Here is a 115,343-nt window from a genome sequence, read left to right as displayed (position 1 = left end):
TATCAAGTGCGTTAGCAACTTTTGCTTCGTACGTTTCTTTCGCTTCAAACTCCATCCATAAATCATATAATTCCTCACCGAGAGAACCTTTTAATGTGCGTTTAATATTTAAAATTGCTTCTTGCTCATTTATTTGTTTTTGTAATTGTAATTCATGACTATTCATTGTATCAAAAGCAGGAATATCACCAGCTTCTGCCTCGACTAGGTCGTGAATAATAACCATTTTAAGTAATTTTTCAACATTGACTTTTTGATCCAAATAAGGCTCAACTAAAATGGCCATTAGAGACATGCGCCACGTATGTTCAGCAACGCTTTCTTGACGTCCGTTAGAAAGCCAGCTATGCCGCATTTCATATTTTAGTTTTTCTGCTAGTGCAATGACTTGTAAAATGTTATGTTCCATCGTGATCCTCCTCATATTTCTATACTGTAATTCTAATATGGAAATAAAATGTGTCAATTCTATGAGTATATTGCGATAAATAGATGATAAGCGTATAATACATATTATATGTGAAAACGCATTATTAAAATAAAAAAATGTTTTATAAAAATGAAAAGGGAAGGGCAGGAATATGGGAGACGAAAATCAAGGATTAGCTAGACCACAAAGAAGAAAAAGGAAGTTTGACATTTCTAGCCCAGTTGGCATTATAGTGGGTTTTGCTATAGTGATAGCGGCAATTATGATTGGTGGCGGTGGAATAAAAGCTTTTAAAAACTTTTTAGATGTTTCATCTATTTTAATTGTCATAGGGGGAACCACAGCGACAATTGTTGTGGCATATCGATTTGGAGAAATAAAAAAATATACGAAAAGTATTTTTACTGTTTTACATAGAAGAGAAGCAGATTTAGAACAGTTAACGGATTTGTTTGTTGATTTTTCGAAAAAGTCTAAAAAACATGGCCTGCTTTCTTTAGAAGTTGATGGAGAGCAAGTAGACAATCCTTTTATTCAAAAAGGAATTCGATTAATGTTAAGTGGTTACGATGAAGATGAATTAAAAGAAGTATTAATGAAAGATATTGAAACAGAAGTATATGAGTTAAGAAAAGGAGCAGCGTTATTAGATAAAATTGGCGATTTCGCTCCAGCTTGGGGCATGATAGGGACTTTAATCGGTCTTATCATTATGCTTCAAAACTTGCAAGATACATCGCAAATTGGTACAGGGATGGCAGTTGCGATGTTAACGACATTGTATGGATCAGTACTTGCAAATATGATTGCAATCCCTCTTGCTGAAAAAGTGTATCGTGGTATTGAGGATTTATATACAGAGAAGAAGTTTGTTATTGAAGCAATTTCAGAATTGTATCGTGGACAAATTCCTTCTAAATTAAAGTTAAAACTGGATACATACGTATACGAAACAAAGATAAAAAAAGTAAAACGAGCAGCCTAATATTTCAAGGAGTGGTAAGGTGATGATAAAACGACCGCAAAGGGGATCGCCTCGTTGGATGACAACTTTTACAGATTTAACGATGTTATTATTAACTTTCTTTGTATTACTAGTTGCTACATCAAAGCAGGATGCAGTAAAATTGTCGAAGATGCTTGAAAAGTTTAGTGATGTGGAGCAAGTAGATGCAAAAGTAATGGAAAATACAATACCAGATATTTCACATGAAAAAAATGATGAAAAAATGGTCTCTAAAAAGAGAATGGACGAATTATATAAAAAGTTAAAAGCATATGTAGATAATAACGGTATTAGTCAAGTGAATGTATATCGAGAGGATACGGGAGTAAGCGTCGTTATAGTAGATAATTTAATATTTGATACGGGTGACGCGAACGTTAAACCAGAAGCGAAAGAGATAATAAGTCAATTAGTTGGGTTTTTCCAATCCGTACCAAATCCGATTGTTGTGGAAGGGCATACAGATAGTAGACCTATTCATAATGACAAATTCCCTTCTAACTGGGAGTTGTCTTCAGCAAGAGCGGCAAATATGATTCACCACTTAATCGAAGTGTATAATGTGGATGATAAAAGGCTAGCTGCGGTAGGATATGCAGACACAAAGCCAGTTGTACCAAATGATTCACCGCAAAATTGGGAGAAAAACCGTCGCGTTGTCATTTACATAAAAGAATAGTATATTATCATTTTAATAATAAAATAATAAAAATACGAAAATTCTTTTTAAAAAATATTAAATTTTATCATTTTATTTTGTATAATGAGTGAGAATGATAAGGTGAAATATTAAGATATATTTATACATAGAAGGAGAGAATTAAAAAGAATGGCACATAAAATTTTAGTTGTAGATGATGCGATGTTTATGCGAACGATGATTAAAAACTTATTAAAAAGTAATTCTGAATTTGAAATTATTGGTGAAGCAGAGAATGGAGTAGAAGCAATTCAGAAGTTTAAAGAACTTCAACCGGATATTGTAACATTAGATATTACTATGCCAGAAATGGACGGACTTGAAGCATTAAAAGAAATTATTAAAATTGATTCAAGTGCAAAAGTTGTTATTTGTTCTGCAATGGGACAACAAGGTATGGTATTAGATGCAATTAAGGGTGGAGCAAAAGACTTTATTGTAAAGCCATTCCAAGCGGATCGAGTAATTGAAGCTTTAACAAAAGTAGCAAACAGCTAATATAGAAGGGGTGCCACAAGGAATCTAAACATTGATAGCGGATATGCGTGTGGCCCCCTTTTTTCTTGTTTTAAAACACTAAATTGTTATACATAAATGAAATGTTTGTTAGACAGGTAGGGGATTAAAATGCAAACAGATCTATTAAATATATTTTTTGAGGAATCAGAAGAACATTTACAATCACTAAATGAAAATGTGCTAACTTTAGAACAAAATCCTGCCGATATGGATGTTGTGGGAGAAATATTCCGCTCAGCCCATACATTCAAAGGTATGTCAGCGAGTATGGAATTTACGGAAATGGCGGATTTAACGCATAAAATGGAAAACGTTTTAGATGAAATTCGTCATGGGAATATAGTTGTAAATGCGGAGATTATTGATGTGATTTTTGAGTGCATTGATAATCTAGAGAAGATGGTTGCAGATGTGCAACAAGGCGGAATGGGCAATATTGATGTAGTTACAACTAAGCAGAAATTAGAAGCATTATTGAATGGCAATGTAGAAAATACTGCTGGATATATTGAGCAAGAACCTATAAATAATGATGATGATGATGCAGTTTCACATGAAGTGCATATAACTGTCGAGCAACAAGCTATTTTAAAAGCGGTACGTGCAATCATGTGTATTGAGGCACTGCAAAATGTAGGGAATGTACAAAAAACAGTTCCAAGTATTGAAGAAATTGAGGCAGATGCTTTCGGTTTTGAGTTCACAGTATTTATGGATACTGATCAAAGTGAAGAAGAATTAAAACAAGTAGTGCTTCATGTTTCTGAAATTGAGAAAGTAGAAGTGAAGCAAGGACATACATCAAAAGAAGTAGTTTCAGAAGAATTGGCTACACAAGAAGTTATACAAGTGGCTACGCAGGTGGAATCAACTAAAGAAATATCGAAGCAACCTGCTAGTGCTACACCAGCTAAAAGTAATGGGAAGACAAAAAGTGGTAAAGTGGAAAATCGTTCCATACGTGTTCAATTAGAAAAAATCGAAAGATTAATGAATATGTTTGAAGAAAGTGTAATTGAACGTGGGCGCATTGATGAATTGGCACAAAGGATTCAAAATAAGGAGTTAATTGAGCATTTAAATCGATTAGGCGATATTTCAAAAGATATTCAAAATGTACTACTAAACATGCGTATGGTACCAATTGAAACGGTCTTCAATCGTTTCCCGCGTATGGTACGTATGTTAGCAAAAGATTTAGGGAAAAAAATCGATTTACAAATTACAGGTGAAGACACTGAAGTTGATAAAATTGTTATTGATGAAATCGGTGATCCACTCGTTCATTTAATCCGTAATGCAATTGATCACGGTGTTGAGACTGTTGAACAACGTCGTGATGCAGGTAAAAATGAGACAGGTACGATTAAATTAGAAGCATTCCATAGTGGAAATCATGTCGTAATTCAAATTACGGATGACGGAAACGGTATTCATAAAGGAAAAGTATTAGAAAAAGCGATTAAAAATGGTGTTGTAACAGAATCTGAGGCAAATAAATTAACGGACCGTGAAGTATTTGATTTAATCTTCCAACCAGGATTTAGTACAGCTGAAGTTGTATCCGACCTTTCTGGTCGTGGCGTTGGATTAGATGTAGTAAAACATACGATCCATAGTTTAGGTGGACATTTAATTATTGATTCTGAAGAAGGAAAAGGTAGTACATTTAGAATTGAACTGCCATTAACGTTGTCCATTATTCAATCTATGCTTGTTCAAACGAATGATAAACGTTATGCTTTCCCTCTTGGTAATATTGTTGAAGCAATTCGGATTAAGAGAGAAGACATCCAATCCTTACAAGGAAAAGATGTGTTAAATTACCGTAATCAAATTATTGAAGTGAAGCATTTAAGTACTGTATTTGGTGAAAAAACAGTAGATGAGGCGTTTGCGTCATATGATGGTCAAATGGTTCCTGTGTTAATTGTTCGTAATACACATCGCAGCTATGGACTTATTGTAAACACAATTATCGGTCAAAGAGAAATAGTCCTAAAGTCATTAGGTGACTTCTTTGCAGAGAGTTCTAATTATTTCTCTGGTGCGACAATTCTCGGTGATGGACGAGTGGTCCTCATTTTAAACCCAGAAGGTTTATAATAGGAATGAAGGAAAGCTCCCCACTTGTATACAATTGGGGAGCTTTTTGGTTAATCGTTACGAATCTAAAAGTGGGAATAAATACATATTAACGTTTTATATAATAAGTTTGTTAAAATAAAATAAGAGTTTATATCGTTTGATAGAAAAACAGAAATGAGGAGGCAGAGAAAATGCCTGAGCAACACACAAAAGGGGATACGAGCACAATTGTGCTAGAAAAAGAAAATGAGCATTTAACGCCTCAAGAATGCGATATTCTTGGCGAAATTGCAAATATATCATTTGGTTCAGCTTCGACTGTATTATCAACAATCTTAAATAGGCAAGTAAGCATTACTGCTCCTCGCATAGAATTGGTAGATTTATATGATTCAAGCGACGTCGAAGTTCCACACGTTGTATTAAACATTCATTTTACAAAAGGATTAGATATGGAAAACCTTCTTGTCCTTAAGCAAGATGTTGCATTATCCATTGCTGATTTAATGATGATGGGAACAGGTGAAGTGGAAGACGGAAAAGAACTTGGTGAATTAGAGCTAAGTGCTGTACAAGAAGCCATGAATCAAATGATGGGGTTCGCAGCTACATCTATGTCAGAATTCTTTCAAGATACAGTAGATATGTCTCCGCCGACAATTAAAGTTGTAAAGTTATCAGAAGAAATGGAGAAAATTTCTGAGATTGATGGGAATCAAACGATTGTTAAAGTATCGTTTGATTTAAAGATAGATAATCTTGTAAACTCTAAACTTGTGCAAATTGTTTCAGTTGAACATGCGAAACGAATGGTAAATAAATTAATGCAATTATCTGGTGGAGTAGAAGAAAAAGACGAGCCAGCGGAAGTAGTGGAAACGGAGATTGTAGAAGAACAAGTTGAAAAAGAGCATTTAACACAAGAAGAGAAAGATGTCCTTGGTGAAATTGCAAATATTTCAATTGGTTCCGCTTCTACAGTATTGTCAACACTTTTAAATCAGCCAGTTACAATTAGTACGCCCAATGTAGAATCAATCAATGTTCGTCATTATGACGGAGTACCAGTCCCGTTTGTTATTTTAAATGTTGATTTTGTTGAAGGACTAAAGAATGAGAATGTATTCGTATTTACAAAAGATGTCGCTTTAACAATGGTAGATTTAATGATGATGGGAACAGGGGAAGTTGATCCAGAGAAAGAGCTTAGTGAATTAGAACTGAGCGGTATTAAAGAAATCATGAACCAAATGATGGGGCATGCTGCAACGGCGATGTCAGAAATGTTTCAAGAAAAAATGGACATGACACCGCCAAATGTTAAATTTGTAACCTTAAAAGAAGAAATGGAATATTTGGGAGAGTCAATGAAAGTGGACGAACTCGTTCAAATTACGTTCAACCTTGAAATTGGCGACCTGCTTCAATCGAAAATGTATCAAATTTTACCGATTTCAGAAGCGAAAGAAATGGTAAGAAGACTTCTATATCCAATGGTGGAAGAGGAAGAAGAGATTGTTACGGAAGAAATTGAAGAAGAAAAAATTGTAGAACCTGTTGTACAACCTATTGAATTTAAAGAAGTAAAACAAATTGAACCAGTATATATGGACACATCCATCTTACAAAATGTAGAAATGAATGTTAAATTTGTATTTGGAAGCACAGTGAAAACAATTCAAGATATTTTAAGTTTACAAGAGAATGAAGCAGTTGTGCTAGATGAGGATATTGATGAACCGATTCGTATTTATGTAAATGATGTATTAGTGGCGTATGGTGAACTTGTAAATGTAGATGGATTTTTCGGAGTAAAAGTGACGAAATCGCTATAAGTCGTTGAAATAGGAGTTTGAGTTAGTAGATGAAAAACGTAAAGTTTTTTCTAATGAGCTGGTTATTCATACATATGTGTCTGTTCGTCCCTCTGCAAAGTCAGGCGGAAGAACAAATTGAGCCAGCTCAAAAAATAAATGAAGTGAATATGCAAGAAGAAAACAAAGAAGTGCAAGAGCGGCCAGAGCAAGTGGAAGTGAATCAAGGTAAAGAGCAACAACAAGAAGTAGCAAATGAACAAGAGGTCGAAAAAAAGATAGAGACGGATCAAGGGATTATTACAGTAAATAAGTCGGAATTAAAAGTTGGCGAAGAAGTGCGGGTTATTGTAGAGCCGAAAGAGCAAAATGTTCAAAGTATAAAAGGTATTTTGCGCTTGCCCAAAAACGGCGATCAGTATGAACAAGAAAGAATGCTATCGTTTAAGTATGAAGAGGAAACGAAGCGATGGATTGCTAACTACAAGGTCAAAACTTTTGATTTGCAAGGTGATTGGAATCTGCAGCTCATTCAAAGCTATAAAGAAAATGAGAAAGAAGAACTCACTGAAAATGAAGTGAAAGTCCCGCTCATCCATATAAATAATGAAATGCCAACTATAGATAAAGAGTTACCGAAGTTGCAGAAGGTTACTATTGATGAAGCAACAGAGAACTTAATTGAACGGAAACAAGGCGATTCTATACGTGTGCGAGTGAAGGCAGCAGACAAAGAATCGGTTGTGAAAGAGGTCCGCGTGACATTAAAGGGGAAAGAAAATAAAGAGACTACATTTTTATTAGATTACAATAAGCGCGATATGGATTGGCAAAAAGTATTTGAAATAACGGATGCGTTGCCAATTGGCTTATACGAATTACTTGTAGAGATAGTGGATGCGGCCGGCAATAAACTCGTTGAGGAAAGTGAGTATATCGTTTCTGTTTTGGAGCAAAAAACAGAAGATGATAAAAAGGTAGAAGAACGAGAGAATGAAGATAAATTAGAAGATAAGAAAGAAACTGAGAAGCAGGAAGACTCGAAAGTAGAAATCCCGCTTCTGGAAGAAAAACCGCCAGTTGTTCAAATTCCGAAAAAAGAAGAGAAAGTAAATGATCTTATAAAAGAACCATTGATAGAGAAAGAAAAAATTACTTATGTTATAAAAGAGCCTCTAACAGACAACAAGGAAGTAAATAAAGCGAAGGCTCAAAATAATAAAAATAACAATCAAGTTGTTTCTAAAAAGAAAGAAAAAGAAGAAGAGCCAGAAGAGAAGAAAGAAGCAAAAAGTGAACAGGGAATACAAGCTTCTAATGTATTTGCTATCATGTCAGGTTTATTCGTACTATTTTTAGTTTTAAAGAGTAATAAAGAATGGGGCTAAGTATTTCATAGTAGTGGAGGCGCTTAAATGGAAATTAAACGTACGACAATTGAAGATAAGACGCTACAACCATTAAAACAGCCTGCAGCTATTTCGGAACATGAAATCCAGAAAGAACGAAAGCATAGTAATCTAGTGTTTACTGGACAGTCTAAGATTATTTCGAAAAATAATGAAATAGGGATTTTACTTGCGAGTTTAGGTGATGGAAAGGTTATGAAGGAAATGCTTTCTAAAGAGATGGATACAGTACTGCAACTCTTTAAAAAGTTGCATACGTTATCTGGAGAAGGGAAGCAAACAGAAAAAGTATTTGAACAAGTAATGAGAAGTTTACAAGGGCTTGTTAAACAGGCGCATATAAAAGAGCTTCCTTTGTTAGATGGAACGTATGATTTCGCAGAAGTACAACTATCATTTGGTAGAAAGGTACATATTCCGTTATTAGATGTAAGTGCACTCATTTCTAGAGTGGAAAGTGATTCTTCAGAAGGAAATATGAATTTAATGGTAACGGTTATTACTGCTTACATAACGAAATTGTCTAACGAAACTATTTTAATTAGTGTTACAGATCGCACGGCTAAAGAGCGGGATGTAAGTGTATGGAGAGCGCTCGCGGAAATGAATATGACACAATTATCACAGGCCCTGAAACAAACGATGCAAGAACATAAATGGTCTATGACATTTCTTTTTCTCTTTGTATGGATTGTTGCTATTATTTTAATTCGAGTTATATAAAAAGGTCGTCACTTTACATTGTGACGACCTCTTTTATATTTTTTCGTAGAAGAATGTATCAAATCTCTGAAGATTATAACGTTCAGGTGTTAAAATTTGTTCAGTACTACCAACAAATAGTACGCCGCCTTTTCGTAAAGCACGACTAAACTTTTCATAAAGTTTTACCCTTGCTTCTTCAGTAAAGTATATCATTACGTTGCGACAAATGATTAAATCGTAATTTGTATCGAACGACTGCATTAACAGGTCGTGTTGCTTGAACGTCACGTTTTGTTTAATATTTTGATGTAATGAATATATATCATTCTCTTTTGTGAAATGACGCTCTTTCAAATCGATAGGTAATTCTTTTAAAGAACGTTCTGTATATTGACCGCGTTTTGCGGTTTCTAAAATGTGAAAATCAAGGTCTGTTGCTTGTATTTCAAAGCGAAATGGAGCTAGATGCTTCGATAAAATTAAAGAGAGCGTATATGGTTCTTCACCTGCAGCGCAAGCGGCACTCCATACTTTTAATTTCCCGTTATTTTGTTCAAGTAATTTTGGTAGTGCTTTCGTTTCTAACGTTTGCCAACGTTCTTTATTTCTGAAAAACTCTGAAACGTTAATTGTAATATAGTCGATAAAACTTAAAAATAAATTTTGATCGGTACGTAAATTGCTTAAAAAACTAGTGTAGTTCTCAAAGCCTTTTCTCGAAATAAAAGCATCGATTCTACGACGCATTCTATCTTGTTTATATGAAGCGATATCCATATTGAATTGCTGTTTAAAACTCGCGATAAAATGATCATAATCTTGTTCAATTATCATATTTATAATAGGCACAATAACGATATTGTGCCTCCCCCTTTACATCATACGGATTTTTTGTTCAAAGTTTTTTTTCATCTGTTTTTCATGTAAACCAGGTAAATCATAAATAACAGCATCAATTCCTGCATCTTTTGCAACATCAACGGGAATGACAGATGTATGCTTGTCCCCATTATAAAAACAGAGAACTAAATCGGTATCTTCAATTATTTGTTTTACAAAAAACATATAATCTGATCGGTAAATGGAGTCGGAAGGATGATCAAAAGCGACATACTCGGCTCCGTGTTTTTTTAAGTAATCAACGACCTCTTGAAATTCATCTGTTAATGTTTGTAACGGCTGTAGCGTGTAAAGGCATAAATTTTGAGCGAGTCTTTCGTTTTCGATGAAAAAACGAAGAATCTCATTTTCGATAGATTTATAACATAATATGTAAATTTTATGTTTGTGAGCATAGTCAGTTAAAAATTTTTTTATTTCTTCTTGATCTAATGCTGTTAATTGATTTGAACCACAAAGAAAAATATTCATAGATTTGTGCCACCTCATGCTAAATTGTAACATATCTTTTATAAAAAATAACTGCAAAATATTAGTGTTCAGAGTATAATTATAAATAACTGGATTTTACGATTAAGTTTAGGAAGAAATAAAAAAATAAATAGGTGATATATATGCTGCGTTCGATCTCGCATAATCCAATTTTATCGCATATACCGCCTGCTACTCAAATGCCGAAAGAAGCAAATGTCAGGACAGGACTTGCATTTTCGGATAATTTGCATGCAGATCCGAAAAAAGATAAATTGCTAGAACAAATGGAAGCATTTGTCGATAACATTGGAGAAATTAAAGAGAAAATTGAAATGGAATTAACGCTTGATAATGTAATGGAATACAAAAATACAGTAAAATCATTTTTGAATTTTTACGTAGATAATGTATTGCAATATAAAGATGTCATGTCTCGTCATCCGCGTTACGGATATTCACAGAAAATGACGATTGTGAAACAGGCGGAAATGGGATTAAATGAGTTAGAAGATGTTATGAATTTAATTAATACGAAAACGGGACATTTAGAAATGTTAAATCAGATTGGAGAAATCCACGGTTTAATTGTAAATTTAGTCTTGTAAAAGGGAAGGAAGCTATATGTACATACAATTATATGAAAAGCTCGTTATTATTCAAAAAGCATATGAAAACATTCAAGCGCTTGGAGAACAAATATATGAGAATTTAAAACATAAAAATGTAAATGCAGTTCAAAAGTTACAAGTAGAGCAATTGCAGTACATTGATGGTTTAAAAAAGTTATCAAGTTCATTTGAAGAAATGGTTGTTCAGTTTTGTAAAGAACAGGGAGTGGAATCATTTCGCGTAAGTGCGTTATTTTCGTATTTTTCTCATGAAGAAATTGAAAAAATGGAAGGATTACAAAAAAATGTAACTGAATTAGAAGAGAATGTAAAAATGATTCTTTTGAAAAATCAATATTACTTAAACGTACTATTAAAAACTACAGAAAGTATTGTGGATTCCGTTTCTGAATATAATTTAGAGCGAAACAATAATTCACAAATCTTTATGAACGAACTATTGTAAAGGGGAAGTGAAACATTATGAGACTATCTGATTATAATACGCCGCTATCGGGTTTGTTAGCGGCACAAATGGGATTACAAACGACGAAACAAAATTTATCTAACATTCATACGCCTGGTTATGTGCGTCAAATGGCGAATTATGGATCGGCTGGAGCAAGTCAAGGCTATTCACCGGAACAAAAAATAGGTTACGGTGTACAAACGTTAGGCGTTGACCGTATTACAGATGAAGTGAAGACGAAACAGTTTAACGATCAATTATCTCAACTCTCTTACTATAATTACATGAATTCGACTTTATCACGTGTAGAATCTATGGTTGGAACGACAGGAAAGAATTCATTATCTAGTTTAATGGATGGCTTCTTTAATGCCTTTCGTGAAGTTGCAAAAAATCCAGAACAACCAAATTACTACGATACATTAATTTCTGAAACTGGGAAGTTTACAAGTCAAGTAAATCGTCTAGCGAAAGGCTTAGATACAGCAGAAGCACAAACGACAGAAGATATTGAAGCGCATGTCAATGAATTTAATCGTCTTGCTGGCAGCTTAGCGGAAGCGAATAAAAAAATTGGACAAGCAGGTACACAAGTGCCAAATCAACTTTTGGATGAACGTGATCGTATCATTACAGAAATGTCTAAGTATGCAAATATAGAAGTGTCTTATGAATCTATGAATCCTAATATCGCGAGTGTTAGAATGAATGGTGTTTTAACAGTAAATGGACAAGATACATATCCACTTCAATTAAATAAAGAAAAAGAACCAATGACTGCTGAAATTTACGGTTCGGAAATTCCTTTAACTAGTGGAGCAATCCAATCAGCGATCGATACGAAAGCGAAGATTGCTAGTTATAAGAAAAACCTTGAAGAACTAATGGGTTCTGTAAAGAATGAAGTGAACACAGTAATGGGGAAAGAGTTCTTCGTTGGAGATCAAGCGAAAGATATGAAATTAAACCCTGAATTTGCAAAAGATGTTTCGAAAATGAAAATATCAGCTGAAACAGCAAATAAACTAGCAGCAATTACAGATGGAAATTATAAAGAAGGTCTTTCTTATAAACAAGCATTAGACCAATTCGTAGTTGGTGTTGCATCTGATAAAAGTGCAGTGAATGCTTATCAAAAAATTCATGGTGATTTATTAGAGGGGATTCAGCAAGAAAAAATGGGTGTTGAAGGCGTTAATATGGAAGAGGAAATGGTTAATTTAATGGCCTTCCAAAAATATTTCGTTGCAAACTCTAAAGCTATTACTACGATGAATGAAGTGTTTGATAGTCTATTTTCGATTATTCGATAAGTGATAGTAATTGATTGGAAATATATAAGGAGGAGATAGAAATGAGAGTATCTACATTTCAAAATGCAAGCTGGGCAAAGAATCAGTTAATGGATTTGAATGTGCAACAACAATACCACCGAAATCAAGTAACTTCAGGGAAGAAAAACCTTTTTATGAGTGAAGATCCACTTGCGGCAAGTAAATCATTTGCGATTCAACATTCATTGGCGAATATTGAACAAATGCAAAAAGATTTAGCGGATTCGAAAAATGTGTTAACACAAACTGAAAATACTTTACAAGGTGTTTTTAAATCTTTAACAAGAGCAGATCAATTAACGTTGCAGGCATTAAGTGAGCAAAATGGTGAAAAAGAATTGAAAGCCATCGGTGCAGAGATTGATCAAATTTTAAAACAAGTTGTATATTTAGCAAATACGAAAGAGCAAGGTCGTTATATTTTCGGTGGTGATAGTACAGAGAAACCACCATTTACAGAAGATGGTACGTATCAAGGTGGACAAAATGATGTGAACTGGCAACTAAATGACGGTTATGAATTAAAAGCATTTCGTAACGGTGAAGCGCTATTATCCCCTGTTATAAAAACGTTAAAACAGATGAGTGAAGCGATGCAAAAAGGTGACCAAAAAGCATTACAGCCGTTATTAGGAGAAAATAAGAAAAATTTAGATGGCATCATTAATCGTACAACTGAAGTTGGTTCGACAATGAATACAATGGAGACGTTTAAAACAATTTTAAGCGAGCAAAACTTAGCACTTCAAGAAAACCGTAAAGACATTGAAGATGTCGATTTAGCGGTTGCCATCTCTGATTTAGCTTATATAAACGCAACGTATGAGGCAACGCTTAAAGCAGTTAGTACGATGAGTAAAACGAGTATTTTAGACTACATGTAATCTATAAGGAGTGAGAAATTATGGCAGGAACATTAACGGGTATCGGTGGTAGACAACAAATATGGAACCTCGGAAATAATATGATCGATACATCTAACTTTGTAGAATTAGAAATGCAAGCGTTAGAAATGAGAAAGACACCTTATGCTAATGAAAAGAACCAACTTTCACAAGATAAACTATTATATACAAGTTTAAAATCAGAATTTAGCTCTTTCACGCAAACTTTTAAAAACTTAGCGGCTTTTAAAGGAAATGAGAAAAAGGTAACAACATCACAAGACGGTTATATTAACGTAAAAGCTGATGGTGGTGCGATTGCTGGCACTTTCAATATGACAATTACACAGCTTGCACAGCGTCATCAAATAGCTTCTAATGAAATTAAAGATATAAATGCAAAGCTTCCTAAAGATGAAACAGTAAAACTAGGCGATAAAGAACTAAAAGTAACAACTGATATGACATATAAAGATTTAATTAACAAAATTAATGATGGAGATTATGGTGTATCAGCTTATACACTTGGAAATAAAATTTTCATGACCTCGAAAAAAGAAGGGGCAACGAATGAAATTAAATTAGAAAAGACACCGCCTAATGTACTTACAGAATTATTTTATTCGAAAGTAGAATCTACGACGGAAATGAAATTAAATACTATTAATGAAGCGTTGGATGCGAAATATACTATTAATGGTATTGATGGTACAAGTCCGAGCAATACAATTGAAACACTTCCAGGTGTGAAAATTGAATTATTGAAAGTAACTGAGCCGAAAGTAGAAGGAACACCAGATGCAGGTACAACAACAGAACCAAAAGCAAAAGGCATAGATCTAAAATTCACAGTAAGTGACTCAAACGTAACAGATGCATCAAATATTATTAAAAAGATGGTTGCAGATTATAATAAAGCTGTTTCTACCGTAGATATCTTTGCTGGTAAAGGTGGAGCTTTCCAAGGTCAAGCCGTTATGCAAAGTGTGCGTCAAGCGATGAACAATGTTGTAACATTTTCACAAGAGGGTAATTATTTATTCACATTTGGTATTCAATTAAAGCAAGATGGAACGATGGAAGTTAATGATGAAGCATTAACGAAAGCGTTAAAAGAAAAACCGGATGCAGCGAAGCAATTTTTCTTTAGTTCTAACGGTTTAGGAAAAATGATGGAAGAACCACTTGATAAGTTATTTGGTGATAAAGGTGTAGTTGGAGAACGAGTAAAAAACATTGATTCACGTGTAAGTGATTTAGATAAAAAGATTAAAGATATTGAGACGCAAAACTTGCAAAAACAAGATGAAATTGTGAAGAAGTATCAAAAGCTAGAGAGTACGTTAGCGGAGCTTGATAGCCAATTAAAAACAATTAAAGCAATGACAAAACAAAAAAGTGATGATTAATGATAGTTGAGGAAGTGATCGTATGCAAGCATGGCAACGTTATATGCAAAATGATATTATGACGAGTAATCCAATTAAAAATACAATTTTTATTTATGAAAGATGTATTGTAGAGTTTCGTAATTTAGAAGAACTTTTAAATGCTTTTAAACTACAAGAAGGAGATGCACTTCTTGAAAAGTTAGAACGTATTTTTGAAGAATTAAAACTTCAATTAAATCCTGAGATTACGAAAGATTTATATGATAGTTTATATGGCTTATACGATTGGATTAGCATTCAAATTCAAACAATGAAAGTAACACGTGAAGCAAAAGACATGGATGCGATTGTGAAAGTGTTACAAGATTTAATAGACGGTTACCGCGGAGCACTTGAAAATGAACAATGATATTTATCGGACGTTTGTCAGTTGTTTTAATGAAATCGGTGAATTACAAGTGTCAGATGGAGAGTTTGCTGAGAAGAGTGAGATGTTAAATCGTTGGATGATGACATTGGATGAAGAAACGCGTGCACAAGTTGCAGCAGAAGTAAGCCCATTCATTATTAAGGCGGCGCAGCATATTCGAGATAAGCAAAAGATTTTAGAAGAAATGATTATGACAAATGATGGGCGCATGAAAGCTAATTCATTTTACGGTAAATTTTAGTGATAGAGTTTAGAAACGGATTCCCCTTTTAAGAGGGGATCCATTCCTTTGTTTAAATAAAGATTTCCGCTGATTGAGGTTTCATTTTATGACTGTAATGAAAAAACAGTAGTAATCTAAATAATGTGAAAATGGACTTTAGTGTGTAGATCATATATTGAAATGTTTCATAGATTATTGCGTGTATACAGTTTTTTTGTATTCTTTTTTATATTTTTGTATTTTTCTAAAGACAACAATGAAAAAATGGAATAAAATATGTAAGGGTACATGATTGTTAATATTTTAATAAATACATATAAGAAAATAAATAATGAAGTGAAACTTCCATCAGTGGATCATTAAGTTAGAAAAGAAAGGGTGTGGAATATGCCGGATTTAGTGAGTGATGTAGGCCATTATATGAATTATTTAGTGACGAAACGAAATACGGTTTCTAGTAATATTGCAAATGCGAATACACCTGGTTATAAAGCACAAGATGTGGCATTTGCTGAGCAAATGAATAAAAGTAGTGCATTATATAAAAACAATGTTGCAGACTTAAAGAGCAATCCAGAGTTATATCAAACGAATGAAATGCACTTACCGACAGTGAATACGAAAAATACATATGCAAAGATTCAAACGAAGTCAATGCAAACGAATAAAGATGGAAATAGTGTAGATGTAACGACAGAAATGCTAGATTTAATGAAAGCAAATCAGTTATACGGTATTTCAATTAACGCGATTAATACACAATATGCAATTAACCAAGCGGCACGTGGACGTTAAAAGTAGAAGGAGAGACAATGATGTTTCAGGCAATTAATGCAAGTGGCTCAGGACTAACGACAGCGAGAAAGTGGATGGAAGTTACTTCGAACAATATTGTAAATGCAAATACAACGGCTGCTCCGGGGGCAAATTTATATGAGCGTCGTAGTGTAGTACTAGAATCAAACAATAGTTTTGCAAATATGTTAGATGGGTCTCCTGCTAATGGGGTAAAAATAAAAAGTATTGAAGCAGATCAAACTGAAAACTTAGTGTATGACCCAACACATCCACATGCGAATGAAGAAGGATATGTACGTTATCCAAATATTGATGTGACTGCTGAAATGACGAATGTAATGGTTGCTCAAAAAATGTATGAAGCGAATACAAGTGTATTAAATGCGAATAAAAAAATGCTTGATAAAGATTTAGAAATCGGCCGAGGATAAGGGGGAATATAGTAATATGAAAATCCAACCAATGCTAAATACGCAACCATTTGGAGCAATCCAGTCAATTGGTGCACCGAAAACGTCTCAAACATCTGTAGTTGAGGGGAAAAAGTTTATTGATTTATTGGAAGATATGAATCAAACGCAAAACAATGCGCAAACAGCAGTATATGATTTACTAACTAAAGGGGTAGGAGAAACGCATGACGTTTTAATTCAGCAGAAGAAGGCAGAGTCCCAAATGAAAACGGCTGCTCTCGTACGTGATAATCTTATTGAAAATTATAAGTCACTAATTAATATGCAAATTTAGGAAAGTGGACGGGTGTGTTTAAATGGAAAAGATAAAAAATGTTATCCAATCATTAAAAACGTGGCATAAGTTAGTAATCGGTGCTGCGCTTTTAGCGATTGTAACAGGAGCACTTTTATACTTCACCTTGCCAGATAAATATGTTGTTGTATATCAAAATTTAAATGATACAGATAAGCAAGAGATTACAGCAGAATTATCGAAGTTAGGTGTCGATTATCAATTAGCGGCCGATGGTTCGATTCGTGTGCAAAAGAATGATGCTCCATGGGTTCGAAAAGAAATGAATGGAATGGGCTTACCGTTTAATTCTAAAAGCGGTGAGGAAATTTTATTAGAAAGCTCGCTCGGTTCAAGTGAGCAAGATAAAAAAATGAAGCAAATTGTCGGTACGAAAAAGCAATTGGAGCAAGATATCGTAAGGAACTTTGCGACAGTTGAAACGGCGAATGTTCAAATTACATTACCTGAAAAAGAGACAATTTTTGATGAAGAAAAAGCAAAAGGATCAGCTGCGATTACGGTTGGAGTGAAGCGTGGCCAATTATTAACGGCAGATCAGGTTGCAGGTATACAGCAAATGATTAGTGCTGCAGTTCCTGGCGTGAAAGCAGAAGAAGTAAGCGTGATTGATAGCAAAAAAGGTATTATCTCAAAAGGAGCAGATGAAGCGCATTCTACTAGTTCCTCTTCTTATGAAAAAGAAGTAGAGATGCAACATCAAATTGAAGGCAAATTAAAGCAAGATATTGACGCAACATTAATGACGATGTTTAAGCCGAATGAATATAAAGTGAATACGAAAGTATCTGTAAACTATGATGAAGTTACACGCCAGTCAGAAAAATATGGTGATAAAGGTGTACTTCGTAGTAAACAAGAGCAAGAAGAAAGCTCTACTGCGCAAGAAGGAGCAGAGACAAAACAAGGTGCTGGTATTACAGCGAACGGTGAAGTGCCAAATTACGGTACGAACAATAATCAAAATGGTAAAATCGTCTATGATAATAAAAACGGTAACAAAATTGAAAACTATGAAATAGATAAAACGGTTGAAACGATTAAGAAACATCCAGAATTAACGAAAACAAATGTTGTAGTATGGGTAGACAATGATACGTTAGTAAAACGAAAAATGGATATGACTACTTTCAAAGAAGCAATCGGTACAGCAGCTGGGCTTCAAGCTGATCCAAATGGGAACTTTACAAACGGTCAAGTTAACGTTGTAACTGTTCAGTTTGATCAGCCGAAAGAGGAGAAGAAGAAAGAACCAGAAGAAAGCGGTATAAACTGGTGGTTATTTGGTGGAATTCCAGCTGGTTTATTAGCGATTGGTGGTCTAGTATGGTTCTTATTAGCAAGACGTAAGAGAAAGAAAGAAGAAGAGGAATATGAAGAATACTTAGCAGAAGAGGAAATTGCTGCAAGTAATGAAAGTATCATGGAAATTCCTGAAGAAAAAATAGTACCAGAGCCAAAACCAGAACCAGAAGAACCGAAAGAGCCAACGCTAGATGAACAAGTGCATGATGCCACGAAAGAACATGTAGAAGGAACTGCAAAAGTAATTAAAAAATGGTTAAATGGACAGTAAGGGAGGAACAACGATGTTAGATGAAATCTCCTCCAAAGAAAAAGCTGCCATCCTTATTCGTACATTAGAAGAAGGGGTGGCAGCAAAAGTCATTGAATATATGACAGCTGAGGAAAAAGAAGTATTACTTCGTGAAATTGCAAAGTTTCGAGTATATAAACCAGAAACGTTAGAAAATGTACTAGGAGAATTCTTGTATGAACTAAATGTAAAAGAATTGAACCTAGTGACTCCAGATAAAGAATACATTCGTCGCATATTTAAAAATATGCCAGAAGACGAACTAGAAAAATTATTGGAAGATCTTTGGTATAACAAAGATAATCCGTTTGAATTCTTAAATTCACTTACAGATTTAGAACCACTTCTTACAGTGCTTAATGATGAATCGCCACAAACGATTGCGATTATCGCTTCTTATATTAAACCGCAGCTTGCTTCCCAATTAATTGAGAGATTACCAGATCATAAGCGAGTAGAAACGGTAATGGGGATTGCGAAGCTAGAACAAGTTGATGGTGAATTAATAAATCAAATTGGTGATTTATTAAAATCAAAATTAAATAATATGGCATTTAATGCAATTAATAAAACAGATGGCTTGAAAACAATAGTAAATATTTTAAATAATGTTTCACGAGGTGTTGAAAAAACAGTCTTTCAAAAGCTGGATGAAATGGATTATGAGTTATCTGAGAAAATTAAAGAAAACATGTTTGTATTCGAGGACTTACTCGGACTTGAAGATCTTGCACTTCGTCGTGTATTAGAAGAAATTACAGATAACGGTGTTATTGCGAAAGCACTTAAAATTGCAAAAGAAGAGATTAAAGAGAAATTATTTACATGTATGTCTTCAAACCGTAAAGAGATGATTCTAGAAGAATTAGATGGCTTAGGACCGCTTAAGATGACGGATGCTGAAAAGGCACAGCAAACGATTACAGGCACAGTGAAAAAGCTAGAGAAGGAAGGAAGAATTATCGTTCAAAGAGGTGAAGATGATGTCCTTATTTAAAAACAGAATTCCGAAGAATTCTGTTTCTTTTTCTGAAGAAACGTATGAATTACAATTCCCAAAGCCAGCCGCAGTTCATATAGAAGAGGAAGAATTACAAGTTGATCATGCAGAACTTCGCGCGCAACAAGAATCGTTACATATGGAAATGAATCAACTAAGGCAAGAACAGCAAACGCTAGAAAGAGAGCGTCAACAGCTATTGCAAGATAAAGAACAATTTCAAATGCATATTCATGAACAAATGGAACAGATGGAAGCAGCACGTATGCAATTTCAAAAAGAACAACAAGAAACAGCATATGAATGGACAGAGTTATTATGGAATCAATCTTTTCATCTAGCAGAAAAAATCGTGAATCAAGCAGTAGATTCACGATTGCTTGATGTGTTACCTATTTTAACTGGTATCGTTCAAACGTTGCCTACTTCGTTTGAAAAGTTAATCATTACCGTACACCCAGAAACATTTGAACGTATTCAAGAAGAGAAGGAAAATACGAAAGAGTATTGGTTACTACAATTAGTAGAATGGAAATATGATTTCTCCTTACAGTTCGGTGAATTTGTTCTAGAAGAAGAGAAAGAGTTCTTTGAATTTAAATTTGCACCTATATTTGCGAAACTTCGCCAGAAATGGGAAGAAGAGAAGTTATTTGAGGAGCAAAATGTATGAATAATAAGCTCATGAACGAACATAATAAATGGAATACATTTATTGAAACGCCGTTTTATACGAAAGTCGGTAAAGTTCATAGTGTACAAGAACAGTTTTTCGTAGCGAAAGGGCCAAAGGCGAAAATCGGTGATGTTTGTCTCGTTGGAGAACATAATGTTTTATGTGAAGTGATTGCGATTGAAAAAGAAAACAATATGCTACTTCCATTTGAACAGACAGAAAAAGTATGTTATGGAGATTCAGTTACACTAATTGCAGAAGATGTTGTTGTACCTCGTGGTAATCATTTACTCGGAAAAGTGTTAAGTGCAAATGGCGAAGTACTAAATGAGGATGCAGAGAATATTCCATTACAAAAAATAAAACTAGATGCCCCGCCTATTCATGCATTTGAACGTGAAGAAATTACCGATGTATTTGAAACGGGAATAAAATCAATTGATTCTATGCTAACAATTGGCATCGGTCAAAAGATTGGTATTTTTGCTGGATCAGGTGTTGGTAAATCTACTTTACTCGGAATGATTGCGAAAAACGCAAAAGCTGACATAAATGTTATTAGTTTAGTAGGAGAACGTGGCCGAGAAGTAAAAGACTTTATTCGAAAAGAATTAGGTGAAGAAGGAATGCGAAAAAGCGTCGTAGTTGTAGCGACGTCAGATGAAAGTCACCTAATGCAACTTCGTGCAGCGAAGCTTGCGACATCTATTGCTGAATATTTCCGTGATCAAGGTAATAACGTACTACTTATGATGGACTCTGTTACTCGTTTTGCTGACGCGCGTAGAAGTGTTGATATTGCCGTTAAAGAGTTGCCGATCGGTGGTAAAACACTCTTAATGGAAAGTTATATGAAGAAGCTATTAGAGCGCTCTGGGAAAACACAAAAGGGATCCATAACAGGTATATATACAGTACTCGTCGATGGGGATGATTTAAATGGACCTGTACCAGATTTAGCACGTGGTATTTTAGATGGGCATATTGTATTAAAACGTGAGCTTGCAACACTTAGTCATTATCCTGCAATTTCAGTATTAGATTCAGTAAGTAGGATTATGGAAGAAATCGTGTCATCTAACCATTGGCAACTTGCAAATGAAATGAGAAAAATCTTATCTGTTTATAAAGAAAATGAATTGTATTTTAAATTAGGGACGATTCAAGAAAATGCAGAAAATGCTTATATTTTTGAATGTAAAAATAAAGTAGAAGGTATAAATACGTTTTTAAAACAAGGTCGATCTGATAGTTTCCAATTTGATGATATTGTTGAAGCGATGCACCATATAGTATAAGACCTCTGCCCAAGAGGTCTTATTTTTTTGTTTTTTAATATTTCACAGATTTTTTTGGAAAAAAACTATATAATAGAAAAAGAGAGCGTTATAATAGGAAGGGGCTATAAAAACAGGTGGATAAGCAGCAGTACGACACGATAAAATTGCAAATAAATCAAGAAAAAGAACAGATTTTGAAAGAAGTGTATGAATTAACAGCTGAAAAAAGAAAAATAGAACAAAAAAAAGAATATGATCTATATGTAGTAAAATCGCGTAGTAAAGTCGTACAAACTGGGCAACGTATAATGGCTGGCATGCTTTCGTCACATACGTTTTCACCTGAAAGAATAGAAGAATGGAATCGGAAAATTAAAAAAACGGAAGATTTTATTCAAAAAAATGAAAGCCTTTTAGAACAGGTAAAAGAAAAAGAACGTGTCATTGATGAGATGTATCAAGAAGATTGTAAAAAGCTTGCAAAAGTACGAGAAAAGCAGGAAGAAAAAATGCTTCTTGATTTGAAAATGTGTATGAATGGATGAGGTGAATATAGTGATACAGTCTGTATTACCGGTGCAACAAAGTTTACCTCCGCAAAAAGAAAAAGGGCTAGAAGTACAATCAAAAAGTGAAGATTCTTCATTCGATCGTACGATGAGAATGGAAAATAAAAAGCAGCCGAAAACGGAGAAAATGAAACGAGAAGAAGCACCAAAAGAAGAAAAAAAAGAATATATTCTTTCTAAACAATCAGTAACGAAAGAAGAGCCAATTGTAAAGAAAGAAGAAAAAAAAGAGACAGAACAGTTGTTATTAGCTGTATCTGAGCAAATGGTTGCAATTGAGCAATTACGTGTGCAGCCAGAATTGTTATATCAATACATACAAAAAATACAAGAGCTGTATAAAGAATATGGAAATATAAAACTTAACGAATTACCCGCAGCAGAATTACAACAATTACAAGAACTTCTTTCCAATATGAATATCAAAAATGCTATATGTTTAGAAGATACAATGCAAATGGTATTAGATAAAGTGACGATGCCAGAGCAAACGATGCAAGTATTGAAAGTTGTTGAAACAGAAACTTGTAATATCGCAAAGAAACAAGAAGAGTCCAAAGACTTAGATGTAGATCTTCCAAAAGCTGAGGGCGATGATGTAAAGATAGAGTTGCCGGAAGGTGATGTGTTAAAAGATTCGAGTTCAACGGGTGCAGAGTTACTAAATAAAGCAACGGGTACCGATCAAATAGGAAAATCAAATGGTAGCGCTGAGAAAGTTACGTTACCTGACTTAGGAAAGAAAATGGAAGCGCAAGTAGAAGCGTTGCAAAAATTTGTAGTGAAGCAAGAGCGTGTTTTGTTTCAGTTAAATCCAGAAAAACTTGGTACATTAACAGTGTTTATGAAAAAACATGGAGATCAAATTGATGTTCACGTAGAAATGGAAAAACACGATGCGAAAAAACGTGTGGAAATCATTTTTGATGAATTGAGATTGAAGTTAAAAGAAAAAGAAATCAATATTCAAATTAGCTATTCAGATAAAGATGAAAATCGAAAAGAACAGCGAGAACAAGAGCAAAGACAAAAACAAAAATTAGCAAGTCCGAAACATGAGAAACAACATGCAAAAGAATTTGCGGGATTATTGGAGGAATAAAGCGTGCCAACAGTTGGATTAAATACAACGAGTACAAATCATATTCCGTTACAAGCAGGAGCACAAACAAAAAACGCATCTGTTACTGGTGCACAGTCGACAGCTCAACAAGCAAACGGAGTATCAGCAAGTACTCAAAAAACACCCGGTATTATGGATAAAGATGATTTCCTGAAACTTTTCTTAGCAAGCTTTCAACATCAAGACCCGTTTAATGCGATGGATATGAACCAAATGATGAACCAAACAGCACAGCTATCGCTTATGGAGCAAGTACAGAATATGACGAAAGCAGTAGATAAACTGCAATCAACGATGTATTCGACGGCTCTTGATGGAGGGATGAAGTTTTTAGGAAAGTACGTTAGAGGTGTAAGCAATAATGGAAAGCAAGTGACTGGTCAAGTGGAAACAGTTCGACTTGCTGAAAATAACGATGTGCAACTTATTGTTGATAATCAAGTTGTCTCACTTCGTTTCATAGAAAGGGTTTCTGATAAACCAATAACAGAAACTAATCCGGAAGATGAGAAGAAAGATGATATAGAAAAAAATGAAGAGGTTAAGCCAGATTAATAAAAGGAGTGTACAAAGGTTATGATTAAAGCGTTATATACAAGTATTACAGGGATGAATGCAGCACAAAATGCATTAAGTGTTACTTCAAATAATATTGCAAATGCACAAACAGTTGGATATAAAAAGCAAAAGGCTATTTTTGATGATTTGCTATATAATAATACGGTTGGTTCACGTGGTGATGGTGCCTATGCTGGTACGAATCCAAAGAGTATTGGTAACGGTGTAAAGTTCAGTGGGACATCTACAGATTTTAGTGATGGTTCTATTACTTTAACTAGTGATAAGATGGAGACAGCGATAGAAGGAAACGGTTTGTTTTTAGTTGGTGATCGTAACGGTGGAAATATAGAGTATACGAGAAAAGGGTCTTTTGGTGTATCGAAAGATAGCTATGTTACAAATACAGGTGGACAGTATGTACTAGGTTATGGTGTAAAAACAGGAACACAAGAAGTAGATTTTTCTTCACGACCAAGCCCAATTCATATTCCAATGGGATCAGCTGTTGGTGGGATTCAAACAGATAAAGCGACAATAGGCGGAAACCTTCCTAGAAACCAAAATGCATTATCTCACGAATTCACAGTTTTTGATGCGGAAGGGAACTCGTTAACGTTACGTGTAAATATTAAGCAAAAGACTGAATCAGAGATGGTAGATGGTAAAGAAGTTAAAAAACCGAAGGCAGGTGAATATACATATTCAGTTTCTGTAAGAAATGATTCTAAAAACGAAAAAGAATTTAAGCCTATTGAAGGCATGCCGGACGACAAACCCCTTATATTTGATACATTAGGAAATTTAAAGCAAACAGATGAACCAGTACAAAAGGATCCAGTAACTGGTGAAGTTACTAATGGTGGATCTGTTCAAATTCCTTTTGGTGGTGGTCTAACACTTGATTTAAGCGGATTAACAAATTATCCGACAGGGAAAACTATTTCTACCACAGAAGTAACGGGGCGCCCAGCTGCAATTGCAAATGACTATTCTATTTCAGACGGTGGTTTCGTTATGATGAAATATTCGGATGGTAGTATGAAAGTTGTAGGACAACTAGCTGTAGCTACATTCCCGAATTCAGGTGGATTAATGAAAACAGGGAATGGAAATTACGTTGCGACACCATCAGCGGGTATTCCAGGAATAGGTGTTGCTGGTGAGAATGGTGCAGGGAATGTACGAGGATCAGCAAAAGAAAGTTCAAACGTAGATTTATCTGTAGAATTTGTTGATTTAATGCTTTATCAACGTGGATTCCAAGGAAATGCGAAAGTAATTAAAGTTTCAGATGAAGTATTAAATGAAGTTGTAAACTTAATTCGATAATATATTATAAAGTAAAATTGTAATGTAGTAGAAAGGGTAACTAACTGTTACGATTTATTTAACCAATTATAACCAAAGTTAATTAAATATATCAGTAAGCCCTGCTAGTCAAGTGATTGGCTAGTAGTGAGGGTTAACTGCGGGCAATTCCTAAAGCTGATTGAACTACAACGTGGCTAGAAATGGTGAGCGTGAATGTTGCGAAAGCAGAAAAAATCAATCAGATGGTGCAAGGTTAAATCCTAAACACTAGAACAATGGGTCTTCCGCCTCGAATCATCTAAGTCAAAATTGATAAGATGAACGTTCAACGACTATCTCGTATAACTGACGAGAGTACACCACAAGCCTATGGTGGTGGAAAAATCCTCTATCTCTAAGTAGATAAACATATAGTCTGCGCTCATGTGAAAATATGAGAAGTTCATAAGAGAACTGACTAAGGAATTGCGCCCTTAGTTGAACGAGATAAATTTAATTAAATCTATCAAACTTTAATGAATCTATCGAACGTATGTGTTATGGTAGGTTCAATGAGGTGAGAATAATAATGAAATTTTCACGAGTTAGTCAAGTATCGGAATTAACAGGTTTGTATCCTAGTAGTCTTAGGGAAATGCTGATGGAACACGCTACTATTCAGAAGAATCAATCTTTCGTTATCTAAAAGATGAGTGCCCGAATAATCGCACAGTAAAGGAGTAGGCTTCTGATGATATTGGCGAAGAAAGTTAGACTGATTCCAACGCCTGAACAAGAAAAAGTGTTTAGAAACCATGCTGGCGCTGCAAGATTTGCTTATAACTATTGTAAAAGAATGAGTGATAGATACTATAAGCTATTTGGGAAATCTGTTTCACAGTTAGATTTACAGAAACGATTTACAAAGATCAAGAAGCGAAAGAAATATGAGTGGTTAAAAGACATCAATGCACAAGTTCCCAAACAGGCTTCAAAAGATTTTGATAAGGCGAGGAAAAATTCGTTCAAAAAGTACAAAAATGGTTATCACACTTCTTATAAATCCAAAAAAGATTTACTCCAAGGATTTTATGCCAATTATGAAAGACTGATTATAGGAAAGAAAGTAGTTCATATTCAGTCTATTGGAAAAGTGAAAACAAGCCAACAACTACCAAGAAACAAAAAACCATCAAATCCAAGAGTTACCTTTGATGGTCGTCACTGGTGGATTAGTGTAGGGTTCCAAGAAGACTTTGAATCACAAGAACTAACCAATGAGTCGATTGGTGTGGATGTTGGTTTAAAAGAGCTGTTTGTAGCTTCTAATGGTACAAGAGAACGAAATATAAACAAAGATGCCAAGGTTAAAAAGCTTTTGAAAAGGAAAAAGTCAGCACAAAGAGATATGTCTAGGAGATTTAAAAAAGGTGTAAAAATTCAGTCTGCCGGATATGAAAAAGCTAAAACTGAGAACCTTCGGTTATCTAGGAAAATTACGAATATCCGAAATAACCATATCCATCAAGCAACAGCTAAATTGGTGAAAACCAAACCAATGAGGATTGTTGTGGAAGACTTACCTATCTCAAACCTGTTAAAAAACAAAAAACTATCGAAAGCATTTTCCTTTCAAAAATTAAACTTCTTCTTTCAATGTTTATCATACAAGTGCGAGAAGTATGGCATTGAGTATGTAAAAGCTGATAAATGGTTCGCCTCAAGCAAGATTTGCTCATGTTGCGGAGTAAAATACGACCATTCAGTTCAACCAGAAGGACAGTGGAGTTTAAAAATACGTGAGTGGCGTTGTGTTCAATGCAATAGCCATCACGATAGAGATTTAAATGCTTCGATAAATTTATCAAGATGGGTAAAATAAAAGCTTGATAATATGAGGTAACGATACTGCCTCGTGTGGAGTGTTATCCCCCTCGTCCCTTCGGGGTTGCGAGAACACGATGAAGCACTAACTTGTGTAAATTTGATTGAATCGTATAGATTTAGTTAAGTTTATCGTATCGGTTTTTTATTCGTATGACAAGACAAGAGCGAATTTTACAATTGCCTTTTTTCGAAAATAAACGTGAACTTGCAGAGCAAGTGTTAAAAATGGAACGAGAAGAGCATATATATTTACCTGATCAATTTGAAATTAAGCAAGTACCTGCATATTCATTTGGTGAAAAGCAATCAATTATTGGCCGTATTCATGAGTTTTATTTCGTAAGTGTTGGTAGCGAAGGAGAATGGAAGTATCAACTGTTTAAGGATGAGATGAAGTGCCGGGAGTTTTTTATTACACTATCAGGGATAACGGATCAGCAGATTGCATTTTGGTTCAACAACATCGAGTTATTGAAAAGCTCTTAAAAAGCTTTTAAAAGCCCTTTTTTAGGTTTTGAGAGAGGACCTGGCAGTTAGTGCTTATGTGGGTGCTTGACCGTTGTTTAAGACCAGAGATATGAAGAGTTACTAGGTTAGTTTAAGATTTAAGCGAAGTGTAGTATGAATAATACCTGTGGTCTTAGCGTGTTAGATGGACTAATAAGTTTATTTATGACGATAGATTTCTATAAAAGGAGAGGTGAGGAGGATGGCGCAGAATAAGTATCGCGTTACATTCATTTCGCCGAGTGAGGTTGAGCAGCGGACTGTAATGTCGGCGAGTAGTTTGCCAGATTTAATTCGTAAAGTAGAGAGTATTATTGCAGATCCGAACGGTTACTTTGTAAATGATAAAAAAAATAATTGCTATTTTAAAGTGATTAAAGAAAATGTTACGTTTATTCAATATGAGTTACTATTTTCAGATAAAGAGATTCATATTGAAAAATTAAAACATATAGCACCGGCGGTATTAAAACGATTATTTGAAAAGATAAACGACCCGGAACTATATGCGCTCGCACTACTTGATGTTGATATAGCAACGAAAGAATATGTGCTAGAAGAAATGGATTCGGAGCTAAGAATAAGAGTAGAAACGGAGCTTTCGAAAAAGTGGGAAGCAATGCCGACAGAAATTGTAGGAGCACAAGAAGTGTTATTAGAGGCACTTGCTTCGTTTATACAAGATTAAGCGTCTTTTAAAATAAATCGTTCGACTATCTATATTTTTTATATAGGTAGTTGACTTTTTCGTTTTAATAAAGCTTAATAATTAAATATACGGAATTAATGAAAGGGGAGCGACACCTTTATGTCACAAGCACAAAGTATTTTATTAGAAAGCGGAACAAATGAATTAGAGATTGTCACATATACTGTTGGTGAAAATCTATTTAGTATTAACGTAATGAAAGTACGTGAAATCATTAATCCATTCCCTGTTACAACTGTGCCAGAATCTCATCATGCAGTTGAAGGTGTTGTTCAAGTACGTGGTGAAATTTTACCTGTTATTAACTTAGCGACAGCTCTTAATTTAAAATCGACAAAGCCACTTGATCAAACGAAATTTATTATTTCAGAATTAAATCAAATGAAAGTTATTTTCCGTGTTGATGAAGTGCATCGTATTCAACGTATTTCTTGGGAACAAATTGATGAACCAGCTTCATTGTCTATGGGACTAGAAGAAACGACATCTGGTATTGTAAAACTAGATGGGCAAATTATTTTACTATTAGATTATGAAAAAATTGTATGTGAAATTAGCGGTACTGGTTATGACAATAAATCACTTTCAGGTTTAGAGCAAAAAACAGATCGAGCTGAAAAAGTTATTTATATAGCAGAAGATTCAGCGATGCTTCGCCAAATATTAGAAGAAACATTATCATCAGCTGGATATACGAAAATGAATTTCTTCAGCAATGGTGCAGAAGCATTAGCGCAAATTGAAAAATTAGCGAAAGAGCAAGGGGAAAAAATGTTTGAACATATTCACTTGCTAATTACTGATATTGAAATGCCGAAAATGGACGGACATCATTTAACGAAAGTGGTTAAAGATAGTGAAGTAATGAATCGTTTACCGGTCATTATTTTCTCTTCATTAATTACAAATGAATTATTCCATAAAGGCGAAGCTGTAGGAGCAAATGCTCAAGTAAGTAAGCCAGATATTCAAGAGTTAATTGGCTTAGTTGATAAGTTAGTGCTGTAAAAAACGTTTTGAAAAGCTTTTTTTAGCTAGAATAGAAGCTTTAGTCATGCGTGGTGGCGGTCAGTGCCTAATAGAGCCCCATGCGATGTGAGACCAGATATATGGAGTGGTTTTAGATCAGTAGAAGAAATGAGCCTTTGATTAAGGGTTTGAAGAACTGATATACAACTCTATTTTTTTAGTAGGGAGGAGGGAACTAGCCACGTGTAAGTAGTACTGGCTAGTTCCTTTTTTGCATTCTATACTCTGCTTTACAGGTAGAAAGATTAAATATTTCTGGAGTGTTTGTGGCTGTATAAATAGTCTCTACTTCGAGATTTTCAATTCGTTTAATGAATAAATAGCGAGCTGGTTTATTTGAAAATATAAGAGAGCGTATTTTCGGAATATGCTAGTAAGGTTGCGTAGTAACGCAAACTTTTTCGGTGAAAATATATCCGAAATACCATATAATATAATTAATATGTAATTATACATATTAATTAAAAATAATTTTTCTATTTCTATACTTTCTATACATTTTTGTATGTTTAATATTTGACAGATAATTTCGAAATGTTATAATATGGATATGAAAAAATTGCTATTTTCTAAAAAGACATGGGAGTCAGATGAGAATTGTGAAAGGATGAGGGGGAGTGGCACAGATTATGTATCACCACACAGCAATCAATGTATTAAATCTTTTACAAAACATGTCAAATAATAAAATGAACGATGTGCAACTAGAAGAGGAATTAAAAAAAATAGAGAAACAATTCCGAGTAGCGTATGAAGAATTAGTTGATTTATATAATAGAATGGTATTATTTCAAATAGATATCGAAAAAAATGGCGGGATGCGGGCGTATGAAAAATCTACAATTACATGGCTGAAGTCTGAGCTAGAGTTACTGTATGAAGTGTATCAATTTTCCCAACGTCACGGTTTAAACATTATTAATATTTCAAAATACGTTAGTAAAAAAGAACTAAATCTTTTTCCAAAAACAGCAAGTCAATTACAAAATACGTATTACAAATTAAAAAAATGTGAAATACCGTTTGAAAATATTGAAAAACAAAAACCAGGACGAAAGCGAAAATATACACCTGTAAAAGAACCAATTGTTGAAATAAAAAAAGAAAACAAACAAGAATTAAGAAATGAAGTTCCAAATACAGAGAACGAAAAAAATCTTGTAACAGTTATATCTGGCATTGTTGATAATTTTGAAACGATTAGCCAGTGTAGTGAAAGAAAAGAGCATGAACTACATCAGTTCATGGAAGGAATCTATAAGCTTTCTAGCATGGCTGCAGAGCGTTCAAAAGATGAAAAGAATGCCCGTGGACTTGAAGGCGAGTTACATGTATTACGAGCTGAAAATGAAAGACTAAAGCGAGAAAAGGAAGAGCTTGTTCATGATATAAAAGAAATGACGCATCATTTAATTCATTTCATTACGAGCTCTGATATTGATCAAATTCGCACATTACCTTTCTTCGTAAAAGAATGTAAACAAGATTTGCATAAATTAGGGTTATATAATGCACAAGACGGTAAAATGAAAATTATGGTTGATCGTAGTGGGCAGGTTATGACTGTAACGCAGTAATAAAATTTGGGTACAAAATAAAAGGGAGATACATAGTGTATATGTATTTCCCTTTTGTTTTGTATGGAATCGTTCCAAAGAAGGGGGATGATTTTTTAAGATTGTAGTAACTTGGAAACCATTTGCGGTATTTGATTTGCTTGTGAAACCATACTAAGTGCAACTTCAGTTAATAATTTAAACTTTAAAAAATCGCTCATTTCCTGCGCCATATCCGCATCTTCAATTCGAGAGGCGGCATCTGTTAATGCTGTACTTTGGCTATTTAAATTTTCGATATTAAATTGCAGACGGTTAATCATAGCCCCAAGATCGGCACGATGAAGTGATACATTTTGTAGTGCCTCTTCAATTTTACGAATTGCAGCTCTTGCTTCTTGTTCTGTTGAAATCTTGATGTCATGTTGTGTAGGGGAAGGAGGAATATGTTTCGTCATGTTTACTGTATGACCAATATCATCTAACGTAACAGGACGGTTTTGGCCGTCGAACACGGATAAATCATTAAACTCAGTCGTCTCGCCAATATAGCTAATTTGCTCTGTTAAAGATTGAAACTCTTTATTTAGTGAATCACGGTTTTTATTTGAATTTGTACCGTTCGCAGATTGAACAGCTAAATCACGCATACGCTGTAAAATATTCGTCACAGTTTGAAGGGCAGCTTCCGCTGTCCGAAGCATTGATAGCGCATCCTCATTATTACGAATCGCCACGCGCATACCACTTGCTCGTGCATGCATACGAGTCATAATCGCAATATTAGCAGGATTATCAGAAGCATGGTTTAACTTCTTACCAGTTGCCAAATGCTCCATCACAACATTCATACGCTTTTCATTCTCATATAGCGATTGCCTAGCATTCATACTCAAAACATTCGTACCAATACGCATAATAGACACTCCTTATCTTATAGATTCATATAGGATCTTAAAGCCAATAAACAGTTATAAAAAGAAAAAGGGACTTATGCTTATCTTCTAGTTGTATTTTAACATAAGGGGGGAATAGAGATAGGAATTGACCGCTTCTACGCAACGTGGATGCTCTATCCTACCTAAAAAAGAAAGGTTTTACAAAAAATTCATTTATATAGAAAAAATAAACCTCTCCGCAAGCAGAGAGGTTTATTCATGAAACTAAATCAAATGGCTTATTGTAATAATTTAGAAACCATTTGTGGAGTTTGGTTTGCTTGAGAAAGCATGCTGATACCAGCTTCGTTCAAGATTTTGAACTTAGTCATTTCAGACATTTCTTTCGCCATGTCAGCGTCTTCTACTTGAGAAGCAGCAGATGCCATGCTAGATTGTTGGCTCTTAAGGTTGTTTACGTTAAAGTCTAGACGGTTTAATGTAGCACCCATAGTTGCACGGTTAGAGGCAATTGTTTCTAGTGCTGCATCGATTGCTTTAATTGCTGCATTAGCATCGTTTGCTGTTGAAGTTGGTCCGTTAGTAGTAGCAGCTTTAAATGCATCACCAATTGCGCGAGCTGCTTCTAATGTATTACCAGAATCATCAGTTTTACTGAATCTATCAATGGCATCCGAAATTTTAGTTACATCTGCCTTATTCATAGAACCTTTAACAGCATTAAAAGCATCCACGAATGATGTCATTGCTGCTTTTCTAGTATCTGTAGTAGAAGCAGTAGTTAAATCGGATAAAGATTTAGCTGCTACATTCACGTCATTAATTTGAGTAGTTGTAATAGCTTTAGGTGAATCAGTATATAATTTTCCAATTGCCTGAGTATCTGCTAAAGAATTTGCAGTACCATCTTCGAATTTTTTGATAGCGTCATTAATTTTTTCAACATCTTGTGCATTCATACCGTCTTTAACCTTAGCAAATTCAACCTTGAAATTGTCTACTGCAGTTTTTCTATCAGCTAAAGCGCCACCAGTACCAGCAGTATTATTTAAGCCTTTTAATGCTCCAGCAGTAGCATCAGCCACAGTATTGTCAGCAACACCAACTAATTCTTGACCAGAGCCGATACCAAGTCCATTAGCAGCGATGCTTAGATTATTGATTTTTAGTGCAGTAGTAGAAGAATCAGATAACTTAATTTCGATTTGTTTACCTTTATCATCAGAATCTAATGTTTGAATCGCGATAGCTTTGTTGCTGCCGTCTAATAATTTTTTATCATTGAATTCTGTGTTTTTAGAGATGTAATCAATTTGTTCTTTTAATGCAGCGAACTCTTTGTCTAGTGCGCCTTGGTTTTTATCTGTATTTGTGCCGTTTGCAGATTGGTTAGCAAGGTCACGCATACGAAGTAAGATGTTAGAAACTGAGTTCATTGCTGAATCAGCTGTACGGATTAAAGAAATACCATCTTGTGTGTTATTAGCTGCAACACCTAATCCGCTTTCACGTGCACGCATACGAGTTGCGATTGCAAGACCTGCTGCATCGTCAGAAGCGTTGTTGATACGTTTACCGCTTGATAAACGGTCCATAGAGTTGCTCATTTTAGCTTGGTTTTGGCGCATGTACTCTTGCGTACGCATGCTATTAATGTTTGTATTAATTCTCATGTTAAGAACCCCCATTTTTTTATATTGACTTTTCTGCAAATTGAAAAACGGTAATATGCGAAAAAATCAATTTCGAGATTTATTGTAATCCTTGCTACAACGGGTGTCAACTAAAAATTCGAATTAATAAATATAAAAAAATAACAGTTTAACAATTTAGTCGTTTTTTTATTACAATATTATTAAAAGGATTATTGCAAACTTTTTAAAAAAACTCTAATATTAGATTATCTTTGTTTACCGAAAAGGTGATATTATGTTAGTTGGAAATATAGTAAAAGAAGTGCTTGCATATAAGAAAGGACAAATTCAGCAAAAGCTAAGTAGTCCACAAGCATTCGTTAGTAGTCGTTTTCAAGAGAAGTTGCAGAGTGAACCTGCGAAGGAAATGAAGGGTACTGCGCAGCCGGCAAACATAGAAGATATGAGTCAGCCGGTACAATCTACGAAAATAGAAACGGTTGTAAATAAACCGGAAGAATCTATTAATAAAGTAGAGGAAGCGAGTAAGGCTGAAGAAAAGGCTGAAACGAAGAACGTAGATGAAGTGCAAGTCGCACAAAAAGAGTTTGAACGACGTTTCCCAGAAACGAAAAATGAGGCTGCTGATACGTGGGAATTAACGAAGAAGTATAATATTCAAAAAATACGTTCTTCCAATGAAGGGAAGTATGAGGATATTATTGATCGCGCTAGCCGTACATACGGAATTCCGAAAACGTTAATTCAAAAAATGATTGAAGTAGAGTCTAATTTTAATCCGAAAACGGTGTCACATGCAGGTGCGATGGGTCTTATGCAGCTTATGCCAGCGAATGTGAAAGAGATGGGTATAAAAAATCCATTTTCACCAGCTGAAAGTATTGAGGGCGGTGTGAAAGAGTTAAGCGGTTATTTAAAGAAAAATAACGGCGACTTAGTATTGGCACTTGCTTCTTATAATGCTGGCCCTGGTAATGTGAGAAAGTACGGAGGCGTACCGCCATTTAAAGAAACGCAAGGATATATTAAAAAAATATTAAATATCGACGTTTCAAAATAAGAAATTTCATATATAGAGAGAACATGAAATTTTCGTGAACATGATATGGGAGTTGGCTAGATTTGAAATTACAAGATGATATTCCGTTAACAATTTATTTTGAAATCGGAAATACGAAAAAGAAAATTGAAGATTTGCTTCATATAACGAAAGGTACATTGTATCGTCTTGAAAATTCAACGAAAAATACGGTGCGTCTTATGCTTGAGAATGAAGAGATTGGAACCGGAAAGATTTTGACGAAAAACGGGAAGATGTACGTTGAAATCGTTGAATTGAAAAGGTAGGGAAGGGGATTGTCATGAGTGGCGAAAAATTAAGCCAAGAGCAAATTGATGCCCTGCTGAAGGCGGTTAATGAAGGCGAGGAAATGCCAGCTTTCGCACAAGAAGCAGGAAAGCAAGAGAAATTTCAAGAGTATGATTTTAATAGACCGGAGAAGTTCGGTGTTGAGCATTTACGTAGCTTGCAAGCAATTGCTTCTACATTTGGTAAACAGACGTCACAGACGTTGGCAGCGCGTATGCGTATTCCAATTGAGCTTGAGCCTTCAACGGTTGAGCAAGTTCCGTTTACGAGTGAGTATGTGGAGAAAATGCCGAAAGATTACTATTTATATTGCGTTATTGATCTTGGCCTCCCGGAGCTTGGAGAAATTGTTATTGAGATTGATTTAGCGTTCGTTATTTATATTCATGAATGTTGGCTTGGTGGAGATAGTAAGCGTAACTTTACGATGCGCAGACCACTTACCGCATTTGAGTTTTTAACACTGGATAATATTTTTATGCTCCTTTGTAAAAATTTAGAGCAATCATTTGAAAGTGTTGTGGCGATTGAACCGAAATTTGTAACGACGGAGACAGATCCGAATGCATTAAAGATTACGACAGCGAGTGATATCATTTCATTACTGAACGTAAATATGAAAACAGATTTTTGGAATACGACGGTGCGTATCGGTATTCCATTCTTATCTGTTGAAGAAATTATGGATAAGTTAACGTCTGAAAATATTGTCGAACATTCTTCGGATAAGCGTAAAAAGTATACGTCTGAAGTGGAAGTGAAAGTAAATCAAGTGTATAAACCTGTTCACGTTGCAATTGGCAAGCAAAAGATGACAATGGGTGAGATTGAACAAATTGAAGAAGGCGATATTATTCCGCTTCATACGAAAGTTTCGGATGAATTACTTGGTTATGTAGATGGAAAGCATAAATTTAATTGTTTTATTGGAAAAGATGGAACGCGTAAGGCGCTCTTATTTAAAAGTTTTGTAGAGTAGGAGGATCCATATGAAGCATGAAGTATCTCCTGTATCATTAATGGGATTAGAAGATTTTGCAGGAAAGCGAAATGAAGCAGGTAAAGCACATATTGATACTGTTTCAGACATTTCGATTGAACTTGGTGTAAAGCTTGGGAAGTCATCTATTACACTTGGTGATGTGAAACAGTTAAAAGTGGGCGATGTTCTGGAAGTAGAGAAAAACTTAGGACATAAAGTAGATGTGTATTTAAGTAATATGAAAGTCGGCATTGGGGAAGCGATCGTAATGGACGAGAAGTTCGGTATTATCATTTCTGAAATTGAAGCTGACAAGAAGCAAGCTGCGCTTATGAAAGCGCAAAGTCAAATGCAAGATAAAGAGTAGAGGAGGAGTCATATGTCGTATATGACGACCTTATTTCAAGTCGTTTTACTGTTTGGTGCGCTCGGCTACGGTGCATATTATATGACGAAAAAGACGCGCAAGCAGCAGTTTTTTAAACAAGGTGAAAATGGCCACATTCAAGTGAAGGACGGCGTGTATTTAAATCATCAAACGAGCGCCTTTTTATTTGAAGTGGACGGCAAGCAAGTGTTCACTGTTATTAGTAATAACGGTGTGCAATCTGTGCAATTAACAGGAACAGGAAATCAGTTTCAACAAGCGCTAGAAGACGCGGTGAAGAGTGAAACGAAAAAAGTAGAGGATCCATCATGAGAATAAAGAAACAGTTATCATTATTAGCCGTTATTTTCGTATTTTCTATCGTTTTTTCAATTATTTTTGTAAATCCAGCGTATGCAGCCCAAAACGGTTTTATTAATTTCGAAAATGGAAAAGAGTTTACGAGTAATTCAAGTGTACAATTATTTGCGCTCGTTACCCTTTTATCATTATCTTCATCTATCGTTCTATTATTTACACATTTTACTTATTTTATGATCGTTCTTGGGATTACACGTCAAGGACTTGGGGTAATGAACTTACCACCGAACCAAGTGCTTGTAGGACTTGCACTATTTTTATCCCTCTTTACGATGCAGCCTGTACTTGGGCAACTGAAGAGCGATGTGTGGGATCCGATGACGAAAGAGAAAATAACAGTAAGTCAAGCTGCGGAAACGACAGCTCCGATTATGAAAGAGTATATGTCAAAGCATACGTATAAGCATGATTTAAAAATGATGCTGAAAGTGCGTGGAGAAGAGTTACCGAAAGATTTGAAAGATCTTTCCTTATTTACGCTCGTACCATCCTTTACGTTAACGCAAATCCAAAAGGGACTCTTAACAGGGATGTTCATTTATTTAGCGTTTGTATTTATAGATTTGATTATTAGTACACTGTTAATGTACCTCGGGATGATGATGGTACCGCCGATGATTTTAAGTTTACCATTTAAAATACTCGTTTTCGTATATTTAGGCGGATATACAAAAATCGTCGACATTATGTTTAAAACGGTCGCCTGAAGCGTTTGATGCTATGTGATAGGAGTCATATAAATGAATACGTCACCAATTATAGATATTTTTCAAACCTTTTTTTATAAAGGGGTTATGATTTTAATGCCGGTTGCCGGCGTAAGTATGATTGTCGTTATTATTATCGCTGTCATTATGGCGATGATGCAAATTCAAGAGCAAACGCTGACGTTTTTACCGAAAATGGCGAGTATCGTACTCGTTATTATCATTTTAGGTCCGTGGATGTTTCAAGAGTTAACGACGCTTATTTTAGATTTATTTGATAAAATTCCATCGCTATTGCGTTCTTACTAAGATAGGTGGACTGAAATGAATATGGAATTATGGGCGGCGACGTTTTTTGCGTTTTGCCGCATTACTTCATTTTTATATTTTTTACCGTTTTTCTCAGGGCGATCCATTCCAGCAATGGCGAAGGTTACAGTTGGACTTGCTCTTTCGATTACAGTGGCCGATCAAGTTGATGTTTCTCACATAAAGACCGTTTGGGACGTTGCAGCTTATGCAGGAACGCAAATTGTAATTGGATTATCACTTTCAAAAATTGTAGAAATGCTGTGGAACATTCCAAAAATGGCTGGGCATATTTTAGACTTTGATATCGGTTTATCACAGGCAAGTTTGTTTGATGTAAATGCAGGTTCACAGTCTACTTTACTATCAACCATTTTTGATATATTTTTCCTAATTATTTTTATTTCACTTGGCGGCATTAATTATTTCGTTGCCACGATTTTAAAGTCGTTTCAATATACAGAGGCGATTTCAAAATTGCTGACGACTAGTTTTTTAGATAGTCTACTCGCAACGTTATTATTTGCGATTACATCAGCGGTTGAAATTGCTCTTCCGCTAATGGGGAGTTTGTTCATCATTAACTTTGTTTTAATTTTAATCGCAAAAAACGCTCCGCAATTAAATATTTTTATGAATGCATTCGTCATTAAAATTACGTGCGGTATTTTGTTTATTGCGATGAGTGTACCGATGCTCGGTTATGTGTTTAAAAATATGACAGATGTATTGCTTGAGGAATATACGAAACTATTTAACTTTTTCTTAACGAAGTAGGGGGACGCGCATGGCAAAGGATAATAAAACAGAAAAGGCCACCCCGCAGAAGCGTAAGAAATCGCGTGAAGAAGGGAATATTGCCCGGAGTAAAGATTTAAATAATTTATTTTCCATACTTGTATTAGCAGTTGTCGTTTACTTTTTCGGAGATTGGCTCGGTTATGAGATTGCAAATTCTGTAGCGGTGCTGTTTGATCAAATTGGGAAAAACACAGATTCAACTGAGTATTTTTATTTAATGGGTATTTTACTACTGAAAGTATCGGCTCCAATATTAATACTCGTATACGCTTTTCATTTATTCAATTATATGATTCAAGTCGGTTTCTTATTTTCTTCTAAAGTCATTAAGCCGAAAGCGTCGCGTATTAACCCAAAAAACTATTTTACAAGATTGTTTAGCCGTAAAAGTTTAGTAGATATTTTGAAATCACTATTTTATATGGGGTTAATTGGTTACGTCGCTTACGTTCTCTTTAAAAAGAATTTAGAGAAAATTGTTAGTATGATTGGATTTAACTGGACTGCGTCACTTACTGAAATTATTAGGCAAATTAAATTTATCTTTTTAGCCATTTTAATTATATTAATCGTTCTTTCTATTATTGATTTTATTTATCAAAAATGGGAGTACGAACAAGATATTAAGATGAAAAAAGAAGAAGTAAAACAAGAGCATAAAGATAATGAAGGGGACCCGCAAGTAAAGGGGAAACGAAAAAACTTTATGCATGCGATCTTGCAAGGGACAATTGCGAAGAAGATGGATGGCGCAACGTTTATTGTAAACAATCCGACTCATATTTCGGTCGTACTTCGATACAATAAACAGGTTGATGCAGCACCAATTGTCGTTGCAAAAGGGGAAGATGAGCTCGCATTATATATACGAACGCTTGCCCGTGAACAAGAAATACCAATGGTGGAAAATCGTCCGCTTGCTCGTTCTTTATATTATCAAGTCGAGGAAGATGAGACGATTCCAGAAGATTTATACGTAGCTGTAATTGAAGTTATGCGCTATTTAATTCAAACGAATGAACTTGAAGTATAATAGCGCGGTTGGAGGAGATCTCTTGTGTTTAAGATAGATTCTGCAAGAACCTATTTTTCTATCTTTCTAGCAGCGTCATTCGTAGTGGCGCTCTTAATTCCACTTCCACCATTTATACTTGATATCGTTATCGTTTTTTTACTAAGTATGTCAGTGCTTATTTATATGCGAGCAACAAGTATTAACGAGTGGGATGAATTAAAGTCATTTCCGACGATGCTGTTATTAATCGGGATTTTCCGCGTATCGATTAACGTATCGACGACGCGAGCGATTTTGACAGATGGAAATGCGGGGCATGTTATTGAAGAGTTCGGCCAGTTTGTAATTGGCGGGAACTTATTAATTGGTATCGTTATTTTTACAGTATTAATCATATTCCAGTTTATCGTTGCAAACGGTGCATCTCGTACAGCTGAAGTTGCAGCTCGTTTTACACTTGATTCTTTACCGGGGAAACAAATGTCGATCGATGCTGATTTAAACCAGCGTATTATTACTGAAAAAGATGCACAGGCAAAACGAAAAAAGTTAAATATGGAAACAGAGTTTTACGGAGCGATGGATGGTGCCGGAAAGTTCATTAAAGGGGACGTTATTTTCGGGATTGTCATTTTATTCGTAAACATTATTTTCGGTTTAATTGTCGGGATGATGCAGCAGGGCATGAGCTTTGCTGAAGCAGCTATTCACTATACACAGTTAACTGTCGGTGACGGAATCGTAAACCAAATTGGTTCGTTAATGCTTGCAATTTCAACCGGTATTATCGTGACACGTGTATTTGATGGTTCAGCGGATACAGTAACAGAAGGTATCTTTAAAGAGTTATTAGCACATGAAGTTGTTGTATATGCGCTTGGTGGTTTATTTATCGCAATGGGTATTTTTACTCCGCTACCATTTCTACCATTCGCACTCGTTGGTGGAACAATTATCTTCTTAGGAATTCGTAATAAAAACCGAATAAAGAAAGAAAAAGAAGACGAGCTTCAAAAAGAAATAGAAATGATTCAAGGCGAAGATGAGCAACTGCAACAAGTGGAAGATTCATTCGGAGTATTTACAGATAAATATCCAATTATTGTAGAACTCGGCTTAGATTTAGCTGCACTTGTAAAGCAGAAAATTAACGGGGAAACAGCTCGTGATAAAGTTGTTCTTATGAGGAAGTCGATTATTACCGACCTTGGTATTAACGTTCCTGGAATTAACTTTAAAGATAATACGAGTTTTAGACCACGCGGACGTTACATTATTCGTATTAAAGGTGCGAAGGCAGCTGAAGGTGTTTTAAAATCAGGTTACTTATTAGCGCTGAAAACACCGAATGTAATGGCCGATTTAGATGCAGAACCAGCGAAAGATCCGATTTTCGGTGAAGATGGATATTGGATTTTAGAGCATATGGTACAAGATGCACAAATGAAAGGCTATCAAGTATTAGAGCCACTTAGTATATTAATTACGCATTTAGATGTTGTCGTTAGACGTAATCTGCATGAGTTAATTCAGCGTCAACATGTAAAAGACTTAATTAACTCGCTTGAAAATGATAACGGCGTTTTATTAGAAGAGATTAAGAAGAAAGAAATCGACTTATCACTCGTTCAAAATGTTATTAAACAACTTCTAAAAGAGGGTATTTCTATTCGCGATTTACCAACCATTATCGAAGGTATTATTGACGGAAAAGAAATTTATCAAAATCATGTTGACGGTGTAACGTCATTCGTCCGTGAATGTATTTCAAAAGTTATTTGTGAAAATGCGAAAAATCCTGACGGTAAAATTTATGCGGCGCTCTTCTCAGATTCAATCGAGTTAGATGCGGACGTTGTGAACAATTCTTATCAAGGGTATTTATTAAACTGGGATTTAGATTTAGAAACGCGAGTAGTTGAGCAAGTACAACGTGTCTTTAAACAGGCTCGTTTAATGGGAAGAGAACCAGTGTTATTAACGCGTAGAAAAGATTTCAGATTTGCAATAGTAAGACTTCTTGAGCGTTATCAAGTAGAAGCGCAAGTACTTTGTATTAGCGAATTAGCACCAGAAATTGTTGTAGATCAAATTGCTTATATTGAATAGTAGGGGGTGAAGTAATGGAAAGTACAGAAAAAAAAGAAGCGTTAATGCGAATAAAAGCAGCTTCGAAAAATGAATTGTATCGAAAGTTATTTGACCAATATGGTACAGATTATTATTACGTTGTCGATGAAAGTGTAAAACGAAATATCCCGTTTTTTTGGAAAAAGAATTATGAAATGTTAGTTGCTTTTCCAGAGGATAAACAGGAAGAAGTGAACGAAGGCACAACTCAATTTCATGAACAATTAATGGATGTTGTGAATGACCCTTTTGAACAAATTGTGAAGGCGGATGGAATTCGATCGGTACTGCACAATTTAGAAAACGTGACGACTTCTATGTCATACGCGGCGATGCAAACAGGAAATAGTGAAGAATGGGCAAAAAAGAAAGAAAAACTATTAAAGCTGTTTGAAAAAGGTATCGTCGTTGTGAAACAGACGGAAGAAACGAAAGTAACGAAAAAGCAAAAAGCTGTGAAAAAAGTCGTTCCCGTCAAGAAAGAAGAAGTTGTAAAAAAAGAAAATCAAGAATCTGTACCATTTATTATTCAAAAAGTAATTCGGATGCTAGAGCAAAACGATGTAGAACAATACTTCATTCATGCATATGCTGAAAAGTTAAAAGTGAAATTTGAGAATGCAACGATGATTACAGAAGAAGAAGTGATCGGATATATACTAGAAGATATGAGATCTCATTTCAACACGGAAAATGTTTTTGAAAAAGAAGTGCAAACAATTGCATTAATTGGTCCAACAGGTGTTGGAAAAACGACGACACTTGCGAAAATGGCATGGCAATTTCACGGTAAGAAAAAAACGGTTGGTTTTATTACGACAGATCATTCGCGTATTGGGACAGTACAGCAACTGCAAGATTACGTCAAGACAATTGGATTTGAAGTAATTGCTGTACGTGATGATGCTGCAATGACAAGAGCGCTTACGTATTTTAAAGAAGAAGCGCGCGTCGATTATATTTTAATTGATACAGCCGGAAAAAATTATCGTACGACAGAAACAGTGGAAGAAATGATTGAAACGATGGGACAAGTAGAACCAGATTATATTTGTTTAACGTTATCAGCTTCGATGAAAAGTAAAGACATGATTGAAATCATTACGAATTTCAAAGATATTCATATTGATGGTATCGTATTTACGAAATTTGATGAAACAGCAAGTAGTGGTGAATTGTTGAAAATTCCAGCAGTATCATCAGCTCCAATTGTATTAATGACAGACGGACAAGACGTGAAGCAACATATACATATCGCTACAGCTGAACATTTAGCGAAACAAATGTTGCAAACATCATAGAAAAGAGGTGAAGGATAAGGCAACTGCCTTATTCAAACGAGTATGAACGGTCTTTATATAGGTTCTATGGGTATGATGAATTATATGCAGCGCATTAATGTTCATTCGAATAACGTTGCAAATGCTCAAACGACAGGATTTAAAGCAGAAAATATGACTTCTAAAGTATTTGATGTACAAGACACATATCGCCGTGGTGATGGAGCTGTGACAAATATCGGTTCGGTCGATTACGCTGTAGTACCAGCCGCAACGCATGTGAACTTAGTACAAGGAAATATACAAATGACAAATAGTGCTACAGATTTCTTTTTAGATGACGGTACGTCTGGCGCAGCTTCGTTTTTCGTTACATCTAAAAATAATGAAACGTTTTTAACGAGAGACGGTAGTTTTACAGTAAATAGTGATCGTTATTTGCAAACAACTTCAGGCGCTTTCGTAATGGGAGAGAATAATGAACGTATTCGTATTCCAGAAGGAGCAAAAGTAGCTGTACAAGCAGACGGTACGTTATATGATGCAGTAACACAAAATAATATTGCCCGCCTGCAAACAAAAACAGTAGGTGCAGAAGCGAATAATCGTCTCGTACAAAGAGAGAACAAAAGCTTTACACTAGCAGAAGGAAACATTGCTGATTTACCGAACGGAACAGGGACAGTAAAAAATCATATGCTAGAAAATTCAAATGTAGATATGACGAAAGAGATGGCTGATCTTATGACGGATCAAAAAATGATTTCAGCGTCACAACGTGTTATGACTTCGTTTGATAAAATTTATGAAAAAGAAGCGAATGAAATATTGAGATAGAAGACTCCCGTTAGTGGGAGTCTTTTTTTATTGCATTTATTACAGTTACACCATAAAATGATATTGATAATCATTATCATTTTATTCATTTCTATAAGAATGGAATTTCATAATGACAGCAACATTCGTTTAACTAAGTGAATTAAAAACAAGGGGATGGTGTGTATATGTCTACAAACAAACAACTTTGTATTGGATTATGTTTAATTTCTAGAAAGAAAGAGGAAGAGTGTATATTTGATTCGGGAATTGATGAACAAGTAGAGTTAGCGAAACAGGCAGAAAAATCGAAGTTAGATTTTGTTTTTAAAGCAGATTATTTAGTGGCGCACCCAGATTTAATTGCTCGTAATAAAGGGAATGTCATTTTAGATCCGACGTTACTGTTTACTGCTATTGCGTACGCAACAGAAAAAATTGGAGTCGTGACGACTGCTTCAACTTCGTTTTATCCACCATATATACTAGCGAGGCAATTACAATCTTTACACTGGATTAGTAACGGCCGAGTAGGGTGGAATATTGTCACATCCATTGACGGTGCTGAAAACTTTGGTGAGGAAGGGATGCCATCATCAGAAGAGCGATACGCAAAAGCGGCAGAATGTACAGCGTTAGTAAGAAAGCTTTGGGGTAGTCACCCTAATGAAGTATTGAAAGTAGATAATCCTGATGTTATTAGAGAGATGGTAAAGCCTATTGAGCATAATGGTGAATACTTTGAGGTGAAAGGTCCACTAAATATTCCGCAGCATATTTCAGGGGAAATGCCATTATTCCAAGCTGGTGCTTCAGAGTCAGGCCGGAATTTTGCTGCTTCTGTTGCTGATGCAATTTTTGCTGCAACGCCAGATGTAGAGTCAGGAATGGAACTGCGTCAAGATTTAAGAAAAAGAGCAGAACAGCATGGCCGAAAGCAAGATGATATACGTGTATTGCCTGGATTATATTTCTTTATCGGCGATACATATGAAGAAGCGTTAGAAATGCATAGGCAAGCTCATCAACATCTCACAAAAGAAAAGAGATACTCGTTACTCGAAATGGTTCTCGGACTAGACGCTAGAGGGATTCCGCTGGAAAGTAAGGTTACAGAAGAGATGCTGCCAAGTCGGGATCAAACGGTTCGCAGTAAAACACATGCCGAATTATTATGGAACTTCATTATGAAAAATGAACCAACTGTTGAACAAATACTAGAACGACCAGAAGTTGTTGGCTCCGCTCATTGGGTTGCAGTTGGTACACCGCAAGACGTTGCGAAGCAAATTATGGATAGATTTGAGGCTGGAGCGTTAGATGGATTTATTGCCATTCCAGGAGGACCTCCAAAGTCACTAAATCTATTTTTTAGTGAAGTCATTCCTTTATTTGTGAAGGCTGGTGTATTTAGAGAAGAGTATACGGGTTCTACTTTGCGCGAACATTTAAGGGGAAATGCATCAAAATCTTTGCAGTTAAAATAACAGGATATGTATAAAAAGCCTTTCATAAGAAGGCTTTTTATTTTTGGTATAAATTTCAGAATTATCAATTGACTTTACGGGTCTGTTTTTTTATATTAGTAGGTATACTAATAACTACTAATATACATACATCGTTTTGAGATGAGAGTTATATAGAATGTGAGGGATTACCGATGGATGAAATTATAAAGGAATTACAAAAGTTAGGTTTTTCTCAGTACGAATGTAAAGCGTATATTGGACTACTAAAACATTCTCCAGTAACTGGGTATGAAGTGAGTAAACAAACAGGGGTACCTCGTTCGATGATTTATGAAGTACTCGGTAAATTGATGGATAAAGGAGCGGTGCATATTGTTCCTACTGAGCCAGTGAAATATGTACCAGTACCAGCTACGGAGTTAATGAATCGAATGCGAAGGGATTTTGAAAAGTCCTTTGAATTTTTAGACCAGAAATTAAATGGTTTAGAACAAGAGCGACAAATAGATGTAATTTCGCATATTCGCTCCAATGATCGTGTTGTAAAAGAAATATGCAATATAATTAATAGGGCGAAGGAAGAGCTATGGATTTCTGTATGGGAAGATCAAGTGCATGAAATTGAGCCATATCTTCATCAAAAGGAAGAGGAAGGTGTACATATATTTTCAATCCTGTTCGGCGCTCCAAATACAAAAATAGGCGCGACGTTTCACCATAATTATATGACGCCCCACGTTGTTGAAAAGAGAATGGGCGGTCATTTAACTGTTATTGCGCGTGATGGAGAGGAAGTATTAATTGCGAACTTCTCAAATGATAGTACTTCATGGGCGGTTACAACGTATGACCCAGCTTTAGTTCTCGTTGCTACAGAGTATGTGCGACACGATATTATGGTTGAAGAAATCACGAAGGAATTTGGAGCTGATAAGTTAGATACGTTATGGCGTGAAAATATAGATTTAGTTCATGTCGTAACAGGAAAACGAACTTTAGAAGGAATGGAGGATGATACGGATGAGTAAAGCTCAGGCACATGTAGCTTTGCAGAGCGATGATACATTTCAGCAAGGAGTAAAAGATTGTTTACCAACTGTATTTGGTTATTTGAGCATTGGTATAGCAGCTGGTGTAATTGCAAAAACAGCAGGTTTCTCCATCATTGAAATTGCATTTATGTCCACTTTAATTTATGCAGGTTCTGCCCAATTTATATTAGCTGGTATGTATGCAGCTGGTGCTCCTGCTTCAGCAATTATTTTCACCGTCTTTTTTGTTAATTTACGCCACCTTCTAATGAGTGCTGCCCTTGCACCATACTTTACGAAACTTCCACTATTAAAAAACGTATTTATCGGTTCTCAAATTACAGATGAAACGTTCGGCGTGGCAGTACAGCATGCAGCGCAAAAAGGATATGTAGGCGACAGGTGGATGATGGGCTTAAATGTAACAGCATATTTAAATTGGATACTTGCTACCATTATTGGCGGGCTGTTTGGTGAGTGGATACCAGATCCGCATACGTACGGGATGGATTATGCATTACCAGCAATGTTTATCGGATTATTTGTACTTCAGCTCATAAGTAGTAAACCGAAACTAGCAATTCATCTTACTGTTGCAATTGTAGCGATTATGATCGCATACGTTGCACACCTATTTATGCCAGATAGTATAGCTGTTATTCTTGCTACATTATTAGCTGCGACGATTGGAGTGGTGATTGAAAAATGGAAATGAGATTAGATGTATTATTACTTTTACTAGCGGCAGGAGCTGTCACACTCATACCACGTATTTTACCTCTTCTCGTATTTAGCAAACTACAAATTCCAGACTGGGGTTTAAAATGGTTAAATTACATACCAATTGCGATATTAGCAGCACTTTTAGCACAAGTATTATTTATGCATGAGACGATGCAGTGGGACTACCTTATCGCAGCAATTCCAACATTTCTTGTTGCAATATATACTCGTAGTTTATTAGGTACAGTATTAACAGGAGTGATTGTGATTATTTTGTTACGTTTCTTTTTCTAAAAAGGATTACGCTCATATAATAGCGAAAGGTGTAATAACATGAACGGTATAGGGGTGGTGTTATGATACTTTTAACGATAGGAGCAATTTTGTTAACGTTATTTATTTTCTTTATTATCGGCTTCATTACGTTTATGATGTTTGTTGATAAGGCGACACCTCAAATTTATTACACACCTTGTGAGTCAGTGACAGTAAAATCTAAAGGTAAACATAGAAGGAAGAAAAGTTGAATGTTGGCTTTTCTTCCTTTCTCTTTATCTGATTTTTCTGTATAATTAAGTTGGTTATCCAACTAACTTAAAAGGTGGTCATAGAAGTGGCAAAACCGAACGTTGTTAATAAAGAGAAGTTACTAGAAGCAGCAAAAGAAATGATTGCACAGCACGGGATGGAAAAGTTGACATTAAAAGCAGTTGCAGAGAGTGCTCAAGTTACACAAGGTACCGTATATTATCATTTTAAAACGAAGGATCAATTATTACTTGAAGTGACCGAATCGTTTTGTAAAGCGTCGTGGGAACAAATAGGAAAGGATGTACAGTTAGAAAAGGCTTTACAGTCTGCCGAAAGTAGATGTGTGAAAGATTCAATGTATCATCATTTATTTTTTCAATTAGTAGCTAGTGGATTACAAAATGATGCAATGAAAGATAAAATTGGTGAACTGTTACATTATGAAAATCAAGAATTAACAAGAGTGTTAAATAAAAAAGTAGGAGATACAATGACATCTCAAATTTCAACTGAAACGTGGAGCATTTTATGTAATGCATTAATTGACGGGTTGGCATTGCAAGCATTATTCAATCCATCTTTTTCGAAAGATAAAGTATATGGTGATTTGTATATGCTCTTGGAAAAGTTTACAGTGCTACAAAAGGGAGGAGATGGTAGTGAATAATAAACTTTGGCTCACTATTTTATTTTCTATTGGCGTTTGGCTTTTTGCCTCAACATTCTTCATTATTTTCGGTTCTTCCGTTTTATTAGAATACACTTCAAATAGCTTTTTTCTACACATGACGTTTCTTGAATTAGGAACAGCTATAGCTTTATACTTTGTAATGTGGTTATACAAAAAACTAGATACTACGAAATATGCAGTTATTAAGTTAGGTATATGTGGTACAGCCATAGGTTTAATTTTAGATTCTTACATCTTATATAATTCCTCTAATATATTCTCACAATTATCCTCGCAGCAAATCATATCATTTACCATTTGGATGGTTATTGCGTATGCTTTATATTTACTAATTCCTTTCGTCATGGAACGAAAAAAGTTGTTGTAAAGAGGTATGTTATCCTCTTTACAACAACTACATCCCCGAAAGAAGTAACAACAATAAACCAAAGAGAAAACTAATAAAGGAAAGAAAACCGATACATATGGAGAACACACGATTGTTTCTCCATTCGCGCCAGAAAACGATAAAACCTAAAATACAAAGGAAAAACCAAATGGGCAGGAATATGAATTCGCTAACTTTCTCAGGAAGTAAACCATAAAAAGTTGTTACATATAAGATCCAATTTGTAAAAAATAAAATGCAAACGATAATAGATTGTAAGTAGGGGCGTTTGAAAAACTCCCCTTTTTTTACTGTTACAAAAATGATAGTTAGCGCTGACATAAAGGCAATGAGTATGAAAATAAGTAAGAGTAATGTAAGCGTCATTTGAGTCTCCTTTATAAGATTGTTTTTGCAAGAAATGAATCTATTAAATTGTATGCTTGCTTTGTAGAGTGCTCGTTATATTTTTCAGTGTACGGATTTAAAAATCCATGTTCACCGTGTAGTTGTTGTATTTCTAATAAAGGATTCTTTTGTTGCTGCAATGTTTGAATTAAAGAGGATACTGAAAAACTAGCTTCTTTTTCAGGGAAGATAAGTAAGGTAGTACATGTTGGTTTCATATGAATATAGTCACGTATACGAGAACCGTAACAGCCGATAATAAAATCTATTTTCGGATTGTTACTACATAGCCATGAGATGGTAGCGCCAACACTAAAGCCGATAAGTCCAATATGTGTATAATTACTTGAAAGAGTATTGATGAATTCTTCAATTTGGTATTTCCCATCATCAAATCCAACATGATTTACAAAATGTTCATATGCTTTTTCTTCATCACTATAATGAAATGCGTGTTGTGGTTGTAGAAGATTAGGACAGAATACATCTATTTGAGATGAAGTGAAGTGGTGGGTAACGTGATGCATATGGTCGTTCACACCATATATTTCATGAACAGCAACGAGAGCTAATTTTTTCTTCATAGTTATAAAGTACCTCTATGAAACTTAAATTCTTTTTCAACAAGGCAGATACGCAGGTGGAAGTTTTCATACCATTGCTCACGACCTCTTTTTTTCGCTTCTTTATGTAAGGCGTTCTGTTTCCAATTTTCAATTGCCGCAAGAGATTCCCAATAAGAAATTGTGATTCCAAGTCCTGAATGATCTCGCGCACTTTCTACACCTAGAAATCCAGGTTGCTGCTTTGTAAGTTCCTCCATTTTGTCGGCAACGGTACTATAGTCTGCCGTATCATTTGATAAATTAGAAGTAAATATAACTGCATAATAAGACTTGTTTTTTTCTAAATTAGATGCCATTATGTTTCCCCCTTAATGTATAGTGTGAATAATTAATCCATAGTTTGTATTTTAGCAGGTCATAAAAAGAAAAGAAGTAGAAAATTCTTGTTTTTTCAGCTCCTGTAAAATAGAAGATAGAAGAAATTTATAATAAGTAATCTAAAGGAAGAAAAATGCCACTTCAAAAATGAAGTGGCATTTTTTATATTTCCTCTAAGCTATTAACTGGAACAGTTAATTCGCGTCCTGGATTTTTTACTTCATATATGCGGGCGGTTTCGTTGTTTTCATCGACGTGTTGAATGGTAACAGGCATGCCTTGAAAACTGACATTCGCTTGTTCTGATGACGCAGAAAGCTCTTTTGCATGTTGAATATTCATTTATATTCCTCCCATCATTATTATCTTTGCTAAAAAAGAGGAATAATATACCATTTCGAGACATTCTTAAAGTTTTTGTATTATTTGTAATGTTTCTTTAATAAATGCAGAGAAAATAGAATCTGGATACGATTGTATCATTTCATTTGCTTTTGTTGCTTCTTCAAGAGCTCTTTTTTTATCATTCAGTTTGACGTAACAAAGTGCACGATATGCACCTGCTGTTGTAAGCCACGATTGGTCAAGCGGATGGTTCATATAATCTGGTATAATAGCACGTTGCAATGCTTGTAAAGCTTCTTCGTAACGTTTTAATCCGTATAAAGCTTTTCCTTTTTCAAGATAATACAATCCGTCGTCTTGAAAAATGGGCTGATCTTTTAGTTTTTCTTGAAATTGTTCTACATGTTTTAATGCGATTGTATATTCATTAGTAATCGTGTTGTAGTAGTAAGCTTTTAAAATATCGATCATCGCAATGGATAGAGTGTCTTCTGTAAAAATGGCAAATTGCTCAGATTTTTTTATGTAATATAAATATTGTTCTTTATCAACTGTAATGACTTTTTGATAAGATAAAATCCGGTAAAATACATCTGTTTTATAATACACTTGATGTTTTTTTGAAAATGCGAGTGTCTCTAATATCGTTTTTTCACATTTTTCATAATCGCCACATGCTAGTAATATGATGGCTTCATATAAACATAAATCAATATGTATAATAAGATCCATTTCTAAATGTTTCTCTTCATAATCATTTCTAATATTAGATATAAGTTGTAAACATTCTGCATACTTTTTACGTGTGAATATTGCAAAAGATAATTTTAATTTTGTTTCCGTACTGTCGCGGTATAACTTATATTTTTCAAAAATAGAAACAGCTTTTTCTACGTAAGATTCAATGTTGTAATCTTTTATAATCACCGCGGCAGTTACGAATTGTTTGTATATATGAGCCGTATTTAAAGTAGAAGGGAGCTCTTTTTGAACGATAGGTAGTAAAGCCTCATACACTTCATCACATTTGTTTTCCTTTATGAGTTGCTCCATTTTTGTAATGAGTTCTACAATTTCTCCATCATCATCTTCTAATAAAAAACTCGCTTCACATTCAAGTTTTTCAGCGATATATTGTAATGTTTTCATGGAAGGTGTCGCTTTTCCATTTTCAATTTGACTAAGCATACTTTTCGTTAGTTCAGAACCTGCCAGTTCAGTTTGCGTAAGCTTTTTTTCTTTTCGCAATGCCTTAATTTTTTCGCCGAGAGTTGCCATATTGTAGCTCCTTTATAATTGAAAAGTTAAATACAATTAAACTTTTTGTTGTAATAATTGGAAAGTTGATTATATAATAAGTTTAACACAATTTAACTTTTAAGGGGAGAGATTCGTTATGGGAGATATAAGTATAGGACAACATGATACAAGAATGAAGATTGCAACGAGAAATATCATTTTAATGATGATTGGAAAAATGACGTCTTTATTAGGCGCAGGTATTTATACATTCGCAATGGGGTTATACGTATTAAAGACAACTGGTTCAGGGATGGGGTTTGCTATTACGCTCGTTTGCGGATCACTACCAAGGATGATTTGTGGTCCAATTGCAGGTGCTGTAGCTGATCGTGTGAATCGAAAATGGCTTGTCATTGGCACGGATTTATTAAGTAGTTTAACGATGCTTATTATGTTTATTCTTGCTACTATATTTGGGCCGTCACTTCTTTTTATTTATATTTCAGCAGCATTATTATCAATTTGTGCGAGTTTTTATTCTGTTGCATTAACTTCGTCTATTCCTAATTTAGTAGATGAAGGGCGTATTCAAAAAGCGAGTGCTTTAAATCAAACGGCAGCGTCTTTATCAAATATTCTAGGGCCAATTATTGGTGGAGTTGTATTTGGTTTCTTTTCAATTAAGTCGTTCTTTTTATTAAATAGTATTACGTTCTTTTTAGCAGTAATTCTGCAATTATTTATCGTATTTGATTTATACAAAAAAGAAGTGGCTGAGAGTAAAGAGCGTTTCTTGACGAGCATAAAAGAAGGATTTTCATATGTAAAACGACAGCATGAAATATATGGTTTAATGAAAATAGCGCTGTGGGTAAACTTTTTTGCGTGTGGGCTAACCGTAGCACTTCCATATATTATCGTCCATACATTGCATCTATCTTCAAAGCAACTCGGTACTGTAGAGGGAATGTTAGCAGTCGGGATGCTAATGGGTGCGATTGCTTTATCGGTGCGTAAAGAAGTGAATAATCCGTTTCGTTCTATTTATACGGGGCTGTTTTTGTTTGCGGGTTTAAGTTTATGTACAGTCTTCCCATTGGTAGTTACCATTTCAAAAGGGGCAAGTTTTATTTACTATATTGCTTTTATGATGTTAACGGGTATAGCAATTATGATTGTAAATATTCCGATGCAAGTACATATGCAAAAAACGACAGATCCGAGCTATTTAGGGCGTGTGTTTGGCCTACTTGAAACAATTGCTACTGCAATCGCACCACTCGGTATGATTGTATATGGATTATTATTAGATATGTTGCCAACTAGCATTGTTATGATGACGATAGGCGGAGGTTTATTGTTAGTTGTAGTAGTTGGAGTAAAGCAACATATGGTGAAAAAACAAGTGGATGTGTCGGCTTAAAAATAAGAAAATAATAAAAATTTAACTTATCATTATAAAAATGACTGAATTAGTATTTTAGTTTTTGAAACTCTTTTTCATGTGTGTTACAGTAAGGTGAGCAGGCAAAGAAAAGGAGAAAACATCATGAAAAAATTAAGTTTTGTTATGCTTTTTCTATTAGTCGTAATGGCTGGATGCAGTAATTATGACACGTATATTGAAACAGGTATGCAATCATTGAAAAATGAAAAATATAGTGATGCGATTATGTGGTTTGAAAAAGCGGAAAAAGAGAAAACAGGAAATGAAGCGAAGGCATATAAAGAAGTCGCTCAGTTATTGGATCGAGGTGCGACAGCATTAAAAGATGGTAAGTATTTAGAAACGAAAGATATTGCAAATGAAGTGCTACAAAAGAAAAAAGACGATGCACTTGAAAAAGCTGTAACATCAAATGCAGAGGATATGCTTCAAAAAGCAAAAGATGTGGAAAAGAAAGTAAATGAAAGAGTGGCAAAACGGAGAAAAGTAGAAGAAGAAGGAATCGATAAACTCATTAAAGCTGTCGACAGTATAGATGAAGTGAAAGAAAAAGAGAAGAAAGTTTCAGAAGCATTAGATAAGGCTGAAGAGGCACAAGCAAAAATTGAAGCGAAGAAAAATAAATAGAGTAATAGTTTAAAAGGCTGTCGTTATACACGACAGCCTTTTAATTTTTTGCTACATAAGAAGTGATGCTATGTAGTAAAAAAGAAATAATTTTAGAATTCCACCTGTCCTCATGATGAATCGTATAAATGTTACGTTGAAATTCAAATCCAGGGATGGGTATGTAGCATAGTTCATTTCGTTGTACTTCTTGTTCAATAGCGAGTTTAGAAATAAAGGCAACTCCATTACCATATTTTAAAATTTGTTTCATCGTTTCTAATGAATCTAATTCAATTTCAGATTGGAACGTAATGTTATGTTCTAACATCCATTGCGTAAGTAAATCTCTCGTTGTAGATGGGTTACGATGCAATAGTATACGTTCTTTTTCGATATCTTGTAATGATATATTTTCTTTTTTTGAAAAATGATGTTCTTTTGAGAAAGCAAGAACAAGTGTATCAGGCATTACATGCGTCTGTTTTAAAAGTGATTCATCAAACGGTGCCGCAGAAATTACCCCGAGATCGATTTCATGATTTTGTAGCATCGTTCGAATTTCAGGAGCTGTTTTTACCATGATTGTTATTTTTATATTTGGGAATTCGCATTGAAATTGGTGAATAATTTCTGGTAAAAGATAAGTCGCTGGTACATAACTAGCACCAATTGTTATAGCACCTTTATGAAAATCTTTAAACTCTTGCGTGACCCGCCTAGCTTCTTTCATAAGTGCATCTATCTTACAAGCATAATGATGCAATGCCTCACCAGCCTCTGTTAAGAAATATCTTCCGGAACGTAATTCAAATAAAGATACCCCGAGTTCCTCTTCTAAGCTTTTTATATGGAATGTAATAGTAGGCTGTTTAACACCAAGTTTTTCTGCAACAATCGTAAGTTTTTTATATTTCTTAATAAGCACTACAATTTCTAATTTTAAGAGATTCATTATGAGTTGCCGCCTTTTTTATTTTAACTATAGAAAAAATCTATAGAAATAAATAGTTTATTAGAAGTTTTTTAATTTAATCTTTACAGTACATTAACATTCAGTATAAATCTTCCAGATAGAATGAAAGCAGGTTAAGAGTAAGGGGAGAGAGGTGAAACGATGGATATTAAAATTCATGGATTAGAAAAGACGTTTGGAAAAACGCAGGCGTTAAAACCGTTACAAATTGTCATGAAACAAGGTGAATTCACCACACTGTTAGGACCTTCTGGATGTGGAAAAACGACTTTGCTTAGAATGATTGCAGGACTTGAAGAGCCAGATAAAGGTGAAATCTATTTTGGAGATACGTGCATGTATTCTTCAACCAAAAAAATAAAAACATCTCCTCATGAACGTAATATCGGGATGGTATTTCAAGATTTTGCTTTATGGCCGCATATGACTGTATTTGAAAATGTTGCATTTGGTTTAAGGGCTACAAAGCAAACGAATCAATTACGGGAAAAAGTAGAAGATGCGATAAAGCGAGTTCGCCTGCAAGGGATGGAGAAAAGATATCCGCATGAACTCTCTGGTGGACAGCAGCAACGTGTCGCATTTGCTAGAGCGATTGTAACGAAACCACATTTTATTTTGTTTGATGAACCGCTGAGTGCACTCGATGCAATTTTGCGAGAAGAAATGCGATTAGAGCTTATGGACATTGTTCATTCGATCGGATTAACGGCATTGTATGTCACCCACGATCAAACAGAAGCAATGTCAATGTCAGACCAAATTATTGTCATGAAACAAGGAGAAGTATTACAAAAAGGAACACCAGAAGACATTTATGTGAAACCGTCTCATGAATTTGTTGCAAAATTTGTTGGCAAAGCAAATTGGCTTGTAGAGGGGAAACAAATGGTTCGTCCAGAGCATGTGAGTTGGACGAAAAATGAAGTGTGCGAAATGTATACAGGTGAAATTCGGCACGTTACATATGTAGGAGAACGTTATGAAGTGAAAGTAGACATGGGGACACTCGGTGTATGGACAGCTTATCACAATAGTAAGCTAAGCATCGGGAAACCAGTATCGTTATATGTACCGAAAAAATGTATTCATCATATAGGGGGAGAATCGTATGAAGAAATTCAGTTCGCTTAAGTCTTTATTTGTATGTACTTTACTATTTTCTGCTGTAGTAACAGGGTGTAGTTCAAAGACAGGTAGTGCAGATGCCAAAAATAAAAATGCGAATGAAAAGAAAATTGTTGTATATAGTGCAGGGCCAAAAGGATTAGCAGAAAAAATTCAAAAAGACTTTGAAAAGAAAACTGGTATAAAAGTAGAAATGTTTCAAGGAACAACAGGTAAGATTTTAGCGAGAATGGAAGCTGAAAAGAAAAATCCAGTTGTTGACGTAGTCGTACTTGCATCTTTACCAGCGATGGAAGGATTAAAGAAAGATGGGCAAACGTTACCTTATAAAGAAGCGAAACAAGCTGATAAGCTTCGTTCTGAATGGTCGGACGATAAAGGGCATTATTTTGGATATAGTGCTTCAGCGTTAGGAATTGTGTATAACACAAAAAATGTGAAGACAGCGCCTGAAGATTGGAGCGATATAACAAAAGGGGAATGGAAAGGAAAAGTGAACCTTCCAGATCCATCACTTTCAGGTTCAGCTTTAGACTTTGTAACAGGATATGTGAAAAAGAATGGAAAAGATGGTTGGGATTTATTTGAACAGCTTAAGAAAAATGAAGTTACAGTAGCAGGGGCAAATCAAGAAGCGTTAGATCCAGTAGTAACAGGTGCAAAAGATATGGTCATTGCGGGTGTTGATTATATGACGTATAGTGCGAAAGCAAAGGGTGAACCAGTTGATATCGTATATCCAAAAAGCGGAACAGTTATTAGCCCACGTGCAGCAGGCATTATGAAGGATAGTAAAAATGTAGAAGGTGCAAAAGAGTTTATTGATTATTTATTATCAGATGATGTGCAAAAACAAATTTCTAAAGCGTATTTATTACCAGGTAGAACAGATATAAAAGCTGAAAATAGACCGAATGTAGAAGAGATTCCAGTATTAAATATTGATTGGAAGACAGTGGAGAAAGAACAAGATGAAATAGGAAAACAATTTAAGAAAGTATTCCAATAAGATGGTGATTACATGGTAAATCGATTCGTTTCAGTAAGACAAATTGGAATGACGGTAGCGTTGTTACTTGTGGCGATGTTAATCGTCATTCCGCTTTTTCTCATTTTATTTTCTAGTGTATATGAAAATAGCAGTTGGAATTTTTTAAAGCCTTTTGAACTCATGCAGAGTGGTGGATTAGCTGGGATTTTTCTAAATTCGATGCTTCTAGGTGTACTTGTAGTAATAGGAGCAACCATATTTGCATTTCCATTGGCGTTCATTATGAGCAAAACAGATGTCGGAAAGTATAGTAAGCTAGATGTTGTTTTTATGATCCCATTTATGACACCGCCGTATATTGGATCGATGGGATGGATTTTGTTCATGCAACCGAACGGCTATTTCGAACAGTTTTTTCCGATGCTAAAGACGATTTCAGCCTCGTTTTTTAGTTTAGGGGGTATGGTTTTAATTATGAGTCTGCATTTATTCCCATTCCTTTACTTCATGTTGAAAAACACGTTACTTCAGATTGGGAGTAGTAAAGAAGAAGCAGCAGCAGTTCATGGCGGAAGCTTTTTCTATCGTTTAAGAAAAATAATATTGCCATTATTAGTATCAAGTTATGTAATGGGTGCTTTACTCATTTTCGTAAAGACGATTGCTGAATTTGGAACACCGGCTACATTCGGACGTAGAATAGGGTTCCACGTGTTAACATCAGAGATTCATAAATTTATTTCGAGTTGGCCGATTGATTTTAGTAGTGCAACAGCATTATCTTCTTTATTACTTAGTGCGTGTATGCTCATTTGGTATATGCAAAATGTATTGAATCGAAAGTACTCATATGCAATGGTTAGTGGAAAAGGTGTGAAATCTAAAAGGTATACATTGTCTATATTTACGCGCATTGTAGCATGGTTTTATGTAATTGCTTTACTCATAGTAGCAATTGGAATCCCGTATTTTTCTATACTTATTGCTTCATTATCGAAATTAAGGGGCGGCGGCTTGCAGTTAAATAACTTTACAACAAGCCATTATGAAGCATTATTTACAATAGGATCTCCAGGATTAGAAGCTTTATGGAACAGTTTTCTTTTTTCACTTATAACGGCGATTATTGCTGTAATGATTGGAGTATTTTTGGCACTTATGATTCGAAAGGGGAAAAAGTCCTCTGAAAAATGGCTTGATATGTGCGGTATGTTACCAAATATGGTACCAGGAATTGTGATGGTTGTAGGTCTTATATTATTTTGGAATTCACCCTATATGCCTCTGTCTATTTACAATACACCAGTCATGGTTATCGTAACGTATGTTGTTCTTTTTTTACCTTATACGGTGCAGTATGTAAAAGCATCGCTCGGACAAATTGATGATTCTCTTGTACAGGCAGGAAGTATTTTTTCTGGGAATTATATTTATATTTTTAGAAAAATAATATTACCTCTTATTATCCCAGGTATTCTTGCTGGATGGGCGATGACATTTACGATATCGATACGAGAGTTAGTAGCATCGCTTCTCGTACTACCTCCATCAGTAGAAACGTCAGCAACATTTATTTTTGCTCAATTTGAACAAGGAGAAGTATCTATAGGAATGGCGATGGCTGTCGTTTCTGTTGGACTTACAACAATGTGCTTATTACTTCTGCAACATATGGAGCAAAAACGAAAAGGGGTAGCATGATGAGGATGGAAGTATGGGGAGGAGCGGGAGAATACGGTCGTTCCTGCTATTTTGTGAAAAATAAAGAGACGAAAATAGTATTTGATTGTGGTATTAATCGATCATATGAGGATAGTTATCCAAAAATAGAGAGGGAAGTTGTGCCGTTTTTAGATGCAGTATTTTTATCGCATATTCATGAAGATCATACGATGGGTTTACCTTTATTAGCGAAGTATGGATATAAGAAAAAAATTTGGACGACTCGTTATACGAAGGAGCAACTTCCAACTTATTATGAAAAATGGAGAAACTACAATTTGACGCGAGGATGGAATGTACCTTATAACGACCAAAATGTTAAAGATTTAAATTATGTATATATTGATGAGATTAGTAATCCGAATGAATGGGTACAGATTACTCCTACATTACGGTTTCAATGGGGGTATAGTGGACATGTATTAGGGGCTGTTTGGTTTTTAGTGGATATGAGTCATACATATGTATTTTATTCTGGCGACTATTCAGCAGAGTCTAACATACTCCGAGCTAATTTACCTGAGAAATTGCGCGGCGATATAAAAGTTGCAATTGTAGATGCAGCTTATCATACTGATGATGTTTCGCAACATGAACGAGTAAATGAACTGTGTACAGAAATTGAACGAGTTGCGCAAAAGAAAGGAATAGCATTACTACCATTGCCACCGCTCGGTAGGGCGCAAGATATCGTATTGTATTTATATAAAAAATATAAAGAACTTCCCATTATAGTAGATCAAGAAATTTTGGCTGGATTCGAAGAGATGATCGTATATAAAGATTGGATCAAAAATAATGAAGAACTTGAAGAGCTAATGGAAAGTTTAAAAAGAAACGTAATAGTTATGGATGATGACATCAGTACACAACATAGTTATGGAATAGTTGTAATGAGTGATGCGAATATGCAAACGAAACGAGTGCAGTTATATTATGAACAAGTTCGGTATGAAGAACGAAATTCAATTATATTTACTGGACATATTGCTAAAGGGAGTTTTGCAGACAAAGTTTTGAAAGAACGTGTAGGTAAAGAATGTAGGGTGAAGCGAGTTCCATATAAAGTTCACCAAAGTATAAGAGATGTGAAAGAGATGTTAAATACATTATTACCAGAACATACGGTGTTAGTACACGCTTTGAAAGAGGATACGGATCGATTACAGAAAAAGCTTAGCATAGCAGGATATGAAAATGTGTATTCACTTACTATGGAACGTATAGAAGTCATTTAAAATATAAAGGGGATAGGTATATGAAAAAGGTATTTGTATTCGTAAGCATTTTCTTTTGTTGTTTCCTTTATAACGTTAAGGAAGGGTTTACTGCTAGTCCAATGAAACCTAGTTTTGAAGTGAAGTTATTATTAAAGCCAGAACAAGTATTAGGTTATAACAAAGAGATGAAGCAAGAAGTACTAGAATATTTCCAGGCTGGTACAAATTATGAAAGAATACAAGTACAATTTTTAGATACAGAAAATAAAAATTTAAGTAATGAAGGTTGGTTTGCGAGGATTCGAAAGAAAGAATTTAGTAAAGATTTTGAGCTAACATATAAAAAAAGATATCCGATTCAAAATGGTGTAATTCAAGATGCACTAGAAGTAGCTAAAAAAGATGGGTTTGATAGTAAAACCGATAATTATGAGGCGGAAGTAGATTGGGGATTTGAGAAGAAAACGTTAAGTATTTCAAATAAGAAAAGTTACAGTGCTAAAGGATATGGAGTACTTGATTTACCAAACGAACAAGCTGCTCAAAACATGTTAATAGAAAAGTTACCAGGGAAAATGAACAAATGGTTGTATACGAATTGGGGAGAAGCAATGTTCAAGAATTCTCGTATTTATGGTCCTGTATTAATGAAAAGGTATACAGCTCAATTTGAAAATATTAAAACGAATATTGAAGTTTGGCCACTAAGTAATACAGGGAAAATAGAAGATGATTTCGTAATAGAAGTGTCGTTTAAAACAAATGAGGAAAGTATTGCAAAAGAACAAAGAGAATTATTAATGAAGAGTTTAGAACAAAAAGGATGGCTGTTACCGAAAGATAGTTTGAAGACAGAGCTTATTTTTCAGTGAATAGTAAAAGGAATCCATATACCATGGATTCCTTTTTTTAATATATGGGTATTAAGCTAAATCAGCTGACACGAACATATCATTATTTTGAAGGTTTTTAGAACGTAAACTATAAGCAACTACTTTCTTTTTATGTTGCTTTACAACATCAACATGCTCTTCATGACTATAAATATAAAATGTAAAATCTTTTTTGCCACGTTTTGCATTGATAATTAAAGGAGTACCTTCATTGTGTGGTGGTGCATAATAGCGATCTAAAAATAAACCTTCGTTAAAATCATGAATAATTTTGGATTTCTTTTCACCTTCTACGTTATTTCCATGGATTGTAACAGTCACATTCTCTTCTTCAAGTTGTGGATGTGTTTCGTACTTGCTAATAATGGATTCAATAACAGTGTTAGGAAGGCTAGAAACAATAATTTTAAATGCCCCAAATACAACTAACATTACAATAAACCAAGTCGTCATAGTATATCATCCCCTTTATTCTATTAAATAATATAACTCATATGGTAATAGTACATATGGTGAAGTTTTGTATAATTTGTGAAAATTTTCCCTGTTTTTGAACGTTTTTTAACAAATGGAGATGTGTAAAGAATAAGAGGGAATATTTGGTATGATAAAAATGTAAAGGTTTTCTATATATTATAAGGGGGTTATAAAATGGGGAAATTAGATGGTAAGGTCGCTTTTGTTACAGGAGCTGCGATGGGGAACGGAGCTGGGATCGCTCATGTATTTGCAGAGCTGGGGGCGAAAGTATTACTTGTTGATATTTCAGAGACAGTTCATGAGACTGCCAAAAATATTGTAAGTAAAGGGTTAGATGCTGCGAGTTATGTAGTCGATGTAGCTGATATGAATGCTGTAAAAGAGGTAACGAAAGATGCATATGAGAAGTACGGAAAGATTGATGTATTAGTAAATAACGCCGGTGTTATTCGACTTGCAAATTTTTTAGATATGTCAGATGAAATGCGTGATTTTCAATTTCAAGTGAATATTAATGGTGTATGGAATTTTTCTAAAGCGGTATTGCCATATATGATTGAGAAAAATTACGGGAAGATTGTGAATATGTCTTCTGTAACAGGGACGTTGGTTGCTGATGAAGGTGAAACTGCATATGCAACGACGAAGGCAGCAATTTGGGGATTTACGAAAGCGTTAGCACGTGAAGTTGCAAAACATCATATTACTGTAAATGCAATTTGCCCAGGTTACATTATGACACCAATGGCAGAGCAAATAGCAAATGAATCTGATCCAAATGAGCCGAGTAACGTCATCGATGGAATCGCTTCAGGTGTTCCTTTAGGACGTTTAGGGAAAATAGAAGAAGTAGGTCAGTTAGCAGGGTTTTTAGCATCCGATGAATCAAGCTACATAACGGGTACACATATTGTCATTGATGGCGGTAGCACATTGCCAGAAACAGTTTCAGTCGGTGTAAAGTAAAAGGATTATGAATGAGAGTTTTAGTTCTGTGAATTTTTTGTGAATATGAATGCTAGAAGGAATCTGAAAGAGACTTCTTCTAGCATTATAATGTTATGAATTATTGTGAGAAAAATCAATTTTGTTACAAAAAGTTGAAATCGAAGTAATTTAAAAGAAAAAGGTTTATAATAAAAACATAACTAATAACAACATTACTAATTATAAGGAAGTGTAACTATGAGTACTGTAGCAATCGTGTATGGTATTATTCTTTCTACAATTATCGTTTTATTTTTCGTTGGGGTTTCACGTTATATTCATAAATGGAAAGAATGCGTTGCGAAATTAAATCACATTGAAGAAGAACTAAGTGATTTAATGTTACATCATGGTAAGTAAAAACATTATTTTTTAACGAAACAATGTGAAGAATATCACAAAACATGCTCTCATTATGAGGCGTGTTTTTTTGTTATGTGAATGATTAGGCACATTCGTAAGTTTTTGCCATACGATACAGTGTGAAGGTGGAAACGTTCGGAGTGGAAAAGAGGGATAAAATGAGTAGTTCCGGTTATGTTCCAGATAATAAAAATTTAAAGAAAAGCTCAGGAACTCCAAATCTTTTCTTTGATTCGAGAAAAAATATCTTTTTTAAAAGGGATGAGAAAAACGTTGCATATGAAGTTACGTCAACGCAGTTACCAGCGATGATAGGAGGGGCGTTTGTTGATTTGTTTATGACAAAAGGGCATATGCGAGAACCGCATTGGCATCCGAATGCGTGGGAGTTGGATGTTGTTGTATCAGGAGAAGCAGTTACATCCATATTAAATCCCGAAACGAATCAATTGCAAAATTATCATGTAAAAGCGGGGCAAACTGTATTTATTCCAATGGGATGGTGGCATTGGATCACAGCGGTAACAGAAGAAGTACAATTGCATTTGTTCTTCAATAACGATCAGTTTGAAACAGCAGAAGGATCAGACATACTTAGATTAACACCACCAGAAGTATTTCAAGCTGCATACGGTGTAAGTGCAGAAAAATTAGAGAAGGACCTTTCGCCAATTAAGGAGTCAGTTGTAATTGGTCCTCCTAACTCAAATCGACTAAAAAGCGTTAAAGAAAGTGACGACTCAAATATAGTTGTTACGTTAAATGGACATATAACATCATGTGAAATAGAGTAACTCTTTCTTTTTTTAGGAAGAGTTACTCTATTTTGTATAATTTTGTATTTTTATTCGTTATAATTATTATATAGAAGGGAATTTATCCGACATTAACGGGCAATAAAACTCCTACCTCAAAATTCGACTGGAGCAAAGAAGCTAGGTGGGAGATCAACTGCCCGTAAACGTCCGATTGGTTCAACTAATAATCAGTGGGGGATGAACTAACCCCCACTGATTATAGTTTCACTTTATAGAGGGGGCATATTGTGAACATATTAAAGATTATAGGAATTGTTGCAGGAGTGATTATAGTAGCCGTTATAGCTTTCTTTGTCATTATGAAGTACTATTTATCAAAAGAAGATCCTGATTACGTATTAAAGTACATAAAAGAACATAAAGACGATGAAACATGTTCATTACTTATTAAAAGAAATGGGGAAGTATTAACTTCTATAAATGCAAATAAAAAATTACCATTAGCGAGTACGGCGAAAATCGTAATAGCAGTTGAATTTGCTAAGCAAGTGTCAGAAGGAAAGATAAGCCGAGATGAACAAATTTCATTGCAGGAGCTAGAAAAATATTACGTTAAAAACACTGATGGTGGAGCACATCCTGACTGGTTAGAAGATGCTAAAGCGAGAGAATTAGTGAGAAATGGGCAAATTGCTTTAGAAGAAGTTGCTAAAGGGATGATTCATTATAGTTCTAATGCAAATACAACATATTTGTTAGATAAGCTTGGAATAGAAAGAGTAAATGAAAGTATAAAAGAGTTAGAGCTTACTAGTCATGACAAGTTCTCTTCGTATACTGCTTCACTATATATGAGAGGGTATGTAGAAAAAGAGCTTCATGAGCCAGAAAATCAATCGTTAGAAATGATACGTAACATGTCAAAGGATGAGTATAATCAGCATGTGTTACAAATTCATGAATGGATGAAAGATGAAGAAGAATGGAAAAAACGGGATATCCCATTAAAGGTAGATATGGAATTTCAGCGGATTTGGTCAGATCGATTAGTGGGTGCAAACGCCAAAGATTATATGAGTATAATGGAAAAGATAAATAGTAGAAAGTATTTTCCAAAATCAATGCAAGAAGAAATCGAGAACATTTTCAAAGGAACAGTTAAAAATAGTAAGTTCGAATATGCTGGTCAAAAAGGTGGTTCTACCGCATTCGTATTGACAAAAAGCTTGTATACTACAGATAAGAAAGGGAATAAGGTAGAAGTTGTCATGATGTTTAACGATATAGAAGATCAAGTTGCATATCAAAAACTGAGAAATAATGTAGATTATTTTATTCGAGATATTATAACAAGTGAGGAATTCAGAAATAAATTATAACGAAATAATTTTATTATGTAAACAAGATGCTGTTAAAGGTAGGTGTTGAGATGAGGTTGAAGGAGTATATGCTTGAAACGTTTCCAAATTTAGAACTTAGACCACCTCTATTTTATAATGGGGCTATTGGTATTCGTTTTAGATTAGGTGTGGACTATGATTGCAATAACATTTATGAAAATTGCTCATATTTAGAAGGCGTTTATAACAGAGCGATTGCTTTATTTCAGTCTTTACATGCAACAAAAGATGATATTTATATTGTAGTGGATGTAAATGACTATGCAAACGGTGAAACTTTCAAACACAAATTGAATATTTTTTCTAAGTATGTAAAAGAGAAGTCGGCTTTGCTTAAGTTACAGAAAAATACAATCCCTTATGTTTTTCCAGAAGACGATGAAGACGGGGTATATAAAACACATAGATATACTTTGAAATGTAAAGTTTCTGACTTGAAATACATTTCTATGCTAAAAGCAATTTGTAATCAAGATATGGGAATAAAACCGAGTATTTTTCATAGGGTATATTTTATAAATATAAACAAGAATACTATATTTCACGTTTATGATGATAGAGGTTGTGATGTATTAGCTACCTCTCCTGATACAATTAGGGATATTTATAATACATATAATGATTGGATATTAGAATACGATAGAAATAAAATTGATAAAGTATTTAATTGAATGTAGTCTATTTTAATTGAGGGAAATACCATATGAGGTGTTTCCCTTTTATTAATATGAAAATCAACATTTAAATTTGACAGTACTTATTATAAAGGTAAAGGGATTTGATGGTAATGTATTGAATTTGGATAGAAACGGAAAAGGGAGATGAATAAATGACGACAATATATTTCGTTCGCCATGCCCACTCTACATATACAAAAGAAGAACGGGAGCGTCCTTTATCTGAAAAAGGGTATTGTGATGCAGAGAATGTAACACGTTTGTTAAAAGATAAACATATTGATGCTGTAATTTCAAGTCCGTATAAAAGGGCGATTCAAACTGTGCAAGGAATCGCAAATACATATAATGTAACAATACAAATAGAAGAAGATTTACGTGAAAGATTAGTAAGTACAAAGCCGGTACAGGATTTTAATGATGCTATGGAGAAAGTGTGGAAAGATTGGAGTTTTGCCCACAAAGGCGGAGAATCCAATGATGTAGCACAAAGACGCGCTGTAATATGTATGCAAAGTATATTAAAAAAATATAAAGGTAAGAATATTGTAATAGGTACTCATGGGAATATTATGGTATTACTCATGAATTATTTTGATTCGAAATATGATTTTCAGTTTTGGAAAACCCTTCATATGCCTGACGTGTATAAATTAACTTTTGATAATAATTGTTTCATTTCTGCTGAAAGAATACAGTCTACAGATTATCAGATAAAGTGAAACTTTAATCAGTGGGGGTTTTGTTCATCCCCCACTGATTATTAGTTGAACCAATCGGGCTTTTACGGGCAGTTGATCCCCCATCTAACTTCTTTGCTTTCGCTGAATTTTGAGGTGGGAGTCTTATTGCCCGTTAATGCGGGGTAAATAATTTGTAAAAGTTTATCAAAAAAAGAGGAAAGAGAGATGTTATTGTAGAAGTATGACTTTGTAACATAAAAAATATATGTTAAAGGAGGCTGTTTACATGTTTGAGAAAGAGAAAGAAGGGCTTATTGAAGTTCACAACGTATATGAAATTGCACCAGCAGATGGAGCAATTATTGGTATGGCAACGGAAGAAGAAATGGAAATTGCTGCTGAACTAGAGCTGCAGTACTATGCCCATTCTCGTTTGTTAGAAGCAAATATTCAGTTAGACGGTTCCTCCTACAAAGAGTTACTTCAGGAGTTCCAGGAGTACGAAAGAAAATCAATGAGCTTTTGGCGAGCAATACATAAACGTTTAGCTGTGCCATGGGCATGGGTATTACGTATTGACGTTGCGAATGGCCCTATATATGTAAGTAATGGGAATTCGTATTATGAAGAAATCGATGATGAAGAAGATTATGAATAGATAAGTAAGGAAGCAGCTTTAGTTGCTTCCTTTTTTTATTCGTAGAGATTGAACTGCTTCAATAATAATATTTGGTCGATCATTTTCGATTCCGTGACCAGCATGTTCGGCAAGTATATATTGGTTATTTATTGAGATTTGTAATTGTTCATGAATCAGTTCTTGCCACATTGCTTCAAGTTGTATCGCTTCCTCTTTTGGCATGCCACCCTCAGTCAACTGAGTAATAGAATATTGAGGGTCTCTACCGATAACGATTAAAGGTGTTTCTAATGTTTTATATAGCTTGTTTATTGAGTGAGCACAATTTTTCCACTCACATAGTTCAGAAGCTGTCGCTTTATATAATGAAGGAGAGGTAGAAAATTCAATTTGCTGTCTTGATCGATCGGCTAGCATAGGTTTTAGTTCATTATAAAGCATGTCTACATCCATTTTGGAGTATGTATTATATTTTTGAAGCCACATATCATCAGAATCAGTCTGATCAGAAACTGGTAAATGAAGTTCATCTAATCGGTGTAAGTTCATAGAAGTAGAATCAACTAAAATAAGTGCTTGTAGCTTATCTTCATGTAACATCGCAAAATGTTGTGCACATAAGCCTCCATAGGAATGGCCGATTAGAATGATAGGTTCGTGAATAGCTAATTTCTGTAGTAACATATGTAGTTCGTTTGTCGCTTGTCTTGTAGTACGCGAATAATTTCCTAGTTCACTTTTTCCGTAACCTGGGCGATGGTATGAAATGACGGTAAAGTGCTGCGAAAGCTTTTCTATAATAGGAAGCCAATCATAAAATGAGCAAGTCATTCCGGTTTGAATAACTACCGTTTGTTTACTACTTCCTTTTATATATACTTCTATAGTTTGCTCCAATACCTCTACAAATTTATAAATAGTAAACCCTCCTAACTAAGCTTGAAATAATTTTTGACAAGCAAAAACAATACACCAAACACCTACACCGAATAGGACCGATGTACTAAGTGAAAATGAGTTTTTTAAACCAATATAAACGATAAATAATAGTAGTGCGGATGCAGGAAATCCATATAGTACGCCTATAGCAAATTGACTCAATTCTTGTTTGTTCCCGCCTTCGAAAGAAATCCAAAATAGACTCAGTAAACTAACGAGAGGAAGGGCAGCAATAAAGCCGCCTATCGTACTAAAATGTTTAGCGACTTCAGTAATAACGCCAATAATAAGTGCCGAAACGATTACTTTAACGAGGAAATGCATATTTTGCCTCCTTCGCTAATAACGAAAAGGCTTTTTCAATTAATTGTTGTTCTTCTTTTGATAACTGTGATTCTAATATTTTTATCTTTTCTTTATCGAGTAAAGTGTGTTTTTCTAATACTTCAATGCCTTCTTTCGTTAAAGTAAGGTTCACAACTCTTTCATCTTGTTTGTTTCTTTCTTTCATGATAAACCCTTTTTGAATAAGGCGTTTTACGTGTTCAGACGCTGTGTTATGAGAGAGACTAAGCTCAGTAGCGACTTTTCCAATTGTTATATCTTTCTCACGAGAAGCGATTTGTAAAATACGAATGGCTTGGTGGGAAAGGTTGTCTTCATATTCATATCGTAAGTGATAATAAATACTTTCCCAATGTTGATTGATGTCTTTCATAATGATAAATCCCCCTATTTTTATATCGTATAATAAGATATATTCGTGAGTATAGAGATAAAATCCTTTTATTTGGATAAAAAATGTTGAAAAAGTTTATTTTTATTGAAATATAAGGTAATCTATGTGTAAAGGTATACATTTAGCAAGAGAGAGGATGATAGCTGTGAATACATTTAAATGGATGAGTCATGAGCAGATGTATGTAGATGAAATACATGTTGAAAAATGTGGTCCTCTTTCAGTCGGCGTATATGGGGGAAATCAAGAGAGTGATGCATATGAACGCGGAGATGCGGTGCTTGCTTGGTGGGATCCTGAATTACAATTTGAATTTGTTATGATTTTTGATACACACCACAAAACAAAAAATATAGATTACATAATAGAAGCAATTTCAGAAAGAAAAGAGAAACTAAAAGAGTTATTTTCCTATCCGATACATTTAGCTTTTCATCATACGCATATGTACTTATTAGCGTTATTTACAGATGAGCTGTTTATTGAAAAATGTGATCAAGATGATGAGGAACTTTCATGCTTAATTTGTTTACGAAAAGGCGAATTTTTATATTGGCTATCAGTTGGTGATTGTTTCGCATATTTATTCCATTCTGAGAAAACGAAGAATGGTAAAGGGCGATTAAATAAACGGAAGAATTACGAATATATTGGTAGGAAAAATATTTTCGCAGCAAATACCCCTTGTTTTACGTCAGGTGTAAGGGGATTAGAAAAAGGAATGAATCACATTGTAATGGCAACGGACGGTATTTTAGAATGTGATAAACGAAGGTTTGATGATGATCAATCTTTAGTAGAAATATTGCACGACGGAAATAGCCTGCAGATTGAACCAGTATTAACAAATGTACTACAGTGGAAAGGTAGAGATTGTGCCACAATTATTGGATGGTCCATTGACACTGATAATAAACAATGTGCTAATTAATATAAAAGGAGTTCAAGGTTTTTACCCTTGAACTCCTTTTTGTTAAGCGATATGGATGTGATACGTTTTTAACCATTCATTTATTTGAAGCATATATTCCATAGCACTTCTTGCTTCAAAATTGTTAATGTCTTTATTACTTTGATCGGCAATGGCAAGTAATGTGGAATGATTAATAAGTGAGAAAATAGGATTGTTTTTATTACTGCACATGTCGAGTGATAAATGACGGATTGTTTGTAAATAATGTGGATCTTGTGAAGTTGGATAAGCACTTTTTCTTCTATTACGTACATCGTCAGGTAAAGCAGGTTGCAGTGCTCTACGTAAAATGCCTTTTTCAATATTATCAATGCTTTTTATATCGAAAGGAACGTTCCATAAATATTCAACTAATCGATAATCGCAAAACGGTACACGAACTTCAAATCCTACAGCCATACTCATACGGTCTTTACGGTCAAGTAAGAATGGGAGAAATCTCGTTAAAAATAAATAAAACATTTGACGTTGTTTTGCGGATTTTTTATTTTCACCTTCAAGAGTAGGGACTTCAAGTATCGCTTCTTGGAATCGTGTATCAATATAGTTTTCTAGATTACATTGGTTACTTACTTCATTTAGTAGAAGAGGAGATGTATTTTTCCAATTTGTTAGCCAAGGAAACTTATCTACATATAGTAATTCTTCTTGATGAAACCAAGGGTATCCACCGAATACTTCATCAGCAGATTCGCCGGATAAAGCTACGGTCGCATCTTTTTTCATTTCGCAAAATAGTAAATATAGTGAAGTTTCCATTTCACCAGCACTCGGTAAATCTTTTGCATGGAGGGGAACGAATAAGTGATTTGCTAATTCTTCAGCATTCACAATAATATCATGATGAGATGTTCCTACATGTTCAGAAACGCGTTTTACCCAAGGAGCGTCTAAACCAGTGCGAGCAAATGTCAGCTCGAAATCTTTTGCGCTATTTACAAAGTCAACGGAATACGTATGAAGTGTTTTATTTTCCGCTGCAAATTCTTTACCTGCTAGTGCAGTAATACCGCTAGAATCTAATCCGCCTGATAACATACAAACGAGAGGAACATCGGCAATTAATTGTCTTTTTACTGTATCTTGTAAAATAGATAAAATATGTGATGATGTATCTTCAGTAGAGTCTGTATGAATCTTACTTTCTAAATTCCAATACTTCTTAACTACTTTTTTATCACGTGTAAACGTTATAGAATGTCCGGCACGCACTTCTTGAATATGTTGAAAGACGCCACATCCTGGAGTTCGAAATAAGCCTAATCCAAATATTTCATTTATGCCATCCGCATCAATTTCAGCAGGAACAGATGGATGAGCTAATAATGCTTTTATTTCAGATCCGAAAATTATACTGTCATTTCTTTCTGTATAAAAGAGTGGCTTTACGCCTAAATGATCACGTGCTAAAAATAATTGTTGCTTTTGATCATCCCATATTGCAAAGGCAAAAATACCATTTAAATGTTGTACGCAGTCTTCTCTCCATTCTAAATATGCATGTAGTAATACTTCTGTATCTGAATGCGTTTCAAATGCATGACCACATTTTCGAAGCTGTTCTCTAAGCTCACGGAAATTATAAATTTCTCCATTATAAGTAAGAGCATACGTATAATCACCAGCACGAAATGTCTTCGGCTGCGTCCCGCCTTCTGGATCAATAACAATTAAACGCCGGTGTGCAAAGGCCGCACGAGGTGAAAACCAGAACCCTTCAGCATCAGGCCCGCGATGCTGAATACGATTTGCCATCTTTTTTAAAATAACATGTTGATTTGAAAGGTTTTCCTTCCAATCTACCCAACCTGTAATTCCACACATACACATCTCATCTCCTAATTTAAAATGTTGAAAAGTAGATTAACGAAATAAAATGTACACCTAGTTAAAGGATGACCATATAAATAGTGTACTACATGAATTAAAGTGTAGACTTGAGAAAATTTTCTTTGAATGCGTAGTTATGTGAGACAATGGCTAAGGGAAAGTATTCCATTACATACAAAAAATAAAAAAAGATGAGAGAAAATATTTTGTAAGACGTTATATAGGGTGTAAAAGCTTTTACAAAAATATAAGGGGAATCGCTACATGAAATCGAATGAGAAAAATTTTATAAAAAGATTACAGCGGCAAAAAGAAGATGCGCTAGAATTTGTTATCGATACATACTTACCACTCATAAAGGGGATTACGCACAAAGTTCTTCTTCCAGTTCAAAATGATGGACTCATAGAGGAATGTGTAAACGATATATTTCTTTCCATTTGGATTAACGCAAATAAGTTTCATGGAGAGCCGAATGATTTTAAAAAATGGATTGCAGCGATCGCAAAATTTAAGGCGATTGATTATTACCGGAAAGCGACTAAAAAAGTAGAAATTATTTCAGATGAGTTTCATATCAGTACGGAAAAATCAGCGGAAGACGAATTAATCGTTATGGAAGATAGGGAAGAATTATTGAAGCTTATTAATCAATTAGAACCGTTAGATCAAAAAGTGTTCATTATGAAATATCTCCTTGGTATGAAGACAGAGGAAATCGGGGAGAAATTAGGATTAACCAGGGCAGCGATAGATAATCGTGTGTACCGGGGAAAAAAGAAACTACAACAAAATGCTACGAATATTAGTTTTGGAGGTAGTGCAATATGAAAGACATTTATGAACTATTAAATAATATTGATATAGATGAAAAAGAACTTGAGGAAATTGAGGCTTCTGAAATTGAAAAAGAAAAAGTAAAACGCAATGTAAAACAATCGATACGTACGAAGAAAAAGATGAAAAGTTGGAAAAAAGGTGTTGCTGCTGCATCTATTTTAGTAGGGTTATCAGTCGCAACGCTTGGTATTGGGTTTCCTACATATGCAGGGGGATTGCCAATTGTAGGTGATATATTCCGATTTTTAGATAATGGTAGAACAGGGTTATATGAAAATTATAAGGAGTTTTCGACTGAATTGAATATGACGAGAGAGAGTAATGGGGTTAAGGTTACAATTAATGATGCTGTGTTCGATGGTAGAACAATCACACTCACATATTCTATCGAGAGTGATAAAGACTTAGGAGAGAAACCGTTCCCATTTGGAAGTCCGCAAGTTATGGGCTTTAATGGCGGAGGAGGTAGTTCGAACGTTACAAAAGTTGGAGAGGGAAAATATGTAGGTATGACTACGATGAGTGGTCATGGTAGTGAAAGGTTAGATGTTGCAAATGTTTGGTGGGATATAGAGGCAATTGAGTTGGATTATGAAGGTAATGCAATAAAGGGGAACTGGAATTTCGCGCTTAGTTTAAAAGCAATGGATAGTAAGGAAGTAAAGGTTAATAGGGTTTCTGAAAATGAATTAATAAAAGTAAATATAGACAAAATGGAAGTAACCCCGATGTCATTTATCGTTTTTTTCAATCAGGAAGAATCTAAGACGTTACGAAGTATATGGGATAGCGCTGATGTGGAATTAGAAATAAAAGATGATTTAGGAAATAAATATGCAGGTGAAGGAAATGGAGGAACTAGTACAGTAGCAGAGCCACATAAAAGTAGTTGGAGTGCTACATTCCAAAAGTTGAACGAAAATGCAACAAAGCTTATCGTTACACCTCACGTACACTTACGAGTTCATACACCTGAAAATCATGGTGGAGTGGAGTATGTGAATGGAAAAGAGAAGAAAATTGAAGTGCCGAAAAAAGAAGCGAAGAGTAAAGATATAGTGTTAGATGATATTGTCATTGATTTAAAGAAATAGAAGAGAGACTGCCTAAAACCATTAGGCAGTCTTTTTTCGTTAAGAATTAGTTACGAGCAATGCATGCGGATGCTGCGTTTTATACTCATCTTTCCACGGAATGTTTAGTTGTTCCCACGATTCGCCGCTAGTAGTGGATTGAAACACGCCATTGTTATTTAAAGTGTAAAATGTATGTGGTTCTGCTTCGTTTGTCGCAAACATCGAAATAACTGTACCGATTGCTGATGGTAGTCCTTGCTGTACTTGCTGGAACGGAGTATCTTTCGTTTTACGATAAATAAAAGATTCATAAGGTATACGGTGATGAGCGAGATCAGCACTCGGTGCGGCAGAAACGAGAATTGTATCGCAATCAGCCGGATCGATAGCCAAGCTGTATAAATAATGATGTTCAAGTCCTTCACTGCATGAGATCCAGCTGTTTCCACTGTTATAACTTTCAAGGTATGCGCGATCAGGTCCGCCCATAAATCCGTCACCACATGATGCATAAAGGCGATTTGGGGCTTCAGGGTGCATAAGTAATTGATGAGCATCGATAGGAGCACCGAATTTTTTATCAATCCATGTATGCCCTTTATCGTTACTTTGAATAACAGCACCAGCTTCAATTGAAACATGGATTGTATTCGGATTCTGTGGATCCACTGTAATCCAGCGTACGTGATGAGTAAAAGGTCTAGGCGGGAAAGCCCACGTATAAGAAGATAATAATGATTTCATATTTTTCAGTTCCGTCCACGTTTCACCACCATTTTCTGAGCGGAATAAAGCGCTCGGTTCTGTGCCGACATAAACGACGCCATAGCCGTTAACTTGTTCATTAGGGCTTATCGTAATGGAAGTGATCGAAGAATGTAAAATACCATCTTCTTTTGGAAAATCAAAGTAACGATAAGAATCTCCAATTGGTCTCCATGAATCTCCGCTATCGTCACTTAACCAGAGACCTCGTCCAAATGTTCCGCAATATACACGATTCTTTTGAAATGGATCAACAGCGATACAGGTAGGTTGCATATTTTGTAAGTGATACGCTGTTTCATAGTTACCATATTGTTCTTTCACTACAACAAGTTCACGCTCCATACAGAGAAATAAACGTTTCATTTCGTAACCTCCTTAAAAATTCTTTCTTTAGTAAACAATATGAAAATAAAAAAGAAGTAGTCTTGTTTTTATTTGAGAAAAAGGACTTGTTTGAAAAGCAGCGAAGTGTGTATACAGAGGAATTAGGATAAAGATGGGGAGTTTGTTTCATACTAACATACAGATATTGCACTTAAAGGAGCGTTTGTATGGGACATTCACACGATCACGGTCATTCTAACAATAAAAAGGCGTTACTAATTGCTTTCGTACTAACGACAAGTTTTATGATTGCTGAAGTAATTGGAGGATTTGTAACAAATAGCTTAGCACTACTATCTGACGCGGGGCATATGTTAAGTGATGCGGTATCTTTAGCTTTAAGTTTACTTGCGTTTAAGCTTGGAGAAAAAACAGCAACAACTGCGAAAACATACGGGTATAAGCGAGTCGAAATGTTAGCGGCATTATGTAACGGTGTCGTTCTTATTGTCATTTCAGTATACATTTTTATTGAAGCAATTCGCCGTTTTAAAGAACCAGTGGAGATTGCTAGTAATGGGATGCTCATTATTGCTGTACTTGGTCTACTTATTAATATTTTATCAGCTTGGATATTAATGAGAGGCGGAGATGTGAAGGGGAATTTGAATTTAAGAAGTGCTTTCTTACACGTACTAGGTGATCTATTAGGATCAGTTGGAGCGATAATTGCTGCGTTACTTATTAAATTTTTCGGATGGACTGCTGCAGATGCGATTGCTAGTATTCTTGTGTCTATTTTAGTCATTATTAGTGGATGGCGTGTAACACGTGATACGGTTCATATATTAATGGAAGGTGCACCACAGCACATAAATGTTGAAGAGGTAAAAAGTACATTATTAAATATTCCGGTTGTAAAAGAAGTTCATGATTTGCACATATGGTCTGTCACATCGGATTTTCAAGTATTAACTTGCCACTTAATTATTAAAGGTAATGAAACGCAAAATGTATTAATAGAGGCTACGGATGTATTAAAGGAGAAGTTTCATGTAGAACATGTCACCATTCAAGTAGAAATAGATGGTGAATTTCATCATATTGAGACAACTTGCAAAGTATGAAAGAAAAAGGATAAGAAAAAGTGTCATAACATTTTTCGCGGAGCATACATATATATAATGTGGCCACAAATACTTTGTAAGGTAAATATTTCATGAAATTACTTTACTTATAAAGAGTCATCTTTTATAATCAAAAGTGGTAATTGATAAAGATTATCATTTTCAATGATTGTAGAAAGGAGTTTTTTAAAAGATGAGTAGTCAACTCCGTTTTGCTGTTGAAAATCGTAAGAGGCATTTAATTGATGAGTTAATTGGGGCAGGTGTGTTTAAAATTCGTGACCGACAATTATACGAGCTGTCTTTAGAGGAATTGGAAGAAGAGTACGAAGATATGGAAAATTATGCAGATATTCAGGCATAACTATATAGATTAGTAAAAGGAGAGCTGGTTACGATTTTGTGTAACCAGCTCTCTTATTATTTCGTAGAAATTATTTTTTGTATTTCTTTCATTGGACGGAGCCAGTTTTGAGACATCATTTGTTCCAATTGTTTTTCGTCCTGCTTCTGCAATGCTTGAATGATAGAGTGATGTTCTTCAATAGATTGACTTGCTGGAACAAAGTTTTGGAAAAACAAATATTCAAGGCGTAAAACATGAAGTTGCATATTTTCTAGAAAGGGTTCAATATATTGGTTTTTAGCAATAGAAGAAATTGTATTGTGAAATTGTATATCTAATTCTAAAGCTTGTTTTGCGTTTTTTTTCTCTATAGAGCGCTGGAAATCATCATTTATTTCAAAAAGTAGTTTCATATCAGAGTCTGTAATATTTTGAAGTGCTTGCTTTCCTATAATAGAGTGAAGGCCAGCCATTGTTTCATAAATAATAGATACGTCGTCTAACTTAATAGGAGCAATTTTTGTTTTTTGTCCAGGTACCATTTCCACTAATCCAGAAAGCTCTAATATTTGAAGTGCTTCTCTTACAGGTGTTCTGCTTACTCCTAGTGCTTCAGCTAACTCCCCATCATTAATTTTTTCATCAGGCTGCAGTACACCTTCAATAATCCAATCTTGTAGTTGATTTAAAACGAGTGATTTTGCCGAAACTCTTCCTGGTTTTTTATAATTTTGAGGGACAGGCATAGTGAATTCAATCCTTTCATTGTATATTCTTTTTTTTCTCATGAACAAGCTTTAATTCTGGTTTCCCTTTATCCGGTTTTTGGCTTAAGATGAGCACCATTACAATGACACAAAAAGCCCCTAATAACTGAAAAGATTGAAATGGTACGTGTAATATAAGTACAGAAGAAATAATAGCTGCGAGTGGTTCTGTACAACCGAATAATGTCGTTTCTTTCGGAGTCAGGTATCGTATGCTGTCTAAGTATAAATAAAATGCAATAAGTGTCCCAAAAATGACGACAAATGTGATGAGCGGTAGGGTACTTAGTTTTATATACTTCATAGTCGATAATAAAATGAATTCTTTCGTAGAAATAAAGTGTAGAAGCGTTACACCAATACCCCCAATAATCATGCCCCATCCAACGATAACAGAGGAAGACCATCTTTCTAGTAATCCCTTTGAATATAAACTATAAAAAGCAAGAGATAATCCAGATAAAATACCCCAAATAATAGCTGGTGTAGAAACAGCTAAGTTATGAATGGACCCGTTTGTTAGTAAGAGAAAAGTGCCTACTAATGAAAGGGTAATGGAAATGAAATCAATTTTTGATGGACGAACGTTCCATTTGAAAAGTAAGTATACAGTAATAAATATAGGAGCTAAATATTGTAATAATGTTGCGACGGCGGCATTTCCTTCTTTAATAGAAGCAAAATACGTGTACTGAACAGCAAGCATACCGAATAGGCCAAACAATATCATTTTAGTAGCATCAGATTTTTGTTTCCATATACCGAATATTTCTTTTTTGTTCGTTCCGAATGATGAAATAATGAGCAAGATAACGCCCGATATAAGCAATCGGATTGTAACTAACCATTCGGTTGAAACATTTTCATATTGAAAAAGTTGTTGTGCTGCTGTTCCGGACAAGCCCCATAAACAAGCACCGATTACAACCATAATGATTCCTTTTAAACGATTTGGATTCATATAGTTTTAATTCTCCTTCTCTAAAAATAAGTTTTGGATACAGTATGCAATATATCACGAAATGAATAAAAAATAAACTGAAATTTCTGTGTTATAAGGTGGGAAGTTGAGTAGTTCCAGTTATGTTTACGATACAAGTAAATAGGTTAAATAAAGCGAGATAAAATTATAAAATTAAATCATAATCAAGCGGATAAAAAAATAAAGATAAGAGTAATTTGGTTTGTTAAAAATATGTGTAGAAGGAGACATGTGATGAGCTGGGTTACTCATAAACCAACATTTGAATTTGATCAATATAGTCCATATATTCGTATGAATTCTGCGTGGGTGGGACATTTAAACTTTGCTTATGATTTAGTAAGATTTGAAAAGCCAGAAATATTAGTTGAGTTAGGTACCCATTTAGGAGCTTCTTTTTTCAGTTTTTGCCAAGGGGTAAAAGATGGAGGATTATCTACAAAATGTTTTGCTGTAGATACTTGGGCAGGAGATGAGCATACAGGTCCATATGGAGAAGGTGTTTTTCAAATAGTGAGTAAATACACGGACATGAGTTACCCTCATATAGGTAATTTAATTCGGTCTACTTTTGACGAGGCTGTGGATCAGTTTCAAGATGGAACAATAAATTTGTTGCATATTGATGGCTATCATACGTATGAAGCAGTTTCTCATGACTATAAAACATGGTTACCGAAACTTGCGAATAACGGTATCGTGTTATTTCACGATATTGAGGTGAAAAATCGGAACTTCGGTGTGTATAAATTTTGGGATGAGGTCAAAGCGAAGTATCCTCATTTTCAGTTTGAGCATTCATATGGGCTCGGAGTGTTATTTCCGAAAGGTTGTAGCGATAAGTTTGTGGAAATACTTAAAAATAAAGAAGAAATACAAGATATGTATAAATAAAAGTAGAGCATGCATCATTTGAATGATGTGTGCTTTTTTATGTGGAGAATAATGATATTCCTTAAAAAGGTGAGGATAATAGTAAAAAGTTTTATGGTGGCAAATATTAAAAAAGTTACTCTTTGATTGTTATATATAAAAAATGTAACATTTTTTATATTTTCCATTGCGAAAAGTAGCATCTACTTTTACAATAGAAAAGGTGTCCATATATTATACTGGAAAAATAAATCGAAATAATATGAAAATTTTGTTTTGTCTTCGCTAATTGTATATTACATACATGTAAGACGACATACGTCATGTTATCGACTTGTAAGGAGAGAAAAAAATGAAAAGTGTAAGATTACCATCGATGCTAGAAATCATAGTTCTTTTATTACTATTTCTTGCTGTTGTCTTTTCCTTCCAAACGATTTTTGATCTCCCAATTCAATTAGCGCTATTTATTTCATGGTTTTTAGTAATTGCGCTTGGATTAAGATTAGGATTTCGTTATCAAGAATTGCAAGATGCAATTACGAAAGGGATTTCTAACGGATTAGAAGCAATACTGATTTTAGTGGCAGTAGGTGCTTTAATTGGAACGTGGATTGCTGGTGGCGTAGTACCAACATTAATCTATTATGGATTAGAGTTTATTCACCCTAGCATATTCCTATTAGCAACATTAATTATTTGTTCTATAACTTCTATCGCGACAGGAACATCATGGGGAACAGTTGGAACGGCAGGTATTGCTATGATGGCGATTGGTGAAGGACTTGGCTTACCACTTCCGCTTGTTGCTGGTGCAGTTCTTTCAGGAGCTTATTTCGGCGACAAATTATCGCCACTTTCTGACAGTACAGTTCTTGCAGCTTCTATGGCAAAAGTAGATGTTATTGCTCACGTTCGAGCTATGCTCGTATTAGATGTTCCGGCTTATATTATTACTAGCATTATGTTTACTGTAGCTGGTTGGATGTATGGCGGCGATAATGTAGACTTGAATCGAGTAGAGTTTTTAAAAGAAGCTTTATTAAAGGAATTTGATATTAAAATATGGATGCTTGTTCCGGCGGTCATTGTTATTGCTTTATTAGCGATGAAGAAACCGTCTATGCCAACAATTGCAATGGGAGCTTTAATTGGTGCAATTTGGGCAACTCTTTTCCAAGGAATGAACTTTGGAGAGGCGATTGGAACAGCGTATAACGGATTCTCAATTCAATCTGGTGTTGAGTTTGTTGACAAGTTATTAAACCGTGGTGGAATTAACGGTATGCTTGGCTCAGTAGCCGTTATTATTTTCGGTTTAGGATTTGGTGGATTACTTGAAAAACTAGGTGTTTTAAAAGTAATTGTATCAAAATTTGAGAAGAAATTAAATTCTGCAGGTAATGTAACATTGTCTACATTAATCGTGGCATTCTTAGCTAATATATTTGGTTGTGCGATGTACGTATCACTGATTTTAACACCAAAAATTATGGAAGATAGCTATGATAAATTAAAAATAGACCGCCGTGTATTAGCACGTAACTCAGAGGTAGGTGGAACGTTAACTTCTGGTATGGTTCCGTGGTCAGATAATGGTATTTTTATGGCTGGTATTTTAGGTGTAGCAACATTCTCATACGTTCCGTTTATGTGGTTAAGCTTTGTTTCATTAATTTTGGCAGTTATTTACGGATATACAGGCAAATTCATTTGGTATGTAGATGATGCTGAAAAAGGAAAGGAAGCATCATAAAAAAATACCTTCTGCGATGGCAGAAGGTATTTTTTTTATATATACGAGTGAGAATTCTTATCATTTGGATGAAAGTCTGTTAAAATGAGAAATGTAGGTATTTTATTTTCAAGGGGATGAAAAAATGGAGTACAGAATTGAAAGAGATACATTAGGAGAAATACAAGTTCCAGCTGATAAATTATGGGCAGCACAAACACAACGTAGTAAAGAAAACTTCCCGATTGGAACTGAGCAAATGCCGCTTGAAATTGTAAAAGCATTTGCGATTTTAAAAAAGAGTGCCGCACTTAGCAATCAAAAATTAGGAAAGCTATCAGAAGAGAAAGCAGAAGCAATTGTGGAAGCAGCTGACGAAGTGATTGCAGGGAAATGGAATGAACATTTTCCGCTTGTTGTATGGCAAACGGGTAGTGGTACACAGTCAAACATGAATGTGAATGAAGTAATTGCAAATCGAGGGAATCAAATTTTGAAAGAGAAGGGATCTGACGTACATATTCATCCGAACGATGATGTGAACATGTCTCAAAGTTCAAATGATACATTTCCAACAGCGCTTCATGTAGCATGTGTAATCGCAGTAGAAAATCACGTATTACCAGCAATTACGAAATTAAAAGAAACGTTAGCAGAAAAAGTAACTGCATTTAAACATATTATAAAAATCGGTCGAACACACTTACAAGATGCAACGCCGTTAACATTAGGGCAAGAAATTAGCGGATGGCACCGTATGCTTGAAAAAACAGAGCGTATGATTGCAGAGAGCAATACATATATGAAAGAGTTAGCAATTGGTGGTACTGCGGTTGGGACAGGTATTAATGCTCATCCTAAATTTGGTGAGATGGTATCAGAGGAAATTAGCCAATTTACAGGTAAACAATTTATTTCTGCACCAAATAAGTTCCATGCATTAACGAGCCATGATGAAGTTGTATATACGCATGGTGCATTAAAAGCATTAGCTGCTGATTTAATGAAGATCGCTAACGATGTACGCTGGCTGGCAAGTGGTCCACGTAGTGGTCTAGGAGAAATTATTATTCCGGCAAATGAGCCAGGAAGCTCTATTATGCCAGGTAAAGTAAATCCAACGCAAAGTGAAGCATTAACAATGGTTGTAGCGCAAGTGATGGGAAATGACGCAACAATTGGATTTGCTGCGAGCCAAGGTAATTTTGAGTTAAACGTATTTAAACCTGTTATTGCATATAACTTCTTACAATCCGCTCACTTATTAGCAGATGCAATTGTTTCATTTAATGATAATTGTGCAGTGGGTATTGAAGCAGATGAAGAGGTAATTAAAGAGAATGTGAATCGATCATTAATGCTTGTTACAGCATTAAACCCGCATATTGGATATGAAAATGCAGCGAAAATTGCGAAGCATGCTCATAAAGATGGGTTAACTTTAAAAGAGGCAGCGTTGCAATCTGGATTACTAACAGAAGAACAATTTGATGAAATTGTCGATCCGAAAAAAATGATTGCCCCGAAAGAGTAATAAAAAAAGCCAAGATTCTTTGTTCAGAATCTTGGCTTTTTTGATATTTATTTTATGTCCTACATTTGTACTACTGCAAGTGCCAAAATATATTATTTGTTAGCAGGCGTATTCAATACTTTCATATGTGGACATTTTTCTTTTAAGAGTGAAATAAAAGTATCTTCTTCTTGGGGTACAAAAACTGTTACGGAGTCAAATAGATTGTAATGGATTTCCAATTGCTGTCTAGTCCATTGTTTTGAATGAAGTTTTTTACCAGAGTATTTAATGTGACGAATTTCTTCAAATGGAATTTCAGTATGAAATATGAAACCGTGTTTTACAATAAGAGATGATGCAGTTATATTGTAATGAGAAAAATAGAATGAAGAAAGATTCACGACATTTAGCAGCATCATGAAAGTGAAAAAAATAGAATTTTCATTTTTGAAGAATAGTGAAATGAAAAAAATAATTATAAATAAAGTAATAAAAATTACGTGAAATGGATTCTTTTTCGCTTTAAATTTCAAGTTAGTCACCTCGGTATACGTGTACTGTAACTAAACTAAATTAAATCATAACATCGTAATAAAACGTGTGAATATGCAGAATTGCATATTCTTTCGGCTTATTATTCGTGTAAAATTTCTTGATGGGATAAATTTAAATGGAGTTTGGTAATAGTGGAGTGGCTGAAGTGACTTACAAAAATAGAAAGGTAGCGCTAGTCATAATTAGTTGTATAATGATTATGGGTAGTTGTGCTCATAAATTCGTTGAGGATGGAAACCGAAAGCATATATTTGTACAGACAAGTAAAGTGTTAGTAGAGGTTATACATAGAATATATAGAAGGTAAAAGGTGTTTTCTTATACGGAAACACCTTTTTTGTAGTTAAAATTGAAGGCTGAAGTTTTGGAATGTATGAATACCAGTCCCATGTTTAATCAGCTCTTTATCATTTAAATATTGAATAGCATATTTCACCTCGTTCAATATAACAGGTGAAAGGCCGAGGGTATGATGTGAACCAAAAATCTGTTTAATAGGAGAAATGTTTGTAATTTTATTTAGAGACTGAACTAAATCTATAGGATTTGTCGATGGATAAAACGCAAAAATCGTGCCCTCATAAAGTAAATCTCCTGTAAATAAAAACGCAGTTTCATAATCGTATAGGCAAATATGCCCCGGTGAGTGACCTGGGGTATGTATAATCTGAATCTTCCTATTTCCGATATCAATCATGTCTCCATCTTGTAGTAATTTTGTTGGTGTCCCTTGAAAGGGTTTGAATGTTTCAGGTTGAAATGTTTTAGGTGTAGGTAAAGTAATATCACGTGCGAGGTCATGCCTAATTTGAGTAATAGGAAGTCCTTTTATACCGTTAATGAGCCAATCCTCCTCTAAAGCATGTACATAGATTTCTTCGAATTGTGCGTGACTACCGATATGATCCCAATGGACATGTGTTGTGACGACAGTAATTGGTAAGTTTGTTAGTTGGTCAGTTATACGCTTCAGATTATCGATACCTAGTCCAGTATCGATAAGGAGTGCGGTAGTATCGCCTACAAGTAAGAAGGAATGTACTTTCTCCCAATGTCCATATTCACTAATCGCATATGTATTTTGGGCGATCTGTTTAACAGTAAACCACGGGTCTTGTAGAATAGTCATGTTTTGTTTCACATCCTATCGTAATTCATTTATTAAATACATTCGCTTTTCGTTGCTTTATGTCCTTTTTAAAGAATATCTAATAGACGTTTTTATAAAAGTTTGTAAAATGGGTAAACGAAACATTGAAATGTTTATTTTGATTGTGTTAAGATGATGAAGTGATAATAAACGATATTGAAATTTGTTTGTTTTTAGATAAACATTTTAAAGGAGTGTTTAGTATGAGTGATATTTCAGAGAAGTTTTGGGATGCGTCGGTAGAGGAATTGAAAAAAGGGTATGTGTTTGATGAGGAAGCAGAGGAATATATTTGTTTAGCTTGTGGAGAAGCGTTTATTAAGGGTGTTATTTATCAAGATAATCAAGTTTTGTATGAAGCAGAGAAGTTTGTACAAGTGCATGTGCAAAATGAACATACGTCTATGTTTGATTATTTATTAAACCTTGATAAGAAGTATACGGGTTTAACTGATTTGCAAAAGAAAATGGTTCAGTTTTTCCATATGGGGCTGAATGATAAAGAGATTGTAAAAGAGATGGATGGCGGAAGTACTTCAACCATCCGAAATCATCGATTTACACTTCGAGAGAAAATGAAACAGGCGAAAGTATTTTTAGCATTAATGGAACTGTCAGAAGAAAAATCAAAAGTACAAACGAAATTTGTACCCATTCATAGAACAGCAACGATGGTGGATGATCGTTACAATATTACGCAAGAAGAAAATGATGAAGTATTAAAAGCTCATTTTACAGAAGGATTAGATGGACCGCTTTCTAAATTCCCGAAAAAGCAAAAGCGTAAATTAATTATATTACGCCATTTAGTGACGAAGTTTGATAGTAATAAAAAGTATACTGAAAAAGAAGTAAATACTATCATAGAAAGCGTATATCCGGATTTTGTGACTTTAAGAAGATATTTAATCGAATATGGTTTTTTAGATAGAACAGCTGATGGAAGCCAATATTGGGTGAAGTTATAATAATACGAAAAAGAAAATGAATAGAAGTATATCATTATAACAACTATACAAAGAGATGGAAATTGAAAAAATAGATTTTTAATAAAAGGAGAAATGAAATTTGAAACCACCTACAGATAATAATAAAGAAGGTGCGGAGTCACATAAGTTAGAAAGTAAGAGTAAACCGATATGGAAATCGATGTCGATGTTTTTAGTACCGTTACTATTAAGTAATGTATTACAATCGGTTGGACAATTATTTGGTATGGTAGTAGTAGGAAGATGGCTTGGTGTAAATGATTTAGCGGCCATATCAGCATTCTTTCCACTATTTTTCCTACTCGTTTCATTCGTAATTGGTATCGGTTCAGGAAGTTCTATATTAATTGGTCAGGCGTTTGGTGCTAAAAACGAAGATCGTTTAAAAGCTATCGTTGGTACGACACTGACATTTACCTTTATTATTGGAGTTGTGTTGGCGATAATAGGTAGTATTTTTGCGATGGATATTATGCGCCTTATGGGAACGCCAGAAAATATTATTGAAATAAGTGTACACTATGCACGTATTTTATTTATATCGATGCCAGTATTATTTTTATACTTCGCATACACAACATTTATGAGAGGTACAGGAGATTCTAAAACACCATTTTACTTTTTAATTGTAAGTACAGCGCTAAATATGATCTTATTACCGATTCTTATTTTTGGATGGCTAGGAGCTCCGAAATTAGATGTGTATGGAGCAGCCTATGCTTCTGTTATATCTACAGTGATTACGTTCATTGTCATGTTAGTGTATTTAAAGAAGAAAAATCACCCATTACAATTGGATGGCACGGTTAGAAAATACCTTCGGATGGATGGGGAGTTATTAAAGCTATTGCTAAGGCTTGGTATTCCGGCGAGTATTAATATGATATTAGTTTCATTATCTGAAATTGCGGTAATCGCGTTTGTAAATCGTTACGGTTCGGATGCAACAGCGGCATATGGAGTTGTGAACCAAGTTGCAAGTTATGTACAAATGCCAGCAGTTAGTCTTGGTATTACTGTCTCCATTTTTGCGGCGCAATCAATTGGTGCGAATCAATTTGATCGATTGCAGAAAGTTGTGAAGGCCGGAATTATCATGAACTATGTCATCGGTGGTGTATTAATATCTCTTATTTACTTGTTCTCAAGAGACATTCTATCGCTATTTTTGACGAGTCAAACTACAATTGACATTGCTCATAGTCTAGTTATGATTACGTTATGGAGTTATTTAATTTTCGGGCATGCGCAAATTATTAGTGCGACAATGCGAGCGAGTGGTACAGTATTATGGCCAACTGTTATCGGCGTTGTATCAATTTGGCTTGTTGAAGTACCTGTAGCATATTATCTTTCTTACCATACAAGTCTTGGAATAGAAGGAATATGGATTGGGTACCCAGCAGCATTTATTGTCAGTTTACTATTACAGTATGCATATTATAAGCTTTCATGGCAGAAGAAACGAATTACACGATTAGTGAGTTAAATAATGCAAATGTCCCTAAGTTATTATACTTAGGGACATTTTTTGTAAGTGTATGTTTATAAATAGCTTTTTAAAGTTATATCAAAATGTTGTCTAATGAGTTTTTTATCACTCATATAAAACTCCCACGCTTTTTCAGGTTCACCGATAATTTCAAAAGATTCTTCTGTAATATATAAAGCGCAATTATCCTCTAGTGCAATTCCTTCTATATTACCTTGATGATTTTGTAAAAAGGAATGGAAGGCGTTCATTCTATTTAATTGATTATAATGTGGACAAAATCTTTTGTTCACAATCCCCCAGCCATTGCTCTCTATATAACCAGAACCTTCATAATCTGAGCGGATACTAGATGTGAACCAGCACATAGCACCAGCACTATTCCCTGCAATGAGCGTTCCTTGCTGCAAAGCAAATAATAATTTTTCATCTAGTTCATGTTCTTTCCATTGTGTAAGCATGTGAATATAGTTTCCACCACCGAGGTAAATGAGATCAGCGGATTGAATCATTTCGTCTATTTCATATTTAGAAGGTGTATCGGCTATAGTACGTAAAATTTGTACATCGCAGTGTAATTGTTTTTCGAATGTGTCTAAAAATAATTTTATATAGCTTTCATCATCGTGACTAGCTGTTGGAATGAATAATACTTTTGGGTACTGTTTATTTGTTAATTCTATAAGGCGTTCATTAATAGGCAAATGATTTGAATCTTGTAAATCACCGCCACCAATGACAGCTAATTTCATAGTAAAGCACCACCTAATCATTTTTGTTATATAAAAATTCGATAGAAGAGAGTTACATTCCTTCTCTTACGTAATGAATAAGTAGAAAATACGGTTTAAATATATTGGAATAGTAAAGGTGATGATAGCTATATAGAAGAATAAATTGGAAACATTTTATTGATATATAATACTTCATACTATTGTTTCAAAATATGGAAAGAATATGTTTAAATAGATATAACGAAGCATGAATTCATATTGAATGAGTGCTTATACTTAAAAAAAGAGTCGGAAATAATAGAGATTTTACAAATGAGTTTTTACTTTTAATAGGAAGTTGTATTACAATATGGTAAAATTATTTCAATATATTTATTTAATATAAAAATACAAAGAGGGAGCGTGAAAAAAGTGGATTTTCGATTTGAATTTACAACGAAGGTGAGAGAATACTTAGATGATGAGAAGGATGAAAAAATAATAAAAGATGGACATAGAGATATCATTTTTCAGTATTTATACCCATTAGAGAGTGAAATTGGCATTTATAAAAATCCTAACTTTACTTTTTTGGCATCAGGAAGACGCTCGCATATCGTATTAGAAAACATTGAATTTAAAACAGAGGTAAATGTAAAAAGTAACATCATTGAAATTACAAAAATAGTGGATAATGTCGTTATTCCATTAGATACTATCGTAGCGAAAGATCGGGAATTATTTGCACTTGGGCGTAATGAGAAGTTTAGTGTACAAATATTAGAGCAGTATCTCTTTGAAACATTTGGAGAGAAGCTAGGATTATAATGAATGGAATGGCGTACGTATTTATAGGTAGTGAATTTTAGTGTATCTCATTCGTGTTTGACCTTTTATTTAATTTATACTACAATTTGTAGTGTGAAAGGAGCTATACTATGTTTACTCAAAACTATAAATTAAATGAGCAAGGGTTAAATCATTTCTTTGGACCGCTTGAAGCGAAAATTATGGAGATTGTTTGGTCTAGCGAGGGTATTACGATTAAAGAAGTGCAGCAAAAATTAAGTGAAGAATCACCTGTGAATTTTAATACTGTTATGACAGTTATGAACAGGTTAGTAGAGAAATTACACTTAGAAAAGCAGACTGTGAAAAGAAGTGGCATATATCGTGCTGTACAAACAAAAGAAGAATTCTTATCCAATCAAACGAAGAAAATGACACAGGAATTGATGGGGGAATTTGGAGATTTGGTTGTAAATCATATGCTAGATGAGTTAGAGCAGGTTGATCCGACTTTAATAAAAAAGTTAGAAGACAAATTAAGTCAGTTAAAAAAAGAGGATTAATGAAATGAAATGGCAAATGCGTAAAATCGTATTGTTAGCAGTCATTGTTAGTACTCTCTTTTTTTGCATGTTAGTGTATTACGTTACATATCCATTTCTTTTTCAAAATAAGATGTTCTTTCTTTCGAATTTTTGCTTGTTTCAGTTAGAAAAACATATGAAAGAATTATCGCTCATTCGTATTATAATCGCTGGATTTCTACTACTTACTGTGTTCATCGTGTGTAAAAGAATGTGGCGACAATGTTTCTATAGTAAAAAATTACACAAAGTACTTATCCCTTTCATTCGAAAAGGAAAACAAATATATATACTGCCGACCACGGAAATTGCAGCATTTACAATTGGGTTATTTCGTCCGAAAGTTGTCATGTCAGAAGGGATGCTTCAAACATTTTCAGAGGAAGAAATGGATGCGATTATTTTTCATGAAGAATATCATCAAAACAATCGAGATCCGTTAAAATTATTTTGTTTTACGTTATTAGCAGAAGGAATGGTGTACATCCCGATATTAAAAGGGCTATTGCAGCGCTATCATGTGTATCAAGAGCTAGCAGCAGATAAGTATGCGATGCGAAAAATGAAATCTAAATTCGAATTAGGCAGCGCATTATTAAAATTAATTAAAATAAAGACAATGGAGAATCGATGTGTTACAGCTTCATTTGCAAAAACAGCAATAAATTTACGAATCGAGCAAGTGGTAAATGAAAAAGTTGTTAAGCTTACTATTCCGTTACATACGAATTCGGTATATGTAACATTAGGTTTATTCTGTATGTCGGTTGTACTGATTGTCGGAGAGTGCATATAGCCTCTTTTTTTTTAAGAATTAACACTACTTATCGTAGTGCTTTAGGGGGAATAAAATGAATGCAGCAGATTTAACAATTTGGCTTGTGGCCGGGGCAGGAGTATTGTCATTTATATCACCATGCTCTTTACCGCTATATCCATCTTATTTATCTTATATTACAGGTGTGTCTATTCAAGATTTAAAAGAAAATCGTGGAATGATGCAAAAATCAGCGATTATACATACCGTATTTTTTATGATCGGATTTTCGGTTATATTTTACGCGCTAGGTTTATCAGTAAGCTGGATTGGAATAACATTTTCATCTAACCAAAAATTGATTCAACAAATTGGTGGGATTTTTATTATTTTAATGGGGCTATTTATGACGGGCTTGTTTCAGCCTAAGTGGCTTATGGCAGAGAAAAAGGTGCAGTATAGAAGTAAATCGACTGGATATATTCGCTCGATTATAGTCGGTATGACATATGCAGCTGGTTGGACGCCGTGTGTTGGACCGATATTTTCAGCTGTACTCATGCTTGGTGCAACGAATCCTGAAGGGGCACTTCTTTATATTACCGCGTATACTCTTGGATTTGCGGTTCCATTTTTCGTGATGGCATTCTTTATTGGGAAGGTAAAATGGATCGTTACATATGCCAATGTCATGATGAAAATTGGCGGTGGAATGATGATTATAACAGGGATTTTATTGTACACAAATCAAATGACGAAGATCACAGCATTCTTTATTCGTCTATTTGGTGGATTTACAGGCTTTTAATAATGAGGAGGAAGAAAAGTGAAGAAACTAATTGCGATTATACTGGCCGGGGCACTAATTTGGGCCGGAGTTAACTTTTATAATACAAAAAAAGAAGAAAAAGAAAGAAAAGCAAAACAAGCGGAGTTACAAAAAACAGAAGTATTACCACAAGTAGGATTTAAAGCGCCAAACATAACATTAAAAGGATTAGACGGGAAACTGCATTCGTTAAATGATGCAAAAGGAAAACCGTATCTTATTAATTTTTGGGCATCATGGTGTGGCCCATGTGAAATGGAGGCACCTGACTTAGTTCATTTGTATGACAAATATAAAAAGGATGTTGAAATTTTTGCAGTAAATGCAACAATCGGAGATCCAGTGCAAGAAGCGAGTGCTTTTGCAGATCGTCACGGATTTAAATTTCCTGTTTTACTAGATATGGATGGAGTAGCCGGATTAGATTATAAAGTATTTTCTTTACCAACGACATTTTTTGTTAATAAAGATGGAATTATCGTAGAGCAAGTACGAGGCGTGCTACCTCCGGATCAATTAGAAGAGAAGTTTAAGAAATTAATTGAGAGTTAAGAGGGGATTTTGTATTGATGGAGTGGATCGTGAGGTTACAACCCGTATCTCTTATAATTGGAAGTCTATTTGGATTTATGTTGATGAAACGAAAGATGAAGAGTGAAAGTGTACCATATGAAAAAATGATGGATGCAGTAACAAATGCTTTTCTAATTATCGTATTTGTATGGAAAATCGCACCGGCGTTTTTAAATCCAGTATGGGCCATTAGGTCGCCATTGCAAGCATTATTAGCTATAGGAAGTATGAAACACATTGTAGTAGGATGCATAATTGCAAGTGTATACATTGTTTGGAAAAGTAAAAAGGGGCAATTTTCGCTTCGTATTTTACTAGATGCATTGCCTATTGGACTATGTATGAGTATTATTTTTTATTTTCTATTCCACCACAAAATAGGTGTACAAACGACATTACCTTGGGGTGTGAAAATATATGAATCTAAATTTTTATATCATCCTATATTCGTATACGAGATCATCCTTGCTCTTTGTATAATAAGTTTGTTATGGATGAAAAATGAAAGGATCGGAAATGGAAAGAATATAAGTGTTTTTCTAATGATTGAAGGGTTTGCTCATATCATTCTTTCGCTTGTCAGTGAACAAAATTCGGTTTTATTTGGTTTATCGGTACAGCAAATAATGAGCTTTTTTGTTATTAGTTTAGGGATTATGTTCGTGCCGAAAAAATAAGAGGTATGCATGTATGAAATTTTCATACACGCATACCTCTTTATCATTGGGATTGTGCGCTTTTCTGAAAAAAATGAATGGTTTCTTTCCAAGAATCAATACTAGCAAAAGCGTTATCTTTTTTACTCCCCTGATCATAATTTATCCTTAAATAAGGGATACCGATAGAATGTCCGGCCCTCTTATATAAGAGCTGTTTATAAAAATGAGGAGAATGAAATGTATCCAATCTATTAATCGCTTTTTTTGATAATCTTACAATATCAGCTTCATCTTCTTCACCAGCAATTAGCAATACATCTCCATTAATTTTTTCAACTGGTATAGTAGCATTCTCTACAATTTTAGAATCTGAAGTTAAAGCGTTATACCACTTTCGATAGGGCATACCCCTATGTTCTTCAAACATTTTACGACATTCGAGTGCGACGGAGATGGGGTTTGTTGGAGATGCATACGGTAATGCTTTTCCTTTATATGTCCAAGCAGGAGGTAATGTTGTAGCATCAGACCAGGGGACGATACCACTTAGTGCAATAGCTGAACCGTTTAGAGAAGTAACAGCTTTTATTTCTTGGAAAAAGCATGCTGATAAAAGGGCTAGTTCACTTCCTCGAGAGGTCCCGTGTATGCCTAACCAATTTTTGTTGACTTCTTCGCGGTTCTTCATCCATTCAATGGCGGTTTTTATGTATTCAAGGGGGATTTCTACAAGTTGTTTAGGTAGATTATCGATTCCGAAATAAGCGAGGGTGAGTACTGAAAAATTATGTGATGCAAGTAAAGCGGCAAGGTATTCATTTAATCCACCTTCTGAACCACCGAGTACAATAATTCCTGGATTCGCTTTTTTATTTTCATTGTAGAAAAAAGTAGCGACCAATCCATTTTCTCTAATTGGATACCGGACGATTTGTTTGGCTTTCCATAATCTTGAGATGTTTATTTCGTCAATAGTAGATCCATTAATTTCAAGTGATAAAGTTAAGTTTTGAGGTGACAATGGATTTTTATAATTTCGCGTAGAATCGTAATGTTCACTTATTTTAATAATGTCTAAGGACCAGAATAATCCCATTCCATCAATCCCTGTATAAGAGCCAGTAATAGGTGCTTGTTCTGTAATGTTTACATTACCATCTTTAGTTGCAATAAATGTGGCTTGTGATTCTAAATATATATCATTTAATCCTTCGGCAATCCTAGAAGCTCTTATTGTTACTTCTTGTAAAGGTTCTAATCCAGTTATATAAATTTGAATGGGAGAATCAATTAATGAGATTAAGGAACTAACTTGAATACGGGGCTTCTTTTTTTTATGAATGCTCATTTCATAACACCTCAATTAAAATTATATATAACATGTTTTCTATGAATAACAAAATAACCCTCTACTGTAAATAGAATTTTATTAATGTGAGGAGGAGTTCGCTTCTTATTAAATAAGAAGGATAATCCATGTTTTGTAAGGATTATCCCGTTTTTTTTTTTTTGAAGCTCGATTGATGCAAGCCAATAATCGATTACTGATTAAAATTTCATCTTATTTTTCTTACCTATATTAAAAAATCGGCGGAGTAACAGAAAATAAGACAATTGCATTTTTCTCAAATTGATTTACCCATTTATGCTTTAAATAAGCAGGTATTTTTACACTATCACCAGTTTCTAATATGTATTCTTCTTCGTTTAAGTGCAATGTAATGGTTCCATCCAATACGAAGGCTAATTCCTCACCTTTATGTTCTAGTACATTTTCTGATGAAGCTGTATTCGGCGGAACAGTCATAATTGCTGTTGCTAAATTTCCTGTGAAATCAGGTGATAACAATTCATATGATAAATTATCGATAATCATTTTTTTTCGTTTATGAGAACGTACAATTAAATCGTCTGTATTTGTATCTTCAAGTAAAAAGCTAAATGTTGGAACATCAAGAGCTTTAGCGAGTACTTTTAATGTTTGAATAGAAGGGTTAGCAGACCCACGCTCAATTTGACTTAACATAGATGGTGTAATACCTGCCAACTTTGCTAGTTCTTTACTCGTTAAACCTTTTTCTTTTCTTTGTTTTTCAATTTTTTTCCCAATATCTATATTTTCCATGATTAAAGGCTCCTTACTGTTTATTAAATTATATTTAAATAAATTAAATTAAACTTAACTTAAGTGAATGATTTATGTTAAACTATATTAAAATTAATTTAATTATAATTTATTGAATCGTAAGCTACAAGGTTATGAGGAGGAAGAGAAATGAAGGAAATAGAGAAATTAAAAGAGGAATATCCACTATTAAATAAATTAATCGCAACAGAAGAAGTGTTTTGGGTAAATCCGAACACGGAAAAGTATGAAACGGCAATAAAAGATTCCCCATTGAATGAAGAGAATGTAAAAGATGCGGAAGAGAGATTAAAGCGTTTTGCACCATATATTGCGAAAGTTTTTCCTGAAACGAAAGAGACGAACGGCATAATTGAATCACCCTTAGTGAAAATCCCTTCAATGAAACAAGCTTTAGAGAAAAATTACGAGCAACCTATTTTAGGAGAATTATTCTTAAAATGTGATAGTCAACTTCCGATATCAGGATCCATTAAAGCTAGAGGTGGCATTTATGAAGTGTTGAAGCATGCTGAACAATTAGCATTGCAGCATGGTATGTTAACAGAAGAAGATGATTATGCCATTTTAGATAGTGATACATGTAGAGAGTTTTTTGCAACATATTCTATTGCGGTAGGTTCGACAGGTAACTTAGGACTAAGCATCGGGATTATGAGTGCGAAACTAGGTTTTAATGTAACTGTTCATATGTCAGCAGACGCGAAACAATGGAAAAAAGATTTATTAAGAAGTAAAGGTGTAAACGTTATTGAATATGAGGCTGATTATAGTAAAGCAGTAGAGGAAGGAAGAAGGCAAGCGGATGCTGATCCTAGCTGTTATTTTGTCGATGATGAAAACTCGCATGATTTATTTTTAGGATATGCAGTAGCAGCATCACGTTTACAAAAGCAATTAGAAGAGTTAAAGATTGTAGTAGATGAAGAACATCCTTTATTCGTTTACCTTCCTTGCGGAGTAGGGGGCGGACCTGGCGGAGTAGCATTTGGCTTAAAGCTATTGTTTAAAGACAACGTACATTGCTTCTTTGCAGAGCCGACACATTCACCATGTATGCTACTCGGATTAATGACAGGACTTCATGATAAAATTGCCGTTCAAGATATCGGTATTGATAATGTAACAGATGCAGACGGACTTGCAGTAGGAAGACCATCAGGATTTGTTGGGAAAACGATGGAACCATTTTTGAGTGGAAATTACACAGTAAGTGATGAAGAGTTATATAGATTATTAAAAGAACTAGCAGATACGGAAAATATTTATTTAGAGCCTTCTGCCCTTGCGGGTATGATAGGTCCAGTGAAAGTATGTAAAGAAGATGCGTATTTACAAAAGCAACAGTTAATAGAGAAGGTGCAGAAAGGCACTCATATTGTGTGGGGAACTGGCGGTAGTATGGTTCCGAAAGATGTAATGAATGGGTATTATAAGAAAGGTTCGGAATAGGCACCAATAAGAAGAATGAGGCTAATTGTAGCCTCATTTTTTCATGTACATAAAAATCTTTGTTATTTTCACAATAGTTCTTTATAGTATATATAAAGGATAACTAATATGGAATAAATACAACAAAAAGCTTTATTTTACATAATAAGAGGATGTGTATACGATGTCATTACAGACTAAATATATAGCGGGTATTTCGCTTGGGGTTATGGGAGTAGGCTTTGCGGCTTCTATCCCTTTTCAAGGAACGGTAGCTGGAGAGATTATACAAGGGGGATTTGAAGCCGGATTGGTTGGCGGACTTGCAGATTGGTTCGCAGTTACAGCATTATTCCGTCACCCGATGGGAATTCCAATTCCGCATACAGCTTTGTTACCTAAAAACCGTAAACGAGTAACGAAAGGACTCATCAATACGTTAGAAAATGAATGGCTGACAAAAGAGAGTATTACGAATAAAGTAAAAGAAATGCAGTTAGCGCAAATGGTGCTGCAAATTGCTGAGAGAGAAATGCAGTCTGATGCTGTGAAGAAAGGAATTGTAACGATTGCGGAGAAAGCAATTGTTTCAATAGATACAGAAAAGTTAGCGGTTATTATTGAAAAAGAAATGAAAACATATTTGCATACAATTAATACAAGTAACATTTTACAAGTGCTTGTTGATCAATTAGTTGTGCAAGAATATGATGAAAAGACACTTGATTACATATTAGTAAAAGTGAAAGATTGGACAGCGCAAGATGAAGCACGTTACCAGCTCGGAAGCTTAGGTATGAAGGCGATGGAAAATATAAAAGTAGATGGATTCTTGCAGTTTACTTTGAAATCATTTATGAATATTGTAGATGAAGATAAAATTGGCGGTATTTTGCAGAAGTTTATCATTAGCAATATTAACAGCTTACAAGATGCTGATAATAGCACAAGACAACTTATTTTAACAAAAATTCGTCAAGAAATTATAAATGTAAAAGAAAATGAAGCTTTACTACAGGAGTTAGAAAATTGGAAAGAAAAATGGATTGCCAATTGGAATGCTGCTGACAAAATTAAAGAGATGCTGGAGCAAGTGCAACAAAGGGCAATTACTTTTGTGAAAAATGAAGAATTTACGGATAAATATGTTATTCCATTTTTACAAACACAAATGAACAAAATAAAAGAAGATGAACAGACTGTTCAAAAAATAGAAGATTGGTTACAAAAACAAGTTGTCACACTGGTTGAAAAGAATCATTCGAAAATTGGAAAGCTTGTACAAGAAAACCTTGATAAGTTAGACGATAAAACATTAATCGAAATGATTGAAAATAATGTAGGAAAAGATTTACAGTGGATCCGAGTAAACGGGGCTGTTTGCGGATTTATGATTGGATTAGTGTTAGAAGGAATTAAAGCGATTATATGAGAAAAACCTTCCACAATTGTGGAAGGTTTCTTATTTTTCAATAACACTCATATTTAAATTGTAAGCTTTCTCGATGTTTAACTTGTACGTCCCATTGCCTGTTTTAATCGAATTTTTATACCAATGTTCTTGCTCGTTTAATTCTGGATTTTCTTCTGAAGAATTGTTTTCTTTTTTTGTTAAATCTTCTACTTGTTCCCAAGGTGTATTTCCAATAGCTTCTTTTTGATTTGTTACTGCTGTTAGAGATACGTCACTCTCTTTTATTAAATGAACAGATACACCTGAGCTTTCTTGTACAAACCAATTGTTTTGTAATTGACCTGGATAAAGAGAAAGATCTCGATTAGAAGCACGAATTTCTACATGTTTCGTTTGTGGGAGTACAAGCGTCGGTTTTACTCGTGGTTCATGACCAAACATTCTTTGATGAAACGGTAATGACTTTAATGTTATATACATTGTTTCCCCAGTCGTTTGAACTGAAAGAAAATCTTCTTGTTTTAAATTGAGTTTTTCATTTCCTTTTGTCGTCATTTCGTATGTTCCAAGAAGGCTAACTTCATTTGAGTTCCTGCCGTCTATCGTTAGAGGATAATTGTCTGTACCTGCATCCACTACAATTTTATTGATAGATTCAGGAATATCAAGTTTACTTTCTGGAATCGTGTTCGTTTGTCTAGTTGTATTAAAGGCGTAACGAACTTCATCTAATAATCCAGTTGATAATAAACAATAAAAAGCAATTCCAACACTTCCTAAAACACCGATAAAGAAAATACTAAAAATATCATATTTAATAAATGATTGTTCCTTCTTAGAAAATAGAAGGTATAGTAAAATTTCCATACCAAGTATAATAAGTAAAACAGGCCACCATGCTGTTAAAGAATCTAATACTTGAGTGCCTTTCATAACTGAAAATAGTAAGAAGCAACCTAGTGCGATAATAGATAGCCCCATAGAAAATGTTCCAACGCGCCATGTTCTCATTCTTTTGTACCACCTTTGTTTTCTTTATTTCCAAGTAACAATTTAAAGCCACCACCAATTAAGAGGAGTGCAACGATAGATGTTTGGAAATAGCGATAATATAGCTCGCTAAGATGAATGTTAAATATAGTTGAAAAGTAATCATTCAAAATAGGAAGGACCGTTTGATCTAATAAATAATAACCACCTAGTGCAATTAACCCAATACCGATCCATCTTTGATGATTGATAAAATAATCAATGATAGGTTCATCATGTACACGTTCTTTTCCATACTTTGTAGTTTGCTGTAAAGCATCAAAAAAGCTATAGAACCAAATGATTGGTACTAAAAATAAAAATGCAGAAAGCCTTAATAAGTCAAGTAAATATATGGAAAGTAAAAAGGCTGCCATAAGCTGAAGACCACGTCGCTGTAGGCCTAAATACATATGTCCTGCTCCAGGAAACATCGCTAAAATAGAAGCGAATGTTTTATTTTTCTTTCCTTGTTCACGGTGCTCTTCAAACTCTTCGAAAATAGTACGATCATCTAGTTGCTCGCCACGTTCTTTTTTCTGTAGTTGTTGAACAACATCGAAGAAATTGTAAATCCATAAAACAGGTAATGTAATAAGAAAGATAAGGAAACTTTCTTGTGATGTTAAGAGCGCAACGAAAATAATCATACTTCCTATTCCTGTGCAAGCTACTAAAAATGTAAGTCCACGTTGCATAAGGCCTAATTGAAAATGTCCAAGTCCAGGAATGATTGATAGAAGAATGATATAAAATCGTTCGCTCTCTTTAGATGACTCTGTAAATTCTCCGGCAGCTTGTTTTTTCGATTGATTAATAATAGTGATAACTAAATCTAATAAATTGATCGCCCATAACACGACTAGTAAAAATAGAGAAAGAAAAGCAATATCACGGGATCCTAATGCTATTGTACAAAATGCTGCAAAGATAAATAGAAATACAGCCCCTCCGCTATATAAAATAAACCGTCCAAACTTCTTTAAATATAAATGTCCAAGCCCGGGAATTAGCCCTAATACAAGTGCTAAAAAGGGATTTTTATTCATGCTTTGAACCTCCGTCCTTTTTTGATGTGTCTACCGATTTGTTTACAATTTTTTGTGAGATAGAAGACTCGTTATGTTTTGAAGATTTCTCGAAATTTGATGTCGCTGTGAAAATATACTGGAATAAACCACTTACCATAAAAATAATTGTAGCCGCAGTTGCAATTATGTAGTGAATGATCGTGCGCTTTAGCGAGTTTGTTTTTATATTTTCATTAGACTGTAGTATTTCAAAATTAATTTGCGTCATAACTTCGTTCGTAAATGAATCATCATTTATCATTGGAAGGTTTTCATGTTGTTCATCAATACTTTCCATATAAAGTGCTAAACAATGATCACATTCATAAAGATGTTCTTCCATAGATTCACGTTCATTGCTTTCTATAAAATCTAATGTATAATTGCGCCAATCTTCTTTTGAATAATGCATCATAGAAACTCTTCCTCCTTCCAATGTTTTTTAATCCATTTTCTTGCCCGGTACAGTTTCATTTCGACTGTTTTCACTTCAATATTTTCCTGCAAAGCAATTTCATGATAACTTTTTTCTTCTAAGTAATGTGCGAGAACGACGTCACGGTAATTTTCGGGAAGTTCTCTCAGTTTTTGAGCAATGAGTAATTTTTGCTCTTTCGTCAATAATAAAGCCTCAACATTATAAGAGGATTTTATATTTTCCGCAGTTTCTTTACATAAGGAGAGTTCATCGTTTTCTCTAGCTTTCTTTCTCTTATAATCAATAGCGTGATTGGTGGCAATACGAGCCATCCACGTTTTTAGTCCGCGAAATTGATAATTAGGGAGAGAGGCGTGAATTTTTACGAATACTTCTTGTGTAACATCTTTCGCATCTTCTTCATGTCTTAAAATAGAAAAGATAACTTGAAAAATATAATGACGATATGTTTGCACAAGGATACGAAAAGCATGTTCGCTTCCTTGCTGTGCTTTTTCAATTAATTGTTTTTCCTCAATGGGTCTCTCCCTCCTTTTTGACGCATTCTATTATATAGACGTAAGAAATGATTGGTCACCCTACACATGTTGTAAAAAAAGAATAATATATTTTTAGGAAGGAAGCTATATGAAAAAAGGTGTGAAAAAATGGTAAGCAGAAGTATATAATGAGCAAGTGGGAAATGTTACGTGAAGAAGGGATGTGAATGTTAGTAGGGGAAGGTCCATACTAACAAACATGAAAATTAAAATATTAATAGCAGACGATAATTCTTTTATTAGGGAAGGTATGAAAATTATTTTAAATACATACGAAGAGTTCGAAGTGGTAGATACAGTAAATGATGGGAAAGAAGCGGTGGAATATTGCAAAAAGAACGACGTTGATATTGCGCTTCTAGATGTTCGTATGCCAAATATGAACGGGGTAGAGGCAACAAAGTTCATTTGTGAAGAGACAAAAACGAAACCGCTAATTTTAACGACGTTTGATGATGATGAATATATTTTGGATGCAGTAAAAAACGGAGCAAAAGGTTATTTATTAAAAAATAACGATCCGGAGCGTATTCGTGATGCGATAAAAGGAGTATATAACGGTCAAACTGTTATGCAAGATGTAGTGCTTGATAAAATTAAATCTAATTTAATGGAAAGCAAAGAAGAAGAGTGTAAAATAGATAAAAGTCTTTTTACAGAAAGGGAGCTTAGTATTATCGCATTAATTGCGAAAGGTTTTTCGAATAAAGAAATTTCGAAGCAACTTTTCATATCTGAAGGAACGATTGCAAATTATATTACATCTGTTTTAGGGAAAACTGGACTTGAACATCGCACACAAATCGCGATTTATTATTTAACAGGGAAAGTAGATTAAAGATATGGAATTTTGGTTAATTGTAAGTAAATTAATTGTCTTTATATATATTGTGTTTAGTTACATTTATTTAAATGTTGCGAACTTGCCATGGATTATACTTACTTTGCTGTTATATCTTTCTGTAAACGTTCTGATTTCTATATTTAAAAAAGATACGTACAAAAACATATTAACTAGTGTGTCAATTGGCGTAGTTATGTTATTTACATGGAAGATCCACCCGTTTTTTATTTTGTTTTTACCATTGAACTTATATGAAATTATATTTCGTTATATAGAGAAGAAATGGCAGCTCTTTATCATTATGATGATTCCTATTATCTTTACGGAAGAAAGTATTCGAATGACATATGGATTAATTGTTGCATTTTCCTTTCTTGTATTAACTATGGCAGAACGGTATATATCGCGTGTATTAAAGCTGGAATCACAAAATGATAAGATGCGCAAAGATATGCAGCGGCTGACGAAAAGCCTAAATGAAAATAAAGAGTACATAAGGCAGTCAGAATACACATTTAAGTTAGAAGAGAGGAATCGGTTATCACAAGAAATTCATGACAAAATTGGTCACTCGATGACGGGTGCACTCATTCAAATGGAAGCAGCGAAGAGATTAATGGAAATAGATAAAGAAAAATCTGCGGAGTTATTACAAAATGCAATTCATATTTCGAAAGATGGAATTGAAAGTATTCGCATTACATTAAAAAATATGAAGCCACCAACGGAGCAAATTGGTATTCATCGTATGAAATTATTCATAGAGGAATTTGCCGGTAAGCATGATATAAATATTCCATTCGTATATAAAGGGAACTTAGATATGATTTCTCCCATTCAGTGGAAGATTATCGGCGAAAATATTACGGAGGCACTAACGAACGCAATGAAATATGCTGATGCGACAGTCATTTCAATCGATATTCATGTACTTAACAAGATGGTGAAAGTGCAAGTGAAGGATAATGGAAAAGGTGCAGTGCTTGTAAAAAAAGGTCTCGGTATTATGGGTATGGAGGAGCGAACAGCATCTGTAAACGGAAAAATTATTGTAGATGGGACCAGTGGTTTTTCAGTAACAATGCTGTTACCGATATAAGAGAATGGGACGAGGATGAATCATCTCATATGAAAGAAGTGAATAATCTCATGTGAAAAGAATGAACTTCTGCACTGAGCAGGTTCATTTTTTTTGTTTATAATAGCAGCAGAGAAACCGAAATAGGGGTGAAATGATGAATACATTAGAAATTAAAAATTTAACGAAAAAATTTGGTGATTTCATCGCGGTAGATAATATGTCTTTATCTATTAAAGAAGGAGAGATATTTGGCTTTTTAGGATCAAATGGTGCTGGTAAAAGTACAACGATAAATATGATTGCTGGGTTGTTAAGAAGTAATGAAGGTGAAATTAGCATACTAGGAAAAAATATAAAGAAACATAATCGATTTGCAAAGATGAATATTGGTATTGTTCCGCAAGATATTGCGATTTATGAAGAGTTAACGGCTTATGAAAATGTGAAGTTCTTTGCTGGATTGTATGGAATAAGAGGGGCTGAACTAAAAGCGAGAGTAGAGGAAGCGCTTCAATTTGTGGGGCTTAGTGATAAACATAAAAGTTATCCGAAAAATTTTTCTGGCGGGATGAAACGAAGACTGAATATCGCTTGTGCAATCGCACATAGACCGAAGTTAATTATTATGGATGAGCCGACAGTTGGGATTGATCCACAGTCAAGAAACTATATCCTGCAGTCTGTTCGAAAATTAAATGAAATGGGAAGTACGATTATTTACACGAGCCACTACATGGAAGAAGTAGAAGAGATTTGCACGAAAATAGCAATTGTAGATCACGGTAAAGTGATTGCAGAAGGAACGAAAGAACAGTTAAAAGGGATTATTACCGATACGAAAGACATTTGGATTGAAGTAAAGTCGATAGAAAATTTAGATGTAGAAAAGTTAAAAGAGGTAAATGGTGTGAAAGCTGTTCAAATTGAAGAGAACGTAATCAAGGTAAACTCGGATGCAGGATTAAACAATTTAAATAAAATTATTCAGCACTTCATTAATCATGACATTGAAATCCGTTCGTTAGAGGAGCAGGCTCCAAACTTAGAAACAGTATTCCTTACGTTGACTGGAAGAAACTTACGAGATAAATAAAAGGTAAATGAAGAAAAGGTAAAGGGAGGTTCATCAATTGAACATCTTCAATATTGCAATTATGCATATTAAAAGAGATTTCAGAGACATAAGAACTTTAGTTTTTATGTTAGCATTTCCGATTGTGCTTATGCTTGTGTTAGGAACAGCGTTAAGTAATGCATTTAATAGCGATAGTCAATCGATTAAGGATATACAAGTACTATATAAAGATGAAGCGAGTAGCACATTTTCTCAATCGTTTGAAGCATTTACGAAAGAAGTCGATAAATCGGGTATTCATTTTAAAAAAGCTTCTGAAGATATTGATGGGAAAGAAGAAGTGAAGCAAAATAAATATGCTGCTTATGTAGAGTTATATAAAGATGGCGCAAAATTGTACGGAAGTGACAAAAGTAGTATCGAGGGAAGTATTGTGGAAGGCATGCTTACAACATTTGTTGATAAGTACAATGTAGCGGTCGAAGTTGCAAAAGTAGATCCTACTAAGGTGAGCACAGTTATTTCAAACGGAAATCATAATGATTATATAAAAGAAACATCTTTACAAGCTGCGAAAAAACCGGGTTCTATGGATTACTATGCGGTTGTAATGACGACGATGATTGCACTGTACGCTGCGATGGGAGCAAGTTTTCTAATTCGAGGCGAACGAATACGTAAAACAGGAGATCGCCTTATAGCTGCACCTATAAGTAAGGCTGAAATTTTCATTGGGAAAGTGCTTGGTAGTCTTGTAGCAAATGCCCTATGTATATTACTTGTTATGTTATTTAGTAAATTTGTCTTTCAAGCGAATTGGGGCGATCATCTTGGAATCATATTTCTTATTTTATTAACAGAAGTCTTTCTAGCAATTAGCTTCGGTTTAGGGATTGGATATATTACAAAAACACCTGAAGCATCTAGAGCTATTATTATGGTGGTAGTGCAATTAGCTTCTATTTTTGGCGGCGCATATTTCGTAATAGAAGAAAATTTCGTTACGAATTTATCACCATTAACGTGGGCAAATACAGCTGTTATGAAAATTATTTATGCGAATGATGTAGGGGCAGCACTACCAGTCATTTCTTTAAATCTTGGAATAGCAGCACTCTTTTTATTAATTGCAATTATTGCATTACGTAGACGGGAGGGGCTATAGTATGAAAGATATTTTATGGCTCATACAAAAAACGTTATCTGTACTTTTAAAAAATAAAAAAGGGTTATTCATTATTATTAGTTTGCCAATAATCGGAACGCTCATCTCTTTTTCGATATACGGAAATGCAGGGCAAGGAACGTTAAATATCGGGATTGTAAATAAAGAAAATGAGCCGATAGCAAATGATACGATAAAGTTTTTAGAAGGATTAAATCATGTGAATGTGAGTAAGGTTAAGGAGTCTGAAGTAGAAGATAAACTCACTTCCAAAAAACTTGATGGAGTTATTACATTAGCTTCTGGTTTTTCAAAAAGTGTTCGAGAAGGGAAACCAGATCATATTGAAATTTCATCGATTAAAGGTGATCAAGTAACAGGATTTATAAAATCATATTTATATAACTATGTTGATAATATTGCTGCGATTAGTAAAGTGGCAGGAACAGATCAAAGTGCATTTGATAATATGTACGCAGGGTATCAAAAAAGTTCATTTAAAATGAAAACGGAGACGCTAGAAGATACTTCGAAAAATAAAGATATGACAAACCAAACGATGGGTTATCTTATTATGTTTATGCTGTTTTCAGCAGTGAACTTATCAGGATTTATTTTAAAAGAAAAAGAGAATAGAACGTACTTTAGATTATTATCAACACCAATTGACGGAAAGAAATTTATATTATCCAATGTTGCAGTAAATATGATGATATTAACAGTGCAAATTGTCATTGCAGTACTATTTATGACGAATGTTTTTCATACAAATATTAATATGCCTTTCATAGTAATGATTGGTGTGCTTATGATATTCGCTTTAATCGCAATTGGTTTATCATTAGTCATTGTGTCTTTTTCAAAAAGTTCAACTGCTTCAAATGCATTGCAAAATCTAGTGATAGTACCAACATGTTTACTTGCAGGATGTTATTTCCCGTACGACATTATGCCAAAAGCGGTACAAAAAGTAGCTGATTTTCTTCCGCAGCGCTGGTTATTAGATACGATAGCAAAACTACAGCAAGGTATTCCATTTTCAGAGTTGTATTTAAATATTTTAATCTTATTCGCCTTTGCGGTAGCGTTCTTCTTAATTGCTATTTATAAATTTGGAAGAAATAATGATGCGAGGAACTTTGTTTAATATAAAAAAGGGTGTGACGTTAAGTCGCATCCTTTTTTGTATGAAGCATGAAATCTAAATTTGAATGACAAAATAGAAAGGTGGAAAGAAAACGAGCGGAAGGAAATTAAAATGATTAAAAAAATATTGCGAGTTATTTCTATTATTATGGCTATATTTATTTTTATATTAATTTGGATGCATATTGACGTCACACTCGGAAGAAAAATGGAAGCTGGGAAAAATATGCCGACAGAGTACGCTCCTCATTATAGTGACTTTCAATTATATGTAAAAGGGAAGTCATTTTATAAACAGTTATTTACTGACATAAGAGAAGCAAAGCAATCTATTTACACGTATTTTTTTATTTTGTCGGATGACAAAAGTAGCCATACTTTTTTAAACTTATTAAAAGAGAAGGCAAAAGAAGGAGTAAACGTCTATTTATCAGTTGATCGCATTAATGATTTATCATTTGAAAGAAAGATGATAAATGAATTGCGGGAAAGTGGCGTGCATTTTACATATAGTAGAAAACCGGAATTGCCATTCGGATTTTATTCACTTCACCATCGTAATCATCGCCGTATTACGACAATTGATGGGGAAATTGGCTATACAGGCGGATTTAATATAGGAGATGAGTACTTAGGGAAAGATAAGCGATTTGGATATTGGCGTGATTATCATGTACGGCTTAAAGGAGAAGGAGCAAAAGATTTAGAAGAACAGTTTGCTTTAGATTGGAAACGAGATACGAAAGAAGATATAAAGAGAAGTACGAATAAAGCTAGTAAAGGGAACACATTACATACGATGGCTAGTTACAATGGGCATCACGTCGCTGAAAAATATGTTGAGTTAATAAACCAAGCGAAGCATTCGGTTGTCGTTACGACGCCGTATTTTATAGCGAAAAATAAAGAGTTAATGAACGCTTTAATCGCGGCACAAAAACGTGGTGTTACAGTAAAAATACTTTGGTCGTATAAACCAGATATTCCTCTTATTAAAGAGGCAGCGTATCCTTATATTCGTCAAGCTGTTAATAATGGAATTCAAGTATATGGTTATAAAAAAGGGATGTTTCATGGAAAGTTAATGCTGATTGATAATGAATTAACTGTTATCGGTACAACAAACATAACTGCACGTAGCTTTTATATTAATGATGAGATGAATTTGTATATTCATGGTGGAACTATCGTATCAGAAGTGAACGAGGCATTAGCGCAAGATATTCATGATTCAAAAGAAATGACGAAAGAATTTTTTGAGAAGTTATCTTTTTGGGAGCGTTGTAAGGAGAAATTAGCAGGACTGGTGGATTTTTATTTGTGATGATTTAACTGAGATACGGGGAATTTAGAATATAGTAAATAGGAAGTTGTATTGTTTATTTAACAAGTAGAGAAGTGAGAAGGAACCTTCAAAAATAGAAGGTTCTTTCTTGTTTTATAGTTCATTATTCATTATTGGTAGTTAAAAAAGTTTGGTCTATCGGGGGTTCCGCTGTTTTTATTTGCACTTCAGCAAAAAAATGAAATATGTAGCTAAAATAAAGTTAAGATATTGTCTCTATCTTATTAAGGGCTCTTAAAAAAACTGAAGTTTCATAACTGAATTTTTTGACAAACATAAACAATTAACGTGATATAATTTTATTAATAATTTTGAAACTAGAAGGTGTTTAAATGCTGGGGAACTTCCAAAGTAATTTTCAAACGGCTACACAAATTGCTACGCAAATGAAAAATGCATCGGATACAATTTAAGGTGCGACAAATCGTTCTATAACAAAGGCGAGCCGTACTACACTATCTGTTAATGCCCAGGCGCAAGAAGCGAATCAACAAATGCTGGATTTGACTAGACAATTTTGTGGGGCCTTTCAACAAGCAATTGATAATATTCATTTAGTAGCTAAGGATTTTGAAAGAATGGATAACGAACTACAAAAGACATTTCGCTAATGTGGCAACCTACGGTAAAAGGAGAAGGGTAGGGAGAATAGGATGAGTCAAGATGTGGAAAAGAAAATAAATGAATTTAATCATGAATTACGGATAGTATTTGAAAAACAGGATCGAAATCAAGTGGAGATTCAAATTCAGAGACAGGCAGAAATGGAATTTCACGAATTGAGAAATAGAAGCAATTAGTATTGCTACAGTATTGCCCGGAATAGATGCCATGGTTATTGTTTTAGTGGAGATGAGAAAAAAACTGCAAGAAAAATTAGAGCATCTATATGAATTTAACTATACGTCCAGTAATAACTACAATACAGCTCTTCAACTAGTGGCTAGCATTACTGCCGGCCTCGCTGAAGTCCAAAGTGGTAAAGGATTTAGTCCTGTAAGTGGTACGTTTAGTACACAAGGATTAAATATGGATTGGACCGTTTCGATTCAAGAAATTGCTGATGAAAGAAAACGTCAAGTTGATAATCTTTTAAAGGAAGGATCAATGGAAGAAGGAGCGGTGAGCAAGAAAGCTCCCGAAAAATCTACATCCGAAAAAATTATAGATGGTATTTTAGAAGGTACGGGTCAAGCTGTTGAAGATACAATAGATGGTATTGTGGCACTTGGTAAATGGGAAACGTGGGAGAACATGGGATACGCCGTTACTCATTTAGATGAAACCTTACCTGCTATGTGGAATGCATTGTCAGATTCGTTTATTAATGATGTAATAAATGGAGACGCTGAAAGTCGTGCTAAGTGGGGAAGTTATGCATTAACACAAGTTGGATTAGGGCTTATTGGTGATAAAGGAATAAGTAAAGTCACTACATTAGCAAAAGGTGCAAAATTCTCTACAGGAATGTCTTCTTTCGCAAATAAATTGCCATTGACGGATCGGTTGGCATTTGCAGGTACAAGTGGATTTGGAAGCAATCAAATAAAAAGTTTTGAAGTTTTACAAAAAGCTCGTGAAACATTTATGTTTTCCAAAACTAGTGGAAGAAGTAAAGTTAAAGATGTTCAAGAAGTAATTCAGGAATATGCAGATAAAGTTCTTGATAGAGTAGAGGTGAAAAACGAATATCCTGATTCTTATACAGCATCTCAAAAATTACGTGCAGAACTTAAAGATGCAGGGGTTGATACACCTCCATATCCTAATGCGGCACATCACATAGTACCTTGGAATGATAGTAGGGCTGTGGAAGCTCAGGAATTATTACAAGAGATAGGGATAAGTTATGATGCTGCGGTCAATGGGGTGTTTTTACCATATAAAATAAATGATTATGTAACTACTGAAGTTTTACATATAGGTAACCACTCAAAAGAGTATATAAGAGAAGTAACAGAAAGATTGAATTCTGTTATAGAAATGGGTGGTACTCAAGCTGATATAGCTGAAGTGTTACATGGAATAAGAAGAGATTTATTAGAAGGTAATTTACGATTAAATGAACCCAAGAAATAACTAACTAACTAACTAACTAAATAAATGGTAATAATAAAGGAGAATATATATGAAGATTTGGCAATTAAAGAGCTCGACTGATGATTATGAAACCTTTCAATTATTGAACTATGAAGAGGATAAAAAATATTTTAAAACTAGTTTTAATTCTATGGTGAGTTTGTCAGATTCATGGACGCCTCAGTTTATTGAGGTAACAGATGAAGGAAAGTCAAGCGATTCCCCTATTTTTTGGGGAAAGTCTGGTGTACAAATAATTAGTGAAAAAGCCAAGAATGTTTTAGAACCTATAGTAGGAGATACTATTGAATTTTTACCATTAATTCATAAACAAACAAACAAAAAATACTATGCTATGCATGTTTTAAGAGTGTTGGAAGCACTTGATACTAATAAAACAATCTTTGATAAGTTAAGTTCAGGTTTAATAATAGGGTGTAAAAAATTTGTATTTATTCCTTATGTTGTCCAGGATGAACCAATTTTTAAATTGAAAATAAATGGGAAGGTACATCCTAACTATCTTTTAGTATCAGATCAATTCAAAAATGCAATTTTAGAGAGTGAATTAAAAGGTTTTCAATTTACTGAAGTGTGGGATTCAGAAGAGGGTGCGTAAAGAAATCTAATTTAATTAGATTATTAATGGGAACCCATATCTAAGAGAGTAAAAAATAAAAAGCTTATGCACTTGTATAAGCTTTTTATTATGAATAAGTATAGTAATTCATATTCAAGATATATTTTAGAATCACAAAGTAAATAGTAGTAAACGATTTTTTGTTACTTAATATTCTATTTTATTTTAGAAGATAAAAGAATAGTTAAGGGGAATAAGCATGAAAATATGGGCATTAAAGAGTGTATTAGATAACTATGAGTCTTTCCAGTTATTAAATTTTGAAGAAGACAATAAAAAATATATTGATGGAAAAATAAATTCGATAACTCATTTAGCAAATTCATGGGGAAATATATATATAGAGTGTATTGAAGGAGATATTCATAGTGATTTCCCTAAATTTTGGGGAGGAACTGGTGCACCAATGATTAGTGAAAAAGCCAAGCAAGTACTTGAACCTTCAATAGGCGATAATGTTGAATTTTTACCACTCTTACGCAATTCAACTAGTGAGGTATATTACTTGGTCCACGTGTTGAATGTACTAGATGCAATTGATAGTGATAAAGCAGTTTTTAAAAAACTGATTACAGGTTTAATAATAGGATGCGAAAAATTCGCATTTAATAGTAATACTGTTCAAAATGAGATGATTTTTAAGGTTTATATAAATGGGAAAATTCATCCCACGGCTGTTTTTATTTCAGATGAATTGAAGAATCTTATTGAACAAAGTGATTTAAAAGGATTTGAATTTATTGAAGTGTGGATTCAGAAGAGCTTTCGTAAATAAATTCTAAAATTATAAATGGTCCTGATAAGTTTACGATAAAAATTTAAGTCCCCTTGTTATACAAAGTAGGGGACTATTTATCCTGCATTAACGAGCAGTAAGATTCCCACCTCAAAATTCGGCTGAAGCAAAGAGGCGAGAGATCAATTGCTTGTAAAAGGCTAATAATTCCTGGAGATGAACAAAACTTCCGATAAAAAATATTATTTTTCATGCACCAGCATCGAAACATCATCATTAATTAACGTCCCAACATGTTCACCTAAACAAATTCTTTTCATCACGCCAGGCTCATCAAAGTTAAAGACATGTGCTGGTAAATTATAATCACGGGCAAGTAGTAAAGCGGCTTGATCCATGACTTGAATGTTTTGCCTAACAACATCATTATAGTTTAGTTTGCTGTACATTTTTGCTGATTTATTATACTTTGGATCACTTGTAAAGACGCCATCGACACCTTGTTTTGCGACTAATATGGCATCGCTATTCATTTCAATAGCTCTTTGTACGCTTGGATAATCTGTCGTCACGAAGGGTTGCCCGTTTCCGCCTCCAAAGATAACGATATAGCCGTTATCTAAATGGTGGACTGCACGCAAGCGAATGTATGGTTCAGCTACTGCATTAAATGGAATGGACGTCATAACGCGTACTTCTCTATTTGTTTTACTTGTTAAAACACCACGAAGCATTAAGCTGTTAATGATTGTACCTAGTGTACCGATATTATCAGCTTCTACGCGATCAATTCCCCATTCTTCAGCTAGATGACCTCTAAAAATGTTACCGCCACCGATGACGATGGATACTTCGATATCTAAATCAACAATGGATAAAATTTCGTTTGCAATATGTTCTAATCGTTTGGAGTTAAAGCTATTTCCAGTTTGATCGGCAAGTGCACCGCCGCTTAATTTAATTAAGACACGTTTATATGGTCTCATAACAATTCCCCCTATATAGATCGCAGTCAACTCCCCCCACTGAGATGAAGCGTTTCAGTGGGGGCTTGAGTTAGAACACTAGGTCTTTTCTTCTATCACTAGACAGTTTGACGCTCTAGCATTCATGCCACCCTACGGTAACACCCCAAGTAAGTTTTTGGTTGGTACTGGCAACGAACGATAGTTTTCCCACTTGCACCACCCTTTCGAAAAAGAGCAGTTCTCCCTTGTGGAAGAAACCACCACTCAGATGAATCCGGCGTGTGCTACAAGCCCCGACAAGTCGAGTACACATGGATGGTTGACGCACCCACTAAGCTATGCACGAAGCAACAGCCTTACGTTTTTGCACTTCTAATAGAATCGGCGTTTTCACTTTAAGATTGTCATCCCATTCTACAACTCTTGATTTTTCCAATGTATTCAATGCACCATTAATATCAGCATGAATACATGTTCCTACTTTACTTTGGTACAGACCACGAGTGATTCTTTTGCCACTAAAGCGATAATGCGTACTATCATCCTTAGACCAAACTGGAACCGGATCTTTGTCTAGAAAACTGGCCTTTGAAGTATAGCTTTCTTCTTGTTTCAAAAATCGGATGCCTTCTTTTACGCATTTATTCTCAATTGCTGCAATCAGTTTATGGAACGGGATTTGAGCAAATGTTTGATTGTTCTTTTTTCCTATATGAGATTTTTGTTTCCAGCCAGTGTTATCCCCTATGACAATTGTATCTATGTTATATGCTTTCACTTCTTTAAACAACAGGCCTACAGTTTGTGAAATGTAACCATTTATTTGTCGTTCTCGTTTATGCCAAAGTGCAGCCATTTTATTCGTTACAATACGATTTGAAATTCCATTGTCCATATTTTTCTGTTGCAGATTACGTATCATTTTGTTGAAGTATTGATTAATGGATTTTAATTTTTTTCCATCAATTAAAAATGTATCACCTGTATTTGTTACGCAACTTACTAATCTATCTACACCTAAATCGCAACTCAAAGCGTTACTCGTAGTCGTGGATGGTTTCTTCATTTGAGAAATGTGCATTTCATATGTGTAATGCACCTCAAAGAACCGACCTTTTTGCTTTGGTACAATCTCAATGTAGGAGATTTTTTTATTTCTTACGTTTTTCGGCATACGTATTTTAATGGAACCGAATTTTTTCCTGAATGCCACATTCATCGGAATCATCCAATACCCGTTATCATCAACTTTTGGGACTTGATAGATTTCAATAATTCGTTTGTCAGTGGAACGAGAATAATTCGGAAACTTAGGACGCCCTGTGAACTTCTCAGGTTTTTTCTTCCACTGTTCCAACGCTTTAAAAAAGCTCTTCACTTCTGTAAACAAGGCTCTACGAATCGCTTGAACAGAATTTGATTGAATGCCCCAGTAATTCATATCGGCTTGCATGGCAGTATCCACTTCTTTTATAGTAGCCATTTTATTATGATTCAAGTAACTTTGTTTAATCGTGTACAATCCAACATTTCGCAATGCTTTTGAACTATGTGACATGCGTTGCAGTAAGCGGAAGTCTTTAGCAGTCAAGCAAGCTCGCCCGATATTTTGTTTTTGAGTGAATCGTTGTATGATTTCTCTTTTCTTTTGTTTACGTAATACTTTCACTGCTTTCTTTCTGGCCATTGTTTTCACCGCCTTTCTTAGAGGAATCATTAAAAATTTTTTAACAAATCCATATTCGGAACGAAATGAAACAACATGCGAACATGTTCTTCATCGTAATTCCTTTTGACTCAAGTAGCTGAATGATAATCATTATCCAATTTCGTTGTCTTACAATCTATTCCCTCCTCTCCTTATCTACGCAGATTATATCGTAAGACAAAAAAACAAACATTCGCACTCAAAAAATTATTATGAGCGAAACAAAAGAGTTCAGCCTACCTTCTGACAGCAATTCATCTCCACCTGAATTGTTGAGTTTCACCCGTAACACAAATCGGAGGGAGTCTTCTTGCCGAAAAGGATAAAAAAAGGAACAAAGGCAAATGCCCTTGTTCCTTTTTAAGAAAATGAAAAAGAAAAGAAGAAGATAAGACGAATTGCTTTGTATAGTTTTTCATATCATCCACTCCTTTTCATTTCGATTTGTTGTAAGTATATATCTTTTAGATTATACGAAATAATCTGATGTTTTATCAAGTATATTTTATTTCTTTTTACGGAATATGTGTCAATGAATATTATAAGAAAAAAATTCGAATTTTTTGTGACGAACTTGTAGGTTTTTGTATGATTTTGTAGGTTCGCCTATAAGATGTGTGAGTAAGCTTTTATAAATACGAAATGAAAGCGTTCGCATGAAGGGGATGAGCATAAATGAAAAAATTCGGATTGGCAACACAAATTTTTGTCGCGCTTGTTTTGGGGATTGTGGTAGGGGCAATCTTTTACGGCAATAAAACGGCGATTTCTTATATCACACCAATTGGGGATATATTTATTCACTTAATTAAAATGATTGTAGTACCGATTGTTATTTCAGCATTAATTGTTGCGGTAGCTGGTGTAGGAGATATGAAGAAGCTTGGGAAACTGGGCGGTAAGACAATTCTTTATTTCGAAATTATTACAACGATCGCTATTTTAATGGGATTACTTGCGGCAAATATATTCCAACCAGGTACTGGCGTTGATATGAGTAACTTACAGCAAAGTGATATTTCTTCTTATAAACAAACAGCAGATGCTACAGAGAAGAAAGGTTTTGCTGACACGATTGTTCATATTGTACCGAAAAACGTATTTGAATCGATTGCACAAGGTGACTTATTACCGATTATTTTCTTCTCAGTATTATTCGGTTTAGGAGTTGCGGCAATTGGGGAGAAAGGAAAGCCTGTCTTTAACTTCTTTGAAGGTGTACTCGAAGCGATGTTTTGGGTTACAAATCAAGTTATGAAATTTGCACCATTTGGTGTATTCGCATTAATTGCTGTTACGGTTGCAAAATTTGGTGTAGCAACATTACTTCCTTTAGGAAAACTAGTGCTAGCTGTATATGTAACTGTTATACTATTCGTTGTGATTGTATTAGGTATTAATGCACGAATGGTTGGCGTAAACATTTTTACATTAATGAAAATTTTAAAAGAAGAACTTATTCTTTCATTTACGACAGCAAGTTCAGAAGCTGTTTTACCTAATATAATGAGAAAAATGGAAGAGTTCGGTTGTCCAAAGGCAGTTGCCTCTTTCGTTATTCCGACAGGTTATACATTTAACTTGACTGGATCGGCTATTTATCAAGCGTTAGCGGCATTGTTTGTTGCACAAATGTACGGTGTGCACATGTCACTGACGGAGCAAATAACGTTATTATTCGTTCTCATGTTAACATCCAAGGGTATGGCGGGAGTTCCAGGTGCATCGTTCGTTGTTGTATTAGCAACATTAGGTTCAATGGGGTTACCACTAGAAGGTATCGCGTTAATTGCGGGAATTGACCGCATTTTAGATATGATTCGCTCAGCTGTCAATGTATTAGGAAATGCATTAGCGGCCATTGTTATGTCGAAGTGGGAAGGCGAATTCGATAATGAGAAAGCAAAACAATATGTAGAAACAGTCAAAGAAACAAAAGCAGCATAAGAAATCGTTAAGGAGTGAATAATCATGACAACATTAACTGAAGTTAAAAATGGTGTTCGAATTGAAAAAGATTTTTTAGGTGAAAAAGAAGTACCAAACTATGCATACTACGGCGTACAAACAATGCGTGCAGTTGAAAACTTTCCAATTACAGGATACAAAATCCATGAAGGTTTAATTAGAGCGTTCGCAGTTGTAAAAAAAGCTGCAGCGCTTGCTAATACAGATGTGGGAAGATTGGAATTGAACAAGGGCGGCGCGATCGCAGAAGCTGCTCAAGAAATTCTTGATGGAAAATGGCATGATCATTTCATCGTAGATCCAATCCAAGGCGGAGCAGGTACTTCAATGAACATGAATGCAAATGAAGTCATTGCCAATCGTGCTCTTGAATTATTAGGAATGGAAAAGGGAGACTATCATTATATTAGTCCAAATAGTCATGTAAACATGGCGCAATCAACAAACGATGCATTCCCAACGGCGATTCATATCGCAACATTAAACGCATTAGAAGGTTTATTACAAACGATGGGTTATATGCATGATGTATTTGAATTAAAAGCAGAACAGTTCGATCATGTGATTAAGATGGGTCGTACACATTTACAAGACGCTGTGCCAATTCGTCTTGGACAAGAATTTAAAGCGTACTCTCGTGTACTTGAACGTGATATGAAACGAATTCAGCAATCACGTCAACACTTATATGAAGTGAACATGGGGGCAACTGCAGTTGGTACAGGCTTAAATGCAGATCCAGAATATATTGAAGCAGTTGTAAAACATTTAGCTGCAATTAGTGAACTACCACTTGTTGGTGCAGAAGATTTAGTAGATGCAACGCAAAATACGGATGCATACACAGAAGTATCTGCAGCACTTAAAGTATGTATGATGAATATGTCTAAAATTGCAAATGATCTTCGCTTAATGGCATCAGGTCCACGCGTTGGTTTAGCGGAAATTATGCTACCTGCTCGTCAACCAGGTTCATCTATTATGCCAGGGAAAGTAAACCCTGTTATGCCAGAAGTAATTAATCAAATTGCGTTCCAAGTAATTGGTAACGACCATACAATTTGCCTTGCTTCAGAAGCAGGACAATTAGAATTAAACGTTATGGAACCAGTACTTGTTTTCAACTTACTTCAATCAATTAGCATTATGAATAATGGTTTCCGTGCCTTTACAGATAATTGCTTAAAAGGAATTGAAGCGAATGAAGATCGCTTAAAAGAGTATGTTGAGAAGAGTGTAGGAATTATTACAGCCGTGAACCCTCATATCGGTTATGAAGCAGCAGCTCGCGTTGCGAAAGAAGCAATCGCGACAGGGCAATCCGTTCGAGAACTTTGTGTGAAAAATGGTGTATTGTCACAAGAAGATTTAGAGTTAATTCTAGATCCATTCGAAATGACACACCCAGGGATTGCAGGAGCAACTCTTTTAAAGAAAAATTAAAAAAAGAGGGGGGACAATCCCCTCTTTTTTGTTTACAATATAGAAATGCTATATATGAATAGAGGTAGGGATGTTATGAGTAAGTTTACAGTAGCTTCTAATGGTTCATTAGAAACGACATTAAGAGGAGTAGAAGTATTATCAACACCACTTTTAAATAAAGGGGTCGCTTTCACGCAAGAAGAGAGAGAAGAATTAGGTTTAAAAGGGTTATTACCGCCAGCGGTTTTAACGTTAGAAGAACAAGCGCGCCGAGCATACGAACAATTTTGTTCTCAGCCGGATGATTTATTAAAGAATGTATACTTAACGGCATTACATGATCGAAATGAAGTATTATTTTATCGTATTTTAACAGATCATTTACGTGAAATGTTACCGATCGTATATACACCAACTGTCGGTGTAGCAATTCAAAGATATAGTCATGAATATCGTAAACCACGTGGTGTGTATTTATCAATTAACGATCCGTCAGGTATTGAAGAAGCGTTCGCCAATATCGGTGCAACAGCAGAAAATATTGATTTAGTCGTTGTAACAGATGGAGAAGGTATATTAGGAATTGGTGACTGGGGCGTTGGTGGTATTAACATCGCAATCGGAAAATTAGCTGTTTATACGGCTGCAGTTGGAATCGATCCTAGCCGTGTATTACCGGTAATTTTAGATGTAGGTACAAATCGTGAAGAATTATTAAACAATCCATTTTATATTGGAAATCGTCACCCTCGTATAACAGGTGAAGCTTACGATGAATATATTGATACATTTGTTCAAGCGGTAAATAAACAATTCCCGAAAGCACTTCTGCATTGGGAAGATTTCAGTTCTCGTAACGCACGAAAAATTTTAGATAAATATCGCCATGACGTGTGTACGTTTAACGATGATATTCAAGGAACAGGTGCAGTTTCGCTTGCTGCTGTATTATCAGCAGTAAAAGCTTCTGGTGTACCGTTAAGTGAACACCGCGTTGTAGTGT

123 protein-coding genes and 3 pseudogenes (2 of these 126 cut by a window edge) are annotated in these 115,343 nt (G+C 34.7%); 96 read left to right on the top strand and 30 right to left on the bottom strand.

The window, feature by feature from the left end:
• Window positions 1-409 carry the 5' portion of an HD domain-containing protein gene (locus tag QCI44_RS19985; RefSeq protein WP_098505915.1) on the bottom strand. Its footprint begins 194 nt before the window's first position, so only the first 409 of its 603 coding nucleotides appear in the window; the start codon lies at window positions 407-409; its stop codon lies beyond the left edge, outside the window.
• Between the two features lie 172 nt (window positions 410-581).
• Here QCI44_RS19985 and QCI44_RS19980 point away from each other — a divergent pair, with 172 nt between their 5' ends.
• The 7 genes from QCI44_RS19980 to QCI44_RS19950 all read left to right on the top strand — a co-directional run bounded on the left by QCI44_RS19980 (window position 582) and on the right by QCI44_RS19950 (window position 8,689).
• Complete coding sequence (locus tag QCI44_RS19980) at window positions 582-1,415, top strand: flagellar motor protein MotP (protein ID WP_016088546.1); 834 nt, start codon at window positions 582-584, stop codon at window positions 1,413-1,415.
• A gap of 22 nt (window positions 1,416-1,437) precedes the next feature.
• Window positions 1,438-2,115 (top strand): OmpA family protein, encoded by a 678-nt coding sequence (locus QCI44_RS19975; RefSeq protein ID WP_060630271.1) that lies wholly within the window; start codon window positions 1,438-1,440, stop codon window positions 2,113-2,115.
• Window positions 2,116-2,265: 150 nt separating this feature from the next.
• Window positions 2,266-2,634: a response regulator gene (locus tag QCI44_RS19970; protein ID WP_000940570.1), complete on the top strand. Its 369-nt coding sequence runs from the start codon at window positions 2,266-2,268 to the stop codon at window positions 2,632-2,634.
• A 129-nt stretch (window positions 2,635-2,763) separates the two neighbouring features.
• Window positions 2,764-4,761 (top strand): chemotaxis protein CheA, encoded by a 1,998-nt coding sequence (locus tag QCI44_RS19965; protein ID WP_098485784.1) that lies wholly within the window; start codon window positions 2,764-2,766, stop codon window positions 4,759-4,761.
• A gap of 173 nt (window positions 4,762-4,934) precedes the next feature.
• Window positions 4,935-6,578, top strand: coding sequence for a flagellar motor switch protein (locus QCI44_RS19960; RefSeq protein ID WP_098405166.1), 1,644 nt, complete (start codon window positions 4,935-4,937; stop codon window positions 6,576-6,578).
• Between the two features lie 29 nt (window positions 6,579-6,607).
• Window positions 6,608-7,945, top strand: a complete 1,338-nt coding sequence (locus QCI44_RS19955) for a transglycosylase (RefSeq protein ID WP_353811410.1) — start codon at window positions 6,608-6,610, stop codon at window positions 7,943-7,945.
• A gap of 27 nt (window positions 7,946-7,972) precedes the next feature.
• Entirely contained in the window at window positions 7,973-8,689 is a 717-nt protein-coding gene (locus QCI44_RS19950) for a hypothetical protein (RefSeq protein ID WP_016134062.1), read from the top strand.
• A gap of 33 nt (window positions 8,690-8,722) precedes the next feature.
• Here QCI44_RS19950 and cheR read toward each other — a convergent pair whose 3' ends face one another.
• Together cheR and QCI44_RS19940 are read right to left on the bottom strand one after the other, a co-directional pair.
• The gene (gene cheR / locus QCI44_RS19945) at window positions 8,723-9,505 is read right to left on the bottom strand and encodes a protein-glutamate O-methyltransferase CheR (RefSeq protein WP_116349646.1); all 783 of its coding nucleotides are present in this window, start codon (window positions 9,503-9,505) and stop codon (window positions 8,723-8,725) included.
• 39 nt (window positions 9,506-9,544) lie between these two features.
• A complete protein-coding gene (locus QCI44_RS19940; RefSeq protein WP_016134064.1) occupies window positions 9,545-10,042 on the bottom strand; it encodes a hypothetical protein in 498 nt (165 codons plus the stop codon).
• A gap of 143 nt (window positions 10,043-10,185) precedes the next feature.
• Here QCI44_RS19940 and QCI44_RS19935 point away from each other — a divergent pair, with 143 nt between their 5' ends.
• The 23 genes from QCI44_RS19935 (at window position 10,186) to QCI44_RS19825 (ending at window position 30,755) form a co-directional block, all read left to right on the top strand.
• Window positions 10,186-10,650, top strand: a complete 465-nt coding sequence (locus QCI44_RS19935) for a YaaR family protein (protein ID WP_000946323.1) — start codon at window positions 10,186-10,188, stop codon at window positions 10,648-10,650.
• A 16-nt stretch (window positions 10,651-10,666) separates the two neighbouring features.
• Entirely contained in the window at window positions 10,667-11,119 is a 453-nt protein-coding gene (locus QCI44_RS19930) for a hypothetical protein (protein ID WP_088083535.1), read from the top strand.
• A gap of 17 nt (window positions 11,120-11,136) precedes the next feature.
• Complete coding sequence (flgK, locus tag QCI44_RS19925) at window positions 11,137-12,435, top strand: flagellar hook-associated protein FlgK (RefSeq protein WP_098485782.1); 1,299 nt, start codon at window positions 11,137-11,139, stop codon at window positions 12,433-12,435.
• A 41-nt stretch (window positions 12,436-12,476) separates the two neighbouring features.
• A complete protein-coding gene (locus QCI44_RS19920; RefSeq protein ID WP_001266422.1) occupies window positions 12,477-13,340 on the top strand; it encodes a flagellar hook-associated protein 3 in 864 nt (287 codons plus the stop codon).
• Between the two features lie 20 nt (window positions 13,341-13,360).
• Entirely contained in the window at window positions 13,361-14,749 is a 1,389-nt protein-coding gene (locus QCI44_RS19915; RefSeq protein ID WP_098485781.1) for a flagellar hook-associated protein 2, read from the top strand.
• Window positions 14,750-14,771: 22 nt separating this feature from the next.
• A complete protein-coding gene (locus QCI44_RS19910) occupies window positions 14,772-15,140 on the top strand; it encodes a flagellar export chaperone FliS (RefSeq protein ID WP_046958978.1) in 369 nt (122 codons plus the stop codon).
• A complete protein-coding gene (locus QCI44_RS19905; RefSeq protein ID WP_060630280.1) occupies window positions 15,130-15,402 on the top strand; it encodes a hypothetical protein in 273 nt (90 codons plus the stop codon). The genes QCI44_RS19910 and QCI44_RS19905 overlap by 11 nt, the downstream gene beginning before the upstream one ends.
• A gap of 369 nt (window positions 15,403-15,771) precedes the next feature.
• The gene (gene flgB, locus QCI44_RS19900; protein ID WP_060630281.1) at window positions 15,772-16,179 is read left to right on the top strand and encodes a flagellar basal body rod protein FlgB; all 408 of its coding nucleotides are present in this window, start codon (window positions 15,772-15,774) and stop codon (window positions 16,177-16,179) included.
• Window positions 16,180-16,199: 20 nt separating this feature from the next.
• On the top strand, window positions 16,200-16,613 hold the full coding sequence (gene flgC, locus QCI44_RS19895) for a flagellar basal body rod protein FlgC (protein ID WP_098485779.1): 414 nt from the start codon (window positions 16,200-16,202) through the stop codon (window positions 16,611-16,613).
• Between the two features lie 16 nt (window positions 16,614-16,629).
• Complete coding sequence (fliE, locus tag QCI44_RS19890) at window positions 16,630-16,929, top strand: flagellar hook-basal body complex protein FliE (RefSeq protein WP_000701682.1); 300 nt, start codon at window positions 16,630-16,632, stop codon at window positions 16,927-16,929.
• 22 nt (window positions 16,930-16,951) lie between these two features.
• A complete protein-coding gene (gene fliF / locus QCI44_RS19885) occupies window positions 16,952-18,526 on the top strand; it encodes a flagellar basal-body MS-ring/collar protein FliF (protein ID WP_098505919.1) in 1,575 nt (524 codons plus the stop codon).
• Between the two features lie 13 nt (window positions 18,527-18,539).
• Window positions 18,540-19,544: a flagellar motor switch protein FliG gene (locus QCI44_RS19880; protein WP_000883361.1), complete on the top strand. Its 1,005-nt coding sequence runs from the start codon at window positions 18,540-18,542 to the stop codon at window positions 19,542-19,544.
• Window positions 19,531-20,220 (top strand): FliH/SctL family protein, encoded by a 690-nt coding sequence (locus QCI44_RS19875; protein WP_033660054.1) that lies wholly within the window; start codon window positions 19,531-19,533, stop codon window positions 20,218-20,220. The genes QCI44_RS19880 and QCI44_RS19875 overlap by 14 nt, the downstream gene beginning before the upstream one ends.
• Window positions 20,217-21,521: a flagellar protein export ATPase FliI gene (gene fliI, locus QCI44_RS19870; protein WP_098505921.1), complete on the top strand. Its 1,305-nt coding sequence runs from the start codon at window positions 20,217-20,219 to the stop codon at window positions 21,519-21,521. Before QCI44_RS19875 ends, fliI begins: the two co-directional genes overlap by 4 nt.
• 116 nt (window positions 21,522-21,637) lie before the next feature.
• Entirely contained in the window at window positions 21,638-22,048 is a 411-nt protein-coding gene (locus tag QCI44_RS19865; RefSeq protein WP_000360869.1) for a hypothetical protein, read from the top strand.
• A 10-nt stretch (window positions 22,049-22,058) separates the two neighbouring features.
• Window positions 22,059-23,174: a flagellar hook-length control protein FliK gene (locus QCI44_RS19860; RefSeq protein WP_116349091.1), complete on the top strand. Its 1,116-nt coding sequence runs from the start codon at window positions 22,059-22,061 to the stop codon at window positions 23,172-23,174.
• Between the two features lie 3 nt (window positions 23,175-23,177).
• Entirely contained in the window at window positions 23,178-23,750 is a 573-nt protein-coding gene (locus QCI44_RS19855; RefSeq protein ID WP_001143481.1) for a flagellar hook assembly protein FlgD, read from the top strand.
• Window positions 23,751-23,771: 21 nt separating this feature from the next.
• Entirely contained in the window at window positions 23,772-25,085 is a 1,314-nt protein-coding gene (gene flgE, locus QCI44_RS19850; protein WP_098505922.1) for a flagellar hook protein FlgE, read from the top strand.
• Window positions 25,086-25,797: 712 nt separating this feature from the next.
• Window positions 25,798-26,928, top strand: coding sequence for an RNA-guided endonuclease InsQ/TnpB family protein (locus QCI44_RS19845; RefSeq protein ID WP_098646068.1), 1,131 nt, complete (start codon window positions 25,798-25,800; stop codon window positions 26,926-26,928).
• A 155-nt stretch (window positions 26,929-27,083) separates the two neighbouring features.
• Window positions 27,084-27,419, top strand: a complete 336-nt coding sequence (locus tag QCI44_RS19840) for a DUF3964 family protein (RefSeq protein WP_000198173.1) — start codon at window positions 27,084-27,086, stop codon at window positions 27,417-27,419.
• Window positions 27,420-27,642: 223 nt separating this feature from the next.
• Window positions 27,643-28,128 (top strand): LysR family transcriptional regulator, encoded by a 486-nt coding sequence (locus tag QCI44_RS19835; protein WP_098985853.1) that lies wholly within the window; start codon window positions 27,643-27,645, stop codon window positions 28,126-28,128.
• A 120-nt stretch (window positions 28,129-28,248) separates the two neighbouring features.
• Window positions 28,249-29,157, top strand: a complete 909-nt coding sequence (locus QCI44_RS19830) for a chemotaxis protein (protein WP_016088523.1) — start codon at window positions 28,249-28,251, stop codon at window positions 29,155-29,157.
• A gap of 650 nt (window positions 29,158-29,807) precedes the next feature.
• On the top strand, window positions 29,808-30,755 hold the full coding sequence (locus QCI44_RS19825) for a DNA-binding domain-containing protein (RefSeq protein ID WP_098506210.1): 948 nt from the start codon (window positions 29,808-29,810) through the stop codon (window positions 30,753-30,755).
• 95 nt (window positions 30,756-30,850) lie between these two features.
• On the opposite strand, the gene QCI44_RS19820 is transcribed toward QCI44_RS19825, so the two are convergent.
• Together QCI44_RS19820 and QCI44_RS19815 are read right to left on the bottom strand one after the other, a co-directional pair.
• Window positions 30,851-31,651: a flagellin N-terminal helical domain-containing protein gene (locus QCI44_RS19820; RefSeq protein WP_098485773.1), complete on the bottom strand. Its 801-nt coding sequence runs from the start codon at window positions 31,649-31,651 to the stop codon at window positions 30,851-30,853.
• A 260-nt stretch (window positions 31,652-31,911) separates the two neighbouring features.
• Window positions 31,912-33,306, bottom strand: coding sequence for a flagellin N-terminal helical domain-containing protein (locus tag QCI44_RS19815; protein ID WP_098199318.1), 1,395 nt, complete (start codon window positions 33,304-33,306; stop codon window positions 31,912-31,914).
• Window positions 33,307-33,562: 256 nt separating this feature from the next.
• Here QCI44_RS19815 and QCI44_RS19810 point away from each other — a divergent pair, with 256 nt between their 5' ends.
• From QCI44_RS19810 to QCI44_RS19720, 19 genes are all read left to right on the top strand, one after another.
• A complete protein-coding gene (locus tag QCI44_RS19810) occupies window positions 33,563-34,348 on the top strand; it encodes a lytic transglycosylase domain-containing protein (RefSeq protein ID WP_098506211.1) in 786 nt (261 codons plus the stop codon).
• Between the two features lie 62 nt (window positions 34,349-34,410).
• Complete coding sequence (locus QCI44_RS19805) at window positions 34,411-34,635, top strand: flagellar motor switch protein FliN (protein WP_000775712.1); 225 nt, start codon at window positions 34,411-34,413, stop codon at window positions 34,633-34,635.
• Between the two features lie 14 nt (window positions 34,636-34,649).
• Entirely contained in the window at window positions 34,650-35,636 is a 987-nt protein-coding gene (gene fliM / locus QCI44_RS19800) for a flagellar motor switch protein FliM (protein WP_088112728.1), read from the top strand.
• A 10-nt stretch (window positions 35,637-35,646) separates the two neighbouring features.
• Entirely contained in the window at window positions 35,647-36,006 is a 360-nt protein-coding gene (fliN, locus tag QCI44_RS19795) for a flagellar motor switch protein FliN (protein WP_000680010.1), read from the top strand.
• Window positions 36,007-36,018: 12 nt separating this feature from the next.
• Window positions 36,019-36,339: a hypothetical protein gene (locus QCI44_RS19790; RefSeq protein WP_000121176.1), complete on the top strand. Its 321-nt coding sequence runs from the start codon at window positions 36,019-36,021 to the stop codon at window positions 36,337-36,339.
• Window positions 36,336-37,094: a flagellar type III secretion system pore protein FliP gene (locus QCI44_RS19785; RefSeq protein ID WP_001220586.1), complete on the top strand. Its 759-nt coding sequence runs from the start codon at window positions 36,336-36,338 to the stop codon at window positions 37,092-37,094. Before QCI44_RS19790 ends, QCI44_RS19785 begins: the two co-directional genes overlap by 4 nt.
• Window positions 37,095-37,127: 33 nt before the next feature.
• The gene (locus QCI44_RS19780; RefSeq protein ID WP_001098085.1) at window positions 37,128-37,403 is read left to right on the top strand and encodes a flagellar biosynthetic protein FliQ; all 276 of its coding nucleotides are present in this window, start codon (window positions 37,128-37,130) and stop codon (window positions 37,401-37,403) included.
• 15 nt (window positions 37,404-37,418) lie between these two features.
• Window positions 37,419-38,180: a flagellar biosynthetic protein FliR gene (locus QCI44_RS19775; protein ID WP_071757438.1), complete on the top strand. Its 762-nt coding sequence runs from the start codon at window positions 37,419-37,421 to the stop codon at window positions 38,178-38,180.
• A gap of 10 nt (window positions 38,181-38,190) precedes the next feature.
• Window positions 38,191-39,237: a flagellar type III secretion system protein FlhB gene (flhB, locus tag QCI44_RS19770; protein WP_001040116.1), complete on the top strand. Its 1,047-nt coding sequence runs from the start codon at window positions 38,191-38,193 to the stop codon at window positions 39,235-39,237.
• Window positions 39,238-39,261: 24 nt separating this feature from the next.
• On the top strand, window positions 39,262-41,328 hold the full coding sequence (gene flhA, locus QCI44_RS19765; RefSeq protein ID WP_098506213.1) for a flagellar biosynthesis protein FlhA: 2,067 nt from the start codon (window positions 39,262-39,264) through the stop codon (window positions 41,326-41,328).
• Window positions 41,329-41,342: 14 nt separating this feature from the next.
• On the top strand, window positions 41,343-42,650 hold the full coding sequence (gene flhF / locus QCI44_RS19760; protein ID WP_098506214.1) for a flagellar biosynthesis GTPase FlhF: 1,308 nt from the start codon (window positions 41,343-41,345) through the stop codon (window positions 42,648-42,650).
• A gap of 42 nt (window positions 42,651-42,692) precedes the next feature.
• Window positions 42,693-43,466: a flagellar basal-body rod protein FlgG gene (locus tag QCI44_RS19755; RefSeq protein WP_098985852.1), complete on the top strand. Its 774-nt coding sequence runs from the start codon at window positions 42,693-42,695 to the stop codon at window positions 43,464-43,466.
• 167 nt (window positions 43,467-43,633) lie between these two features.
• Window positions 43,634-44,932, top strand: a complete 1,299-nt coding sequence (locus QCI44_RS19750; RefSeq protein WP_098985851.1) for an NtaA/DmoA family FMN-dependent monooxygenase — start codon at window positions 43,634-43,636, stop codon at window positions 44,930-44,932.
• Window positions 44,933-45,105: 173 nt separating this feature from the next.
• Window positions 45,106-45,942, top strand: a complete 837-nt coding sequence (locus QCI44_RS19745) for a TrmB family transcriptional regulator (RefSeq protein WP_098506217.1) — start codon at window positions 45,106-45,108, stop codon at window positions 45,940-45,942.
• Window positions 45,935-46,660, top strand: a complete 726-nt coding sequence (locus QCI44_RS19740; RefSeq protein WP_016088510.1) for an AzlC family ABC transporter permease — start codon at window positions 45,935-45,937, stop codon at window positions 46,658-46,660. The genes QCI44_RS19745 and QCI44_RS19740 overlap by 8 nt, the downstream gene beginning before the upstream one ends.
• Window positions 46,651-46,962 carry an AzlD domain-containing protein gene (locus QCI44_RS19735; RefSeq protein WP_033659657.1) on the top strand — a complete coding sequence of 104 codons (312 nt, stop codon included), beginning with the start codon at window positions 46,651-46,653 and terminating at the stop codon, window positions 46,960-46,962. The genes QCI44_RS19740 and QCI44_RS19735 overlap by 10 nt, the downstream gene beginning before the upstream one ends.
• 62 nt (window positions 46,963-47,024) lie before the next feature.
• On the top strand, window positions 47,025-47,195 hold the full coding sequence (locus QCI44_RS19730; RefSeq protein ID WP_016088508.1) for a DUF3951 domain-containing protein: 171 nt from the start codon (window positions 47,025-47,027) through the stop codon (window positions 47,193-47,195).
• A gap of 86 nt (window positions 47,196-47,281) precedes the next feature.
• Window positions 47,282-47,866, top strand: a complete 585-nt coding sequence (locus QCI44_RS19725) for a TetR/AcrR family transcriptional regulator (protein WP_016134076.1) — start codon at window positions 47,282-47,284, stop codon at window positions 47,864-47,866.
• On the top strand, window positions 47,859-48,257 hold the full coding sequence (locus QCI44_RS19720) for a DUF5367 family protein (protein WP_016088506.1): 399 nt from the start codon (window positions 47,859-47,861) through the stop codon (window positions 48,255-48,257). Before QCI44_RS19725 ends, QCI44_RS19720 begins: the two co-directional genes overlap by 8 nt.
• Before the next feature lie 27 nt (window positions 48,258-48,284).
• Here the strand turns inward: QCI44_RS19720 and QCI44_RS19715 are convergent, their stop codons facing one another.
• From QCI44_RS19715 to QCI44_RS19695, 5 genes are all read right to left on the bottom strand, one after another.
• Window positions 48,285-48,644 (bottom strand): hypothetical protein, encoded by a 360-nt coding sequence (locus QCI44_RS19715; RefSeq protein WP_016088505.1) that lies wholly within the window; start codon window positions 48,642-48,644, stop codon window positions 48,285-48,287.
• 11 nt (window positions 48,645-48,655) lie between these two features.
• The gene (locus QCI44_RS19710; protein ID WP_088083561.1) at window positions 48,656-49,249 is read right to left on the bottom strand and encodes a dienelactone hydrolase family protein; all 594 of its coding nucleotides are present in this window, start codon (window positions 49,247-49,249) and stop codon (window positions 48,656-48,658) included.
• A gap of 2 nt (window positions 49,250-49,251) precedes the next feature.
• Complete coding sequence (locus QCI44_RS19705; RefSeq protein WP_088083562.1) at window positions 49,252-49,587, bottom strand: antibiotic biosynthesis monooxygenase family protein; 336 nt, start codon at window positions 49,585-49,587, stop codon at window positions 49,252-49,254.
• Between the two features lie 184 nt (window positions 49,588-49,771).
• Complete coding sequence (locus QCI44_RS19700; RefSeq protein WP_353811409.1) at window positions 49,772-49,951, bottom strand: H-type small acid-soluble spore protein; 180 nt, start codon at window positions 49,949-49,951, stop codon at window positions 49,772-49,774.
• A 66-nt stretch (window positions 49,952-50,017) separates the two neighbouring features.
• Complete coding sequence (locus tag QCI44_RS19695) at window positions 50,018-51,232, bottom strand: helix-turn-helix domain-containing protein (protein ID WP_098485758.1); 1,215 nt, start codon at window positions 51,230-51,232, stop codon at window positions 50,018-50,020.
• Window positions 51,233-51,350: 118 nt separating this feature from the next.
• Here QCI44_RS19695 and QCI44_RS19690 point away from each other — a divergent pair, with 118 nt between their 5' ends.
• The gene (locus QCI44_RS19690; RefSeq protein ID WP_098485757.1) at window positions 51,351-52,619 is read left to right on the top strand and encodes an MFS transporter; all 1,269 of its coding nucleotides are present in this window, start codon (window positions 51,351-51,353) and stop codon (window positions 52,617-52,619) included.
• 126 nt (window positions 52,620-52,745) lie between these two features.
• Window positions 52,746-53,270, top strand: coding sequence for a COG3014 family protein (locus QCI44_RS19685; protein WP_116329331.1), 525 nt, complete (start codon window positions 52,746-52,748; stop codon window positions 53,268-53,270).
• A gap of 40 nt (window positions 53,271-53,310) precedes the next feature.
• Here QCI44_RS19685 and QCI44_RS19680 read toward each other — a convergent pair whose 3' ends face one another.
• Window positions 53,311-54,204, bottom strand: coding sequence for a LysR family transcriptional regulator (locus QCI44_RS19680; protein ID WP_098485755.1), 894 nt, complete (start codon window positions 54,202-54,204; stop codon window positions 53,311-53,313).
• Between the two features lie 162 nt (window positions 54,205-54,366).
• Between QCI44_RS19680 and QCI44_RS19675 the strand changes: the two genes are divergently transcribed.
• Genes QCI44_RS19675 through QCI44_RS19655 form a run of 5 tightly spaced genes read left to right on the top strand, consistent with a single transcriptional unit; the run spans window position 54,367 to window position 60,158 of the window.
• Window positions 54,367-55,359: an ABC transporter ATP-binding protein gene (locus QCI44_RS19675; protein ID WP_098985850.1), complete on the top strand. Its 993-nt coding sequence runs from the start codon at window positions 54,367-54,369 to the stop codon at window positions 55,357-55,359.
• Window positions 55,337-56,362, top strand: coding sequence for an ABC transporter substrate-binding protein (locus QCI44_RS19670; RefSeq protein ID WP_016088496.1), 1,026 nt, complete (start codon window positions 55,337-55,339; stop codon window positions 56,360-56,362). Before QCI44_RS19675 ends, QCI44_RS19670 begins: the two co-directional genes overlap by 23 nt.
• Window positions 56,363-56,374: 12 nt before the next feature.
• Entirely contained in the window at window positions 56,375-58,045 is a 1,671-nt protein-coding gene (locus tag QCI44_RS19665; RefSeq protein ID WP_016088495.1) for an ABC transporter permease, read from the top strand.
• Entirely contained in the window at window positions 58,042-59,304 is a 1,263-nt protein-coding gene (locus tag QCI44_RS19660; RefSeq protein ID WP_116349061.1) for an MBL fold metallo-hydrolase, read from the top strand. The genes QCI44_RS19665 and QCI44_RS19660 overlap by 4 nt, the downstream gene beginning before the upstream one ends.
• A 20-nt stretch (window positions 59,305-59,324) precedes the next feature.
• On the top strand, window positions 59,325-60,158 hold the full coding sequence (locus QCI44_RS19655; RefSeq protein WP_098561197.1) for a hypothetical protein: 834 nt from the start codon (window positions 59,325-59,327) through the stop codon (window positions 60,156-60,158).
• Window positions 60,159-60,209: 51 nt separating this feature from the next.
• On the opposite strand, the gene QCI44_RS19650 is transcribed toward QCI44_RS19655, so the two are convergent.
• Window positions 60,210-60,632 carry a YfmQ family protein gene (locus QCI44_RS19650; RefSeq protein WP_016088492.1) on the bottom strand — a complete coding sequence of 141 codons (423 nt, stop codon included), beginning with the start codon at window positions 60,630-60,632 and terminating at the stop codon, window positions 60,210-60,212.
• 198 nt (window positions 60,633-60,830) lie between these two features.
• On the opposite strand from QCI44_RS19650, the gene ucpA reads away from it, so the two are divergent.
• From ucpA to QCI44_RS19615, 7 genes are all read left to right on the top strand, one after another.
• Complete coding sequence (ucpA, locus tag QCI44_RS19645) at window positions 60,831-61,625, top strand: SDR family oxidoreductase UcpA (protein WP_016088491.1); 795 nt, start codon at window positions 60,831-60,833, stop codon at window positions 61,623-61,625.
• Window positions 61,626-61,844: 219 nt separating this feature from the next.
• On the top strand, window positions 61,845-62,006 hold the full coding sequence (locus tag QCI44_RS19640; protein WP_016088490.1) for a hypothetical protein: 162 nt from the start codon (window positions 61,845-61,847) through the stop codon (window positions 62,004-62,006).
• 161 nt (window positions 62,007-62,167) lie between these two features.
• The gene (locus tag QCI44_RS19635) at window positions 62,168-62,803 is read left to right on the top strand and encodes a cupin domain-containing protein (RefSeq protein ID WP_016134088.1); all 636 of its coding nucleotides are present in this window, start codon (window positions 62,168-62,170) and stop codon (window positions 62,801-62,803) included.
• A 251-nt stretch (window positions 62,804-63,054) separates the two neighbouring features.
• Window positions 63,055-64,146, top strand: coding sequence for a serine hydrolase (locus QCI44_RS19630; RefSeq protein WP_016134089.1), 1,092 nt, complete (start codon window positions 63,055-63,057; stop codon window positions 64,144-64,146).
• Between the two features lie 50 nt (window positions 64,147-64,196).
• Entirely contained in the window at window positions 64,197-64,838 is a 642-nt protein-coding gene (locus QCI44_RS19625; RefSeq protein ID WP_016088487.1) for a DUF3885 domain-containing protein, read from the top strand.
• Window positions 64,839-64,996: 158 nt separating this feature from the next.
• Window positions 64,997-65,566: a histidine phosphatase family protein gene (locus tag QCI44_RS19620; RefSeq protein ID WP_088083565.1), complete on the top strand. Its 570-nt coding sequence runs from the start codon at window positions 64,997-64,999 to the stop codon at window positions 65,564-65,566.
• Between the two features lie 247 nt (window positions 65,567-65,813).
• Window positions 65,814-66,185, top strand: coding sequence for a hypothetical protein (locus QCI44_RS19615; RefSeq protein WP_016088485.1), 372 nt, complete (start codon window positions 65,814-65,816; stop codon window positions 66,183-66,185).
• 18 nt (window positions 66,186-66,203) lie between these two features.
• Here the strand turns inward: QCI44_RS19615 and QCI44_RS19610 are convergent, their stop codons facing one another.
• From QCI44_RS19610 to QCI44_RS19600, 3 genes are read right to left on the bottom strand one after another with little or no spacing between them, the layout of a single operon-like run.
• Window positions 66,204-67,064, bottom strand: coding sequence for an alpha/beta fold hydrolase (locus QCI44_RS19610; RefSeq protein WP_088083566.1), 861 nt, complete (start codon window positions 67,062-67,064; stop codon window positions 66,204-66,206).
• Between the two features lie 36 nt (window positions 67,065-67,100).
• Window positions 67,101-67,430 (bottom strand): DUF3147 family protein, encoded by a 330-nt coding sequence (locus QCI44_RS19605; RefSeq protein WP_016088483.1) that lies wholly within the window; start codon window positions 67,428-67,430, stop codon window positions 67,101-67,103.
• Window positions 67,414-67,824: a MarR family winged helix-turn-helix transcriptional regulator gene (locus QCI44_RS19600; RefSeq protein ID WP_000651925.1), complete on the bottom strand. Its 411-nt coding sequence runs from the start codon at window positions 67,822-67,824 to the stop codon at window positions 67,414-67,416. The genes QCI44_RS19605 and QCI44_RS19600 overlap by 17 nt, the downstream gene beginning before the upstream one ends.
• 124 nt (window positions 67,825-67,948) lie before the next feature.
• Here QCI44_RS19600 and QCI44_RS19595 point away from each other — a divergent pair, with 124 nt between their 5' ends.
• Window positions 67,949-68,776, top strand: coding sequence for a PP2C family serine/threonine-protein phosphatase (locus tag QCI44_RS19595; RefSeq protein WP_016088481.1), 828 nt, complete (start codon window positions 67,949-67,951; stop codon window positions 68,774-68,776).
• 42 nt (window positions 68,777-68,818) lie between these two features.
• Here the strand turns inward: QCI44_RS19595 and asnB are convergent, their stop codons facing one another.
• Window positions 68,819-70,642, bottom strand: a complete 1,824-nt coding sequence (gene asnB / locus QCI44_RS19590) for an asparagine synthase (glutamine-hydrolyzing) (protein ID WP_088083567.1) — start codon at window positions 70,640-70,642, stop codon at window positions 68,819-68,821.
• Between the two features lie 270 nt (window positions 70,643-70,912).
• On the opposite strand from asnB, the gene QCI44_RS19585 reads away from it, so the two are divergent.
• Both QCI44_RS19585 and QCI44_RS19580 read left to right on the top strand, forming a co-directional pair.
• Window positions 70,913-71,479, top strand: coding sequence for a sigma-70 family RNA polymerase sigma factor (locus QCI44_RS19585; protein WP_016088479.1), 567 nt, complete (start codon window positions 70,913-70,915; stop codon window positions 71,477-71,479).
• Complete coding sequence (locus tag QCI44_RS19580) at window positions 71,476-72,582, top strand: DUF4179 domain-containing protein (protein ID WP_016134095.1); 1,107 nt, start codon at window positions 71,476-71,478, stop codon at window positions 72,580-72,582. Before QCI44_RS19585 ends, QCI44_RS19580 begins: the two co-directional genes overlap by 4 nt.
• A gap of 39 nt (window positions 72,583-72,621) precedes the next feature.
• Here QCI44_RS19580 and QCI44_RS19575 read toward each other — a convergent pair whose 3' ends face one another.
• Window positions 72,622-73,695 carry a beta propeller repeat protein gene (locus QCI44_RS19575; RefSeq protein WP_016134096.1) on the bottom strand — a complete coding sequence of 358 codons (1,074 nt, stop codon included), beginning with the start codon at window positions 73,693-73,695 and terminating at the stop codon, window positions 72,622-72,624.
• Between the two features lie 188 nt (window positions 73,696-73,883).
• On the opposite strand from QCI44_RS19575, the gene QCI44_RS19570 reads away from it, so the two are divergent.
• Window positions 73,884-74,783: a cation diffusion facilitator family transporter gene (locus QCI44_RS19570; RefSeq protein WP_016134097.1), complete on the top strand. Its 900-nt coding sequence runs from the start codon at window positions 73,884-73,886 to the stop codon at window positions 74,781-74,783.
• 193 nt (window positions 74,784-74,976) lie between these two features.
• Complete coding sequence (gene fbpA / locus QCI44_RS19565) at window positions 74,977-75,147, top strand: Fur-regulated basic protein FbpA (protein WP_016088475.1); 171 nt, start codon at window positions 74,977-74,979, stop codon at window positions 75,145-75,147.
• Between the two features lie 56 nt (window positions 75,148-75,203).
• Here fbpA and QCI44_RS19560 read toward each other — a convergent pair whose 3' ends face one another.
• The gene (locus QCI44_RS19560) at window positions 75,204-75,875 is read right to left on the bottom strand and encodes a GntR family transcriptional regulator (protein WP_016088474.1); all 672 of its coding nucleotides are present in this window, start codon (window positions 75,873-75,875) and stop codon (window positions 75,204-75,206) included.
• Between the two features lie 16 nt (window positions 75,876-75,891).
• Window positions 75,892-76,857 (bottom strand): DMT family transporter, encoded by a 966-nt coding sequence (locus QCI44_RS19555; RefSeq protein ID WP_098985849.1) that lies wholly within the window; start codon window positions 76,855-76,857, stop codon window positions 75,892-75,894.
• 255 nt (window positions 76,858-77,112) lie between these two features.
• Between QCI44_RS19555 and QCI44_RS19550 the strand changes: the two genes are divergently transcribed.
• The 3 genes from QCI44_RS19550 to fumC all read left to right on the top strand — a co-directional run bounded on the left by QCI44_RS19550 (window position 77,113) and on the right by fumC (window position 81,020).
• A complete protein-coding gene (locus tag QCI44_RS19550; protein WP_016088472.1) occupies window positions 77,113-77,772 on the top strand; it encodes a class I SAM-dependent methyltransferase in 660 nt (219 codons plus the stop codon).
• 331 nt (window positions 77,773-78,103) lie between these two features.
• Entirely contained in the window at window positions 78,104-79,507 is a 1,404-nt protein-coding gene (gene nhaC / locus QCI44_RS19545; protein ID WP_016088471.1) for a Na+/H+ antiporter NhaC, read from the top strand.
• A gap of 124 nt (window positions 79,508-79,631) precedes the next feature.
• Entirely contained in the window at window positions 79,632-81,020 is a 1,389-nt protein-coding gene (gene fumC, locus QCI44_RS19540; protein WP_098985847.1) for a class II fumarate hydratase, read from the top strand.
• Between the two features lie 92 nt (window positions 81,021-81,112).
• Here the strand turns inward: fumC and QCI44_RS19535 are convergent, their stop codons facing one another.
• Window positions 81,113-81,535, bottom strand: coding sequence for a PH domain-containing protein (locus QCI44_RS19535; protein WP_016088469.1), 423 nt, complete (start codon window positions 81,533-81,535; stop codon window positions 81,113-81,115).
• A 137-nt stretch (window positions 81,536-81,672) separates the two neighbouring features.
• Between QCI44_RS19535 and QCI44_RS19530 the strand changes: the two genes are divergently transcribed.
• On the top strand, window positions 81,673-81,864 hold the full coding sequence (locus QCI44_RS19530) for a hypothetical protein (RefSeq protein WP_016088468.1): 192 nt from the start codon (window positions 81,673-81,675) through the stop codon (window positions 81,862-81,864).
• A gap of 36 nt (window positions 81,865-81,900) precedes the next feature.
• On the opposite strand, the gene QCI44_RS19525 is transcribed toward QCI44_RS19530, so the two are convergent.
• On the bottom strand, window positions 81,901-82,686 hold the full coding sequence (locus tag QCI44_RS19525) for an MBL fold metallo-hydrolase (protein ID WP_016088467.1): 786 nt from the start codon (window positions 82,684-82,686) through the stop codon (window positions 81,901-81,903).
• A 224-nt stretch (window positions 82,687-82,910) separates the two neighbouring features.
• On the opposite strand from QCI44_RS19525, the gene QCI44_RS19520 reads away from it, so the two are divergent.
• Entirely contained in the window at window positions 82,911-83,675 is a 765-nt protein-coding gene (locus tag QCI44_RS19520) for a DUF2087 domain-containing protein (RefSeq protein ID WP_016088466.1), read from the top strand.
• A 100-nt stretch (window positions 83,676-83,775) separates the two neighbouring features.
• The gene (locus QCI44_RS19515) at window positions 83,776-85,185 is read left to right on the top strand and encodes an MATE family efflux transporter (RefSeq protein WP_088083570.1); all 1,410 of its coding nucleotides are present in this window, start codon (window positions 83,776-83,778) and stop codon (window positions 85,183-85,185) included.
• A gap of 56 nt (window positions 85,186-85,241) precedes the next feature.
• On the opposite strand, the gene QCI44_RS19510 is transcribed toward QCI44_RS19515, so the two are convergent.
• A complete protein-coding gene (locus QCI44_RS19510; RefSeq protein WP_016088464.1) occupies window positions 85,242-85,940 on the bottom strand; it encodes a peptidase E in 699 nt (232 codons plus the stop codon).
• 393 nt (window positions 85,941-86,333) lie between these two features.
• Here QCI44_RS19510 and QCI44_RS19505 point away from each other — a divergent pair, with 393 nt between their 5' ends.
• The 6 genes from QCI44_RS19505 to QCI44_RS19480 all read left to right on the top strand — a co-directional run bounded on the left by QCI44_RS19505 (window position 86,334) and on the right by QCI44_RS19480 (window position 90,110).
• Complete coding sequence (locus QCI44_RS19505; RefSeq protein ID WP_116349092.1) at window positions 86,334-86,729, top strand: DUF3942 family protein; 396 nt, start codon at window positions 86,334-86,336, stop codon at window positions 86,727-86,729.
• A 110-nt stretch (window positions 86,730-86,839) separates the two neighbouring features.
• Window positions 86,840-87,253: a BlaI/MecI/CopY family transcriptional regulator gene (locus QCI44_RS19500; protein ID WP_000495065.1), complete on the top strand. Its 414-nt coding sequence runs from the start codon at window positions 86,840-86,842 to the stop codon at window positions 87,251-87,253.
• Window positions 87,254-87,257: 4 nt separating this feature from the next.
• Window positions 87,258-88,070, top strand: a complete 813-nt coding sequence (locus QCI44_RS19495) for a M56 family metallopeptidase (protein ID WP_098985845.1) — start codon at window positions 87,258-87,260, stop codon at window positions 88,068-88,070.
• 55 nt (window positions 88,071-88,125) lie between these two features.
• Window positions 88,126-88,839: a cytochrome c-type biogenesis protein CcdA gene (gene ccdA / locus QCI44_RS19490; RefSeq protein ID WP_098591701.1), complete on the top strand. Its 714-nt coding sequence runs from the start codon at window positions 88,126-88,128 to the stop codon at window positions 88,837-88,839.
• An 18-nt stretch (window positions 88,840-88,857) separates the two neighbouring features.
• Window positions 88,858-89,412 carry a TlpA family protein disulfide reductase gene (locus tag QCI44_RS19485; RefSeq protein WP_016088458.1) on the top strand — a complete coding sequence of 185 codons (555 nt, stop codon included), beginning with the start codon at window positions 88,858-88,860 and terminating at the stop codon, window positions 89,410-89,412.
• A gap of 17 nt (window positions 89,413-89,429) precedes the next feature.
• Window positions 89,430-90,110 carry a prolipoprotein diacylglyceryl transferase family protein gene (locus QCI44_RS19480; protein WP_116349062.1) on the top strand — a complete coding sequence of 227 codons (681 nt, stop codon included), beginning with the start codon at window positions 89,430-89,432 and terminating at the stop codon, window positions 90,108-90,110.
• Between the two features lie 43 nt (window positions 90,111-90,153).
• On the opposite strand, the gene QCI44_RS19475 is transcribed toward QCI44_RS19480, so the two are convergent.
• Together QCI44_RS19475 and QCI44_RS19470 are read right to left on the bottom strand one after the other, a co-directional pair.
• Window positions 90,154-91,440, bottom strand: a complete 1,287-nt coding sequence (locus tag QCI44_RS19475; RefSeq protein ID WP_098985843.1) for an acyl-CoA thioesterase/bile acid-CoA:amino acid N-acyltransferase family protein — start codon at window positions 91,438-91,440, stop codon at window positions 90,154-90,156.
• Window positions 91,441-91,671: 231 nt separating this feature from the next.
• The gene (locus QCI44_RS19470; protein WP_016088455.1) at window positions 91,672-92,217 is read right to left on the bottom strand and encodes a helix-turn-helix domain-containing protein; all 546 of its coding nucleotides are present in this window, start codon (window positions 92,215-92,217) and stop codon (window positions 91,672-91,674) included.
• Between the two features lie 150 nt (window positions 92,218-92,367).
• Here QCI44_RS19470 and dsdA point away from each other — a divergent pair, with 150 nt between their 5' ends.
• Together dsdA and QCI44_RS19460 are read left to right on the top strand one after the other, a co-directional pair.
• Entirely contained in the window at window positions 92,368-93,690 is a 1,323-nt protein-coding gene (gene dsdA, locus QCI44_RS19465) for a D-serine ammonia-lyase (protein ID WP_016134106.1), read from the top strand.
• A 163-nt stretch (window positions 93,691-93,853) separates the two neighbouring features.
• The gene (locus QCI44_RS19460) at window positions 93,854-95,101 is read left to right on the top strand and encodes a DUF445 domain-containing protein (protein WP_098985842.1); all 1,248 of its coding nucleotides are present in this window, start codon (window positions 93,854-93,856) and stop codon (window positions 95,099-95,101) included.
• 30 nt (window positions 95,102-95,131) lie between these two features.
• Here QCI44_RS19460 and exsE read toward each other — a convergent pair whose 3' ends face one another.
• From exsE to QCI44_RS19440, 4 genes are read right to left on the bottom strand one after another with little or no spacing between them, the layout of a single operon-like run.
• Window positions 95,132-96,094, bottom strand: a complete 963-nt coding sequence (gene exsE, locus QCI44_RS19455) for an exosporium protein ExsE (RefSeq protein WP_016134107.1) — start codon at window positions 96,092-96,094, stop codon at window positions 95,132-95,134.
• Window positions 96,091-97,161 (bottom strand): hypothetical protein, encoded by a 1,071-nt coding sequence (locus QCI44_RS19450; RefSeq protein WP_016088451.1) that lies wholly within the window; start codon window positions 97,159-97,161, stop codon window positions 96,091-96,093. Before QCI44_RS19450 ends, exsE begins: the two co-directional genes overlap by 4 nt.
• Window positions 97,154-97,597, bottom strand: a complete 444-nt coding sequence (locus QCI44_RS19445; protein WP_016134108.1) for a hypothetical protein — start codon at window positions 97,595-97,597, stop codon at window positions 97,154-97,156. The genes QCI44_RS19450 and QCI44_RS19445 overlap by 8 nt, the downstream gene beginning before the upstream one ends.
• On the bottom strand, window positions 97,594-98,139 hold the full coding sequence (locus QCI44_RS19440) for an RNA polymerase sigma factor (RefSeq protein WP_255290087.1): 546 nt from the start codon (window positions 98,137-98,139) through the stop codon (window positions 97,594-97,596). The genes QCI44_RS19445 and QCI44_RS19440 overlap by 4 nt, the downstream gene beginning before the upstream one ends.
• Window positions 98,140-98,359: 220 nt before the next feature.
• Between QCI44_RS19440 and QCI44_RS19435 the strand changes: the two genes are divergently transcribed.
• The 11 genes and pseudogenes from QCI44_RS19435 to QCI44_RS19385 all read left to right on the top strand — a co-directional run bounded on the left by QCI44_RS19435 (window position 98,360) and on the right by QCI44_RS19385 (window position 108,310).
• A complete protein-coding gene (locus QCI44_RS19435) occupies window positions 98,360-98,998 on the top strand; it encodes a response regulator transcription factor (RefSeq protein ID WP_000694106.1) in 639 nt (212 codons plus the stop codon).
• 4 nt (window positions 98,999-99,002) lie between these two features.
• Window positions 99,003-100,103, top strand: a complete 1,101-nt coding sequence (locus QCI44_RS19430) for a sensor histidine kinase (protein ID WP_016134109.1) — start codon at window positions 99,003-99,005, stop codon at window positions 100,101-100,103.
• A gap of 136 nt (window positions 100,104-100,239) precedes the next feature.
• Window positions 100,240-101,178: an ABC transporter ATP-binding protein gene (locus QCI44_RS19425; protein ID WP_016134110.1), complete on the top strand. Its 939-nt coding sequence runs from the start codon at window positions 100,240-100,242 to the stop codon at window positions 101,176-101,178.
• Between the two features lie 37 nt (window positions 101,179-101,215).
• Window positions 101,216-102,325, top strand: a complete 1,110-nt coding sequence (locus QCI44_RS19420) for an ABC transporter permease (RefSeq protein ID WP_098985841.1) — start codon at window positions 101,216-101,218, stop codon at window positions 102,323-102,325.
• Between the two features lies 1 nt (window position 102,326).
• On the top strand, window positions 102,327-103,472 hold the full coding sequence (locus QCI44_RS19415; protein WP_016088444.1) for an ABC transporter permease: 1,146 nt from the start codon (window positions 102,327-102,329) through the stop codon (window positions 103,470-103,472).
• 111 nt (window positions 103,473-103,583) lie between these two features.
• Window positions 103,584-104,795, top strand: a complete 1,212-nt coding sequence (gene cls / locus QCI44_RS19410) for a cardiolipin synthase (RefSeq protein ID WP_016134112.1) — start codon at window positions 103,584-103,586, stop codon at window positions 104,793-104,795.
• A 353-nt stretch (window positions 104,796-105,148) separates the two neighbouring features.
• Window positions 105,149-105,427: pseudogene (locus QCI44_RS19405) on the top strand (TIGR04197 family type VII secretion effector).
• A gap of 42 nt (window positions 105,428-105,469) precedes the next feature.
• Window positions 105,470-105,613: pseudogene (locus QCI44_RS19400) on the top strand (DUF3958 domain-containing protein); the annotation flags it as partial.
• Window positions 105,603-106,895, top strand: a pseudogene (locus QCI44_RS19395) (AHH domain-containing protein); the annotation flags it as partial. The pseudogenes QCI44_RS19400 and QCI44_RS19395, both read left to right, overlap by 11 nt.
• 49 nt (window positions 106,896-106,944) lie before the next feature.
• On the top strand, window positions 106,945-107,514 hold the full coding sequence (locus QCI44_RS19390) for an imm11 family protein (RefSeq protein WP_000708217.1): 570 nt from the start codon (window positions 106,945-106,947) through the stop codon (window positions 107,512-107,514).
• A 220-nt stretch (window positions 107,515-107,734) separates the two neighbouring features.
• Window positions 107,735-108,310 carry an imm11 family protein gene (locus QCI44_RS19385; RefSeq protein WP_098405208.1) on the top strand — a complete coding sequence of 192 codons (576 nt, stop codon included), beginning with the start codon at window positions 107,735-107,737 and terminating at the stop codon, window positions 108,308-108,310.
• 203 nt (window positions 108,311-108,513) lie between these two features.
• Here QCI44_RS19385 and pyrH read toward each other — a convergent pair whose 3' ends face one another.
• Window positions 108,514-109,257, bottom strand: a complete 744-nt coding sequence (gene pyrH / locus QCI44_RS19380; RefSeq protein ID WP_016088441.1) for a UMP kinase — start codon at window positions 109,255-109,257, stop codon at window positions 108,514-108,516.
• Between the two features lie 313 nt (window positions 109,258-109,570).
• The gene (locus QCI44_RS19375; protein WP_098985839.1) at window positions 109,571-110,926 is read right to left on the bottom strand and encodes an RNA-guided endonuclease TnpB family protein; all 1,356 of its coding nucleotides are present in this window, start codon (window positions 110,924-110,926) and stop codon (window positions 109,571-109,573) included.
• A 696-nt stretch (window positions 110,927-111,622) separates the two neighbouring features.
• Here QCI44_RS19375 and QCI44_RS19370 point away from each other — a divergent pair.
• From QCI44_RS19370 to malS, 3 genes are all read left to right on the top strand, one after another.
• Entirely contained in the window at window positions 111,623-112,894 is a 1,272-nt protein-coding gene (locus QCI44_RS19370) for a cation:dicarboxylate symporter family transporter (RefSeq protein WP_016088439.1), read from the top strand.
• A gap of 24 nt (window positions 112,895-112,918) precedes the next feature.
• Window positions 112,919-114,358 (top strand): aspartate ammonia-lyase, encoded by a 1,440-nt coding sequence (gene aspA / locus QCI44_RS19365; RefSeq protein WP_016088438.1) that lies wholly within the window; start codon window positions 112,919-112,921, stop codon window positions 114,356-114,358.
• Between the two features lie 75 nt (window positions 114,359-114,433).
• Window positions 114,434-115,343 carry the 5' portion of an oxaloacetate-decarboxylating malate dehydrogenase gene (gene malS, locus QCI44_RS19360; RefSeq protein WP_016088437.1) on the top strand. The gene runs 803 nt beyond the window's last position, so the window shows 910 of its 1,713 coding nt (coding positions 1-910); the start codon lies at window positions 114,434-114,436; its stop codon lies beyond the right edge, outside the window.

The sequence above is a fragment of the Bacillus cereus group sp. RP37 genome, assembly GCF_040459695.1.
Classification (GTDB): domain Bacteria; phylum Bacillota; class Bacilli; order Bacillales; family Bacillaceae_G; genus Bacillus_A.
The sequence above is the reverse complement of the archived record's forward strand: the minus strand, read 5'-3'. Positions and strand labels throughout refer to the sequence as shown.

Bases quoted from the DNA above. Each gene is read 5' to 3' on its own strand.
- QCI44_RS19980 (WP_016088546.1), top strand. From the start codon at position 582: ATGGGAGACGAAAATCAAGGATTAGCTAGACCACAAAGAAGAAAAAGG.
- QCI44_RS19975 (WP_060630271.1), top strand. From the start codon at position 1,438: ATGATAAAACGACCGCAAAGGGGATCGCCTCGTTGGATGACAACTTTT.
- QCI44_RS19970 (WP_000940570.1), top strand. From the start codon at position 2,266: ATGGCACATAAAATTTTAGTTGTAGATGATGCGATGTTTATGCGAACG.
- QCI44_RS19965 (WP_098485784.1), top strand. From the start codon at position 2,764: ATGCAAACAGATCTATTAAATATATTTTTTGAGGAATCAGAAGAACAT.
- QCI44_RS19960 (WP_098405166.1), top strand. From the start codon at position 4,935: ATGCCTGAGCAACACACAAAAGGGGATACGAGCACAATTGTGCTAGAA.
- QCI44_RS19955 (WP_353811410.1), top strand. From the start codon at position 6,608: ATGAAAAACGTAAAGTTTTTTCTAATGAGCTGGTTATTCATACATATG.
- QCI44_RS19950 (WP_016134062.1), top strand. From the start codon at position 7,973: ATGGAAATTAAACGTACGACAATTGAAGATAAGACGCTACAACCATTA.
- cheR (WP_116349646.1), bottom strand. From the start codon at position 9,505: ATGATAATTGAACAAGATTATGATCATTTTATCGCGAGTTTTAAACAG.
- QCI44_RS19940 (WP_016134064.1), bottom strand. From the start codon at position 10,042: ATGAATATTTTTCTTTGTGGTTCAAATCAATTAACAGCATTAGATCAA.
- QCI44_RS19935 (WP_000946323.1), top strand. From the start codon at position 10,186: ATGCTGCGTTCGATCTCGCATAATCCAATTTTATCGCATATACCGCCT.
- QCI44_RS19930 (WP_088083535.1), top strand. From the start codon at position 10,667: ATGTACATACAATTATATGAAAAGCTCGTTATTATTCAAAAAGCATAT.
- flgK (WP_098485782.1), top strand. From the start codon at position 11,137: ATGAGACTATCTGATTATAATACGCCGCTATCGGGTTTGTTAGCGGCA.
- QCI44_RS19920 (WP_001266422.1), top strand. From the start codon at position 12,477: ATGAGAGTATCTACATTTCAAAATGCAAGCTGGGCAAAGAATCAGTTA.
- QCI44_RS19915 (WP_098485781.1), top strand. From the start codon at position 13,361: ATGGCAGGAACATTAACGGGTATCGGTGGTAGACAACAAATATGGAAC.
- QCI44_RS19910 (WP_046958978.1), top strand. From the start codon at position 14,772: ATGCAAGCATGGCAACGTTATATGCAAAATGATATTATGACGAGTAAT.
- QCI44_RS19905 (WP_060630280.1), top strand. From the start codon at position 15,130: ATGAACAATGATATTTATCGGACGTTTGTCAGTTGTTTTAATGAAATC.
- flgB (WP_060630281.1), top strand. From the start codon at position 15,772: ATGCCGGATTTAGTGAGTGATGTAGGCCATTATATGAATTATTTAGTG.
- flgC (WP_098485779.1), top strand. From the start codon at position 16,200: ATGTTTCAGGCAATTAATGCAAGTGGCTCAGGACTAACGACAGCGAGA.
- fliE (WP_000701682.1), top strand. From the start codon at position 16,630: ATGAAAATCCAACCAATGCTAAATACGCAACCATTTGGAGCAATCCAG.
- fliF (WP_098505919.1), top strand. From the start codon at position 16,952: ATGGAAAAGATAAAAAATGTTATCCAATCATTAAAAACGTGGCATAAG.
- QCI44_RS19880 (WP_000883361.1), top strand. From the start codon at position 18,540: ATGTTAGATGAAATCTCCTCCAAAGAAAAAGCTGCCATCCTTATTCGT.
- QCI44_RS19875 (WP_033660054.1), top strand. From the start codon at position 19,531: ATGTCCTTATTTAAAAACAGAATTCCGAAGAATTCTGTTTCTTTTTCT.
- fliI (WP_098505921.1), top strand. From the start codon at position 20,217: ATGAATAATAAGCTCATGAACGAACATAATAAATGGAATACATTTATT.
- flgE (WP_098505922.1), top strand. From the start codon at position 23,772: ATGATTAAAGCGTTATATACAAGTATTACAGGGATGAATGCAGCACAA.
- QCI44_RS19845 (WP_098646068.1), top strand. From the start codon at position 25,798: ATGATATTGGCGAAGAAAGTTAGACTGATTCCAACGCCTGAACAAGAA.
- QCI44_RS19840 (WP_000198173.1), top strand. From the start codon at position 27,084: ATGACAAGACAAGAGCGAATTTTACAATTGCCTTTTTTCGAAAATAAA.
- QCI44_RS19835 (WP_098985853.1), top strand. From the start codon at position 27,643: ATGGCGCAGAATAAGTATCGCGTTACATTCATTTCGCCGAGTGAGGTT.
- QCI44_RS19830 (WP_016088523.1), top strand. From the start codon at position 28,249: ATGTCACAAGCACAAAGTATTTTATTAGAAAGCGGAACAAATGAATTA.
- QCI44_RS19825 (WP_098506210.1), top strand. From the start codon at position 29,808: ATGTATCACCACACAGCAATCAATGTATTAAATCTTTTACAAAACATG.
- QCI44_RS19820 (WP_098485773.1), bottom strand. From the start codon at position 31,651: ATGCGTATTGGTACGAATGTTTTGAGTATGAATGCTAGGCAATCGCTA.
- QCI44_RS19815 (WP_098199318.1), bottom strand. From the start codon at position 33,306: ATGAGAATTAATACAAACATTAATAGCATGCGTACGCAAGAGTACATG.
- QCI44_RS19810 (WP_098506211.1), top strand. From the start codon at position 33,563: ATGTTAGTTGGAAATATAGTAAAAGAAGTGCTTGCATATAAGAAAGGA.
- fliM (WP_088112728.1), top strand. From the start codon at position 34,650: ATGAGTGGCGAAAAATTAAGCCAAGAGCAAATTGATGCCCTGCTGAAG.
- fliN (WP_000680010.1), top strand. From the start codon at position 35,647: ATGAAGCATGAAGTATCTCCTGTATCATTAATGGGATTAGAAGATTTT.
- QCI44_RS19790 (WP_000121176.1), top strand. From the start codon at position 36,019: ATGTCGTATATGACGACCTTATTTCAAGTCGTTTTACTGTTTGGTGCG.
- QCI44_RS19785 (WP_001220586.1), top strand. From the start codon at position 36,336: ATGAGAATAAAGAAACAGTTATCATTATTAGCCGTTATTTTCGTATTT.
- QCI44_RS19780 (WP_001098085.1), top strand. From the start codon at position 37,128: ATGAATACGTCACCAATTATAGATATTTTTCAAACCTTTTTTTATAAA.
- QCI44_RS19775 (WP_071757438.1), top strand. From the start codon at position 37,419: ATGAATATGGAATTATGGGCGGCGACGTTTTTTGCGTTTTGCCGCATT.
- flhB (WP_001040116.1), top strand. From the start codon at position 38,191: ATGGCAAAGGATAATAAAACAGAAAAGGCCACCCCGCAGAAGCGTAAG.
- flhF (WP_098506214.1), top strand. From the start codon at position 41,343: ATGGAAAGTACAGAAAAAAAAGAAGCGTTAATGCGAATAAAAGCAGCT.
- QCI44_RS19755 (WP_098985852.1), top strand. From the start codon at position 42,693: ATGAACGGTCTTTATATAGGTTCTATGGGTATGATGAATTATATGCAG.
- QCI44_RS19750 (WP_098985851.1), top strand. From the start codon at position 43,634: ATGTCTACAAACAAACAACTTTGTATTGGATTATGTTTAATTTCTAGA.
- QCI44_RS19745 (WP_098506217.1), top strand. From the start codon at position 45,106: ATGGATGAAATTATAAAGGAATTACAAAAGTTAGGTTTTTCTCAGTAC.
- QCI44_RS19740 (WP_016088510.1), top strand. From the start codon at position 45,935: ATGAGTAAAGCTCAGGCACATGTAGCTTTGCAGAGCGATGATACATTT.
- QCI44_RS19735 (WP_033659657.1), top strand. From the start codon at position 46,651: ATGGAAATGAGATTAGATGTATTATTACTTTTACTAGCGGCAGGAGCT.
- QCI44_RS19730 (WP_016088508.1), top strand. From the start codon at position 47,025: ATGATACTTTTAACGATAGGAGCAATTTTGTTAACGTTATTTATTTTC.
- QCI44_RS19715 (WP_016088505.1), bottom strand. From the start codon at position 48,644: ATGACGCTTACATTACTCTTACTTATTTTCATACTCATTGCCTTTATG.
- QCI44_RS19710 (WP_088083561.1), bottom strand. From the start codon at position 49,249: ATGAAGAAAAAATTAGCTCTCGTTGCTGTTCATGAAATATATGGTGTG.
- QCI44_RS19705 (WP_088083562.1), bottom strand. From the start codon at position 49,587: ATGGCATCTAATTTAGAAAAAAACAAGTCTTATTATGCAGTTATATTT.
- QCI44_RS19700 (WP_353811409.1), bottom strand. From the start codon at position 49,951: ATGAATATTCAACATGCAAAAGAGCTTTCTGCGTCATCAGAACAAGCG.
- QCI44_RS19695 (WP_098485758.1), bottom strand. From the start codon at position 51,232: ATGGCAACTCTCGGCGAAAAAATTAAGGCATTGCGAAAAGAAAAAAAG.
- QCI44_RS19690 (WP_098485757.1), top strand. From the start codon at position 51,351: ATGGGAGATATAAGTATAGGACAACATGATACAAGAATGAAGATTGCA.
- QCI44_RS19685 (WP_116329331.1), top strand. From the start codon at position 52,746: ATGAAAAAATTAAGTTTTGTTATGCTTTTTCTATTAGTCGTAATGGCT.
- QCI44_RS19680 (WP_098485755.1), bottom strand. From the start codon at position 54,204: ATGAATCTCTTAAAATTAGAAATTGTAGTGCTTATTAAGAAATATAAA.
- QCI44_RS19675 (WP_098985850.1), top strand. From the start codon at position 54,367: ATGGATATTAAAATTCATGGATTAGAAAAGACGTTTGGAAAAACGCAG.
- QCI44_RS19670 (WP_016088496.1), top strand. From the start codon at position 55,337: ATGAAGAAATTCAGTTCGCTTAAGTCTTTATTTGTATGTACTTTACTA.
- QCI44_RS19665 (WP_016088495.1), top strand. From the start codon at position 56,375: ATGGTAAATCGATTCGTTTCAGTAAGACAAATTGGAATGACGGTAGCG.
- QCI44_RS19660 (WP_116349061.1), top strand. From the start codon at position 58,042: ATGATGAGGATGGAAGTATGGGGAGGAGCGGGAGAATACGGTCGTTCC.
- QCI44_RS19655 (WP_098561197.1), top strand. From the start codon at position 59,325: ATGAAAAAGGTATTTGTATTCGTAAGCATTTTCTTTTGTTGTTTCCTT.
- QCI44_RS19650 (WP_016088492.1), bottom strand. From the start codon at position 60,632: ATGACGACTTGGTTTATTGTAATGTTAGTTGTATTTGGGGCATTTAAA.
- ucpA (WP_016088491.1), top strand. From the start codon at position 60,831: ATGGGGAAATTAGATGGTAAGGTCGCTTTTGTTACAGGAGCTGCGATG.
- QCI44_RS19640 (WP_016088490.1), top strand. From the start codon at position 61,845: ATGAGTACTGTAGCAATCGTGTATGGTATTATTCTTTCTACAATTATC.
- QCI44_RS19635 (WP_016134088.1), top strand. From the start codon at position 62,168: ATGAGTAGTTCCGGTTATGTTCCAGATAATAAAAATTTAAAGAAAAGC.
- QCI44_RS19625 (WP_016088487.1), top strand. From the start codon at position 64,197: ATGAGGTTGAAGGAGTATATGCTTGAAACGTTTCCAAATTTAGAACTT.
- QCI44_RS19620 (WP_088083565.1), top strand. From the start codon at position 64,997: ATGACGACAATATATTTCGTTCGCCATGCCCACTCTACATATACAAAA.
- QCI44_RS19615 (WP_016088485.1), top strand. From the start codon at position 65,814: ATGTTTGAGAAAGAGAAAGAAGGGCTTATTGAAGTTCACAACGTATAT.
- QCI44_RS19605 (WP_016088483.1), bottom strand. From the start codon at position 67,430: ATGCATTTCCTCGTTAAAGTAATCGTTTCGGCACTTATTATTGGCGTT.
- QCI44_RS19600 (WP_000651925.1), bottom strand. From the start codon at position 67,824: ATGAAAGACATCAATCAACATTGGGAAAGTATTTATTATCACTTACGA.
- QCI44_RS19595 (WP_016088481.1), top strand. From the start codon at position 67,949: ATGTGTAAAGGTATACATTTAGCAAGAGAGAGGATGATAGCTGTGAAT.
- asnB (WP_088083567.1), bottom strand. From the start codon at position 70,642: ATGTGTGGAATTACAGGTTGGGTAGATTGGAAGGAAAACCTTTCAAAT.
- QCI44_RS19585 (WP_016088479.1), top strand. From the start codon at position 70,913: ATGAAATCGAATGAGAAAAATTTTATAAAAAGATTACAGCGGCAAAAA.
- QCI44_RS19580 (WP_016134095.1), top strand. From the start codon at position 71,476: ATGAAAGACATTTATGAACTATTAAATAATATTGATATAGATGAAAAA.
- QCI44_RS19575 (WP_016134096.1), bottom strand. From the start codon at position 73,695: ATGAAACGTTTATTTCTCTGTATGGAGCGTGAACTTGTTGTAGTGAAA.
- QCI44_RS19570 (WP_016134097.1), top strand. From the start codon at position 73,884: ATGGGACATTCACACGATCACGGTCATTCTAACAATAAAAAGGCGTTA.
- fbpA (WP_016088475.1), top strand. From the start codon at position 74,977: ATGAGTAGTCAACTCCGTTTTGCTGTTGAAAATCGTAAGAGGCATTTA.
- QCI44_RS19560 (WP_016088474.1), bottom strand. From the start codon at position 75,875: ATGCCTGTCCCTCAAAATTATAAAAAACCAGGAAGAGTTTCGGCAAAA.
- QCI44_RS19555 (WP_098985849.1), bottom strand. From the start codon at position 76,857: ATGAATCCAAATCGTTTAAAAGGAATCATTATGGTTGTAATCGGTGCT.
- QCI44_RS19550 (WP_016088472.1), top strand. From the start codon at position 77,113: ATGAGCTGGGTTACTCATAAACCAACATTTGAATTTGATCAATATAGT.
- nhaC (WP_016088471.1), top strand. From the start codon at position 78,104: ATGAAAAGTGTAAGATTACCATCGATGCTAGAAATCATAGTTCTTTTA.
- fumC (WP_098985847.1), top strand. From the start codon at position 79,632: ATGGAGTACAGAATTGAAAGAGATACATTAGGAGAAATACAAGTTCCA.
- QCI44_RS19530 (WP_016088468.1), top strand. From the start codon at position 81,673: ATGGAGTTTGGTAATAGTGGAGTGGCTGAAGTGACTTACAAAAATAGA.
- QCI44_RS19525 (WP_016088467.1), bottom strand. From the start codon at position 82,686: ATGACTATTCTACAAGACCCGTGGTTTACTGTTAAACAGATCGCCCAA.
- QCI44_RS19520 (WP_016088466.1), top strand. From the start codon at position 82,911: ATGAGTGATATTTCAGAGAAGTTTTGGGATGCGTCGGTAGAGGAATTG.
- QCI44_RS19510 (WP_016088464.1), bottom strand. From the start codon at position 85,940: ATGAAATTAGCTGTCATTGGTGGCGGTGATTTACAAGATTCAAATCAT.
- QCI44_RS19500 (WP_000495065.1), top strand. From the start codon at position 86,840: ATGTTTACTCAAAACTATAAATTAAATGAGCAAGGGTTAAATCATTTC.
- QCI44_RS19495 (WP_098985845.1), top strand. From the start codon at position 87,258: ATGAAATGGCAAATGCGTAAAATCGTATTGTTAGCAGTCATTGTTAGT.
- ccdA (WP_098591701.1), top strand. From the start codon at position 88,126: ATGAATGCAGCAGATTTAACAATTTGGCTTGTGGCCGGGGCAGGAGTA.
- QCI44_RS19480 (WP_116349062.1), top strand. From the start codon at position 89,430: ATGGAGTGGATCGTGAGGTTACAACCCGTATCTCTTATAATTGGAAGT.
- QCI44_RS19475 (WP_098985843.1), bottom strand. From the start codon at position 91,440: ATGAGCATTCATAAAAAAAAGAAGCCCCGTATTCAAGTTAGTTCCTTA.
- QCI44_RS19470 (WP_016088455.1), bottom strand. From the start codon at position 92,217: ATGGAAAATATAGATATTGGGAAAAAAATTGAAAAACAAAGAAAAGAA.
- dsdA (WP_016134106.1), top strand. From the start codon at position 92,368: ATGAAGGAAATAGAGAAATTAAAAGAGGAATATCCACTATTAAATAAA.
- QCI44_RS19460 (WP_098985842.1), top strand. From the start codon at position 93,854: ATGTCATTACAGACTAAATATATAGCGGGTATTTCGCTTGGGGTTATG.
- exsE (WP_016134107.1), bottom strand. From the start codon at position 96,094: ATGAGAACATGGCGCGTTGGAACATTTTCTATGGGGCTATCTATTATC.
- QCI44_RS19450 (WP_016088451.1), bottom strand. From the start codon at position 97,161: ATGAATAAAAATCCCTTTTTAGCACTTGTATTAGGGCTAATTCCCGGG.
- QCI44_RS19445 (WP_016134108.1), bottom strand. From the start codon at position 97,597: ATGATGCATTATTCAAAAGAAGATTGGCGCAATTATACATTAGATTTT.
- QCI44_RS19435 (WP_000694106.1), top strand. From the start codon at position 98,360: ATGAAAATTAAAATATTAATAGCAGACGATAATTCTTTTATTAGGGAA.
- QCI44_RS19430 (WP_016134109.1), top strand. From the start codon at position 99,003: ATGGAATTTTGGTTAATTGTAAGTAAATTAATTGTCTTTATATATATT.
- QCI44_RS19425 (WP_016134110.1), top strand. From the start codon at position 100,240: ATGAATACATTAGAAATTAAAAATTTAACGAAAAAATTTGGTGATTTC.
- QCI44_RS19415 (WP_016088444.1), top strand. From the start codon at position 102,327: ATGAAAGATATTTTATGGCTCATACAAAAAACGTTATCTGTACTTTTA.
- cls (WP_016134112.1), top strand. From the start codon at position 103,584: ATGATTAAAAAAATATTGCGAGTTATTTCTATTATTATGGCTATATTT.
- QCI44_RS19390 (WP_000708217.1), top strand. From the start codon at position 106,945: ATGAAGATTTGGCAATTAAAGAGCTCGACTGATGATTATGAAACCTTT.
- QCI44_RS19385 (WP_098405208.1), top strand. From the start codon at position 107,735: ATGAAAATATGGGCATTAAAGAGTGTATTAGATAACTATGAGTCTTTC.
- pyrH (WP_016088441.1), bottom strand. From the start codon at position 109,257: ATGAGACCATATAAACGTGTCTTAATTAAATTAAGCGGCGGTGCACTT.
- QCI44_RS19375 (WP_098985839.1), bottom strand. From the start codon at position 110,926: ATGGCCAGAAAGAAAGCAGTGAAAGTATTACGTAAACAAAAGAAAAGA.
- QCI44_RS19370 (WP_016088439.1), top strand. From the start codon at position 111,623: ATGAAAAAATTCGGATTGGCAACACAAATTTTTGTCGCGCTTGTTTTG.
- aspA (WP_016088438.1), top strand. From the start codon at position 112,919: ATGACAACATTAACTGAAGTTAAAAATGGTGTTCGAATTGAAAAAGAT.